Raw genomic sequence first — 115,343 nt, forward strand, 5'->3', positions numbered from 1 at the left:
CGACGGGCCGGCGCCAGATGGCGAAGAGGACGGCGGCGATGACCGCCGCGCCGCCCGCGGCGAACAGGGCGAAGCGCGCTTCGGGATGCGCGAGCGCAATGCTCGGCCAGCCCAGCAGCGGGAGCACCGACTGCTCTCGCCAGATGCGCTCGTCGGCGATCGTGACGATCCACGGGTCTGCGGATGGGTTGTTGTCGCCCTTGGTGGTCAGGGCTAGCTGGCCGGGCTCGCGGCCGCGCAGGGCGGCCGCCTCCGCCTCGGGGTAGACGAAGGTCACGCGGTGAATCACGCGGCGCCCCGGATCGTCGGGGTCGGTGAAGACGATCACGTCGCCGGTGCCCACCTCGGGCTGGCTGATGGGGAGCGTGACAGCGAGGGAGCCGACGGGCATCTCCGGCGCCATCGAGTTCGAGAGCACGGGCACGAGGCGCACGACCCCGAGGGCCGAGAGCACGAAGACGGCGAGGCCGGCGAGGGCAATGAGCCCGACCAGACCGGCGAGGAGGGCGCGGAGGAGTCTCACGAGCGGCCCTCCCGTCGGCGGCGGCCCGCGACGACCAGGGCGGCGCCGACTCCGAGGGCCACCAACCCGCCGAGCAGGGCAGCGCCAATGTCGCGGCCGGTCACGGCGAGGCCGTCGGAGGCGACCGGCGGCTGGCCGGAGCCGTCCCCTGAGCCGTCGGATGAGCCGTCAGACGAATTGCCCCCTGAGCCGTCCCCTGAGCCCTCCGAAGGGTCGCCACCCAAGCCGTTCGAAGGGTCGCCCCCGTCCGTGGCGTTGGCCGCGCCAACCTCGACGCGGAGCGAGGCCGTCGCGAGCTCGAGATCGTTGCCGGCGGTCGCCGGGAATTCGACGCGGACGCGGATCCCGGCCGTCGCTCCGCCCTCGACCGGGCGCACGCCGTCGAGGCGCCCCAGCCGTGCAGCCGGACCCGCGGCCAGGGGCAGGGTGCCGCCTGGGCAGACGTAGCGCTCGACGGTCCGGTCGACGCCCGCGGGCACCTCGACCACCGAGAAGGCGGAGTCGCACAGGTCGACCGTGAGTTGGAGTCCGTCGCGCGGGTCCTCGGCCAGTGCGCCTCGGCCATCGACCGCGAAGCTCACGGCGACGTCGTGCGGAGTGGAGCCGGAGTTGGTGACTTCGACGGCCCATTCGGCCTGATCCCCGGGCGCGAGATCGCTGAGCGAATCCGGAGCCGAGAGTTCCCGCACGTCGAGCGCGCTCGCGGGCTCGGCGCTCGCCGCGGGTGCGAGGACCACCACTGCGAGCAGCGTGAGGAGCACCGCCGAGAGGGCGGCTCCGTGCGCGCGGGCCTGAGGCATGGGGTGACTCCGAAAGAAGAGAGGGGGCCTCCGCCCCGCACCGACGGATCGGGCGGGGCGGAGGCGGGGTGGGAACGGTCGGGCTACTGCTGGATGCCGGCGCGCTGGATGGCGGCGGCGGTGAAGGTGAGCGTGGTGGAGGCGTTCTCGTAGGCGTTGTCGGCCGTGGTGGGCAGGACGAGTTCGATCAGCGTGTTCAGCGTCACGTCGCCGGCGTCCGAGGGGAAGGTCCCGGTCGCCGTGGGGGTGATGCCGAAGTCCGCAGGGGTGAAGTCCGCCGCATTGGCAACTCCGCCGATGGTCGAGAGCTTGCCGCTACCGGTGATGGTCTGGGTACCGCCACAGGTGTAGGGACCGCTCTCCGCGGGAGCGGCGGCGGGGACCCAGGCGACGGAGCAGGTCAGCAGGCGGTAGTCGAGGCCGTCCGCGCCCGTGACGAGCGAGGCGCCGACGCGGGTCGGCTCGGTCGTGTCGGAGCCCACGACGTCGTTGGTCACGTCCTGGTAGAAGCGGACCGTCGAGACGAGGTCACCGTCGTTGGTGGCGTTCGGCAGCACGAGGCTGATCGGGCGCTGGACCGTGTCGCCGGGCGCGATGTTCGCGACGGTGAACGCTCCCGTGACCGAGATGTCGGTCTGGCCGGCGTCGACATTGCCGACGGCAGTTCCGGAGTCAGTGAAGACGGCGAAGGCGCCGGCGCCAGCGAGGGCTCCCGCGGCGAGCAGGACTCCTCCAGTGAGCGCGATCTTTTTCCACGGGGTGCGGCGGGTGGGTGCTGTGGAGGTCATGGCGACCGTTCCTTTCGATGGGGTGGTGCCCGGTGCGGGCGTGGTCTCCCTCACGAGGACAGGTGCAGGACGAGAGGGGAGGTTGAGGGGAGGCATCAGCAGCCTCCGGCGGAGGCGACGGCCGGCTGAGCGACGGCGGTCGAGGCGGCGGAGGCGACTCCGAGCCAGCGTTGGAGGTCGGGACGGATCCGCCACTGGTAGCTGCGGCCTTCGCCGACGCGGTCGTCGGTGAAGGAGGTGGCAGCGGCGGCGGGTGTGGCCACGACGGTCCACGGGCCGGGGGTAGTGCCGGCGAGCCGGCGCTCGAGTGACCAGCCGGTCGCTCCGGAGACGGGCGCCCAGCTCACGAGCGTGCTCGGCCGGGCGGCCGTGCAACTCGCGACGGGGGTCGCCACGACGGAGGAGAGGGTCCATGCGCCGAGGCTGGTCGCTCCACTCGTGCTGTCGGTCCCGGTGAAGCCCTGGCGCGCGAGCGGGGCGGGATCGACCCACACAGCGATCGTGCTGCTCGCCGTGAGCGCGCCGTCGGACACGGTGTAGGCAATCGTGATGCTTCCGGTCCAGCCGTCGGCGGCGGGCGTGTAGGTGCAGGTCGCTGCGGAGCAGGAGAAGGTGCCGTGCAGGCCCGTAGGGGCGCTGGTGCCGGCGAGAGTGAGGGTGGTTCCCGCGTCCTGGTCGGTGTCGTTGGCGAGCGGAGAGACGGCGACGGCTGTGCCTCCGGTGGTCGCGACCACGCGGTCGGGGCGCGCGACGGGCGCGTGGTTCACCGCGGTGACCGTGACGGTGACCCGCACATTCCAGGTGCCGTAGCTGCTCGAGAGGACGTAGTCGAAGACATCGGTGCCGACGAAGGCCGTGATCGGCCGGTAGGTGCACTGCCCGCGGGTGCCGCCGGTGTCGACGCAGGCGACCGATCCCTGAACGGGCGTGGCGGGGGCGGGGCTGGCGGCGCCTCCGATGACCTTCGGAGTGGCCGAGAGCTGCACCCGCGAGAACGTTGCGCCGGTGGCGGCCGGCCCGTCGTTGGCCAGCACGTCGATCACGACGGAGCCGCCCTGGACGACAGTGGCGGTGTCGGGAGCCGGATCCGAGATCGCCGAGATGCTGACCGAGGCCGTGCGGGTGAAGGCGCCGCCGACGGGGCCGGTCGCCGTCGCGGTGGCGGTGTTCGCGATGGTGCCCGCGGTGACATCGGCCGCGGTGATCGTGTAGGTGGCGGTCGCGGTGACGACCTGGCCCGGGAGGAGCCGGCCGGCGGTGCCTGGCCAGGTGTAGCTCAGTGTCGACAGGCCGCTCTTGGGGTCGCTGACCGCGACGGCGGTCAGGGTCGTGGTGCCGGTGTTGGTCGCGCGGAACGTGTAGGTGACCACGGTTCCGGCTGCGCTGATGAATGCCGGAGTTGCCGACTTGGTGAAGGCGAGGTCATTCGTGCGGGTGAGGGTGACGGTCTTCGAGGCGGTCGCGGTGACGGCCGAGCCCGTCGGAGGCGTGCCGGTGGCGGTCGCGGTGTTGAGCACCGAGCCCGCGTCGATGTCGGCCTGGGTCAGCGTGTAGGTCGCGGAGGCGGTGACCGATTGACCGACGCCGAGCTGCCCCGCGGTGCCGGGCCAGGCACCGTAGGCGACGGTGACGCGCGGATCGCTGATGGCCACTCCGCTCAGCGACGTGTTGCCGGTGTTGGTGACGGTGAACGTGTAGGCGATGGTGGAGCCCGCGGTCGAGCCGGCCGTCAGTGCGCCGTTCTTGGTCAGGCTGATCGAGGGGGCGTAATGGATCGGCGTGGTCGCGGTCGAGGAGGCCGTGACAGTCGTCGGGGAGGCGGCAAGGGTCCGGCCGCTGACGGTCGCGGTATTGCTCACGGCCGTGCCCGTGTCGATATCGGCCTGCGTGACCGTATAGGCGGCGGCGGTAAAGGTCGCCGAGGCGCCGGGCGCCACCTGCGTCGAGGTCGGGGTGATCCCGGTGACTCGCGGATCCGAGATGGCGACGTCCTGCAGGGTGACGTTGCCCGTGTTGTGGGCGGTGAAGGAGTAGGTGATCTGCTCGCCCGCGTCGGCCTGGGCGTTGCCGTTGGTGTCGGTGAGGGCGCCCGTCTTCGCGAGGGTGAGCGCGGGGGCGGGAGTGCTGATCGGCGCCGTGGCGGAGGAGGCGGCGCTCGTCACTGTCGACGCGCCGCTGAGAGCGGAGGCGGTCGCCGTGTTCACGAGGGTGCTGGCGGTCGCCTCCGCTGCTGTGACGACGTGCGAACCGGTGCAGGTGACGCTGCCGAGCGGGGCGAGCGTGGTCACGGGGCAGGTGACGACGGCCTTCGGATCGCTCACGGCGACTCCGGTCAGCGATGCGAGCGACGAGGTGTTCGTGACCACGAACTGGTAGGGGATGCTCGCCCCTTCGGCGTAGGCCGCGGGCTGCGTCGTCGTCTGGTCGATCTGTTTGACGAGGTTGAGGGCACCGAGGTCGTTGATCGACGAGACGCGGACGTTGCGGATGAGGTGCGTGTCGGTCGATCCGCCGGTGGAGGCGGTAAAGCCGAGCTTGTATGTGGGAGGTGCGGCTGTCGTCATCGTGAACCGCATCACCTCGGTGAGGCTCGCGGCCGACATCCCGGCCGAAGCGCCGTACGAGACGACTACCTCGGGGAACGCCGCGGGGGAGACGGTGACCCGGACGGTCCGCCCGAGGGACGCCGGGGGCGCGCTCAAGTTCTCCAGGAAGGGCGTCGACCGCAGCGTGCCGCCCGCCGGAGGGGTGGCACCGCGCAGATAGCAATAGCCGGACAGGCCCTGACCCGGACCGCGGGCGACGATCCGGTTCGCCTGCAGGCCGGGCGCCGCAGGAGTGGCCGGGCAGCCCGCGCCGAGGCCGTTGCCGCCCGAGGCGGTGCTCGAGTAGTTGCCGAAGGCGTCGAGTCCGACGCCGAGATAGCCGCCGTTCACTCCGTCCACCGGGGGGAGGGAGGTCGTGTTCTGGCCGTAGCCGAGTGCGCCGCCCGTCGCTCCCGCCGCGGTGAGGCTCTTAGAGCCGTCGGTGAGGAAGAAGCCGATTCCGTCGCCGCCCGCGAACACGAGGCTCGCGCCGTACTGGTACTGGTCGAAGAGCACGTCGAGTCCGCCGGTGGCGGGGATGGGCCGGTTGAACACGGCGCCACCCTTGGCGGTTGTGCGGTTGTCGGTCAGTTGCAGGAAGCCGGGAGTGGTGGATGAGGCGGGGGCAAAGATGCGGCTCGAGCAGACGCCCAGCTTGGATGCGGTCGACGGGGGAGCCGTGGTCGCGTGGGTGATGCAGCCGGAGTCGAGGGGCTGCCAGGCCGGATCGACAACGCTCGTGCCGCCGAAGCCCTCTTGTACGAGGAGGGTCGCGGCCTCCGCTCGCACCACGGGGAGCACCGTGAGCACGGCCGCCAGCAGGAGGAGGACGAGGCCCAGCGCGACAGTGCGGGCCGAGCGTTGCGCTGCCTTCGTCACTCTCGGTTCTCCCCACCTAACGCCGCGCCGGCCAGTCCGGGTGGAGCGAGGATCACGATAAGTCGGGCGGCGGAGACACCCTGTCCCCCGGAGACGGCACACGGGCGAGAAGCAGGGCCCGCCGCCGTCCGGGTGAGAGTCAGCAAGAGATCAGAGCGATAGAAGCTAACGGGCAGGTTGCGCTCAGAAAGGGGCTGCGCCGAGGGTGGTATCGAGTGCGATGGTGACGTCCGCATCGTCCATTCGGCGGGCGTTAAGGAGGCCCGGGGGCAGAAATGCGTCTCGCGCGAGTCGGCCCGTCCGACTCCGACCGGTCCCCGCCTGCCCTGGCGGGCCCTGGCGAAGAACGACGAGTCTCCGGCGTGAGATCGCGTCGCCACCGCGCCAACACTGAGGGTGCGCGTGGCGCGAGGGGGCCCGGCGGACTGTCCACCAGACGAGGGTCTGGCGACTCCGCGGGAGGAGAAGCAAAAATCAACCGACGTTTGTGCGTCTCGCCCGGCAGTCCACACCTCGGATAGCCCACAATGGGTGACAAGCGCGAGTTGCCTCGACCGTCCCGCAGCGTCGCCCTCGCTCCTCCCGGTCCGGCAGCCCGCCCGAGCCGGCCCCCTCGTCGCATTGGGTCACACATGCCTGGAACACCGCAGCACAGCCGCCGACTCGTCCTCACCGGAGCCGCTCTCGGCCTCGGCTCCGCTCTCGTCTACGCCGCCTCCGCGTCCGCCGCGCCCGATTACAGCGTCATCCCCCTCCTGCCCGGCGAGATCCAGCGCAGCGACACCGTCTACTCCCGCTACGGCCGCAAGCCCTACCAGATCATCGACGTCTCGATTGCGGGCGACCGCACTCGGCTGTTCGTCCCGCACACCGCCCCGCCCTCGGCGACTGTCGGCCAGGTCTTCTACTGGTACTACCACGCCAACGGCAGCAGCTACGCGGCGCTCAGCGGCGCCTTCCAGTTCACCGCCGACCAGGCCGTCGACGACGGTGTGATCAGCATCTGCCCCAACTACGGCGGCAGTATCTGGACCAGCCGCCCCGCCATCACCGCCCAGACCAACGCGGTGGCGTGGGTGCAGAAGAGCTGGCGGATCGGCGCCAGCTTCCTCCGCTCCAACTCCGGCGGCGGCGCCCTGCTCTGCTGGACCTACGGCAACCGGCTGGTCCCCGAAATCCGCGGCGCCTACCACGCCAGCGGTGTCTACGACATGATCGCCATCGCGCGCACCGACCCGACGCGGGTGCTGCCCGCCTACGGCAACGACCCCTCCACCATCCCCGCCACCGACCCCGCCGGCCTGCCGCAGGCGTCCTGGGCCGGCACCCGGCTGCGAATCACCGGCTCCCACGACGACACCATCGTCCCCATCGACGAGCACGGCGGCGCGCTCTACTCGTTGGCCACGCCCGTGGCGAAGGAGGCGGTCATCACCTACCACTCCGCCGACGGGGCCCAGTACGGGCACACCGTGCCGAGCTTCACGCAAAAGGACATGCTCGACACCTTCCGGCGCTGGCTCGCCGAGGAGCCGGTCGTCGCCCTCCCCGAGCCGCCGGCCCCCGTCGTGGCCGGGGCCGGGACCTACCAGAACGGCTCCTCGTTCATCGTGACCGCGGGCACATGGGCGACCCTCTCCTCCTCCGGCGACAGCGGAGGCAGCATCAGCTACTCGAGTTCCACCGGCGCCACCGCGTCGCTGACCTTCACGGGGACCGGCGTGAGCTGGGTGAGCCGCACGACGGCGTCCTCCGGGATCAACGAGGTGCTTGTCGACGGTGTACTCGTCGCCACGATCGACCGCTACAGCGCCACGACGCGCTCGGCAGTGACCGTCTGGTCGAGTGGGCCGCTGCCGGCCGGCCAGCACACGGTGACCCTTCGGCGCGGGTCCACGCGCAACCCGGCGGCGACCGGGGCGACGCTGATTCTGGACGCCTTCGTGGTGACGGACGGGGCGACTCCGGCGCCGTCTGTTCCTCCCACTCCGTCGCTCCCGTCGGCCGGCACCTACCACAACGGAGCCGCGGAGATCACGACCGTCGGCACCTGGGCGACCCTCTCCTCCACGGCCGACAACGGCGGAAGCATCTCGTACTCGAGCTCGACGGGCGCCTCGGCGACCCTCCGCTTCACGGGCACGCAGGTGAGCTGGGTGAGCCGCCTGACACCGTCCTCGGGCATCAACGAGGTGCTGCTGGACGGCGTGGTCGTCGCGAGCGTCGACCGCTACAGCGCGACGAACCGCTTCAACCGCACTGTGTGGACAAGCGCGGCGCTGCCCGCGGGCGAGCACACGGTGACGATCCGCCGCGGTTCGACGCGCAACCCGGCCGCGAACGGGTCGACGCTGATCCTGGACGCGTTCGTCGTCGCGTGATGGGCCGGCGCTGAGGTGCCCGAGAATGCGGTGATGTGGGGGGTTTGGGAGCATTCTTGGGCACGTCAGTGCCGTTGTGGCAGCATGCGGGGATGAGGATGCTGATCCTGGGAGGCACGGGTTGGCTCGGCGGCTACCTCGCGGCGGAAGCGCTGCGGCGCGGCCACGATGTGACCTGCCTTGCGCGTGGCTCGGCCGTGCCCGTCGGGGTGCGCGCCGTGCGGGCCGACCGGGATCGCGACGATGCGCTCGGTGCGGTGAACGGGTCGTCGTGGGATGCCGTGATCGACGTGTCGTCGCGTCCCGCTCACGTGCGCAGGGCTGTCCGCGACCTGCGCTGCGGCAGCTACGCGTTCGTCTCGACCACGAGCGTGTACGCGTCGCACGCCTCCGTTGACGCGGATGAGGACGCCGAGCTGCTTTCCCCCTCCGATGACCCCGCCTCGTACGGCTCCGCGAAAGTCGCCTGCGAGCAGGCCGTGCTGGGCGGAGCAGCGCCCGCCCTGATCGCGCGCGCCGGGCTGATTGGGGGGCCTGGCGACCCGACCGGGCGCTCGTCGTACTGGCCGTGGCGGTTCGCGCATCCCGCCGTGCCCGGAGCGGTGCTGGTGCCCGATGCGCCGGATCTTCCGACGTCGGTGCTCGATGTGCGGGACCTGGCGGGATGGCTCGTCGATGGTGTGTCGCGAGGGGTGGTCGGGGTGATGAACGTGTGCGGGCCTGCGGTGCCGCTCGGGGAGCATTTGGCGGTGGCGCGCGGCGATGGTGCGGCTGCGCCGATTGCCGTGGCGGAGGAGTGGCTGCTGGCGCAGGGCGTCGAGCAGTGGGCTGGTCCTGGATCGCTGCCGCTGTGGATCGCGGACCCCGCGTGGCGCGGCATGAACGCGCGTTCGACGGCGCGGGCGGAGGCGGCGGGACTGGAGCGGCGGCCGCTGGCGGAGACGCTGCGGGAGGCGGCGGTGGGCCACGTGCCAGGCCGCGGCGCGGGGCTGGGAGAGGAGCGCGAGCGGGCGTTGCTGGGGGCGTGGGGTGGGCGCCGCTCGTGACAGCTGGTCCGCGGCGCTGAGTCGCCCGAGAAGGCTCGTTCTCCGCGTCGAGAACGAGCCTTCTCGGGCGACTCGAGCTCGAGGGTCGCCGGAGTGGGCTTCGCTTCCTCTTGCGAAGCCGCTCATTTACTGTCTGAGAGCACTCTGACGAAAAGAAGGGGTTCCTGGACTGGTCCCCAGAAGAGTGCTCCCATTCGCTGATAAATCTACGAGGGTATTGACCCCACTTTGCAAACCGGAGTAGACAGGCTTAGTGCCCAGAACTCCAACACTCGTCTATGCGAAAAAGATCCGTAAGGAATTCGTACTAGCTGTAGTAGCTGCACTGGTAGCAGCTGGGATGGCCTCCCTATCACGAGCACTTGCCGCGGAAACCGCTCCTCAAAAAGGTTTGACCCCACGAAGGTCCCAGCCGCAACCCTGGAGAGCGAGGTGGGAAAGGCATTTACTGCTGCGATCTCCGTGCGCCAAAAGGGCGCTAGTAATTCTCTCGGCCTGGGTGTCTTCGTAGCAGGCGGCGCGGACCCGTGGCTATATGTTCAACTTCCCGGAACGGAGCAACAAGCATTGGTGACAGGATCCTCCGCTACTCTCATCGCGTCGATTTGCGCGGTCGCTGGTCCAGAGACGGGAGGAGTCGGATGCGGTACTGGCGCCGCACTGAGAGCCATGATCGTGGGGATCATCGTCGCGAACGGCGTGTGCCCAGACGGCAGAGAAATGCGAATCTATCCCCTCGTCGGTCCGACAGGATTTAGCTGCCCATGACGAAGAAGAATCGAATCAGTCCGGCGCTCTTCGCAACCGTCGTCATGGCCCCCGTGGCCATATTTCAAGTCGTCTTCAACCTCGTAACTACCCAGAGCATATCCTGGGATATCCTATTGACAATTCTCTGATAAATGCTGCTTTCTGGTTATGCATTCACTATATCTGGCACCGAACTGGTCGCGCGCGCTCCTGATGATCGGGCTCGGACACATCAAGTAAATTAAGGAACGATGTCCGACCATCATGATTGAAGAATGCGCACTGCCCGCCTGCTCCTGCCTGCGTGCGGCATTCACTCGCCCGAGAAGGCTCGTTCTCCGCCCCGAAGTCGAGCCTTCTCGGGCGACTCAGCGCACGCGCTTGAGCATTCGGTAGTTCGTGAGTTCCACGCCCGCGCGGACGGGGTGCTGCTCGGCGACCACGGTGAAACCGTGGTGCTCGAAGAACGGGCGGGCGGTGATGCTCACATCCGCCGCGAGTTCGGGAGTGCCTGCGGCTTCCGCGTGGGCGAGGAGCCGCGACGCCACGCCGCGGCGCAGGAAGCGGGGCGCGACGAACATCATGTCGATCCAGCCTGCGGCGCTCACGTCCGAGAAGCCGGCGAGTTCGCCGCCGATGGTCGCGACGAAGGCGTGACGGGTCTGCATCGCGGCATGCCAGGTCGGCAGGTTGCGCTCGCCCGCCCAGGCGCGGGTTTGCGCGGGGGAGTAGTCGGCGGCGGCGGTCTCGGTGACGGCGGCCAGGAACACGGCGAGGGTGCCGATCGCATCGTCCTCGACGTAGGGGCGGATCGTGACGTTGTCTCTCTGGCCGTCGTCGCTGGCGCGGATCGTGACGTTGTCGTCGGCGCGCACCGAGATCTCGTCCATCACGCCACTCTTCCATCGTCCGACTGCACCGCACGACTACCTGGGGGCAGTGGTCGACTGCCGCGCCCGACTACTCGAGCAGGAAGGCGCGCCCGTTGATCAGCAGGGTGTCGCCGTCGGTCGTGGTGAGCTCGTCGGCCGCCGTGAGCTCGTCGGTCGAGCGGGTGGAGTTGTCAGCGGTGTCCAGGGTCGCGGCGACCGCGGGAGTCGCTGCGGCGGCGGAGAGGAGCAGCCCGCAGGCGAGTGCGGTGATCATGGTGGTTCGGTTCATCGGCGTCGTCCTTAACGTCGTGGCGGGCCGCTTCTCGTGGAGGTGGCGGGAACTGATCTCGAGCCTAGGCCGAGGAGCCTGTCGGCGCGCTGGGCCGTTCCTCTGCTTCCGCTATGAGGCGCCGTGCAGGCGCGTTCCGGCACGCCAGGGTCGCTCCCGCCCCGCCGCCGCTCGCCGAGGTGCCGCGCCCTCGCCGAGGTGCCGCGTCCGTCGTGGTGGGTCGGGGCAGGTGGTGGTGTCCCGCCGCCTGTCAGCTCGGCGTCACTCTGCGGTGCGACCCCGCCCGACGACAGCGGAGACCAGCCCGGCCGCCACGAGCGCCAGCGCCACGAGCGCCCCGCTCACTCCGACAGCTCCGGCGAGCAGCGGAGTCGTGAGCGCCAGGACGACGCCGGGGAGCGCCAGGCGCGCGGGCATCGGCTGGTGCTCGCCGAGTGGCGCATGCACCGCCCACAGCATTAGCACGAACGCGGCGACCGGGACGGCGACGGCCGCGCCGATCACCGTGTCGGAGGCTTCGAGGTGCCCGGCGGTCGCAGCGACGGCGGCCTCGAGCCCGGAACCGAGCGCCGCGAGCGCCACGAACGCCACGAAGTACGCGTAGCCCCAGCGGTACGAGAGGCCGCGCCGCTGCTCCAGCAGTTCCCCGGACGGATGCGTGAACGACAACCACCACAGCGCGAACACGATCACCAGCCCGCACACCGCGACCAGAACGAGCGAGGCGCTGACGCCGGCCTCCGTCACCGCCCGCTGCACCCCGGTCACCGCCGCGAGCACGCCCTCACCGAGCAGGATGATCGTGAACAGTCCGTATCGCTCGGCGATGTGGTGCGGGTGCCACGACGCATCCCCTGCGCGCTGCGCCCAGAGCGGCACGGCCAGCTCGCAGAGCATCAGCAGCAGGAAGGTCGGCACCGCGGTCTCCTGGGGAAGGAGCAGCCGCAGCAACCAGCCGATCTGCACCACCGAGAAGCCCACGGCGTTGCGCACGGCGCAGGCGCGGTGCTCGGGAGTGGAGACGGCAACGCGGATCCACTGGCTCACCAGCGCGAATCGCATGATCGCGTAGCCGACCGTGATCGCACCGAAGTCGTCGTTCTCGAAGCCGGCCGGGACTCCGGCTGCGAGCACGAGGACGCCGCCCATCTGCGCGAGGGTCAGCAATCGATAGGGCACGTCGTCGGTGTCATAGCCGGAGGCGAACCAGGTGAAGTTCATCCACGCCCACCAGATGGCGAAGAAGACCATGCCGAAGGGGAGGAGGCCCTCGGCGAGGTGCCCCTCCTCGGTCGCGTGGGCGAGCTGTTGCGCGATCTGAGCGATCGCGACGACGAAGGTCAGGTCGACCAGCAACTCGAGCGGGCTCGAGACGCGGTGCGCCTCGTCGATCGCTCGCGGCCGCATCCGCACGCGGAGCGGGAGCGCGGAGGAGGGCATGCGCTCATCCTGCACCCGGCGGCGGCGCCGAGAGTCCAAAAGTTGTCGCACTCGCGGCCGAGTGCGACAACTTTTGGACTCTCGCGCGGCGCGGGCGCCGAAGGGGCGCGCGGGGCGCGCGAGCGCCGCGCGGGCGCCGCCCGCCTACGATGGGGCGGGATGACGTCCGGACCCGCGCTCGCCGATCCGGTCCGCGCGACGGCGCGGACGGGCACACGCGTGACCCTCGGCGTCGCGCTCGTGGCCGCACTCGTCGCGACGCGGCTCCTCGCCCCCGACAGCACGGGTGACGCCCTCTCGGACGCCCTCCGCGACTTCCTCACCCTCTCGATCAGCGTCGTCATCGAGTCGCTGCCGTTCGTCTTCCTCGGCATCGTGCTCTCGATCGCGGTCCAGCTCTGGGTACCCGAGGCTGTGCTGCTGCGGATCCTGCCGAAGCGGGCGCTCCCGCGGCGCCTCGTGATCTCGCTGCTCGGCGTACTCCTTCCCGTCTGCGAGTGCGGCAACGTGCCGCTGGCCCGCGGGCTCATCGTGAAGGGCCTCTCGGTTTCGGAGTCGATGACGTTCTTGCTCGCGGCGCCGATCGTGAATCCGATCACCATCGTCACCACCTACCAGGCCTTCGGCTGGTCCGACGGGATCCTCGTCTGGCGCATCGTCGGCGGTTTCGCGATCGCCAATCTCGTCGGCTGGGTCTTCAGCCGCCACGGGGAGCCGATGGCGCTGCTGACCGACCGGTTCCGCGCGGCCTGTGAGGCGGGAGAGCGGCCGTCCCGCTCCGTCCGCGAGCGCTCACGCCGCAGTGTGCTGCTCTTCGCGGAGGAGACCGGAGCGATGATGCCGGCCCTGTTCGTCGGAGCGTCGATCGCGGGGCTCATCCAGGTCGGCGTTTCGCGCGATGTGCTTACAGCGCTTGGCGGCGATCCGCTCTGGTCGGTGCTGGCGCTGATGGTGCTCGCCTTTGTCATCTCGATCTGCTCGAACGTGGACGCTTTCTTCGTCCTCTCCTTCGGCTCGACCTTCCTCCCGGGAGGGATCATTGCGTTCCTGGTCTTCGGTCCGATGATTGACGTCAAGATGCTCGCGCTGCTTCGCACCACGTTCTCGGTCAGGACGCTGGTGCGCGTGAGTGTGCTGGTCGCCCTCGCGTCGGCCGTCCTCGGATTGGCGGTGAACTATGCGCTCTGAACGGCTCCTCGCCCGCTGGAAGGGCGTGGTCCTCAGTCTGATCGGCGTGGTCTCGACCCTGTGGCTGGCGGCGACCGGAAGGCTCGGCCTCTACATCCACCCGCGCTATTTCGTGTTCTCGGTGGTGCTCTCGGTGATCGCGGCGGTGCTGCTGCTGCTCGCGTTCGCGATCGTGCCGGGGGCCGAGGAGGAGGACGACCACGCACATGACCACGCGCCAACCGGGCCGGGGCGCCGATGGCTGGCGGTGCTGGCTCCGGCCGCGGTGATCGTCTTCGCCGCCGTCGCCCTGCTGGTGCTGCCGCCCGCGGCGCTCACCGCGTCGACCGCGACGCAGCGAGAGGTCAATACCAGCGCGGTCGACGCCTCCGCAACGGTCGCGGCGCCGACCGGCGACACCGCCTCCTTCACCGTGCGCGACTGGGCGACGCTGCTGCGGCAGGGCGCGAGCGAGCAGTTCCTGGCCGGGCGCACGGCGACGGTCAGTGGATTCGTGACCCCCGACGCCTCCGACCCCAAGAACGTGTTCTACGTGGCCCGCTTCATCGTGACGTGCTGCGCCGTGGACGCGCAGCCGGTGGGCGTGCCGATTTACCGGGCCAACTGGGCGGACACCTACAGCGAGGGGCAGTGGGTGGAAGCGACCGGCGGCTTCGAGGCGAACCCGAGTGTGACGAGCGTGGAGGCGGTCGTGCTGGAGCCGGACGTCGTCACTCCGATCGATGAGCCGGCGATGCCCTATGTCTACTGAGGGTGGCGGGTTTCCCGGGGGAGCGCGCAGAACTAAGGCTGAGCGCCGTAGAACGGCCGCAACCGGCTCTCGGCGAGCTCTCAACCTTGGTTATGAACGCGCGAGCGGCTTCACCCGCGCCTTCTGGGCCGCCACCGCCGCTCTGGTGCTCGCGGTCGGCGGGCTGACCGCCGCGACCGTCTCGAAAGGCCCCCGGGTCGCCTCCCTCGAGGTCAGCACCGACGGCATCGTGGAGCGCGACGGCGGACGCGTGCGCCTGCACCTCGACCAGGCGGTTGAGCCCGACGCGCTAAAGCGCGTCACCGTCACTCCGGATGCCCCGCACACCGCCGAACTCGACGGCGGCCTGCTGACGCTGACTTTCGCCCAGACCCTCCGCTACGCCACCACCTACGAGATCGGGATCGACGACGCCCGCAGCGTCGCGACGGGCTCCACCGCCGACCTCACCGCGTCCTTCACCACGAAAAATCCCGACCTGTTCACCCTCGACCGCACCGCCGACGACCCGTCGCAGCCCGACACGATCCGCGTCCGCCCCCTCTCGGGAGGCGACACCAGGGTCCTATTCACCGCCGACCGGATCCAGGACTACGCCGTGGTCGGCCCGGTACTGGTCGTGGTGACGATCGAGCCCGACGACACGAACCGGGTCCGCACGCTCACCCTCGACACGGGATCGGAGGGGATCATCCCGCTCCCCGGCCCTGGCACAGTGCGCGAGCTGCACGCCTCCCCGGAGAAGGGCGTGCTCGGCTGGACGTTCAGCGGCCAGACGCCGACCGGTCCGCTCGACCGCGCGCTCTACTCCTACGACCTGACGGATCAGAAGGGGGAGGCAGTACCCGTGCTGGGGATCGACGGCGGGCCGCTGCGGGCACGCGACTGGCTCTTCGTGCCGGGGACGACCTCGGTCGTGACGCACTCGCTCGATGACACTGTGCTGCTGGTCGACCTGCTGACACCCGGCTCGATCAGCCCGCTCGGCCAGCACGCGGAGCTGCGCGGCTTCGTGCCGGGCGCAAACCGGCTGGTCGTCGCAGATCCCGAGTCCGGTTCGCTCATCAACCTGGCCGACGGGTCGGTCGAGACGCTTGCGCTCCCGCCCGCCGAGGTTGGCGCCAGCGCCTCACCGGTGCAGGTCCTCCTGCTCGACTCCGGCAGTTACGTCGAGCTCGAGGCGGAGTACTCCTCCGAGACGGGGGCAACCCAGTACTCCGTGGTGCGGGTCGACGCCTCGGGAACCTCCGACATCTTCCGCACCTCGCCGACGGGACGCATCCGCGGCATCTGCCTCTCGCCGAATGGGCAGTACCTGGCGGTCGAGGCGGTGTCTGTCGAGGGCAAGCCGGATGATTACCCCGACGTGCCGGGATTCAGCGCGACCTCGACGGTGCTGGTCGACCTCGGCTCGGGCGACACGGCGCGCAGCGTGAACGGAGTCTCGCGGGACTGGTGCGCGTAGGGCATTAGTCGTCGCCGTCAAGGACTCCGCTGACTACCCGGTCTGATGGAACAGGCGCAGGACGACTGCGACATCCTCTCAGCCCTGCTCGTCACGCACGCGGTCACGCATCTGGTGTGCGAGTCTTCCAGCGCTGGAGGACGTCACATCTGGGATAACACGCGCGCCGCCGTCTTGGGAGGCGGCGGAGAAGGCGGTGCTCACTCGAAGAATCCCTGACCGGGGGTGAGGACGCGGCTCGGGTCATGCTGGCGCTTAAGCGTCGAGAACCGCGCGTAGCTCTCGGGCCCAAAGTGGCGGCGCCAGTCGACGGTCGTCATCCTCGGGATCGCGCCGATGATGGAGCGCTTGCCGCCCAGCGAGACGAGACGGTCATAGAGGCGGCGGTTGCGCTCGAGCATGGCGTCGACGTCCGGCTCGGCCGGATCGGGGAAGGTGAGAAGGTCGAGGGTGAAGGCAAATCCGTCGCGGCCGCGGGGCACCGCGAACATCGGAGCCGTGATCTTCCCCGGGTCCAGCGGCGAGAACAGGCACAAACCGGCGCCGAGGTCCGCGGGGGTGAGCCCGGAGAGGAGTTCGCCGACGAATGTCTCGACCGCGTCGCTCGGGATGAGCAAGCTCAGCCACGGCTTGCGCTGCTGCCAATGGCCGCCCTCGATAAGGTCCTCGATGAACGACTCGAGGCGGAATGCCCAGTCGCGGTAGGGCAGTGAGAAGCGTGTGCGGTCGCTCGCGATATCGCCCAGTCCGGCCTCGAGGTCCTCGACCCCTGCGGCCTCGGGAGTCGAATGATAGGAGCCCAGCTCCATCGCGAGGCGCCACCCCGTGTTGTCAGGCGTCCGGACAATCGAGCCGGAGTGGTGGTCGAAGCGTGCAGCCGCCATCACCGTCTCCTGGTCGGCGACGAAGCGCTTCAGATCGGTGTAGTAGTAGGTGCGGATCGTCGCCGTCGACTCGGCGGGCACCAGATCGAGTTCGACCTTGGTGATCACGCCGACCTGACCTCCGCCTGCCCGGGCCGCGTCGAAGAGTTCGGTATGGCACTGACGGGAGGCAGTCACTACCTCTCCGCGTCCGGTCACGATTTCGAGCGACCGGACGATATCGGCCGAGAGACCCACGCGCTGCACGTTGCCTCCGATTCCGCCAACCGAGACGGTGCCGCCCACCGAGAGCTTGAGGTAGTCGGGGAGGGTGGGGACCGTGGCTCCGATTTCGAGGGCGGCTACCACGACCTCGGCCCAGGTCGCACCCGCGCCGACGACCGCGCGGGTCGGCTCGATCGTCTCGATCGTTGCGAACGAGCGGGCGTCGATCTGGATGCCGCCCTCGGTCAGCGCCTGGCCGTAGTTGGAGTGCGATTCGAGCAGACCCGGCCCGTCGCTCTGACCGTTGACGGCGATCCGCAGGCCGTTGCGGCGAGCGAAATCGATCATCTTGACGATGTCGCCCGTCGAGCCTGCGCGCAGGACGGCCCACGGCGTGCGTGTGATGAAGCCGCCGAAGTCGTGGTGGAAGTCGCCCACGTCCGAGAACTCCAGCCTGCCGTCGAGCGGGGGGACCAGTTGCATGCCGGTCGTTGAACCATCGGCCGCGGCGGCCTGCTCGGCGAGGATGTCGGTGCCAAGTGGGGTGTCGATCTCGGCGTTCATTTGCTTCAACCTTCGGTGACGAGGTCCCGTGCGGGCGGAGACAGTGGTGCGCAGGTGATCGGAGGGGGAGAAGGCGGAGGTCATCCGCTCGAATCGGGTCGTGGTCGACGGCCAGATAGTTGGGTTGCGTCCCGAGTCGTCTGCGTACCAGCTGGCGCAGCCACCGTCCTGCCAGACGGTTCCGGCGACGCGGCCACCGCGACCTCGGAATCCTCACACGCTTCCACGCGGGGAGCGTTCGACAAGCCGTGGGGGCGCGCGAACGGCGTGCGCGCGGTAGTGGTGGCTCCTTCCTGAGTCTCGGCCTCGCGTTGTTCGCGACTGCATGACCGGGCCGGGCCTGCTCGGCGGCGTGCTGCCGCGAGAACGGGAATCAGGTCGATGAGCACGAACGCCTACCTGCTGGTGGGGCCGGTCGGTCCGCAGGCCACCGTGGGCGATGCATCTGGCGGCCACGGACGACCACTACCGAGTGTTGCGCTTCGAGTCGAAGCGCGTCCCCTCGGGCTTCGACGGCAGCACGAACAGGATCACGAGGAAGATGATGCCGGCGATCGGCACGAACGACGCGAGGATCCAGAGGCCGCTGAAGTTCACGTCGTGCAGCCGACGCCAGATCAGCGCGAGCGACGGGATCAGGGTGGCCAGGGCGATCACCGCGGCGAGCACTCCGACCCACGGCGTGTCGTACACCGAGCCGCTCCGGAACGGGGTGAGCCTGACGTCGAGGTCGGACCCGGAGCCGTCAAGCAGCCGCAGAAGCACCGACACGATCGTGCCCGCGAGGATGATCCACCAGTACTCGGCGCGACTGGCGCGCCCGCGGAACGTGGCGTACTTCGCGAAGAAGCGGCGGACGGCGGCGGCGGGCGGAGCACCGTAGTACGGGAGTGACAGCGGCGGCTCGGCGGTGCGCGGGCTCATCGGGGACGGGTGGGGGACAGGCGCGGCGGAGTCATACTCCGACCGTAGCCGGGGCGCCGCGGGTCACAGTATCGGCCGTATGGGGGAGATCCCCACGCTGCGATGTGTTCATAACTCAGGAAAAGTGTCGAAGTCGGAGCCCGTTTCTGCGGATCGGCCGGCTCCGACACAGACTTCTTCCTTCGTTATGAACGCGATGACCTCCTCAGCCGCCCACGATCGCCTCTGCTCGCACCGCCGCAGTCGCCCGGGCGTCCACGACCAGGCTGACAACCAACCCAACCGCCACGATCACGATCGCGACCCACGGCAGTACGTCCAGCCCACTCGCGTCGATCGCGAGACCGCCGACGATCGCGCCGCCGCCGATACCGATGTTGAACGCGGTCGTCTGCAGGGCTGCCGCCAGGCTCCGCAACTGGAAGGAGGACGTGCGCAGCATCCGGGTCTGCAGCATGGCCGGGATGCCGCCGAACGCGATGTTCCAGATCACGGCGGCCGCGACTACGGCCGTCGTGGCTCCGCTACCCGCGGCGACCGCGAGACCGATCAGCGCCAGCACCACCGCGACCGCGGCGACCACGAAACCGGCCCGGGGGAAGCGGTCCGTCGTGAAGCCGGCGATGACGAGTCCGACGGCGCCCGCGCCACCGAACGCGAAGAGCACCAACGGCACCGAGTCGGGAGCGAACGAAGCATTCTCGAGCCACGGCGTGATGTAGGTCGAGAGGGTGTTGTGCCCGATCAGCACGAGGAGGATCACGAGGCAGACCCCGATCACGCGCGGCAGGGTGCGATCTTTGCGCGCGGGGAGGCGGATCTCGCCGGTCCGCAGCGGGACGTGGTGGTCGACGGCGGGGAGGAACCGCACGACGATCAGCGCCAGCACCAGCACGATCCCCCCGAGGATCGCGAAGGTCGGCCGCCAGCCGAAGGCGTGCCCGAGTGCGGTGCCGACCGGCACGCCGAGGACGAATGCCGCAGAGCCTCCGCCCGCCGTGATCGCGGTCGCCCGGCCGAGCTGCTCTGGAGCGACGAGGTGCGCGGAGTAGGCGGCGACGACCGCCCAGAAGAGGCCGTGTGCGAGTCCGCCGAGGATGCGCGCGCCGATCAACAGTTCGAAGGTCGGCGCGAGCGCGGCGAGGACGTTCGCCAGCGCGATGGTGCACAGCGCCACCAGGACGAGGCTCTTGCGCGAAAAGCGTTGCGTGACGAGGGTCAGCGGAGTCGTCGCCACGACGACCGTTGCGGCGAAGATCGTCACGAGCTGACCGGTCAGCGAGATGCTGACGCCGAGGTCGCGTGACATATCAGGGATGAGGCCGGTCGGCAAGAATTCGCTGGTGACCGAGACGAAGATGGCGCCGGCGAGCGTGAGCAGGCCGATCCAGGGGAAGACGGGGGGTTTCGCGGTGTCCAAGGGGTTCACGGTGTCCTGCTGAAGGGGGGTGGGAGGGAGACGACCACCAAGCCTCGCACGTCGGCGCGGCCCGTTCGCCCGGGTCGTTCGTCGAGGCACCGCGGCGTGGGCCGAGACGCCGCGGCCGGAGGGACGTCTCGCCAACGGAGCGGCGTCTCGCGACGGCGCCGTTCCGCGTGCGCCTCAGCGGGCGAGAGCCGCCAGCTCCGCGCGAGTCCGCGCACCCGCCTTGCGCAGCAGGTTCGAGACGTGGAACTTCGCCGTGTTCTCGCTGATCCCAAGTTCCACCGCGATCCCGTGATTGGAGGCGCCGAGCGTAATCAGGTGCAGCACCTCCCGCTCCCGCCCGCTGAGTGCGGCGAGCTCAAGCCCGTCCGGCTGCGCTGGCGGGTCAAGGGGCAGGCGGATCGACAGGGTCGAGCCCCAGCCCGCGGTCGAGGCGATGTCGAGGTCGCCATCCAGCCCCCGCACCCGCTCCGCAATCGGTCGCAGCGCCTCGTCGCGCGCGCTCAGCTCCCCGCGCCCGTCGTCCCGAATCTCGATCAGCAGGTTCAACCCGTCGCAGTCCCACTGGATCCGCACCCGCCGCGTCTCCTCCGCCTCCACGAACGCGAGCACCGCACGCCGGACGATCGCGCGTGCCGCGTGCGCCACCTCACCCGGCAGCGCGCGCCCGTTTGCGGGCGGCTCGACAAACTGCACGTCGAGGTCGGCGAAGCGCACGAGCGGGCGCAGGTCACCGCGCAGGCGCGCGAAGGCGCCCACAACCGGCTCCAGCATCGCGCTGCGCTGCTCGTCGGTCGTGGTCCGCAGCTCGACCAGGGCGTTCGTCGCGATCTCGACCGCCTCGGCGCGCGCGGCTCGGTCATCGAGTCGGGGCGAGCGGAGCGCGGCGAGCACGGATTCGAGGGTCACGGCGTGCCGGTCGGCCTGCTCGGCTACCAGACGGGCGTGCTCAAGCAGCACCGAGCGGGAGGCGGGGGCGGAGGGATCCATCCCCCGAACCTACCCGGGAAGCCTACCCGTCGGCAGCCGACCCGCCCGATCGGGTAGGTGCTCCTCCTCGGTCAGGGGGCGGCACCTCCTCGAGAGAACGAGCAGGGTTAACGGATGAGCGACACCGCCGATCCGACCACCGACCCCGCTGCCGCGCTCACCGCGATCACCGCCGAGGTCTCCGCTGCCGCCGCTGCCCTGGGCGATGCCGGCGCCGGGCAGCTCGAGAGTGTGGCCTCGCTCCTCGCCGACGCCAACCGCGTCTTCGTGCACGGAGCCGGCCGCTCCGGCCTCGCGCTGCAGATGACCGCGATGCGCCTGATGCACCTCGGCCTGCGCGTCCACGTCGTCGGCGACGCGACCACTCCCGCGATCACCTCGGGCGATGTCTTGCTCACCGCGAGCGGCTCCGGTACGACCGGCGGCATCGTCCGCGCCGCGCAGAACGCCGTCGACGCCGGAGCCCGGGTCGCCGCGCTCACCACAGCCGCTGACTCGCCGCTCGCCGCGCTCGCTTCCGCCGTGGTCATCGTGCCCGCCGCCGACAAGCTCGACCGCTCCGGCCGCGCCTCCGCCCAGTACTCGGGGGGCCTGTTCGAGCAGGTCGTCGTCGTCGCCGGCGACGCGCTCTTCCACGCCCTGTGGCAGCGGAGCGGCCTCGACGCCGACGAGCTCTGGCCGCGCCACGCAAACCTCGAGTGACCCCCGAACCCCTCCGGGAGCGCATCCTGCGCCCCTTCTCCACCGATGAGAAAGAAGCACCCATGAAGCTCCAGTTCGCCATGGACACCCTCAGCACCGAGGCCGCCCTCGAACTCGCCGCCGCCGCGGCCCCGCACGTCGACATCCTCGAGCTGGGTACCCCGCTCATCAAGAGTGCCGGAGTCTCGGCCATCACCGCGATTAAGCAGGCGCACCCCGACAAGACCGTGTTCGCCGACCTCAAGACGATGGACGCCGGCGAACTTGAGGCCGACCTGGCTTTCTCAGCCGGAGCGGACCTGGTCACCGTCCTCGGCGTCGCCGGTGACAGCACGATCACGGGCGCCGTCGCCGCCGCGAAGAAGCACGGCAAGGGCGTCGTCGTCGACCTCATCGGCGTCCCCGACAAGGCCGAGCGCGCGAAGCAGGTCGTCGCCCTGGGCGCCGAATTCGTCGAGATGCACGCCGGCCTCGACGAGCAGGCCGAGGACGGTTACACGCTCGACTCCCTGCTGACCGACGGCACCTCCTCGGGCGTCCCGTTCTCGGTCGCGGGAGGCGTCAGCACCGCCACGATCGAGGCCGTTCGGCGCTCGGGCGCCCAGGTCGCCGTCGCGGGCAGCGCCATCTACAGCGCTCCCGACGTCGGACAAGCCGCCGCCGCCCTCCGCGCCGCCATCGCCTGACCCGCCCTGCCCCGCCCTGCCTCTCGCGAAATGTCGCGAGATCTCCTCGAACGGACGAGATCCCCTGCCCCGGCGGAAGATCTCGTCCGTTCTTCTGCATCTCGCGAGCCGCCAGCCGAGCCGCCAGCCGGGCCGCCAGCACTGCTCAGCGCCTGCCCAGCGCGCTCAGGCAAGCTTGCGAGAGCCGATGGTGGCGACCGGACGAGGGAGCAGTACCCGGACAGCGACAAGACTGACTCGTGGGAGTCGCCATGTCCTGGATCGTCCTCATCCTCTCCGGTGTTCTCGAGGCTGTGTGGGCCACCGCCCTCGGCAAGTCGGAGGGATTCACCCGGCTCGGCCCGTCGGTGGTCTTCGGAGTCGGCGTCGTCGCGAGCATGGCGGGACTCGCCTACGCGATGCGTGAGCTGCCCACCGGCACCGCTTACGCGGTGTGGGTCGGGATCGGCGCGTCCCTGACCGTCCTCTACGGGATGTTCTTCGGCGACGAGGGCTTCTCGCTCGCGCGCACCCTCCTGGTCCTCGGCATCGTCACCTGCGTGATCGCCCTCAAGCTCGTCCCCTAACCCCCGCACCCCACCCGCCAGCCTCGCGGGTTACGCGACACGCCGACGGAGGTGTACCCAAGAGGCATCCCGCGAGGCGTGATGCGGTGGTTGCAGGAGAACGCGCGTTCCCCCTAGGCTCGGAGGATCAGGGGAGAACGATCGTTCTACTGCTTTTCCCCGCTCGCCTAGGAGGATTCATGCCCACTCGTACCGCCCGCACTGCCTGGAACGGCTCCCTCGAGACCGGCGAGGGCCAGGTCGAGCTCTCGAGCTCGAAGCTCGGCACCTACGACGTCTCGTTCCCCAAGCGTGCCGCTGACGACGCGAACGGATCGACGAGCCCCGAAGAGCTTCTCGGCGCAGCGCACTCCGCCTGCTACGCCATGCAGTTCTCGGCAGTTCTCGGCCAGGCCGGCGGCACCGTCGAGGCCCTCGACGTCCGCGCCGACGTCTCGCTCGGACCGGATCCGGCCGGCGGTTTCAGGCTCACCGGCATCAAGCTGGTCGTCAGCGGCGAGGTCAGCGGTATCGACGAGGCCACCTTCCTCAAGGCCGCCGAGGAGGCCAAGGCGACCTGCCCCGTCAGCAAGGCGCTCACCGGAGTCGACATCACGCTCGACGCCACCTTCGAGAGCTGAGCACCTCCGCACAGTCGTTCTGTTCATAACTCAGGATGGATAGCCCCTCGGGCGTCCCGGAGCCGCGGATCTACGGTGCTCGCTGACCATCCATCCTGAGTTGTGAACGGTACCGCCCGCGAAGAGGCCAACGTCACGCTTTCGCGGCCGCTGCCTAGCGGAAGCTCGAGCCGAGATGCTCCTCCGGCAGCCGGTCCCCACGACCGTGCAGCTTGTTCCGCAGGCTCCCCTCGACGTACTCCTGGGGGTACGCCCCGCGGCGCCGCAGCTCCGGGACGATGAACTCCACCACGTCCTCGAACGTGCCCGGCGTGATCGCGTAGGCGAGGTTGAACCCGTCCACGTCCGTCTCCGCCACCCACTCCTGCAGATGGTCCGCCACCTCCGACGGCGAGCCGACGACGAACGGACCCAGCCCGCCGATCGCGCCCAGTCGGGCGATGTCGCGCACCTTCCACTCCGACCCGTCCGCATTCGCCTCCTGAAAGTTGGCCACCGTCGACTGGATCGCGTTGCTCTTCACGTTGCCGATCGGCTCGTCCAGGTCGTACTGCGACAGGTCGATGCCCATCCAGCCCGACATGAACACGAGCGCGCCCTCCTCGCTCGCGTAGGAGAGGTAGTCGCGGTGCTTCGCCTGCGCCGCTTCGCTGGTCTCGGCCGTGATGATCGTGAGCAGCGTGTAGATCTTCGCGGAGTAGCGGTCCCGGCCCGCCTCTTCCAGGGCGTCGCGGATGCGCGAGACGGTGGCCGCGAGGCCCGCCTTCGTCGACGACGCGACGAAGATCGCCTCCGCGTTGCCCGCCGCGAAGCGGATGCCGCGGGGTGAGGCGCCCGCCTGGTAGATGACTGGCGTGCGCTGCACCGACGGCTCCGAGAGGTGGATGCCGGGCACGGTGAAGTTTTTCCCGCGGTGCCCGATCTCGTGCACCTTCGCCGGGTCGGTGAAGACGCCGGAGTCGCGGTCGCGGATCACCGCGTCGTCCTCCCACGACCCCTCCCACAGCTTGTAGAGCACTTCGAGGTACTCATCGGCGACGTCGTAGCGGTCGTCGTGCTCGAGCTGGTCCTCGTGACCCATGTTGCGGGCGGCGCTCGGGAGGTAGCCGGTCACGACGTTCCAGCCGACGCGGCCTTTCGTGAGGTGGTCGAGCGTCGACATGCGCCGGGCGAAGGGATACGGATGCTCGTACGCTGTCCCCGCGGTGATGCCGAAGCCGAGGTGTTCGGTCGCGGCGGCCATCGCCGATACGAGGAGGATCGGGTCGTTCACCGGAACCTGCGCGCCGTGGCGGATCGCGGCCTCGTTGGAGCCGCCGTAGACGTCGTAGGTGCCGAGCACGTCGGCGATGAAGATGCCGTCGAACGTGCCGCGTTCGAGCAGCTTCGCGAGGTCGGTCCAGTACGAGAGGTCTTTGTACCGCCAGGACTGGTCCTGGGGGTGGCGCCACATGCCCGAGGACTGGTGGGCGACGCAGTTCATGTCGAAGGCGTTGAAGCGGATCTGCCGGGTCATGCCTTGATAGTGCCGAGCGCACCAGGAATCCGCGTTCAGGAGTGACATGCGGCGTCACATAGCGTTCGCACGACAGCCCTAACTGAGGCGTGGCATAATTCGGGTTAACGGCATAACCCGAACTGTGATGATCGTTACTTCGGGTTGTAGGAGGGGCACCGCATGCCCGAGTGGGCGAAGCACGGGCACGAGACTCGGCCGTGGCGGCAGATCGCGCGCGCTGGCTCCCGAGCCGACCGGACCGTCAGCGAGGTCGTTGTCTCGCTGCCGCCTCTTCTCGCCGGAACGTCGTGGGAGGCGTCTCCCGCGTCGCGCCCGGCGCTCGACGCAGCAGCTCGGTCTGTCATCGCTCTGGACGCGGAACACGGCAGCCGTCTGGGTGCGCTCGGCCGGCTCCTCACGCAGGCCGAGGCGATCTCCTCTTCGCGGATCGAGCAGGTCGACGCGACTCTTGAGGAGTATGCCCGCGCGACGATCGGCATCCGGTCGAACCCCAGTGCGACGTCGATGGTGGCGGCAACGGAAGCAATCGGAGCGACATCGATCCGATCGTGCAGGCCGCGATCGCGCACGCGCAGTTCGAGTCCATCCACCCCTTCACCGACGGTAACGGCCGGATCGGCCGCGCGCTGATCAACGCGATCTTCCGCCGCAGAGGTCTGACGACGACGACGGTGGTGCCTGTGGCGTCCGCGCTGGTCGCGGATCGCGAGCGCTACTTTGCGATGGTGAACGGGTACCGGGAGGTCGTGCTCGCTCCACTCGTCGATGAGCTCGCACGAGCGTGCACGGTAGCGGCCCTCGAATCCGCTCGGACCGCCGCCCTGGAGTTGTTTCTCGTTGAGTGGGCGACCGCGGTCCGGCTTCGGGCAGGTAGCGCGGCGGCCTTGCTCCTGCCGAGCCTGCTGGAGCAGCCGATCCTCACGACCGCTCGCGCCGTCGAGTTCACGGGGCGCGCGCCGTCGAGCGTCGGCGCCGCCATAGGCCAGCTCGTCGACGCGGGAGTGCTCGTGCCGTTGACACAGCGGCGGAAGGACCAGGTCTGGGTCGTGGCCGACGTCCTGGAGGAACTCGCTGACCTCGAAGATCGCATCGGCTCCGCGATGGTCGCGGTCGGCACAACTCTGGACCATTGACTCCGTGCCGCGGAGGAATCCGGCTGGAGCGGTTGGCTTCGGTGGGTTGAGGCGGGTAGGCATGTGTGATCTCGCGCCAGTGTGGCTTCTGTCTGCTGGCGTCTGACTAGTGTCCTGGAGCGAAGCTCATGTGGGAGGTGGTCATGGAGACGTTTCGGTTTGATGACGAGGTGGCGGAACGGTTTGCGCGGAAGCTGGTTGCGGTGGCGGATGTGTTGCATTCGCAGGCGTTGGTGCGCGGCGCTGCTGCTGAGCAGGCGATGCAGGATTTTGAGGGGCCTTATGCGCAGGTGTTCTGGGTCGCTCATCTCACGCAGACGACGAATCGGTCGCGGCTGGATGCTGTGCTGTTCGATCTGTCGGAGGTGGTGCTCACCGCGATTTTGACGGCGCGGAAGGAGCGGGAGCGGCTGGAGGAGATGGCTGCGTGGGAGGCGCGTCAGGCTGAGCGGGAGCAGCGGCGGCGCATGGATCCGACGGCCGGTATGGGTTTTGATCCCGACGAGATTTTTGATCGGCGTCCGTCGGAGGATCGGATTGTTCCGCCGACGTTGTCGGCGTCGTATTCGCCGGACGAGCCGCCCCGCACGTCGGCGGCGGTAGGGGCTACTCCGGGGCAGACGTCTGCTGATCCTGATCGTTTGGATGTGTTCGTGTCGGATGCGCGGCAGGCGAATACGGCGTTGCGGGCGGAGCGGGAGGAGTTGCTGACAGCGTTTGCGACGTTCCAGGATGCGTGTGCGTGGGTGCCGTGGGAGTCGACGACGGCGTTGGGCGGGTTTGAGCGGTTGCTGACGATCAATGAGTCGCATGCGGACTGGGTCGAGCGGGTTTCTCTGGCGTTCGCTGCGGCGGGCGGGGGGCTGTTGTCGACTCCGACTTTGGAGGTGGTGGCTACTGCGGGGCCGCCGAGGACTGATCAGAGCGTGCTGGATCTGCTGTCGACGGTTCCTGCGGATGAGCTTGCGGTGCTGTTCAAGACGAGGCCGGAACTGGGCGCGCAACTGAAGCGGATTCCGGCGACGGAGGTGAACGCGTGGTGGACGCGGCTCGGGCCGGCGGAGGATGGGGCCCGGTTCTCTGCGCGGCAGGAGGCGTTGATTGGTGGGCTGCCCGAGGTGATTGGGAATCTTGAGGGGGTGCCGTATGGGGCGCGGGCGGAGGCGAACGAGAGTGTGTTGACGGCGCGGATTACGGCGCTGACGGATGAACTCGCGCAGGAGCCGACGGACGGCGACTACGTGAAACTCAGGACCATGCAGGAGGACCTCAAGGCGCTGGAGGACATCGCGGAATCGCTGGACCACCGTCCTCACCAGGTGGACCGCTTCCTTATCGCACTGACCGATGATCATCCGCCCTTGGCGGCCGTTTCGATCGGTGATCTTGATACTGCGACGAGTGTGACCTACGCGGTGCCGGGGATGGGGCAGACGACGGCGACCATGACGTCGTGGGTGAAGGCGTCGCAGAATGTGCAGTCACTGTTGCCGGCCGGGAGTGCTGTGGTGGCGTGGATTGGCTACGAGACGCCTCCTAACGCTGCCCAGACGGGTGATCAGTCGGTCCTGAACATTGATGATGCTATTGCCGGTGGCGCCGCTCTTGCCTCGTGTGTGCAGGGGCTCTCTGCTGTTCGGGGGGACTCGATACCGAAGCCGGATGTTGTTGGACATTCGTATGGGACGACGGTCGTTGCCGTTGCTGCTTCCCGGTCTGATGTCGAGTTCGGGACGTTCGTTGCTCTCGGGTCGGCGGGGTTGCCGGACAGCGTCGATTCCGTGAGTGATCTCCACGTGGAAGGGATGTATGCGGGACAGGCGCGCAACAAGCTGCTGTTTGAGGAGGAGAGTGGCGATGAGGCGGCCTGGATGGGCCGTCAGGCTAGCCGTGATCATCATGTGAATCCTGTCGATCCCGAGTTTGGTGCGCAGGCGTTTGGTGTGGAGACTGGCGGGGACGCGGGGCGGATCGTCACGAACCATGACGCGTTGAAAAGTGATGACGGTGACCTCGCGGGCTACTTCGATGTCGAGACGGAGTCGCTTGCGAATATTGGGCGGGCTCTTCGAGGCGAGGATGATGCTGTGACGGATTATAAGCCGCTCGGCCCTACCCCGTTTATGAAGTTCTTGGGGGAGGTGGCCGATGGTGCGGAAAGCTTCTTGCGATAGGCGTCGAGTTGTCCTGCGCGTCGGCGCGCTGGTGATGGTGATGATGACAGGAATGATGTCCGCGTGTGCGGAGAATGGAGCAAAGCCGGTGAAGACGATGAGCCCTCGGGAGGGACGCGACCAGGTGGTCGAGTTGGTGATCGAGACGACGAAGCAGCTGGATATCGGTGGCTGGTGGCCACGGAACGGCGAGTCGGGGCCTGACGTATGCTCGCTCCAGGGCGGGGCGAAAGGTGCGAGTTACAGCTATGAGCAGTGGGCCCCAGAAGGAACGGATTTCGAGGGCGATGCGCACAAAGTCGCGGCGTATTGGGAGTCGTTGGGGATGACGGTGCGGGTTGCGGATTCGACTCGTCGACCGAGTGTGTATGGAGAGGGTGGTCCTGTGCTGAGGGCCAGTTTTGACACGGGCGCGGCTGACGCCTCGTATCGGATAGGTGCTGTCGCTCCTTGTGTTCCCGGTAATTTCCACGACCTTCTCATGGAGGACAACGCGCAGCGCGAGGCGGGTGTGGTTCTTCCTGGTGATGAGGGGGTGAGAGAGAAGCCCGATCCGCGCAACACGCCCGCGCCAACTGATTCACCGCCGTCTCAGTGATCCGTACAGACGTTGTTTGCCGCCCGGAAGCGCTGTGGTGGGGTTGATAGTCTATGAGACGCCTCCTCCGGCGGTCGAGAATATCGATCCGTCGATATCGAGTCTTGATTAAACCTCTCGGCATGACCGAGTTTCAGAAGTCCGTGAAGGAGGCGACCGGCGGTGGGGAAGGCATCTTGCCGTAAGCGCCGAGGTGGCCTGCGCGTCGGCGCACTGGTGATGGTGGTATTGACAGGAACGATGAGGCTTATGCAAAACTCGCCCGCGCGTCACAAAACCCCAGGTCAGGGGCACCTTCGTTGAGCGAGCGATGCCGTTTTGCATAAGCCTCGATGTCCGCATGTACGGAGGAGGAAGCGAATCAAGTGAATACGACGAGCCCTCGGGAGGGACGCGAAAAAGTGGTCGAGTTGGTGGTCGATACGACGAAGCAGCTTGATATTCAAGGCTGGTGGCCGCGTACGGGGGCGGCAGTACCGGACGTTTGTTCTCTCGCTGGTGGTGCGGAGGGGGCGAGTTACAGTTACGCTCATGAGGCGCCGCAGGGGACGGATTTCCTCGGAGATGCTCGGAGCGTTGCGGCGTATTGGGAGTCGTTGGGTATGTCGGTTCGAGTTGTGGATTCAACTCCCCGGCCGGCTGTCTTTGGGGAGGGTGGTCCGGTGTTGTGGGCTAGTTTCGACACAGGTGCGGCCGACAAGACGTATCGAGTCGATGCGGTCGCGCGGTGCGCTACAGGCGACGCGGCTCTAATGCTTAGTGAGGACAACGCGGAACGCGAAGCTGGCGTGGTTCTCCCCGGTGACGAAGGAGTTGCCGTTGCTGCTTCCCGGTCTGATGTCGAGTTTGGGACGTTCGTTGCTCTCGGGTCGGCGGGGTTGCCGGACAGCGTCGATTCCGTGAGTGATCTCCACGTGGAAGGGATGTATGCGGGACAGGCGCGAAACAAGTTGTTGTTCGAGGAGGAGAGTGGCGATGAGGCGGCCTGGATGGGCCGTCAGGCTAGCCGTGATCATCATGTGAATCCTGTCGATCCCGAGTTTGGTGCGCAGGCGTTTGGTGTGGAGACTGGCGGGGACGCGGGGCGGATCGTCACGAACCATGACGCTTTGAAAAGTGATGACGGTGACTCCGCCGGCTACTTTGATCTTGGTACGGAATCATTGCGGAATATCGGTCGGGCTCTTCGAGGTGAGGCGGATGCCGTGACGGATTACAAACCCCTCGCCCGGACTGATCTAGAGAATTTCTTGAAGGATGTGGCCGACGGTGCCGAAGCCTTCTTGCAGTAGGCGTCGAGTCGGCCTGCGCGTCGGCGCACTGGTGATGGTGATGATGATGACAGGATTGATGTCCGCTTGTGCGGAGAGAAGAGCAGATTCGGTGAACATGACGAGCCCCCGCGAAGGACGCGATAAGGTTGTGGCGTTGGTGATCGAGACAACGAAGCAACTAGACATTGAAGGATGGTGGCCGCGGAACGGGGTGGCAGCGCCAGATGGTTGTTCTCTTGCTGGTGGGGCGCAGGGTGCGAGTTACAGCTACGACCAGTGGGCTCCCGAAGGAACGGACTTCGAGGGCGATGCGCGGAGGGTTGCGGCGTACTGGGAGACGTTGGGGATGACGGTGAGGCTTGCGGATTCGACCCGTCGACCGACTGTGTATGGAGAGGGTGGTCCGGTGCTGAGGGCTAGTTTCGACACAGGTGCGGCTGACTCCTCGTATCAGATAGTGGCTGTCGCTCCCTGTGTTCACGGTGATTACTATGCCCTTCTCGTGGAGGACGAAGCGGAGCGCGAGGCTGGTGCGGTTCTTCCTGGTGATGAGGGGGTGAGAGAGAAGCCGGATTCACGCATTACGCCCGCGCCACTGGGTTCGGCCCCGTCGGAGTGATCCTTGCCGCCAAGTTTGATCAAGCGGCGACTTTTCGCGATGGCCGTTGACACGCATGCCCGTGGCGGCCGTTTCGATCGGTGATCTTGATACTGCGACGAGTGTGACCTACGCGGTGCCGGGGATGGGGCAGACGACGGCGACCATGACGTCGTGGGTGAAGGCGTCGCAGAATGTGCAGTCACTGTTGCCGGCCGGGAGTGCTGTGGTGGCGTGGATTGGCTACGAGACGCCTCCTAACGCTGCCCAGACGGGTGATCAGTCGGTCCTGAACATTGATGATGCTATTGCCGGTGGCGCCGCTCTTGCCTCGTGTGTGCAGGGGCTCTCTGCTGTTCGGGGGGATTCGATACCGAAGCCGGATGTTGTTGGACATTCGTATGGGACGACGGTCGTTGCCGTTGCTGCTTCCCGGTCTGATGTCGAGTTTGGGACGTTCGTTGCTCTCGGGTCGGCGGGGTTGCCGGACAGCGTCGATTCCGTGAGTGATCTCCACGTGGAAGGGATGTATGCGGGACAGGCGCGCAACAAGGCGCTGTACGAGGAGGAGAGCGGCGATGAGGCGGCGTGGATGGGACGCCACTACAGCCGGGATCATCATGTGAATCCTGTCAAGCCCGAGTTTGGTGCGCAGGCGTTTGGTGTGGAGACCGGCGGAGACGCGGGGCGGGTCGTCACGAACCATGATGCGTTGAGGAGTGATAATGGTGACTCCGCGGGCTACTTCGACATCAACACGGAAGCATTGGCCAACACGGCGGCGGCTCTGTCTGGCAGGACGGATCTACTCACGGCGAACAAGCCTCTCGACCGGACTGAGCTTGAGAAGTTCTTGAAGGAGGTCAGCGATGGTGTGGAAAGCTTCTTGCCGTAGTCGCCGGTCTGTTTTGCCGGTCGCCGTCTCGGTCTCCGTGATATTAACCACGATGTCCGCGTGTGCGGGCGAAGGAGTAAAACCTGTGAATACAATGAGCCCGCGGGAGGGACGCGACCAGGTGGTTGAGTTGGTGGTGGAGACATCAAGGCGGCTCAATATCGAAGGATGGTGGCCGCGAAATGGGGTCGCAGCGCCAGATGTGTGTTCTCTTGATGGTGGGGGGGAGGGTGCGAGCTATTCCTATGAGCACTGGGCGCCACAAGGGACGGAATTTGACGAGGATGCGCGCAAAGTCGCCGCGTATTGGCAGTCGCTGGGAATGAGTGTGCGGGTGACGGATTCGACGTCGCGTCCGACAGTATACGCGGAGGGCGGTTCGGTATTGAGGGCTAGTTTCATGACCAGTACGACGGACAACTCTTACCGTATTGGAGCTGTTGCTCGCTGCGCTCCCGGGGATGCGGCACGGCTTCTTGACGAGGACAATGCGCAGCGAGAGGCAGGGGTACTCCTTCCGGGCGATGAGGGGGTCGTGGAGAAGCCAAGCGCGCGGAGAAAGATCATGCCAACGCCTCAGGCAACGCCGGAGTGATCACCACTCTCGATGACCGTATTCTCAGACCGCTCGTTAGCTGTCGCTAGTCGTCGAAGCGCTGGTCGGGGCTAGCTCCGGTGCGTCCTGTTGCGGATCGTCGACCGAGCCGGACCACGCCTCCGACTTCTGTAGCCCACGCCCTACCCGAGTTCGTGGGTGAGGTAAACGAGCCCCTGAGGTGGACCGATTTTAGGGAATTGCTTGAAGGATGTGGCTGACCGTGTGGAAGGTCTCTTACCGTTCGCGCCGAGCTGGCGTGATGGTGATGATCATGACGACAGGGATGATGTCCGCGTGCGCGGAGAACGGGGCCAAGCCAGTGGATAAGATGAGCCCACGAGAGGGATGCGACAAGGTGGTCGAGTTGGTGGTGGAAACGACGAAGTAGCTAGATATTGAAGGATGGTGGCCACGAAATGGCGAATCGGTACCTGCCGTATGTTCCCTTGCCGGTGGAGTAGAGGGCGCAAACTATAGCTATGAGCATTGGGCCCGGCCGGGGAAGGACTTCGAGGGGAGACGTGCGTAAGATTGCAGCATATTGGGAATCACGAGGAATGACGGTGCGCGTCGCCGACTCGACGTCCCGTCCGACTGTCTATGCAAAAGGCGGCCCAGTGCTGAGGGCCAGCTTTATGACGAGCACTACGGATGGTTCGTACCGAGTAGTGGCTATTGCTCGATGTGCTCCTGGTTATGCCGCGGGGATGCTCCGGGAGGACAACGCGCAACGCGAAGCGGGTGTCGTTCTTCCTGGTGATGAGGGTGTGCGTGAGCAAGCTGACCCTTGGGTGACTCCGAGGGCGACGCCGACGCTGCAATGGTCAGAGGCAACACTGGGACACTCGCGCGACGGCTGGTCATCCGCCCATCGAACAGGCGCGAGCCTCGCCACTGCCGCAGCGAGGCCATTCTGCGACGGAGAACCTACCGAACACTCAGGCACCCCCTACCCGAGTTCGCGGGCCAGGAAGCGGACATGCTCGGCGAGCTGGAACGCCTCGCCGCCTTCGTGGCCGTTGAAGGGGTAAACGCGGATGTCGCGGGGCCCCGCGTAGCGGTTGTAGGAGGCGTAGACCGTTGAGGGTGGGCAAATGTCGTCGAGCAGGGCCACCGAGAACATCGCCGGGGTGTGGGCGTGTGGGGCGAACGAGGTGCCGTCGAAGTAGGACAGCGTGTCGAAGACCCAGGACTCGGAGCCTCGGTGGGTGCGGAGGTATCGGGTGATCTCTCCGTAGGGCATGGTGTCGATCATTCGCACCGCCTGCTCCATATGGCTGAGGAAGGGCACGTCGATGATCGCGGCTCGAGCGGAGGCGGATTCGCCGAGTAGACCGAGGATCCCGGTCACGGCCAGGGCGATGCCGCCGCCCTGGCTGTGGCCCGAGACGGCGACGCGGGAGGTGTCGATGGCCGGGTGCGCGCGCAGTACGTCGAGGGCGCGGACGGCGTCGGTGAAGACGCGGCGGTAGTAGTGGTCGGCGGGGGCCTCGATGCCCTGCGTCATGAATCCGCTCACGTGTGGGCCGGTGCCGCCGGGGTCGGGGGTGACTCCGGAGCGGTGTCCCGAGCCTTGTCCGCGGGTGTCCATCACGAGGTGGGCGTAACCGGCTGCGCTCATTGCGGTCCACTCATCGAGGAGGCCGCGACCGCCTCCGTAGCCGATGTAGGTGACGAGGGCGGGCAGGGGGCCCTCGATGCCGCGGGGGAGGATGAGCCAGCCGCGGATCGGGTGGCCGCCGTAGCCGGAGAAGGTGACGTCGTAGGTGTCGAGGAGGCGGAAGCCCGCGTCGACCTGCTCGAAGCGCGGCTCCGTCGCAACCGACCGCGCCTGGGCGATCGTGTCGCGCCAGAACTCGGCGAAGCCCTCGGGCTGCGGCAGCTCGGGACGGTACTGCTCCAGGAGATCGAGTGGGAGGTCGTACTGCGGCATCACGGGCTCCTTGTCCGGGGGCGGCGCTTCGGGGCACCAGCGCCTGACGGCTTTCGGGCGCCCAACGTCCGAAACTACCGCAGAAGCGGCCGCACCTGGACGCGCCGTGAGAGTCCGCCGCAGAGTGGAATGGTGCCGGTCCGACCGCGTTGGAGCCAGCATGACAACCTACGGAATCATCGGAGCAGGCAACATCGGCAGCCAGGTCGCACGGGCGGTCATCGCCCTCGGGGACGAGGTGGTCATCGCCAACTCGCGCGGCCCCGAGACCCTCGCCGACCTCATTGCGGAACTCGGCCCGAAGGCCCGCGCCGCGACGGCACAGGAGGCGGCCGAGGCCGCGGAGATCGCCGTCGTGACCGTGCCGTTGAAGAACCTCGAGGAGGTGCCGGTCGCTCCGCTGGCCGGCAAGATCGTGCTCGACACGAACAACTACTACTTCGAGCGCGACGGGCACATCGAGGCGCTCGATGCGGGCGAGACCACGACCAGCGAGATGCTGCAGCAGCACCTGCCGCAGTCGCAGGTCGTGAAGGCTTTCAACCACATCATGGCCGCCGACATCACCACGTCGGGATCGCCGGCCGGCACCCCCGACCGCCGGGCGCTCGCCACCTCCAGCGACTACCCCGAGGCGATCCGCTTCGTCACCGACCTCTACGACCGGATGGGCTTTGACACCGTTGCGATCACGCCGCTGAGCGAGTCGTGGCGGGTCGAGCGGGACCGTCCGGCGTACGTCGTGCGCCAGAACCGCGACGAGCTCGAGGCCAACCTCGCGAAGGCGCCGCGCACGGTCTAAAGGCGCGGTGTGGCAAGGGAGAGGCCGCCGTCTGACCCACGAAAGTGGTGTGCGCTCGTGGCCTCTCCTGGCGGGTGACCACCTGGCGGGGACGCGGGGGCTGCAATAGTCGACGGGAAACACGTGCCGAGTTGAGCCCCTGCCGGGGCTCCGAGAGGAAAGATCCACCGTGCCCTCATCGTCCCCGTCCGACCCGCCCAGTACCCGTCTGTCCCGTCGCAGTGTCGTTCTCGGCGGGCTCGGGGTGCTCCCTCTGCTCAGCGCTTGCACGCCGGACGCGACCGCGCCGGACGGCGGGCACCAGGAGGCGCCGCGCACCCGGACGGCTGCGCCGAGTGGTCCGGTCGCCCTGGTCCCCGACGCTCTCGCCGCGAGCGCTGCCCTCTTCTCGGCGGCGCCACTGGTCGTGCTTGTGGAGGATGTGCCCACCTCGCGGCTCCGCGCCGCCCAGGTGAGCATCGCGTGGGGAGTGCCGCTGCTGATCGGTGCGGCGAACGACGCTGGAGCGACGCCCGCGGCGACGGCGACGCCCGCGGACCCGGGGGCGGCGTCCACCGACTCCGCCTCGCCCTCCGACTCCCCGACCCCCACCGCCTCCGCTCCGGCCGCCGACGCCCTCGCCGCGGAATTCGTGCGCCTCGGCGTCACACGGGTCATCGCGATTGGCAATGTCAGTGCGCCGGAGGGTGTCACCGTGGTCGTCTCGACCTCCGACGCGGCGGCTCTCTCGAAGGCGACCGGCGTCAGTGTCACCGACCTCACGCTGGCCGACCTCGCCGCCTACGCCCCCGCCGTACCGGCCGATCCTCCGTTCGGCTCCCTCCCACCGCGGGCGGAGGCGCTGACCGGCCTGCACGGTCTCGCTCGCGCCGAGGACGCCGACGTCGCCGCGTTCGCGACCGCTCGGGCCGCAGGCGTCCCCATCACGGTGGTCGACGGTGACGACCTGCTCGCCTCAGGAGGCGCCGTGACCGCGATAGCCGACGCGGACGCCTCCTGCACCCTGCTGCTGGGCCCGGTGCTCGCCGCGCAGCCCGAGCCCGAGTGGGCCGTGCGCGCGGCCGCGAACGGCTGGCAGCTGCCCGGCGGAGGCCAGCGCGCCTTCGGCAACCACCTGTTCGTCGCGATCTACGGCACTCCGGGAGCGCCGGTGCTCGGCGTCCTGGGCGAGCAGGACCTGGCGCCGACCATCGCCCGCGCGGAGGCGGTGGCCGAGCCGTACCGCGCGCTGACCGAGAAGCAGGTGGTTCCGAGCCTCGAGATCATCACGACGGTCGCGGCTGGGGAACCCGGGTCGGACGGCAACTACTCGAACGAGCTCGACCCCGCCGATCTGCGTCCCTACCTCGACGCGGCGCAGGAGGCCGGGATGTACGTGGTGCTCGATCTCCAGTCAGGGCTGACCGATTTCCTGACGCAGGCGAAGCAGTACGCCGACCTGCTCCGGTTGCCCCACGTCGGGTTGGCCCTCGATCCGGAGTGGCGGTTGCTGCCCGGCCAGAAGCCGCTCCAGCAGATCGGCCGCGTTTCCGCCGCCGAGGTCGACAGCGTGTCGGAGTGGCTCGCCGACCTCGTGCACAGCGAGGGCCTGCCGCCGAAAATGTTCGTCCTGCACCAGTTCCGGCTGACGATGCTCCAGGACCGCGAGAGCATCCGCCGTGACCGACCTGAGCTCGAGTTCCTCATCCACGTCGACGGCCAGGGCTCGCAGCCCGACAAGCAGGCGACCTGGGATGCACTGCACCAGGACGCCGCCCCCGACATCGCCTGGGGCTGGAAAAACTTCTACGACGAGGACAAGCCCATGCTGACCCCCGCCGAGACCCTGACCACCGTCCGCCCCCTCCCCGACCTCATCACCTACCAATAGCCCTGCCTCCACCCTCACCCGGGGCGGGGTCAGCGGGGGAGAAGGGAGCCAGAGACGACGCCTGCCTCGACCTCCTCGAGGGCTCGGCCGCGCGTCTCGGGCACGCGCTTCGCGATGAAGACGAGCGCCAGGACGCCGACCGCGCCGAAGAGGAAGAACGTGCCGGTGATGCCGACGCCGGAGACGAGCGTGGGGAAGAACAGTCCCAGCGCCGCGTTCGTCAGCCAGTGGCAGAAGATCGCGATGCCCACGCCGACCCCGCGGATCCGCAGGGGGAAGATCTCGGACAGCATCACCCAGGTGACGATATTGAGGAACGTCTGCATGCTGCCGACGAACGCGACGACCAGCACGAGGATCACCAGCGGCCGAGCCGGGTTGCCAACCGGCAGGGCGAGGGAGGCGAAGCCGATCAGGATGTGCATCGCGGTCGTCAGCGAATAGCCGAGCAGGAGGGTCGTGCGCCGGTTCATCGTCTGCATCAGCCGCAGGCCGATCAGTCCGCCGATCACGGCTAGTGCGCCGGGGGCAATGTTCGCGATCAGGGCGCTGTCGTGGTCGAAGCCCGCCTCCGTGAGCACCAACTGGCCGTAATACATGATCGAGTTGATGCCGGTGAGCTGTTGCGCGACTCCGATGCCGATGCCGACCAGCAGGATGCGGACGGCCCAGCGCTCGCGAAGCGCGTGAAGCAGCGGGACCTTGGGGCCCTCGGAGACGCCGATCGAGCGCGCAATCTCCTCCGCCTCCTCCTCGGCCCGCTCGGGCGAGCGAATCGTCGACAGGACGCCGAGGGCCTCGTCGCGGCGGCCGTGCGCGAGCAGCCAGCGGGGCGACTCCGGCACGCGGGTCATGCCGATCAGGAGCGCCGCGGCGGGCAGGGCGGCGACGGCGAGCATCACACGCCAGACGCCGGGCAGCTCGCCCCACACGGTGCCGATGACCGCGTTGGCGACGAAGGCGGCGAGCTGGCCGATCACGATCATCAACTCGTTGCGCCCGGCGAGCGAGCCGCGAATCTCGGAGGGGGAAATCTCGGAGAGGTAGACCGGCACGACCACCGAGGCCCCGCCCACGGCGAGGCCCAGGACCGCGCGGCCGATCACCATCACTCCATAGCCCGGCGCCACGACGCACACGAGCGCCCCGACCAGGAACAGCACGGCGAGCAGGTGGATGGTGGCGCGCCGGCCGATCGCATCGGAGAGGCGACCGCCGCTGATGGCACCGAACGCGGCGGCGAACAGCAGCGAGCTGGTGACCACCCCCTCCGTGAGCGCGGTCAGCCCGAGTTCGACCGACATCGGCTCCAGCGCCCCGTTGATGACGCCGGTGTCGTAGCCGAAGAGCAGCCCCCCGAGGGTCGCGACGACCGCGATGAGGCCGAGACGCCGAGCCGGCGCCTCCAGTGAGGTGGTCATCCGTTCACTCTGGCGCACGGCCGAGCGTTGGGGGAACCCTGGACCGTCGAGGGAGCCCCGGGTGCGGGCGCCCTCGACGGTCTGGGGGTTCCCTCACGGGCGCGGGGCAGGCGCAGGGGCAGCGGCGGCGCGGCGGCCCTCCTCGCGGGCCTGGTGCACCAGGGCGGCGACGCGGCGGCGGGAGCGGGAGCGGCCGGCGAGCAGGGCAGCCAGCACGAGCGCGACGCCCGCGAGGACGAGCAGTTGAGGGAGGGGAACGGCGGCGACCGTCAGCGACTCCGTCACCGGGGCGACCGCCACAGGTGCCTGGTCGGGAGCGACGACGGTGGGCGCGACGGTGAGGTTGGCGCCGACTCCGAAGAGCGGCCAGATGCCGTCGAGCTGCACCGAGACGGTGCGGCGGTCGCCCGGCAGCAGCTCCTGCCGGGCGGTGTCCGAGGCGATGAGCGGGGCGGAGGCGCCCTGGGCGCTCGCGGTGCCGTCGAGCAGCAGGCGCACATTGCCCGTGTTGACGACGTCGGCGACGAGCGAGAGGGAGCCGGGCTGGAACGGGTTCCACGAGAGCCGGTAGTCGCCCGCCGTGTTCTCGACCGAGAGCGCCGGAGCGACCTCGCCCGTCACCCGGGTCATCACCCGGAAGCCGATTCGGCTCTCCACCCCCACGCCAGAACCGTCCGGGCCGGTGCCCTCGGAGACGACGGAGGCGGCGATGCCGGCCGCATGGTCGCCGGGGGTCGCGTTCTCGGGCACGGTGACGGTGAACGGCACCGTCCCGCTGCCGCCCGGCTCGACGGTGACCGTCTCGGGAGCCGAGATCCAGGTGCCGGCGTCTACCGACTCCTGGCCCGACTCCAGCATGCTGAAGCGGCCCGTGTCGGTGAAGTAGCCGTCGGCCGCGCTGATCCGGAACGTCACCGCCTCCGTGCTCAGGTTGCGCACGACGGCCTCGTCGGAGGCGACCGCGCCCGGCTCGAGCTCGAGTTCGACCCAGGAACGTTTGTCGGGCACGCCGCCGGTCGAGGGGCTGACGGCCCAGGTGATCGCGTCGTCCTGCGCCGCCGCCTGCGGGGCGACCCCGAGTGCGAGTGCGGCGACGACCAGCGCGAGGAGCGCGGGGATCAGGGGTCGGTGGGCAGCGGCGGATCGGCGCAGAGTAGTCATCAGAACCTCAGAGTCGCACGGAGGGAAGCGCGACGCGGCCGGGCGGTGGGGCCCGGCCGCGATCGGCCGTGGGAGAGCCGCCGGTCCGAGAGCCCGGAGCGGCGGCGACAGGTCACTCGAAGAGCGACAGGGTGAGGGTGGAGGTGTACGCGCCGGCGTCCACGTCGACGGGCGTGCGCAGGAACAGGTCGGCGTTGGCGCTCCACGAGCCCTCGGGGTTGATTTCCTGCGAGTCGATGGCCAGGGCGAGCAGCTCCTGGTCTTTCAGCCCCACGCCGTCCTCGCCGCCGTCGATGGCCGTGTCGACCTGGTCGCCGGCAGCCACGAGCCCGAGGTCCCCGCCGTCGACCAGGGCAGGAGTCCAGCCGAGGTTCTCTGCTCCGATCGTGGAGCCATCGGCGGAGGTGAAGGCGCTCGCGCTGCCGAGGACGTACCAGCCCGTGCCCGCGGGCGCGTCGTCGGCGTCGCGGGTGTCCGTGACAGTGACGGTGGGCAGGGCCCCGGTGAATTGGCGGCGGACGTTGTCGGATCCGTCCTCGGTCAGGGTCGTTGACGTGCCGTCGACAGTCATCGAGAGCGCGCCCGTCGAGGGCAGCTCGGCGATGTCCACGTTCACGTCGACGTCGTCGCTGCCGTAGTTGTCGGCGGCGAAGGCCGTTCCGGCGACTCCAAGCAGGAGGACGCCTCCGGCCAGACCAGCGGCTCCGCGGATCAAGAGGGATCGGGTGTTCATAGCGGGTGTTCTCCGTTCTCCGGCCGGCGTCGTCGCCGGCTCGATCTCAGTGGGTATGGGGTCCCGCGGTCAGCTGCAGCTGGCTGCGGAGTAGGGGGCGGTCGCGGAGGCGGTGGCCGGCTTCCCGCCGATGAACGCGGTCGCGGTGGCGGTCGCCGATCCGTCGGTCACGCTGATTGCCCGGGTGGTGAAGGCGGACGACACGGTGGCGCCGGGAGCGACGTCCGCGAAGCTCTTCGAGCCCCATGTCGTGCCGATCACGATCTTCGCGGCGAAGGCATTCGGGTTCGTGGCGGTCGCGGTGACGACGATCTTCCCGGCGATGCAGCGCGTCCCCGAGGTAGCAGTGACCGCGAGCGCGGGCGCCGGGTCGGTGACCGGGCCGACGGAGGCGGAGGCCGTGGCCGGCGACCACTGCGGCTTCGCGGCGGTCACGGCGACCGAGATCGTCGCTCCGCGATCAGCGGCCGTCAGCGTGTAAGCCGAACCGGTGGCCCCGCTGATCGCCGTGCCGCCGCGCGTCCACTGGAAGCCGGTCGCCGTCCACGGCGAGGAGGCGGAGGCGGTCAGCGTGCTGCCGACCGTCGCCTTCCCGGTGATCGACGCCGCGAGCGGTGCCGTATCGACGATCGTCTGGGGCGCGACGCTCGTGAGGGTCGGGACGACCTTCTGCATCAGGCCGGTCGTCGGATCGAAGGTGACCCTGTCGATCGTGGTCTCGCGGGTCGTCCCGTTGCCGCCGGGGATCGCGAAGCGGTGGTACGCGATGTACCAGTCGTCCGTGCCCGGCACAGTGATGATCGAGTTGTGTCCGGTGGCGAGGATGCCCTGCGCCGGGTCCTTCTCGAGGATCACGCCGCGGTAGGTCCACGGTCCGTCGACGCTGGTCGCGGTGGCGTAGCCGACCCGGTAGTTCTCGGAGCCGGTGTCGTCGATGGAGTAGGTGAGGTGGTACATCCCGTCGCGGTAGTTGACGAACGTGCCCTCGCGGAAGTCGGTCAGGCCGCTGATCCGCTTAATGGTGTCGGCCTTGATCGAGAGCATGTCGTCGGAGAGCTCGGCGTAGACGGGCGAGCCGTTGCCCCAGAAGAGGTAGCTCTTCCCGGTCTCCGGGTCGGTGAACGCGGCCGGGTCGATGGCCTGGCCGGAGTTCACGGACTCGTCGTTAGTGATCATCGCCGTCGGCTGTGCCGTGAACGGGCCCAGCGGGTTGTCCGCAACCGCGACTCCGATCGTCTTGCGGTTGAGCGAAGCGTTGTGGCCCGAGAAGTAGAAGTAGTACTTCCCGCCCTTCTCGATGATCGTTGGCGCCCACGCGTTGCCCGTGGCCCACGGGACATTCCCGTTCGCGCCATCCAGGGTCAGGAAGGGCTTCTCGGAGCGAGTCCAGTCGACGAGGTTCTGTGACGACCAGGCGGAGAAGGCGTTGCCGCCCCAGCCGGGGATGCCGTCGGTGGTCGCATAGACGTAGTAGGTGTCTCCGAAGACCGCAATGTTTGGGTCGGCGTACAGACCCGGGATGATCGGGGACGCCATGACGACAGCCTTCAGCGTCCAGGTGGTCGCGGTACCGCCGCCGGTGGGCGTGAGCACGACGGTCTGCGGGGTGGAAAGGTTGCGGACGGTACCGGAGGCGGGGCTCGCCGTGACTCCGCCGGCCGTGACGAAGGTCGGAGTGAGCATCGTCAGGTCGGTGCCCGGCTTCACCGGGAAGGTGACGGTGCGCGAGGCCGAGTCGACGATCGGAGCGGTTCTCAGCACGTCCCCGCCGAGGGTCACGTCGGCGAGGGCCGTCGTGTTACCCGAGGCGGAAAGCACCTCGGTCGCGCTGAGTGCTCGGTTGTAGATCGCGAACTCGCGGATCTGGCCACGGAAGCGGTTGTCCGCGTCGTAGTTCGAGCGGCCGATGGAGTTGGCTGACGTGGATCCGCCGCCGATGTCCTTCGGGTCGGTCGTGACCGTGCCGCTCCCCACCTTCACTCCGTCACGGTAGACCGTGCCGGTCGTGCCAGACAGCGTGTAGGTCAGGTGCGCCCAGGTGCCGCGCGGGAGGGCCGAGCCGCCGGAGACGGTCTGCTCGGTCGTCCAGTTCCCGGTGGCGAGGCTGGTGCGGTAGTTGTTCCCGGAGGTGAACAGGTAGCCGTCACCGGCGCCATTCGTCGTGTTGCCGAGGCCGTAGAGGAAGTAGGGGCTGGCCTGGGCGGGGTCGATCCAGACGTCGGCCTGGATGGTGAGGTCCGTGACTCCGGCGAGCAGATCGTTCGGCAGCTTCACCTCATCGTCGGTGCCGTCGAGTTGGAGGGCGCCGTCCTTCCAGGTGCCGCCGGAGGGCAGCGTACCGTTCTGGTTGTTGCCTGAGCTGTCGCGCACCGTGCTGCCCGAACCGCCGTCGAAGGTGTAGCGGAGGATCTCGCCGGCCGCATTGACCGGCTTCGCGGCCGGTCCGCCGGTGCTGGTGCCGTAGGCGGCCATCAGGCGGGACTCCTCGGCGCTGGAGAGGCGCAGCACCGAGCCGTGGCGGAAGGGCTTCGAGAACGACGAGGTGTTCTCGCCGGTTGCACCGGTGGGCAGGGCGGTGAACTGCAGACTCGCGAGCGAGTCGGTGACGAAGGCGGAGTAGCCGAACGAGTCGCCCATCACGACCCAGCGGCCGTCGGGCAGTTGATAGACGGTGAGGCCCTCGAGGTGGTCGGAGAGGCCGTGCGACTTCTCCTCGCCGCGGGCGATCACGCGCGTCCAGGGGCCGGCGAGGCTCGAGGCGGTGTCCACGACGGTGCGCCAGTCGGAGGTGGAGAAGCGGTAGTAGGTGCTCCCTTCCTTCGCGATGGTGGTGTCGATGATGTTCGGTCCGTCGGCGTTGTTCGTCGGCGAGTTCTCGTCGAGCCAGACTGTCGGGGTCGAGAAGTTCACAAAGTCGCGGGTGGTGCTGACGTAGACGCGCAGCGCCCAGTCGTCGGTGCCGACCTGGGTCTTGTCGCGTCCGGACCAGTAGACGTAGTACTGGCCGGTCGTCTCGTCCCACATCGCCTCGGGTGCCCAGACGTTGCCCGCGTTCGGGGAGCCGGCAAAGACGAGGCTCTGGTCGCTCCAGTTCACGAGGTCGGTGGAGCGCCAGACGACGAGCTTCTGGCTGGCGTTGACCTGGTCCCACGAGCCTCCGCCCGCGGTGCCCTCTGCATGCAGATCGGTGCCGAGAATCCAGTACTCGTCGCCGGCGGGAGAGCGCACGAGGTGCGGGTCGCGGACGCCGAGGGTGCCAGCGAGGTTGGCGAGGACCGCCTTGTCGTTGTTGAGCTTCGACCAGTGCAGGCCGTCGGTGCTCGAGCCGAAGTAGATCTTCTCGTAGTCGGTCGCGGCGAAGTGGGTCCAGAGGTAGCCCGCGTCGTACTCGGTGTCGAGTCCGGCGGGAGCGGCGGTAACCGTCACGGGCAGTTGCCGCGTCGCGGTGGTGCCCGCGATCGTCGCGGTGAGCGTGACGGTGGTGGCGGCAGCCTGGCGGTTCACGACGCCGGTCGTGCTGAGCACGGCGGCGTTCGAGGAGGACCAGACGACGTCGTAGGCGCCGGCCTTCGCGGGCAGGGTGACGTTGCCGCGGACATCGCCGGAGTTGACGATCGAGAGGGCGTCGAGCGCCTTCTGCGCGTCGGTGTTGACGTCCTTCGCCGGGACCGTCGCGGTGAAGGTGCGGGTGGTCGTCGCCGAGCCGCGGGTGATCGTGGCGGTCAGGGTGACCGAGGCGACGCCGGTGGCGGGCGGAGTGACGACTCCGCTTGTCGAGATGACGGCCGGGGCACTGGAGGCCCACGCGATGGTGGAGCCGTTGGGGCCGCTGGTTGGGAGGGTGAGGTTCGTCGCGACCGAGGACAGATCGCCGAGGTTCAGGGCGGCGGAGTCGCGCGCGACGCGGGTGCTCTCGGTGGCCTGGAGGGTAGCGACGTCGGTCGCGCTGAGCGCGGTGCTGTAGACGCGGAAGTCGCGGACCGAGCCGGCCAGGGTCTTGTCGGCGGTGTAGACGGAGCGGCCGATCGCGTTTGCCGTCGTGGCGCCGTTGCCGATCGCGGCGGGCGTGATCGTCACTCCGGTCTGCTGCGCGACCTGAGCGCCGTCGAGGTAAAGACGGGCAGTGTCGCTGGCGTCGTCGAGTGTGTAGGTGAGCGTCTTCCAGACGCTGCGGGCGAGGTTCGCGCCGGAGTTGACGGTCTGCTCGGTAGTCCAGTTGCCGGTGGCAATGGACGCCTTGTAGCTGTTGCCGGTCGTGTAGAGGTAGCCGTTGCCGGCTCCGCTCGTCGTGTTACCGAGGCCCCAGATGAAGTAGGGGGTGCCCTGGTTCGCGTTCACGAGGACCTCGGTGCTGACCGTGATGGAGTTCAGACCCGCGAGCACGTTGTCGGGCAGCTTCACGTAGTCGTCGGTGCCGTCGAGCGCGACGCCCGCGGCTCCGCGGGGCGCTGCTCCGTTTACCAGCGTGCCGGCGCGGCCGTTGCCCGAGCTGTCAGCGGCGACCGTCCCGCTGGTCTCGTCGAGCGCGTAGCGCAGGACGAGACTGTCGGCCGGAGCGGCGGTCGCCGACTGGGCTGTCAGGAGGGGGACCGTGAGGGCGACGGCTGTCGCGAGGACGAGTGGTCGCAGGAAGGGCTTCATTGCGCTTTGCTCCAAGTTCGGCACCATTGCAGAGGGAGGACCGACGTCGTCGCCAGCGATGTTCACGGTAACACGCTGGCGAGCCGCCCGTGAACCCCCAGCCGGCTAACCTTCGCCGTCTTTCCCGTCGCTCCGGCGCCGTCTCGCCGCCGTCCGTACCCACTCGTCACATGTGGTCGTTACTCGAGCCTCGAGGGGACCATTCGCGACGAGTCGCAGCGCCTCACAAGAGGAGCGATCGGGGTCGGCGGGGAAGCGAGGCGGTTCACTCACGCAGACTGACGATCATCCAGAGCGGTCGTTCAGTCCTCCCGTGTGGCCCGAGACTTTCCACCCTTGATCCCGGAGCCACTGGAGGTAGAGCGTGCAGACTTCTCTCTCGCTGCCTTGTCGTGACGTTCCGCTCACTTCGACGGCTACCCGCGACGGCACGAGGTCGTTATGAATGTCGATAAATCGCCCGTCTGGGTCGATGTCTCCGCAGCTGCGAACAACTTCCTGTCGGAGATCGTCCGATGTCGCCGGGATAACTCGACGGAGCCCTTCAGTGTCGGACGCATCCACAGCCGTGAAAATATCGGTCACAGTGGCTCGATCGGCGCCGCCAGGAGGCTTAGTGCCGGCGGTCGGGTCATCATCGAGTAACAGAGTAATTGCGACGATTGTGACAATCACGACAAGCAGTGCGCAGAGCCCGATGATTCGCCACATGATCCGGCTATGCTGCGATCGTGGCAGTACAAGCGGCGGCTCGGGGGATTCCCACCAGTCTGAGTTGATGTGAGTAGCTCCAATCGGATGAGATGGCGTACGGGTCCTGAGCAAGGATTGCAGAAAGCTGCTTGTCGCGAATATCGTCCGAGTGATAGCTGTAGGACGGCATCTCGTGAGGATGCTGACAGTAGGGCAGCCGAGGCCGTGTGAGCAAATCCTCATTGTCGAGGTTGCGCACTTGTGAGCGACGTCTTTGGGCCTGTAGGTAGCGACAGACGAACGGCGACCGTGCTTCGCCCCCCGAACGCGGCGGTGCCCCCTCGTCCACGGGGACGAGGGGGCACCGGTCTGACTGGAGAGCCCGGCTACGTCTTGCTGCGGGCCATCACGGCGCGCTGGAGGAGGACGAAGACCAGGAGGATGCCGCCGGTGATGATCGTGGTCGCTTCCGGCGGGATGCCGCCGTCGCGGGTGATCAGGACGTTCATCAGGCCGAGCACCAGGGCGCCGACCACCGAGCCGAGGACGAAGCCGACGCCGCCGGTGAGCAGCGTGCCGCCGATGACGGTCGCCGCGATGGCGTCGAGTTCCCAGCCGGTGCCGGTGATGTTCTGCGCGCTGCCGAGGCGGGCCGTATAGACCACTCCGGCCAGACCGGCGAGCGTGCCGCTGATGATGTAGATGAACAGCTTCGTGCGCACGACCGGCAGGCCCATCAGGGCCGCCGACTGCTCGGAGCCGCCCATCGCGTAGACCGTCCGCCCGAGGCGAGTGCGGTGCAGCACGAAGAACGCGGCGGCAACGACGAGGATCGCGATGATCACTCCGGGACTAATGACAAAGTCATTAACCTTCGGGCCGTCGATCAGCTTGATCGGGGCGGCGAGGCTCAGCACCGCGGAATCCTCGGGGAGGCGTTCCGGCACGGTGCTCAGCATCGAGGCGAGGCCGCGGGCCAGGAACATCATTGCCAGCGTCGCAATGAACGGCTGCACGGCGAAGTACTGGATCAGGACGCCCGAGATCACGCCGAAAAGGGCGCCGATCACGACCATCAGGACCATGACGAGCCACGGATTCCAGCCGGCGTTGATCAGCAGCACACCGCTCACGCTGCTGAACGCGATCACCGCGCCGACCGAGAGGTCGATGCCACCGGTGAGGATCACGAAGGTGAGCCCCACGGCGAGGATGATCAGGTGGGCGTTGTTGACCAGCAGGTTCGAGACGGTGCTCGCCTGCAAGATCCGGCCGTACGCGGCCTCGCCGTAGACGATCATCCCGAAAAAGATGATCAGCGCGGCGAGGGTGGGCAACTTGTCGAGGTGCTGGCTCAACCAGCCGCGCGCCCCGGAGGTGCGCTTTGTGCTCGCCGGCGGGGCGGAGCGGGTCATCACGGCACTCATGCGGGGATCGCCTCTTTCTGCGGGGCGCTGCGGCGCGCCTCGCGACGGGACGTGAAGGCGGAGCGGACCCGCTCCGATTGCAGAAGGCAGAGCGCCACGATGACGATCGCCTTGAAAGCGGGGGTCGCCGACGACGAGACGCCGAGGAACACGACGGTTTTGTCGAGGGTCGCGATCAGGATCGCTCCAACGGCCGCTCCGGTGATGGTGAACTTGCCGCCGGCGAGCGAGGTGCCGCCGATGACGACCGCGAGAATCGCGTCAAGCTCGAGCTGGTAGCCGGTGCGCGAGACGTCGACCGTCATCACACTCGCGGTAGCGAAGACGCCCGCGACGCCGGCGAGGATGCCGCTGCCGATGTAGGCGGTCATCAGCAGGCCGCGGCGGTTGATGCCCGCCAGACGAGCCGCCTTGGGGTCCATGCCGATGGCCTCGATCATCAGCCCGAGCGCGCTCCGGCGCACCAGGACTCCGACGACCACGACGATCGCGATGGCGAGGAGGAACACGACGGGCAGACCGAAGACATAGCCATTCGCGAGCCAGCGGAATGGTTCGTTGGTCGCCGCGGTGTTCTGGCCGCCGGTGATGACCTTCGCCAGGCCGCGGCCCGCGAGCATCACCACGAGGGTGCTGATGAACGGCTGCAACCCGACGACCGAGACGAGGATTCCGTTCACGGCTCCGAGCACAGCGGCCACGAGCAGCGCGACGCCGAAAGCTCCGGCGGCGGCGGCAAGGGAGTCGGGGGCACCCGCGGAGTTCAGGAACTCCATCGACACGGCTCCGGCGACCACCATGATCGAGCCGACCGAGAGGTCGATGCCCCCGGTCGCGACGACGAGGCACATGCCGACCGCGATCATCAGGATCGGAGCGGCGGCGCGGGCGATGTCGATGACGTTGCCGACGAGGTAGCCCGTGGTCGGGCTGACCGAGACGGCCAGGTAGCCCGGGTCCTTGACGACGTTGACGACGAGGAGCAGGGCGATCGCCACGACTCCCCAGAAGTACTGGCGGCGGATGATCCCGCCGAGGGCCGAGCCCCGGGCGGGTCGGGTGTCGCTGCTCATGATGCGGCCTCCTGTGTGGCGCTCTCGAGAACGACGACGTCCTCGTCGACGACTCCCTCTGCGGCGATGGTAGTGACGATCGACTCCGCAGTGACAGCGGGACCATTGAGAATCTCCGCGATCACGCGGTGATCCTTGAGGACGATGATGCGATCGCTGAGGCGGACAACCTCGTCCAGCTCGGAGGAAATGAACACCACGGCGACGCCCTCGCCGGCAAGGGCGACGACCTTCTCCTGGATCTCGGCCTTCGCTCCGACATCGATGCCGCGGGTCGGCTCGTCGAGGATGAGGATCTCCGGCGCAGTGGCGAGCCAGCGGCCGAGCAGGACCTTCTGCTGGTTGCCACCGGAGAGCTTGCTGATGGGCCGGTCGGGGTCGGCCGGGCGGACGTTGAGCTCGACCAGGTACTTGCCGACGATGTCGTCCTTCTCCTTCTTGGAGAGGGGGCGGGCCCAGCCGCGCTTGGCCTGCACACCGAGAATGAGGTTCTCGCGGACCGAAAGGTCGCGGATGATTCCCTCGTCGCGGCGGTTCTCGCTCGAAAAGGCGATCTTGTGCGCGAGGCCGGCGGTCGGCGTGGGAACGTCGATCTTCTTCCCGTGCATCGTCACCTCACCTGTGTCGGGCTTGTCGACACCATAGATCAGGCGGGCGAGCTCGGTGCGGCCGGAGCCGAGGAGCCCGGCAAAGCCGACGACTTCGCCGCGGTGCAGAGTCAGGTCGGTGCTCTCGATGGAGCCCTTCTTGCCGATTCCCTTCGCCGTGTACAGCGGAGCGTCGCGGTAGAGGTGGTCCTGGCTCTCGCGCTCGGAGTCGAGAGAGCGCAGCACCGCGATATCCTTGCCGATCATTTTCGAGATCAGGGAGGTGCGGTCCAGTTCGTGAGTGAGGTATTCGCCGACGAAAGCGCCGTTCCGCAGCACCGTCAGGCGGTCGCTGATCGCGTAGACCTGATCGAGGAAGTGCGAGACGAAGAGGATGGCAACACCCTCCTGGCGGAGGCGACGGATGACGACGAAGAGATTCTCGACCTCGTTCGCGTCGAGGCTCGAGGTTGGCTCGTCGAGGATGAGGACCTTGGAATCGCTCACCGTCGAGCGGCTAATCGCGACCAGCTGCTGCATCGCGATCGAGAGCGACGAGAGCGAGGAGCGGGTGTTGAGGTGGCCGAGGCCGAGCTTGTCGAGTGCTGCTCTCGCGGCGTGATGCGTGGCCTTCCAGTTGATACCGAAGGGTCCGCGGACCTCGTAGCCGAGCATCACGTTCTCGCCGATGGAGAGGTTCGTGACCAGGTTGACCTCCTGGTACACGGTGGAGATCCCGGCGGCTTGCGCATCGGCGGTTCCGCTGAGGCGGCGAGTCTGGCCGTCGACGACGATGTCACCGCTGTCGATCCGGTAGACGCCCGTGAGCGCCTTGATGAGCGTGGATTTGCCCGCGCCGTTCTCTCCCATGAGGGTGTGGACCTCGCCCGGGAACAGGCGGAAATCGACGCCGTCGAGGGCCTTCACGCCGGGGAAGCTGATCGAGATGTTCTTCATCTCGACGATCGGAGGCGAATCTGCCATGTCGCGTCGTTCCGTTCTCGAGCGGGGCGCAGCCGAGCGGATGCGCCGGTGGGCCGGAGCAACCGGGGCGGCGCGAGGGCCGACCCGGTTGCTCCGGGTGAGTGGTGCGCGGCGACTAGAACTTGCGGTCGGGCAGCGCGGTGGCGGCGGCCTCGGGCGAGTCGAAGGTCTCGCTCGGAACGACGATCGATGACTCGACCTTTTCGCCGGCGAGCGTCTTCTTGACCGCGTCGAGAGCGGTCTCGCCGAAGAGCGGGTTGTACTCGGCGACGAAGCTCAGCTTGCCGTCGGCGAGCGCCTGGAGCGCATTCTTCGTGCCGTCGATAGTCGCGATCTTGACGTCGGTGCCGGGGGTGAGGCCGGCCTCCTGAACGGCCTGGACGGCGCCGAGGCCCATCTCGTCGTTCTGGGCGAAGACAAGCTGGACGTCATTGTTGTTCGACTTCAGGACCGTCTCAAAGACGCTCTTGGCCTCCTCGGTCGACCAGTTCGCGGTCTGCGCGCCGATCTTGGTGAAGGCGGGGTCGGCGCCAATGACCTCGTCCCAGCCCTTGTTGCGCTCGTTGACGACCGAGACGCCCGCGGGACCTTCGAGGGTGAAGTACTTGCCTCCGCTCGGGAACGTGGTCTTCGCCCAGTCGGCGACCGAGGTGCTGACCGCGATGTTGTCAGGCGCGATGCGGGTGACGTAGAGGTCGGTGTTGTCCGGCTCGATGCCGCGATCGATCAGGATGACCGGGATCTCGGCCTCCTGGGCGCGCTCCAGCGAGTCCTCCCAACCGGAGCCCTCGGTGGCGGACAACAGGATGATGTCCACGCCCTCGTCCACGAACGACGTGAACGAGTCAATCTGCGACTTCTGGTCGCCGTTGGTGGCGGGGGCGTACTTCAGGTCGAAGCCGGCAGCCTCGGTGAAGGTGTCCTCGATGTTCGTCTCGTTGGCCTGGCGCCATGCGCCCTCGGGGCCGACGGCGACGAAGCCGATGGTGGTGAGGTCACCGCCCGAACCCGAGCCCGAGCCGGAGCCCGCGCTGGAGCCGCCCGAGCAGCCGGCGAGGCCGAACGCGAGTGCGCCGACTGCTGCGAAACCCAGGAACTGGCCGAAACGCCTCGTCTTGGACATAGATCTCCTCCTTGAGATCACGGGCGCCTAAGCGAGCCCGAGATGGTGGGCCGCGACGGGCCCTGAATGCGGGCCTGGCGGCCCGAGGTGCGGTGAGTGCAGGATGTGCAGTGGGCGCCGTCCGAAGCAGCGCCGCCCTCGGATGTTACCGTGAACAAATTGCGACGCGCAACACTCCGCCCGTCGTTGGTCGGTAACGATCCGGTCGCGGGGCCTGTCGGCACCACTCGGGCAACCGAGATGACGAGTTGGCGAGGCTCATGGTTCGCTACGGCCCTCCCCGCGGCTGACGCTAGGACCAAGAAGATGGGACGCCTCTGTGCGAGAGACGTCCCATCTTCTTTTTGCTGAGTTTCCTATGTGGAATTTAGGCGCCAGGTCTGATTATCTGTCCAATAGAGCAGAAAAGAGCATTTCCCTTCCGTCGATTCGTCTGCTTCCAAGGGTCCGGAAAGAGTTGCATACAGGGTGCGGGGCGAATCCCCGTCCTGGCTGTCGATGCGTCGCGACGTGACCGCGATGGCGCTGCACGCGTTATAGACTGCCGCGATAGCGGAGGGCTGCTGGTCCGGGAAGAGTTCGGTCAGTCGCGAAGGATCCCCGGAGTCAATCGCGGAAATCACCATTTTGAGTTCATTGCTCGGCTCGGATGAAGATGGCGCTGTCGTCAGCGCAGGATCTGCCGAGCAGCCAGTAAGTGCCACGACGAGGCTCATCAGCCCCGCAACGCCGAGCGACCTACTTCTCATAGCCTGAGGCCAACTCACGGTGCCCAGTTGGAGTAAATAGCATCTGGATTCTCGGAGAGAATTGCCGCCAATGACTTGTTAACGTGGTCATTGCTATGCTCACTGAAGTACGGCTGTCCCTGTGCGTCGACATAGGTGACAACGGTGCTGTGATCGAACGTATTTGAGCCCTTCCACACCCAAAATGTGATGTCACCAGGCGTAAAATTAGTAACATACTTGAAATTGCCGGCCGTGTGGAATCCCCAGTCAAACATCGGCTGGGCCGTCGACCACGTCTTTGTCTCGAAGATGTTGTTTCCGAACCAAGCTCGCTCATCGTTTTGAGCGCCGTAAATCTGCTTCCAGCCACCTGCGACGAGGGCCTGAGACACGAAATTAGTGCAATCATCGGGCATCGACTTGTAGTTCGGATTCCGCTGCATGGAGTACTTGAGCGCGTACTCGACTATGGCACCTCGGCTTGCCTCGTCTCCGGTATACAAGCTGGCAAGTTGGATCGATGGAGCGGCGTTCGTCGTCTTCGATACTCCCAGCTGCATTGTGGTATTGCTGTGGGCAAGCTGCTTCTGAATCTCGCTATACATCGGAAGCTGAGCGAGCCCAGGACTTTGCGTCGCGGTCTTTCCGCCTGAAATTACTTGTCTAATCCGATTCGCTGCTTCGCCGCTCTTTTGAGCGGCTGCGACGTCAGCCGGAGGGGCAATCGTCTCGGGAAGATCGGCTGCCTGAAGACTCGAGTCGTGACTGATACTTGACACTTGCCACGTCGAATCGCTTTTCGTCAGCGCCACGGTCTGAGGGAATGAGTAGCTATAGTCGGGAAGCGTCGCGCCATTGGTGTCGATAGCGCGCTTCATCGTTGTTTTCTCGGTGATGGATGCGGTTGCAGCCGCCCCGGAAATACTCAAGGAATCAACGGAAATTGTCGTCGCAAAACTGGTGAATTTCTCGCCGAATTCAGCAAGAAGATCGCGTTGTGTTTGCAAGCTCGAATCGTCGGCGGCGATTGCAGCCTTCCTGTCGTTAGTCGCAGTTGCGCCCGGAGCGGAATTAGCTTTTACCTGTGGCATATTCGAGGCGAGCGATTGTGCGTTTCGGTGATTAAGATCAGTTGATACTGCGGCTAAAATAGCGGCCTGATCGGATGACATTGCAGGGGGTGCGATAGACGGGGTAGCGGAAAGCATAGTGGCGCTTCCAGCTAGTGTCAGTCCGACTGCGACAAGGCGCAAGGGGAGCATGGCTAGGATCCTTCTGTGGGAGTCGAGTGAAATTACGTGGACGGAAGGGGCTATGCCTTTTCGTGACACGAAGCCCGATTCTACGGATCCGAGATATTCGCGCGTAACTCGTTGAGGGTTCAAACATACCGAAAATGTATTTTCGCTCAACCAATACAAGGCTGCATATCACAGAGTGCGGGCCTCTCTGGGAGCAGCGCGTACCGTACCTCGACACGGGCTGCGCGTTAGCTCGACGCTAGATCGACACCCTCGCGAGGGGCCGTTCCTCGCTACGCCGGCGAGGCGTCGGAGACGACGTGCACCTCCTCGCCGCGCAGCACGAACTGCAACGCAGCGCCGCCCTCGGATGTTACCGTGAACAAATTGCGACGCGCAACACTCCGCCCGTCGCTCATAGGTAACGATCCGGTCGCGCCTCCCTACCGACGGGCGAACCCGATCGAGGTGGAACACCCGCGTGGCGGGCTGGGGCGCTACCAGTCTCTGAGGAGGCACGCGGCGGTGATGAAGTCGTCAGACGTCGTACCGATCGGACCTTCCGTGCCATGAAGCTCCGTGAAGCCAGCGGGCCCGTACAGCGACTGGAAGACTGCGCGACGAGCGTTGACGACCGCGAACCGACCTCCGACGTGAGCTTTCGCCCGGGCAATAGCGTGCTTTGCTTCGTCGAGAATCACCGAACCGGGCAACTGAACGCTTGTATACGTGTCGCTACGTGCGAGTTCCGCAATGCTGTATGCCCCGGTAATCTCGACGGAAATATTACCGGAAAACTTTTTCCTCTTGTTCGAGCTTGCTTTTCTCAGGTCTAAGGCGGTCATTCCTACGGTAAAAAATGCAGGCACGTCGATATCGTCGTCACCGACCGGGCAGATGAAAACGTAGGTGCGACTGTGGCCATGTTTCTCGTAATCGCCAACTTTGGTGCGTGCAAACTCTTGTAAATGTGTGGAACGACGACAGGAAAATGTGGAAAGACACGAATATACGGCTTCCCGAAGGTCTCGGTACTCTTCGTTATCAAGCTCCGCGAGCGCCAGTACGTCGTATGCGATCTGCCCAGTTGAAAGAGACGTCACGCCTTTCGGCTCGACCGCCCACTCACGCGGCTCTGTAGGGCCGACAGCGTTCGATCCAGGCTTTCTCGGTCGGATGGTCGACGAGAAACGAATCCGGGAGATGACAACGGTGCACTGCTCTGCGATCTCTCGAGTTCGATCAGTTGATCGACTCCCGACTCCGAAAGCACATACACGCCCCCAAGGGCTGTCGACGCCATCTCTCGCCTCCTGATCTGCGGCCTTCGTCCCGGAGCTCGTCTCCGCGACACCGAGAATCGTCTCATGCCCGGTGCGGCGGTGGTGCGCGGTGACGAGATACCCATACGCGACCGCTGCTCAGAGGTCCTCTACGGACGCCGCATGCCGGCAGTGTGCCTCAGCGATCGTGAAGCGCCGTTCCTCGCTACGCCGGCGAGGCGTCGGAGACGACGTGCACCTCCTCGCCGCGCAGCACGAACTGCAACGCGGTGCCGACGGGGAACTGATCCCGTAGGGCTTCCGGAGACGCGTCGGACACCGTGAACTGGGCGATCGCGGGGAAGGAGTTCGCTGTGCAGCCCGAGTGGAAAGGCCCCTCCCGCGGGTCGACGGTGCGCACGATGTAGAGGCACGACCCGCCGTCCCTGCCGCTGTGCTGCTTGACGACGGTGAGCCCGTCGAAGTCCTCGGTGGTGAGCGCGCCCTCGAAGCCGAGGTCCTCCCAGCCCGGGATGTCGGTACCGCTGGTCAGCGGCAGCACGGCGGCTTCGCGGCCGGGCGGCTCCGACGCGCGCGTGACGAGGAGGGTCGCGCCGACGGCGAGAGCGGCCGTCGCGGCGAGGGTGACCAGCTGCAAAAGGAGGCGCCTCCTCGGCGCTCCAGAGGCGCGCGCAGAAAGTGCGGCCTCGGGCAGAGGGAGCGTGGCCTCGGGTAGAGCGACCGTGTCCTCGGGAGGATCGGCCGCGTCGCCGGTGGCGCGGGCCGGTTCATCCCGGTTCGGGAGCGGCGGTGTGGGCTCGCTCGCGACTCGCCGCTCCCGAGCTTCGAGGGCGTGCAGCCGGGCGAGTGCACCAGGATCGCGCTCAATGTCGGGGCGGCGCCCGTAGGCCCGCCGCTGCAACTCGGCAAGCTCGTCGTCTTCCACCCTCGGATTCTCGCAGGCCCCTTCCGGTACGCAACCAAGGTCGAGAACCGCCACGAGGCCGCACAATCCAGGTTTGGGCCCGCTCAACCTCGGTTGCGAACGCGGCTGCCGGTCGTCAGCGCGCGGCAGCGGTGTGCAGGAGATCGCGCAGGTAGGGCGCCACGATCCGCGCCGAGATGCGCAGATCCAGGAGGAGGAAAGGCCGCTCGGCCGGATCCTGCGCCGTCCAGTCGGCGAGCGCCTGCACATCCGCCAGCTCACGGACGACCACACCCTCCGCGCCGAAGCAGGACGCCACACCCGCGAAGTTCACCTCCGGGATCAGCATCGGAGCGGTGGCCAGGCCCAGCGCGCCGTAGACGTTGAGCTCGGCTCCGTAGGCGGCGTCGTTCCAGACCACCGCCAGGCCTCGTCCGCCCGCCACGCGGATCGCGGACTCGAGGTCGGCGAGCGCCATCAGACCGCCGCCGTCACCGGTGACGAGCACCACCGTCGCGTCCGGTCTCGCGAGCGCCGCTCCCACCACCGCCGGAAGGCCGAGGCCGATCGCCTGGAACGCGGTACCCAGTGTCGCGAGGCGGTCGGGGGAGGTGCACGGCCAGTACATGATCGGCCAGCCTAGGAAGTGGCCGCCGTCGGTCACCACGACCCGATTCTCCGGCAGATGCTCGGCCAGCGCCCGAGCCGTCGAGCGCGGGTCGAGCCGGCCGTCCGGGGCCAGGGGATCGCCGTCTTCGCGCTCGCGGAGGACCAGAGGGTTGACGCAGTCGCGCCAGCCCCTCGGCGCCGGGTCCCGGTCGCAAAGTTCTCGCACGAGTGCTTCTGCGACGAGACGTGCGTCGCCGCGGACGTAGTGATCGACCCGATCATGCGTCGCGGCGACGAGCACGTCGACCTGCGCGACGTGCGTGCTGGGGGAGAAAAGCGCTCCTGATCGCAGGAGGAAGCGGGTGAGCGACGCCCCGAAGACGATCGCGAGGTCGGCCTCGCGGACGAGCGACATCGCTCTCTCCGCTCCCCACCCACCCGCCGCGCCCAGATCGTGCTCGTGGCGGGGGAACAGCCCGAGCCCGAGCACGCTCGAGGTGGTGACGGCGCCGATGAGGTCGGCGAGTTCGCCGAGCGCACCTCCGGCATTCGAGAGCCAGGCGCCGCGGCCCGCGACGAGGAGGGGGCGCTCGGCCGTTAAGAGTGCCGAGGCGAGTTGCGCGATCGAGGCATTCGAGGGTGCGACGCGCACGGACGACGGGATGCCCGGCACGGTAGGCAGATCGCCGGCGTCCGCGGTGGCGAGGTCGGTGGGGATCGCGAGGACGACCGGGGTCCGCTCGGTGAGTGCGTGCTCGAGTGCGCGGGCAGTCGTCGCCGCGGCGTCGTGACGGCCGACGGTGAAGGTCTGTACTCCCGCTGCGGAGGCGATCGCCGGCTGGTCGACACCCCACGGCCGCCGCCCCGTGCTCGGCTCGTCGCCGACAACGAGTAGCAGCGGCGAATGCGCCAGCGCCGCCTCGGCCAGCGCGGTGAGCGTATTGGTGAAGCCGGGCCCGTACGTGGTCGTGGCCGCGGCGATCCCGCCGCCCGTGCGGTAGTGCGCGTCCGCTGCGACGACGGCGCCGGCTTCGTGGCGCAGGGCGATGAAACGCGTTCCGGGCTGCCGCTCCAGCGCGTCGATCAGGTGCGCGTTGCCGTTGCCCATCACCCCAAAGACGTGGCTGATGGAGGAGGCGAGGGCGTGAGCGACGTGCGCGGAGACCGAGGGCATGGCTGGCCTTTCGAGGGAGTAGGTGCCCGGGACCACCGCGGGGCTTCCAGCTCTCGAGCCTGTCATCGCGTCCACTCCGGTCTCAACAGAGGCTCTCTCAGAAGACTCCCGCGCGGGACGGAGAGGCGTGCGCTGCTCCGCTCGCCGCTTCCCGCGAGCCCACCCCTCTTTCCCGCGACTTTCCCGCGACCCGCTTCGATTCGTTACGAATGGCTGCCCGTTCTCCGCTGGACGCAGCCATTCACGACGACTCGATGAGGCCCCCATGACGCGGGGTGGCGATGCGTCCGCGGTGGGGGTCAGTCGTCGTCGGAGTCGTCGCGATCGGCCGCGATCATCTCGACGATGGTGTCGACCGTCAGCCAGGGCCCGTTGCTCACCTCGCCGATCTTCTCGCGGTCCTTGAAGACGACAATGCGGTCGCTGAGGCGCACCACCTCCTCCAGCTCGGACGAAATGTAGACGACCGACACGCCCTCTTTCGCGAGCTGCGCGATGTGAGCCTGGATCTCGACCTTCGACGCCACGTCGATCCCGCGGGCCGGCTCGTCGAGCACGATCAGGCGAGGCCGGGTTGCGAGCCAGCGCGCCAGGACCACCTTCTGCTGGTTGCCTCCGGAGAGGTATTTCACGGGGATGTCGGGGTCGGCCGGAGAGATGTTGAGCGCCTCCACGTACGTCCTGACCAGGTCGTCGGTCTCGGCCGCCGACAGCGGGTGCGCCCAGCCGCGCAGCGCCTGTAGTCCCAGCACCAGGTTCTCGCGGAGGGAGAGGTCGCCGATGATCCCGTCCTCGCGCCGGTTCTCGCTCGAGTGGGCGATGCGGTGGCGCAGGCCCGAGACCGGATCGCCGATGTGCGCCGGCTCACCATCGATCAGCACCTCGCCCGTGTCGGGCTTCTCCACTCCGCTGACCAGCGACGCGAGCTCGGTGCGGCCCGAGCCGCGCAGGCCCGCGAAGCCGACGATCTCGCCGCGGTGCAACTCCAGATCGGTGGGGCCCACCGCGCCGCGGCGGCCGATGCCGCGGGCGCGGTAGATCGCCGGTCCGACGGGCTGGCGCCGGTGCTCACGGCGATCGGAGCCGATCTGCCGGAGCGCGTCGATGTCCTTGCCGATCATCTTCGCGATCAGCTCGGCCCGGTCGAGCGTGTGCGCCGGGTACTCGCCCACGGTGCCGCCGTCGCGCAGCACGGTCACCCGGTCGCTGAGGGTCAGGACCTGCTCGAGGAAGTGCGAGACGAAGAGGATCGCGACGCCCTGGCTGCGCAGCCTCCGGAGCACCGTGAAGAGCCGTGCGACGTCGCCGAGGTCGAGGCTCGACGTCGGCTCGTCCAGCACCAGCACCCGCGGCCGGTCGACCATCGCGCGGCTGATCGCGACCAGCTGGCGGATCGCCGGGGACAGCGAGCGCAGAGGGAGGTGCGGATCGAGGTCCTCGAGGCCGAGCTCGGCGAGCATCTCGGCGGCACGATGATGGGTGCGCGACCACGAGATACCGAAGCGACCGCGGATCTCGTGCCCGAGCATCACGTTCTCGCCGATGCTGAGGTTGTCGGTGAGCCGTTCGTCTTGGAACACGGCCGTGATGCCGACGGCCTTCGCCTCCGCGGGCCCGCTGAATCGGCGGGCGGCGCCGTCGACGACGATCTCTCCTGCGTCGGGCTTGTGGATGCCGGTGAGCGTCTTGATCAGCGTCGATTTTCCGGCGCCGTTCTCGCCCATCAGCCCGTGGATCTCGCCGGGCACGAGGCGCAGGTGCGCACCGTGCAGCGCAGGGCCCGAGGCGAAGGAGACGTGGATGCCGCTCATCTCAACGACGGGGGCCGCGGGACTCCGGGTCGTCCTCGATGCGATCGCCACGTGCCGTCCTCGGTTCGTGTGCGGCGCGTCATCAGGTCGACGCGCCAGGGGCTGACGCCGATGATACGCGAGCGGAGGTGGTGGAGAGGGCACGGTCCGGCCGGGTCCTCGGCGGTGCGGTGGAGGCGCGGACGACGAGTTCCGTGGCGATCCGCGTGCGCTGCGGGATCTCTTGCCCGCGGATCCGGGCGTGGATGACTTCGGCGACGGTCGTGCCCAGCCTGTCGAAGTCCTGACGGACCGTCGTGAGCGGAGGGAGGAAGTGCCGGGCCGTTGGCAGGTCGTCGAAACCGACGACGCTCACGTCCTCGGGCACCCGGATACCGCGCTCGACCAGGCCATGGATCACTCCGAGCGCCATCTCGTCGTTCGCGACGACCATCGCCGTGAAGTCGGGCACAGAGTGCAGGCTGGCCGCGAAGTCGTAGCCGGAGTCGGGGGTCCAGTCGCCGACGACGATCGGTCGCTCGTGCATCCCCCACGACTTCGCCCGGCTGTGGAATGCCCGCTCCCGGGCGCGCGCGTCGAGCCAGTCCAGCGGGCCGGCGAGGTGCAGGACGTCGCTGTGGCCGAGGCCGGCGAGGTGGTCGACGGCCTGGAACATCCCCGCCTGCTGGTCGACCGAGACGGTGAGGAAGTTGGGGTCCTTATCGCTCTTGACCACCAGCGTCGGCACGCCGATCTCGACCGTGCGCAGTGTGGCGACGGAGGAGGAGCGCGGCGCGATCACGCAGAGCGCGTCGATCCCGAGCCGCATCAGGTGCTCGATCGCGTCGACCGGCGTCATCTCGAGGTCGGGACGCAGCGCCACGGAGGTGATCGAGTAGCCCTTCTCGCGGGCGGCACGCTCGATCGCGCGGAGGGTGCTCGACGGGCCGTATTCGGCTCCGCTCTCGATCATCACTCCGATGCGGTCGGTGCGCTGGGTGACCAGAGAGCGGGCGGCGATGTTGGGCCGGTAGTTGAGTTCATTGACAGCCTCGAGGACCTTCTGGCGGGTCGATTCCTTGATGTTCGGGTGCCCGCTGAGCACCCGCGAGACGGTCATATGCGAGACGCCCGCGACCGCGGCGACATGACGGAGGTTCGGCCGATCGGCCATCTGAGGACCTCCTCCGCTCCCCGGGCGGGCGAGCCGCGCCGCCCCGGCATGCGCGAGGGGAAGGAGGCTCGGCCGCGGGGGTGGGACCAGCATAGCCAGGCCCACCCGATCGGCTCATGGCGAGATCGCGCGCGGTCGATGATCGGCCGACGAGGAGTGGGCGGGTACTGTCGAGAGCCATATGGCACGCGACAACGAACCGACCGTCACTCTCACCGACTCCCTTGAGGAGCGCCTCCGCGCCCAGGTCGCCCGCGAGGGGGAGCGCACGGTCGCTCTGCGCTCCGCGGCTCTGCTGAAGGGCGGTTATGAAGGCGAGTCCTTCCTCCTGACCGTCGGCGGCGAGCACGCCGCTGGAGTGCTGAAGGGTGCTCCGTCGCTGTACTGGCCCGAACTCTGGGGCGCCCGCGCGCTGCTCTACGTGTGGGATGACGAAGCGGCGGACGCGGTGACCGCCGGCCTGGCGAATGCCTCGTGGCGGGTGCGCGAGATGTGCGCGCGCGTCTGCGCCGAGCGCGTGCTCGGCGGCCAGAAGAAGTTGGCACGCCTCACCACCGATGAGTATCCGCGGGTCCGGTCCGCCGGGGCCCGTGCGCTTGTTGCCGCGGCGCTCGCCGGGATGGCGTCGGGTCGCGATGAGAAGGGCGAATTCGCGGCGAGCGTCGAGAGCACGCTGACGGCGATGCTCCGCGACCCCGACCGAGACGTCCGCCGCGCCGCGCAGCAGGCGGCCGACGCGCTGCGCTCCGCGCGCGGCTGACGCGCCCGCGTCCCTCCCCCCTCGCGCACACCACTCGCCGCGAACGTGCGCCTGCGCCGCGTCGATCCGTCGCAGGCGGCCCGTGCAGGGCGGTGGCACGGGCCGGTCGAGACGGATCTCACCCCGCGTTCGGAGGCGGGGATCGGGTCCGCGGTGGGACGCTCCGTTAGCCTCGGAGGAGCGCCGGGGATGGTGACGTACCGGCCGGAAGGAGAGCCATGTTCGCACCGCTCGCGGGGGTCCGAGTTCTCGAACTCGGGAACTTCATTGCCGCGCCGACCGCGGGGCGGCTGCTGGCCGACTTTGGCGCCGAGGTGATCAAGGTCGAGCGTCCCGGCACGGGGGACGAGCTGCGTCGGTGGCGGCTGCACGAGGGCTCAGACACGTCGCTGCTGTTTCACACGCTCAACCGCAACAAGCGCTCGATCGCCCTCGACCTGCGCACGGAGGAGGGTCGGGACGTCGTGCGGCGCCTCGTCGCGGAGTGCGACGTCGTGCTTGAGAACTTCCGGCCCGGCACGCTCGAGCGCTGGGGAATCGGGCCCGATGTGCTCGACGCGGCGAAGCCGGGCATCGTGATCGGACGCATCTCGGCATTCGGTCAAACCGGTCCGCTCTCGGCCCGACCCGGGTTCGCGGCGGTGGCGGAGGCGATGGGTGGGTTTCGGGAACTCGTCGGCGACCCGGACCGGCCGCCCGTGCGCGTTGGCGTCTCGATCGGCGACTCCATCGCGGGTCTGTACGCCGGGTACGGCGTGATGATGGCGCTCTTCCAGCGCGAGCGGCGGCGGGCCGCCGGTCAGGGTCCGGCTCCGCTGGTCGAGCGGATCATCGACGTCGCGCTGAACGAGGCGATGTTGTCGATGACGGAGTCGCTGATCCCCGACTACGAGGCGCACGGCATCGTCCGCGAGCGTGTCGGCGGGCGGATGGAGGGCATCGCCCCGTCGAACGCCTACACCTGCTCAGACGGGTCGAGCATCGTCGTCGCGGGCAACGCCGATGCGATCTTCCAGCGTCTGATGACGATCATCGGGCGAAGCGACCTGGGCCAGGACCCGGGGCTTGCCACGAACGAGCTGCGGTGGCGGCGGCGCGATGAGCTGGATGCGGCGATCGGAGCGTGGACGGGCCGCCTGACCTCGTCCGAGGCGCTCGCGGTCCTCGACGAGAACGGCGTCCCGTCCGGGCCGATCTATACCGCCGCCGACATCAGCACGAACGAGCAGTACGCCGCACGCGACATGATCCAACGCTTCGACGTGGAGGACGGCGGCGGGACGATCCCGGCGGTCGGCTTCCCCGGGATTGTGCCGGTGCTTGGCGGGCGCTCTCTGCCCATCCGGACTCTCGCGCCCGCCCTGGGCCAGGACACCGAGGAGGTGCTGGCGATGCTCCAGCGCACCGGCACCGAGGACGGCGACCGGTGACCGCGCTCGCCGCCGCGCGCCTGCGCGATGTGACCCTCCGCGACGGCCTCCAGCTGACCGGCAAGCTGCTCTCGACCGAGCGGAAGGTCGACCTCGCCCGCGCCCTGCTCGCCGCGGGCGTGCCCGAGCTCGAGATCGGCTCGCTGGCGCGCGGCGACCTCGTGCCGCCGATGGCCGACACGCTCGACGTGATCGCGGCGCTGACCCCGGAAGAACTTGAGCGCTGCTGGGTGTGGGTCGCGACTCCGCGCCACGTCGAGCGCGCCGCGGCCGCGGGCGCCCGACGGTTCCAGTACTGCTTCTCGGCGTCCGACTCCCACAACAGGGCCAACATCGGTCGCTCGACCGAGGCGAGCCTGGACGCGATGCCGGACGCAGTCGCGCTCGCCCACGGCGTCGGCGGACGACTTCAACTGTGCATCGCCACGTCGTTCACCTGCCCGTTCGAGGGAGCAGTCGATCCCGACCGCGTGATCGCGATCGCCCAGGACCCCCGGGCGGAGGGAGCGGAGGACGTGGTCGTCTGCGACACGCTCGGCCAGGCCCACCCGGGCCAGGTCGCCTCGCTCATCGGCCGGGTCGCGGCGGAGACGCCCGTGCGTGAGATCGTCTTCCACGGCCACGACACCTGGGGCTCCGGCGTGGCAAACGCGATCGCCGCCGTGCAGGCGGGAGCGAGCGTCGTGGACGGTGCCCTCGGTGGCATGGGCGGCTGCCCGTTCGCCCCGGGCGCCAGCGGCAACACGGCGACCGAGGACCTCCTGTTCGCGCTGCGTCCGGACTGGCTCACCCCGTCCGGATTCGCCGCGCTCGTCGGCGAGTCGGAGGCGCTGCTCACGGACCTCGGCGAGCCGAACCGCTCCCGGGCCCGCGAGGGCGCCCGCTCGAACGCGCCCGCGTTCCCCTGGGCTGTGGGGGCCTGAACGGCGGCTGCGCAGCAGAGGGTGACGAGGACCTGCACTCAGTTCGATGCCGCGCCGTCGCGCTTCTCGCGCTTGAGCCGGCGCTTGACGGCGCGCTCCGTGAGCACCGAGAGGTAGTCCTGCACGGGCCGGTCCACGAGATCGGCGAGTTCCTCGCGCACGAGGGGGGCCACCTGCTCCTCGCTCTGCTCGGGGAACTTTTTGCGCACGGCCGCAGTCACGTCGCGCACCACCTGGTCGGCATCGAAGTCAGTCGTCATGCCGACATGATCCTCCCTGTCGGTGAACGGAAGATGACCCCCCCTTCGGGTCCGGGCGGGAATCGGTGCTTGACCGCTCCGCACCGGAGGGTGCAGCAGGCGGGGCGATCACAGGAAGTCGATGTCGCACAGCATCCCGTCATCCGGATCAGCGCCCTCGGCGCGCGGGATAGACGGCAGCGGGTCATCCTGCTCCTCGAGAACGACTGCGGTCGTCGCCGCGATCGTCACCTCCACCGGCCCGCCATCTGCCGTACGCAGGGCCAGGAATGCGGGAGCGGCGCGCATCGCCTCGAGAACAGCCTTCTTCATCTCGGCCATCCGCACGCCCGACGCGAGCCGGTACGTCCTCTCGTGCACCGTGATCTGCAGCACTGCCGCCTCCTCTGCGATACCTCGCACGGCTGACGCTACGGACCACATGGCGTGCAGGGGATCCGTTGACCGCGACGGTCAGGAGGAGTTACGCGAGGAACGCGGAGAGGTACCCGCTGTGTGTGTGCTGATTATGCTGCACGAGTGACTTCAGGGGGATTGACAGATGTCCACACGTTCGAGGGCTGGTTGCCGGAGTGCCAAGACCAGCTCGGATTCTGGATCCGGGGGTGGGCGGAGTTCGGGGTGCGGGGCGAGCCCCTCCATCCGGTCGTCGAGGCATTCCGGCGTCTGATCGACGGTGATCCTGTTCTGCGGATGCACGCGCACCAGATGATCGAGCAGGTGCCGTCCGGTGGTCAGTACGAGCGGCGGCGGCTCGAGAGCGTCGAACAGATGCTGGAACTGATCAACGCCCTCCTGCACGTCGCCCCCGAGTTCAGTTCCGACATCATGGTGATGGCTCCCTTCGTCGGAATCCTCGACTGGACCATCGCGACTCCCGCCGGGTTCGCCTTCTACCGGGACCCGCGGGTGAACACCGCGCTCCGCGACATCCTGACGGCGTGGTCGGCTTTCCTCTCGGGCCCGGACTCCCGCTCGGTGCTGACGGACGGGGAGTCCGGCTGGCTCAGCCCAGAGGCTCGGGAGGCGGTCGGTCTCGATCAGTACGTCGTCGACGCGGACGACGAGCACGGCGGCTTCGCGTCGTGGAACGACTTCTTTACCCGCCGGTTCCGGGACGGTCAGCGGCCGGTCGCCGGTGCGGACGACTCCGCAGTGATCGTCAGCCCCTGCGAGGCGACGCCCTACCGGATCGCGAGCAGGGTGCAGCGGCGCGACGAGTTCTGGGTCAAGAGCGAGCTGTACTCCCTCGAGGATCTGCTGGCCGGCGACGAGGCCGTCGAGGGCTTCGTCGGCGGCACGGTCTTCCAGGCTTTCCTGAGCCCTCTTAACTACCACCGCTGGCACGCGCCCGTCGCGGGGACCGTCGTGCGCGCCTTCGTCGTGCCCGGAACCTACTTCTCCGCGGCCGACTGCCACGGCGCGGGCGCGGCGGACCTCACCGTCTCGCAGAGCTACCTCGCCCACGTCGCGACGCGGGCGATCCTCCTCATCGACGCGGATGATCCGGCGATCGGGCTCGTCGCGGTCGTGTTCGTCGGAATGTTCGACGTCTCCTCCTGCCTCCTCGCGGAGCCACTTGTTCCCGGCGTTCACGTCGACAAGGGCGACGAGGTCGGGTTTTTCCAGTACGGAGGGTCGTCGGTCTGCGTCGTGTTCGAGCCTGGAGCGGTCGAGAACTTCGCGATCGAGGCCATCCCGCAGGCCGCTGAGGAGACCCCGACTCTGCTCCTCGTCCGCTCCCGCTTGGCGACCGCGCGTCGACAACTCGTGCCGGAGGCGAATTCCCAGTGCCCCTAGTCCGGGGGGACTGGCGGGTCTACGCTGGCGCCAGCGCGACGGTTAGTTGCGCAGCCTGCATCGAGGATCCTCTGGAGAACGCACGATGGGCATCGACGGGGAGCAACCGGCTAGGCCGGATCTCACACCGGCCGAACGGGCCGCAAGCATCGACATCCTGATGAAGCTCGGCGAGTCGCTGCGGAGACCGGGTGGTGTCAATCCTGCCCTGGCAGCGGTCGTGGCGACGCGCGCGCGAGGCCTGCTGCAGGAACTCCTGCCGCAGACCGGGCTGCGCGGTTTTGCCTCCCAGGGTCGGATGACGGCGATCGACGGGCCACCCGTGCCGGCCAGCCGCTCGCAGCGCCTGCCGCACCTCTAGGTCCCCGTCGCCTCTTCTGTTCACAACTCAGGATGGATGCCGTCCTGACCGCCGGAATCCGCGGATCCCCGGCGTCCGATCACGCATCCATCCTGAGTTATGAACAGGATCGGGGGCACGGCCGCCCCAACGCCGTCCACAGTGCGCCGATACCCTGGACCGCGACCGCCCCCTCCCGAGCCAGACGCCGTCCTCCCGCTCGCCACCACTTCGGACGGAACCCCACCATGCCGCACCAGCCCGCGCCCGCCGATCAGGCCCCGCACTCACTCTGGCGGGGCCTGCGCCAGACGCTGCAGAAGGACACCATCGGCGGCGCCCTCCTGCTCGCGTCGACCCTCCTCGCGCTGATCATCGCGAACAGCCCGGCGTCCGGCCTCTACGCCGCCGCGCGCGACGTCCGGATCGGCCCTGAGGCGCTGCATCTCAATCTCAGTGTTGGCTCCTGGGCCGCCGACGGGCTGCTGGCGATCTTCTTCTTCGTCGTCGGGCTGGAGCTGAAGGAGGAGTTCGTCGTCGGCAAGCTGCGCAACGCCCGCACCGCCGTGGTGCCGATCGTGGCCGCGGTCGGCGGAGTTGCCGTGCCCGCGCTGATCTTCACCGCCGTCAACCTGCCCCGTGGAGGAGCAGCGCTGGGTGGCTGGGCGATCCCTGCGGCTACCGACATCGCCTTCGCGGTCGCCGTCATCGCCGTGGTCGGGAAGTTCCTCCCGCCGGCCCTGCGGACCTTTCTCTTAACGCTCGCCGTGGTCGACGATCTGATCGCGATCACGATCATCGCCGTCTTCTACACGGCAGGCATCGACGTCCTCATGCTCGCCCTGGCGCTGATCCCGCTCGCGGTCTTCGCGGTCTGCGTGCAGCGCGGCGTGCGCGCGTGGTGGGTGCTGATCCCGCTCGCAGTCGCGACCTGGGCGCTCGTGCACGCCTCCGGGATTCACGCAACGGTCGCCGGCGTGCTGCTCGGCTTCACGGTGCCGGTTCTCGCCACGACTCGGGCGCGGGTGCAGGTGAGCACCGACGGCGAGCCGCTGTACGACGGGCTCGCCGCGCACTTCGCGGATCGTTGGAGCGTGCTCTCCTCGACGGTCGCGGTGCCGGTCTTCGCGTTCTTCTCGGCCGGAGTGACGGTCGGCGGCGTCACCGGTCTGCTCGACTCGCTCCAGGATTCCATCGCGCTGGGCATCATCGCCGGTCTCGTGCTCGGCAAGCCGCTCGGCATCGTGGGCAGCACCTTCCTGCTGACCCGGATCCGGGGGATCGGCCTCGATGCGTCGCTGCGCTGGGCGGATGTGATCGGCATGGCGTTCGTCGCCGGTATCGGCTTCACGGTCTCGCTGCTGGTCGGCGAACTCTCCTACGGGGCGGGCAGCGACTCCGACGCCCACGTCAAGGTCGGCGTGCTGGCAGGCTCGCTCGTCGCCGCGCTAATCGGCGGTGCGATCCTGTCGATCCGCAACCGGCACTACCGGCGACTGCGGGGATGACGCCGGGCACCGATCGTTCGACGAGGCCCGTTACTCTCGGCAATGCTCCACCCGAGCATCCGAATCCCCGAGGAGCCCCCATGGCTGATCCGACCGTCCTCTTCGTCTGCATTCACAACGCTGGTCGCTCGCAGATGGCCGCGGGGTACCTCCGCGAGCTCTCCGGCGGCGCCGTCCAGGTGCGCTCCGGCGGCTCCGAGCCCGGAGACTCGATCAACCCGGTCGCGGTGCGGGCGATGGCGGAGGAGGGCATCGACATCTCGCAGGCCGTGCCGCAGCTGATGACCACCGAGCAGGTCCAGGAGTCCGACGTCGTCATCACGATGGGGTGCGGTGACGTCTGCCCGGTGTTCCCCGGCAAGCGCTACGAGGACTGGGACCTCGCCGACCCGCGCGGCAAGGATCTCGACGAGGTGCGGCCGATTCGCGACGACATCAAGCGCCGCGTGCAGGCCCTCGTTGCCGAGTTGCTCTGAGCCGAGAGGACGCGGCTCCCGCCCGGGCCGCCGCTCCAGTAGGTTGCGGAAATGAGGTGGCGAGCGCACGCGGCGGTCGTGCTCGTTCTCACGCTCGTGGGGTGCACGCCGGTGCCCAGTGGTCCGCCGGCGTCGTCCGAGGCGTCCCCGTCCTCGCAGCCGTCCGAGGGGCAGGTCGTCGGAGGCTACGGCGACCTGCACGTCGCGCCCGACGGGGGGATGCTCTTCTGCGTGTCCCCCGTCGACCCGGGCTTCACCGGGAGCTGGCGGGAGTGCGGGGACGGCATCCGCACCGAGGGCGTGGATCCCGCGGTGATCGACGCCACCCTTGGCGACACCGGCACGGCCGACCCGGGTGGTCACCGCTGGGTCGGTGCGGCGGAGGGCCGGCGCACCCTCGACGACGGCACCCACGTCTACACGGTGTTCCTCGCAGGCACGCGCACGGACGACTCCTTCACCATCACCTCCGTTGGTACTGGCGAGTACATGATTCCGCTCGAGTACCAGGAGCTGCGGCCCGGGACGCCGGGCGGCTTCCTCGTGCGGGTCGTCCCGATCGACTGACTCTCAGCGGGCGCGGCCGGTAGGTGCTGATCAGCGCGTCGAAGAGGTCGTTCATCCGCTCGTCGACTGTGCGGCGCGACGGATCGGCGTCGTACCACTCGATGATCTCCCGGGCGCCATCGCTGAAGCGGACCGAGGGGGAGTACGCCGGGACGACGCCGCGGATTTTCGCGGTGTCGAAGACCATCGAGTGCGCCTTGTCGCCAATCATGCCGGCGCCGAAGCTCGCTCCGCCCAGGTCTGTGCCGACGCGACGATCTCCCGTTCATAACTCAGGAAGGACTTCGTCCGGAGGCGCCGAGATCCGCGGAAAACGGGTCGGGCGGAGGCATCCTTCCTGAGTTATGAACGCGACGGACCCGTCGTAGCATCATGCAGTGCCCGACGAACCCCGCCTGATCGAAACGACGGCCGCCGATCCTGCCGCGACCACCCTCTTCGCCCTGCAGGAGGCCGACCTCCTGGCCCGCTACGGCGATGACGACACCGGCCCGCGGCCCCCGCTCGACGCGCCGACCCTCCTGCTCGAGTCGGGCGGCGCCCTGGTCGGCTGCGTGGCCCTCGCCGTCGAAGACGGGGTGGGCGAGATCAAGCGGATGTTCGTGGTCGAGGCCGCACGCGGGCGGGGGCTGAGCCGGGTCCTGCTCGCCGGAGTGGAGCGGCTGACCGAGCGCGCGGGCATCGAGATGCTGCGCCTGGTGACCGGCACCGAGCAGCCCGAAGCGATGTCCCTCTACGCGAGCGCCGGCTACGCGCTCATCCCCGGCTACGGCTACTGGGGCGAGCAGCCCAACGTCCGCTGCTACGCGAAGCGCCTCCGCTCGTCCGGTCGGCTCTCGTCGCCAGAGTGAGAGGCCGACCTCAGCGCCCGCGCAGCAGCACCTCGACCCCGAGGTGATCGCTGCCGTTCGCGGGGAGGACGCTGCCGGCGGCGTCGAACCCGCGAACGAGGACGTGATCGAGCCGGACGACGGGAGCGTCCGCCGGCCAGGTCGGGCGCAGGTCGGCCGCCTCGTTGACCCGGGTGCGCAGAGGGGCGACCAGCGGATCGAGGGAGCCGCCGTTGAGGTCACCGGCGACGAGGATCCGATGGGAGTCGTCGTCGGCGAGCTCGGACCCCAGAGCGGCAAGCATCCCCTCCCGGTCGTCGTCGCCGCCCGCCCGCAGTGAGGCCGCGTGGACGACGTAGAGGCGGACGGTCCCGAGGTCCGTGCCGACATCCACGCGCAGCGCCCGGTTCCAGTCCAGGCCGAGTGCGAGCGGGGAGCCGTCGCTGAGTGGTCGGGTACTCCACACGCCGACGGACCCGACCCGGTAGACGTGCGGATAGTGCTCGGCGAGGGTGTCGGAGACCGCGTCGGCGGCCCGTGGAGTAAGTTCCTGCAACGCAATCACGGTCGGGTTCCGGGCGGCGAGAGAGCGTGCCGTGGCCGCGGGATCCTCGTTCTCGGAGTGCAGGTTCTCGGTGATGATCGACAATTCCGCCGCCGCAGGATCGAGCTGCGCGGTCAAGGCCGGCACAAAGATCACTGTCCAGGTCAGCGCCAACATGAGCGCGGCCACCATAATGCGTCGTGAGCGGGCGGCCAGGCCCAGCACCGCTGTCGGGAGCAGTAGTGCCGCCGACCACGGCAGGAGGGTCCCGAGGATGGAGCCGGTTGCTCCGAGGGCGGCGAGCGGCTGGGGGAGGATCAGCAGACTGCTCGTTGCTAGCAGCACAACCACGACGAGGACGATGAGCGCGGTGCGCGCCGGCGATCCGCGTCGCTTCTGGGCGGGGCGAGCGGCGGCGGGGAGGCGGATCGCGGTCGTGGGCATCATGGGGTGAGCATCCGGGAGACGGATGAGGGGGAGATGAGCTCAGGCGGCGGCGAGCGAAATCCGGATGGTCGTGCCGCCGCCGGGGGAGTCCTCGGCGGTGATGTGTCCGCCGGCATCCGCGACGATCTGCGCGGCGATCGCCAGGCCCAGACCCGATCCCGGGGTCCCGCGGGAAGCCGTCCCACGATGGAACCGCTCGAATACCCGCTCCCGTTCTGCGGGCGGGATGCCGACGCCGTGATCCACGACGCGGATGATCACCTGGCGATCCCCGTCGCGGTCGACCTGGAGCACGACCGGGTGGCCTGCGCCGTACTTCCCCGCGTTGTCGAGTACGACGTCCAGGAGCCGGCCGAGGCGTCCCTCCGGAACAAGCGCCAGCACGCCTTCCGCCTCTGTCTCGAGCGTCACAGCGCTGGGCCAGCGGCGCCCGGCGGCCGCAACGGCCTCGCGTGCCGCGTCGATGACATCGGTCGCGGCCAGGACGGCGCGAGGTGCCCGATCGCCGCGAGCGAGCTCGGCGAGGTCATCGACGGTGAGGGTCATCGCGTCGAGCTCCTCGAGGAGCGCGGCCTGGAGCGCCGCCCGTGTCTGGTCGCTGAGCGGGCGGTCACCGGTGAGCAGCTGGACGTTCGTGCGCAGGGTGGTGAGCGGAGTCCTCAGCTCGTGCGAGGCGTCGGCGACGAAGTCGCGCTGCGTGTCCTGCGCGGCGGCGAGCTCGCCGAGCATCGCCGAGAACGAACGCGTCAGGCGGCCGAGTTCGTCGTCGCGTCCGGTGTCGCCAAGGTCGATCGGGGCGTGCGGGTCTGCCGTCGCCCTCACCCTTCGGACGGCATCGTCCAGGCGCCGGACGGGACGCAGGCCTGCGGTCGCGGCGAGTGCGCCGAGTGCTGCCGCGAGCAGGATCCCTGTTGCGCTCGCCACGGCGAGAGCGAGCGCGGTGCGCTGAAGCGCCGTGTCGGTCTGTCGCGTGGGCAGGCCCACCAGCACTGCCTCTCCCGCGCCCGTTGGCAGGACCAGCACCCGCACTCCCTCCGCTGTGTACCGCTCGCGTGGCGAGGAGCCTTCGATCACGGCGAGCGCCTCTCGGCTCACGCGCAGTGGGCCGTCGCCGGGCTCCGTCGCCGCATCGACCCGTCGGACGCAGGCCGGCTCGATGACGAAGCGGCAGGTGCTCCCGTTCTCGTTCGTCCACCCCGGGTCCGCGGCGATCAGGCGTTGCACGCGGGTCGCCTCGCGATCCAGGGCGGTGTTGAGGGAGCTGTCGAGCTGGGCGGACACGACGAACCAGGTCAGCGCCGACACGAGGATGACCGCGAGGGCCACCGCTGCGGCGACGACCGCGGCGACCCTGCGTCGCAGTGATCCGCTCCGCCTCCGCGTCACGGTTCGAGCCGGTAGCCGAGGCCGCGGACGGCGCGGATCGCCGGGGTGCCCGTCGCGGAGGTGATCTTGCGGCGCAGGGAGCTGACGGTGACGTCCAGCGTGTTCGAGGTCGGCGCGGGACCATCCGGCCAGGCCGCCTCGGTCAGCTCATCCCTCGTGCGAATCCGGGAGGGGTCGCGGAACAGCAGCTCCGCGACGATCGTCTCGAGGCGGGTCAGTTCGGTCACGCCCCCGGGGGCGTTCAGTCGGCGCTGGTCTCCGTCGAGCACGACGTCCCGCCACGTCACAGCGGCGGAGGCGGGGGCGCTGCGGCGAATCAGGGCGCGCACGCGGGCGCGCAGCTCGTTTACGTCGAAGGGCTTCCCGAGGTAGTCGTCGGCGCCGGCATCCAGCCCCGCGACGCGCTGCGGCGCGCGATCGTGGGCGGTGAGCATCATCACGGGCACGGAGTCGCCCGCTGCGCGCAGTGCACGGCAGACTCCGAGGCCGTCCAAGAACGGCATGGCCAGGTCCAGGACGACAGCGTCCGGGTCGTGCTCGGCGACCGCGGCGAGACCCGCACGTCCGTCGGGAGCGGTGACGACTCGGTGGCCGTCGGTCTCGAGCGCCACGCGGATGCCGAGTAGCACGCGGGGGTCGTCGTCGACGACGAGCACAACTGTCATGACCGGTGCGCCCCTCCCTCTCGCGCGCCGGTGGAACGACCTGCGCTGCTGCATCGTACGAGAGCGCACTGCATGCCGCGTCCCGTCCCTCGGCGGTGGCGCGCCGAGACGCCCGCCCCTCGCGGAGACACCGCCCACGCCGCGGTATCTCGCCGCACCGGCCGGTGTCTCGCCTCCAGTGACAGGGCGTTACCTTTTCGTTACGGAAAAAGCGCCTCAGTGACCAAACTAGGGGCACCCTGGGAATCGGCAGGTCCGGGGCGAACACTCATGTCCATGAACCAGACAGCGGCACCCGTGCGCCGGGCCAGCGAGCACCGTGCACGATTCTTTCTGCTCGCGGCCTTCGCCGGAGTCGTGACGGGCGGCGTCCTCCTCGCCATTGCCGAACTTGTCGCCCTCGCGGTCGCCCGCACCGCGAGCCCTGTGCTCGCGCTCGGGGCTTTTATTGTCGACATCGTCCCGCGGCCTCTCAAGGAGTTTGCGATCGAGACATTCGGCGAGAACGACAAGGTCTTCCTGCTGGCGAGCGTTGGCGCCGCTGTCGTGGTGGCCGCCGCAATTGCAGGCGTGCTCCAGCTGATCCGGCCGCCACTGGGCCAGGTGCTGCTCATCATCGCCGGCGGCCTTACGCTCGCGGCCATCGTCACCCGCGCCGGAGCCACGCCGCTCGCCGCGGTGCCCACGCTGGCCGGAATCATCGTCGCCGTCATCGTCATGCATCTCCTCTTCTCGCGCCTGCGCGCCTGGCGCACTGCTCGGGCCTCGGAGGCGAGGGGAACCGCCTCTGAGGCCCGCCCCGGGGCTCTCGAGCGCCGTAGTTTCTTCCGGGTGGCCCTGATCACCGCAGTCGGCGCTGCCGTCGTCGGGACCGGGGCCCGCCTCGTCAACGCCGCTACATCGTCGCTGACTCGCGTGCGGGAGGCGCTGCGCCTGCCGACTCCGCGCAGCACCGTCACCGTGCCGGCCGGCGCCGAGCTCGACATCGAGGGCCTCACGCCGCTCTACACGCCGAACGCCGACTTCTACCGCGTCGACACCGCTCTCACCGTGCCGAACATTGATCCGTCGACCTGGGCACTGAAGGTCACCGGCATGGTCGACCAGGAGGTGACGCTGACCCTCCAGCAGCTCTTCGACATGGGCGTCGATGAGTATGGCGTTACCCTCACCTGCGTTTCGAACCAGGTCGGCGGCGATCTGGTCGGCAACGCGAAGTGGCTCGGCGTGCCGATCCGCGACGTGCTCGCCCTGGCCGGGGTGCAGAGCGGAGCGGACATGGTCCTCTCCAGCAGCATCGACGGCTACACCGCGTCGACTCCGCTCGCCTCCCTCACCGACGACGGACTCGACGCGATTCTCGCGGTCGGCATGAACGGTGAGGCGCTGCCCTTCGAGCACGGGTTCCCGGTGCGGATGGTCGTACCCGGCCTTTATGGTTACGTCTCGGCCACCAAGTGGCTGACCGAATTGAAGGTGACCACGTTCGCGGCCGACGAGGCCTATTGGACGCCGCGCGGCTACTCCGCGCAGGCCCCGATCAAGATGTCCTCGCGGATCGACACCCCCCGCATTGACGCGGCGATCCCGTCGGGCGCGACCAAGATTGCCGGAGTCGCCTGGGCGCAGACCGTCGGCATTGCGAAGGTCGAGGTGAGCATCGACAGCGGCGACTGGCAGGAGGCGACGCTCTCGACTCCAGTGAACGTCGATACCTGGGTGCAGTGGTACGTCGATTGGCAGGCTGAGACCGGCGCGCACTACGTCGCGGTCCGCGCAGTGGACGCCAACGGCACGGTGCAGACGGAGGAGCGCGCGCCGATCGCGCCCGACGGCTCCTCGGGCTGGCAGCGCACCCTCGTCCGCGTGAGCTGACGGCGCTCGCCCGAAAGACGAGGAGGAGCCGACGCTCCGCGAGGCGGTGCGAGAGTCGACGGTCCTCCGCACCGTCCGCGGCGGCTAGGTCGAGCAGCTTGAGATCGAGCGGCTGGTCGCTCTCGCTCGCCGGGGCGGCGTGCGGCTGCGCGTGCTCACGCCGCCCTGCGGCCTTGTGCTCGTCGGCGATTCGATGCTCGGGGTGCTCGGCGAACCGGTGGCGGAGTAGGACGCCGTCGTCGCGGACGCGCGCGCCCACCGTCAGGGCCTTCGCTACACCATGCAGGAGATGGTCGGGATCGTTGTGCGCGGACCCGCGACCGGTACCAACGATTCACACCGCGGTTGGCGCGACCGAGGTGCTGACCCGCGCGTTGGTCAACCTCTGCAGCCGACCGGGAGGCGCACCCGCTAGACAGATGCCGACGGAATCATGCGTCTGATGGTCGTCCCGTGGCGGCGCGCAGGCGAACTGCTCGCCGAGGTGCTCCTCGCCCTGCGTTCCTCCGCAATGGACCAGCCGCTCGTGGTCCGCGTCGTGTCTGGGGTCAGTGCGCGGCTCGCGGCGGCATGCTCGACTCCGCTCGCATGCGGAGCCAACTCTGCCGGACCTCGGACACCGGACGGCGGGCGCCCGCAACGTTGATCGTTCGCTGCTGGCTTGGTCGGTTTCGGTTCAGCTGCTCGGCGACGCGGCGGATGGTCTCTTCTTCAGAAGATTCATGAGTCATGATCATCCCTCTTTCTCTGTGCTCTGCACAATAGCCGGTGGCACTGACATTCTCGCCGCAGTTGTGGCGAGATTTCTAGGGCCAGTGGCGTACGCCATCGCGAGTGCAAACGAGCGCGCCATCGCCAGCAACGTGGCCCGCTGTACCCCCTGGATGGCGCCGGCATTGGCGCAGTTGACGCTTAGCACCCCGAACACGACGTTCCCTACCTTCACCGGAATGGATACGAAGGTGACGTACCGCGCATTCTCCCAGTTGAGCCCGTACACCTCGTCGCCCACCGAGTGAACCTCCGCTTCCTCATCAGAACGGTCGAGGAGCAGCCAGATCGTGTGATCCGGGTCCTCTTCCTCAATGAAGGGACGATCCGGGCGATCGCTCCGTCCATACTCCGTCTGATGCTGGGGGTCTCCGAGGACTCGACTGCCACGTTCTCCCGTGAGCGTGTAGTACGTGGCGCGGCTTCCCGGCCCGATGGCCTTCGCAGCACACATGACGAGGATCCGCCGGAGGGTCTGAAGGTGCTCGAATCGACTCGAACCCTCCAGGAATGACACGTTCAGTGCTTCGGCGATGAACGTGTTCAGGTCTGACACGGCGTTCTCGGCTGCATCCTCGCTACCCGACAGTGCAAGATCAGCAAGCCGCTGGGCCTCTGTGGCCTCAGCTTGAGCGACGGCGGCGCGATGCGCTTCACTCGCGGAGTCGTACTTGTCAGCCACTTTGTCGAGGACGAGGGCGAACACGGCGGCTATACCGGCGATCACCACGATGGGGGTCCACCCCGGGTCCATCGTTCCGTCCGCCTGGACGAAGAACCGAGGCGCGATGACCGCGACCACTCCTCCAAGAAGGGTTACAGTGAGCAGCGCCCACTTTGCCTTGAGGGCGGACGCCCCCGGTCCGACAATCTTCAGGACCCATGTCAGCTCGTTCAGCTGCTCCACTGCACGATGCTCTGCCACGACCGAATCGTGGCAGAGGTCCGCGCTCTCGGCAAACCACATACGCTTGCTTCTGCTCTCTTGCCCCAACAGTTGCGGTCGTCGGCGTCCGCGCTCCAGAGGGCGGAGCATCTCGCCGACTCCGCCCGTCGGCCGCGGCAGAACGCTCGCCTGCTGCAGGATCGCCGCCGCCGGGTCGTTCCACCCTCACTCGACGTCAAGGAGGTTCTGCTCGCCGCGGAGCAGACTCCCCGCGTACTCGCTCGCATCGTCCTGGTCACGGATGGGATTCATCCGGCCATGCTGCCAGGCGGCGTTGCCCTCCGGCCCGGTCCGGCGCGTTGAGATGCAGCGCTCGGGCGCTCCTCCGTCGTCCTCGCGGCCGTGCTCGCCCGCTTCGGCGCCGAGACGCCGTTAGCAGCGCAGCGTCTCGACGAGAGAGCGGTGTCTCGATGCCGGAGCAACAACGGAGACTGGAGGGCTTCGAATCGATTCGAGTAGGCTCGCGGCATGACAGACACCACCACCGAACTGCGGGTCGGCGTCGTCGGCCTCGGCTTCGCCGGCACCACCCACCTCGACGCCTTCCAGTCCCTCCCCGGTGCACGCGTCGTCGCGCTCGCCGGTCAGGAGGAGACGCGCCTGCGCGAGCTCGGCGCCACCCGCGACGTCCCCGACCTCTACGCCGATTGGGAGGACCTCGTTGCCCGCGACGACCTCGACGTTGTGTCCATCGGCGTCCCGAATCACCTGCACCACCCCATCGCCATCGCCGCGCTGGCCACCGGCAAGCACGTCTTCTGCGAGAAGCCGCTCGCCACCACCGCCGAGTTGGCCGCCGAGATGGTCGAGGCCGCGCGCGCGAATGACCGCGTGCTCGAGATCGCCTACAACCACCGTCGCCGCGCCGACGTCGCCTTCCTCCGCGACTACCTCGACGACGCTCCGCTCGGCGACGTTTACCACGCTCGCGCGAGCTGGCAGCGGCGCACCGGCATCCCGGGCATCGGGTCCTGGTTCACCAGCAAGGAACTCGCGGGCGGCGGTCCGCTGATCGACCTCGGCTCGCACGTGCTCGACATCGCGCTGCACCTGCTCGACGAGCCGCGCGTCACCAGCGTCTCGGCCGTCGCGTACGGCGAGATCGGCCGCTCCGGCCGCGGCGGACGCCCGCACGGAGTCGCCGCGACCGGCACTCACGCGTTCGAGGTGGAGGACTTCTCGAGCGCACTGCTGCGCCTCGACAACGGCCGCTCCCTCCAGCTCGACGCCTCCTGGGCCAGCTACTCGAAGGTCCACGAGGACATCGAGGTCGAGTTGCTCGGCTCGGCCGGCGGCGCGCGCCTGCACATCGCCGACTACGCCACGGAGGGGACGCTCACGCTCTACTCCGACGTCGCCGGAGCGCCGACCGTCTCGCACCCCGACGTGAAGGTCCCGGCCGGCCACCACCGCTTGGTCATTGCCGAATTCCTGGCGGCGATCGCCTCGGGAGCCGACGCCCCCGCGGGCGCGCCCCGCTACTTCGGCCACTACGGCGAATACGCGCTGCACCGCAGCCGGGTGGTCGACGCGATCTACCGCTCCGCCGCCGAGAAGAAGGAGGTGACGGTCGCGTGAGTGCCCCGATCAAGGTCCTCGTCTGGAACGAGTTCCGCCACGAGACCCGCGGCGACGAGACCGTGCTGCGCCACTACCCCGACGGCCTCCACCGTGTGATCGCCGACGGGCTCGCTCAGTCGCTCGGCTCCACCGTCTCGGTCCGTACGGCGACCCTCCCCGAGCCCGAGCACGGGCTCACCGAGGAGGCGCTGGCGACGACGGACGTGCTGCTGTGGTGGGGCCACATCGCGCACGAGGAGGTGTCGGATGAGGTCGTGCAGCGGGTGCTGCGGCACGTGCACGAGGGGATGGGGATTCTGGTGTTGCACTCGGGCCACTACTCGTCCATCTTCAAGGCCCTGATGGGCACGACTTGTTCGCTGAAGTGGCGCAACGACCGCGACCGCGAGCTGGTCTGGACGATCGCACCCACGCATCCGATCGCCGAGGGCGTGCCGAGCCCGCTGATCATCCCCGAGCAGGAGATGTACGGCGAGTACTTCGACATCCCGGTGCCGGAAGAGACGGTGTTCCTCTCGACCTTCACGGGCGGCGAGGTGTTTCGCTCCGGAGTGACCTACACGCGCGGCCTCGGCAAGGTGTTCTACTTCTCACCCGGCGACCAGGACTACCCCGTCTACCACCACCCCGACATCAAACGCGTGCTGGCGAACGCCGTCCGCTGGGCGCGCCCGACGCGCCCGCGCACCCCGCTCACCGCCGACCACCACCCCCGCGGCTGGTTCGAGCTATGACACCTCCCGCGAGATGCCACTTGTGCACGCGTTTCCCGGCGTGTCGCGTACCGAAGTCGCATCTCGCGGAGGAGGTCTAGGCGCGCTCGACGGCCCCTCGCGCAGCCGCCACGGGTTGGCGGGTCCGAGCGCCGAGCGGCATCCGGCTCGGACTCTCGCCCCTGTCCACGTCGTTCGCCGAGCTCGAGCTCGTGGTGACGGCGATCCGCGATCTGCTGCTTGATGACGCGCAGGCGTGAGCGACGAGGCGCGCACGATGTCGGCTCCGGAGTACGCGGGAGGGCTTGCAGCACAATGTCCGGTATGGAACATGACGAACGCACTCAGTCGAATCGCCGGGCATTCATCGCGACCGGCACTCTCGCTGGATTGGCGGGGGTAGCGGGGGCGGGCGGCTCGCTTCTTCCTGCGACTCCAGCAGCTGCCGCGGAGACGGAGTACTGGATCAATGTCGGTGATCGCGGCGCGAAAGGGGACGGTCGCGCCGACGACACCGCGGTCTTTCAGAAGGCCATCGATGACGCGGCCACCGGGGATCGGCGGCGAGCGGTGCTCGTGCCTCCTGGCCGTTACCTGATCACTTCGCTTGATGTGAAGACGCAGGTCCGAATCGTCGGCTTCGGAGCCGCGGCGTTCCAGTTCGCCTTGCAATCCCCGTTCAACGGTGTTCAATTCAACGGTGTTCAATTCGAGCCGTTCAACGATGCCATGAGCTCGGAACCGATGTTCCGACTGGGCGCGGGTGCCTCGCTGGAGAACCTCGCCGTGCGTGGGCAGCGATGGAACCAGTCTGCTCCGTCGCGGACGCTCGGGATCGAGGTCGCCGGTGGGTTTGAAGCGCGTCTCGGTATGGTGCAGGTGCTGAACTTCGCGGGAACCGGTATCAGAATCAAGCAGCTCAACAACTCGCGGTGGCACGACGTCTACATCGATGGCTGCGGCACGTCCACCGATGCGGCGATGGTGATCGAGTCCGATGGTGGCGACACCAACTACAACATCTTCGACCAGCTCACGATCCAGCACTCGAAGAATGCGGCTTTGGACATCGGATGGGGGTCGTCGGCGAAGGACCTCGCAACGAACCTGACCTTTATCGGCCTGCACGTCGAATCGACTGCGGATCAGGGCAACATCGACAGGCTCAACACGGGTCCCCTGCTCCGGCTCGGCAACAGCCGACAGCTGACATTCCTGTCTTCGTACATCCTCGGACTCGCGTCACCACTGCTGGAACACGATCACAGTAGGGACGGTATCGCCCAGCCCGGGGGCGTGCAGTTCATCGGCGGACAGGTCACACAGCGCGGGACGCCGGATGGTTTCACGCCAGCGCAATCCACACTGTTCAAACTCACCAAGGGTGCGGACTTCGTGATCAGCGGTGTCCGCTTCGATGATCTTCGTGTCCCTGCTGTCACGGTGGAGAAGGACTACGGCGCGGTGATGGCGGATTGGACGAACCGATTCCGGGTCATCGCTGCCGTCGACAGCTCCGTTGTGGACAACCGAAGTCGGCGCTCGCGCGCTTTCAACGGCATGGGGCTGGTGCCGCCGGCGTCATTCGACGAGCAGGTCGTCTTCAACCGGCAGCTGCTGGCATCCGAAACCAACCACGCTGACCCGACCGAGCCGGCGACGGGTCGCTTCACCGAGCTCACCCGCCACAGCGGGACGAACGTGTCGTGGGCGGCGAGCAAGGGTGGAATCCGGGGGAACGACATCGCCGGTCACGTCACGGTCGACACCGGCAAGGACATGGCCGCCGCAGAGCCTCTCGCGACCGTCACCTTCAAGCGGCCGTTCGTCACGCCGCCGGTCGTCACCATGAGTCCGACGACCAGCACGGCTGTCGCCGCCAGACTTTATCTCGATCACGACGGCGGCACGAGCTTCACCGTGTACGCCGGTGAGTCGATCCCACGCGGAACCTCGCTGACGTTCGGCTACCACGTGATCGGGCTTGGCAACGGTGCGCCCCCGAACTGACGCTGCGGGGGAACGAGCTTCTCGCAGGTGTCCTCGATCCCGCCGCGCGGGACTCCGACGCCGTGCTGCTCCGCGACGCCGCGCCGAGCAGAGGGCTGCCGTGTCCTTCGCGCGATGCCTGTTGAGTACGCGACACGCCGGGCGAGCTGTACCGAAGAGGCATCTCGCGGGAGGGGGAGGAAGGAGGAGGGCGCGCGTTAGAGGGCCGGCGGGTAGAGGAACAGGGGCACCTTGGCCGTGGGGAACGTGCGGGTGACGTAGCTGTGCTTGCCGCCGTAGTTGTACTCCTCGAGGAGGACGGTGCCGTCGTCGTTCACCTTCTGCACGTACGAGACGTGGTTGTAGGTCCACCACGCGACGCAGCCGACGAGGGGGACGCTGCTGGTCGCCCAACCCTTCGCGGCCCAGTTGTCGGGCCACTCGTAGGCGCTGCCGCCGAGCGGAGTGATGTTGCCCCAGGTGTATTTCCACGGCGCGGAGGTGCGCCCGGCGTCGCGGTTGAGGCGCCAGGCCACGAAGTCGACGCACTCGCGGTAGTAGTAGCCGAGCGGAGACAGTCCGCCGCCGTTGTCATCGGTGGTTTCGTAGGGCCAGGGGTAGTCGTCGCCGGCGGCGCGTGTCTTCACGGTTGAGAACTGGCCGCCGTTCGCGCCGGAAAGCACCGCCGCCTGCCTGCTGGCCTCGTCGAGTTGCGCCTGGGTCGGCGCGGCGAAGGCGTCGCGCACGGCCGTCTGGCCGGTCGCCTCTGACGAGACGGTGAGGTTTTGCGAGCCGACGAGCTCGGCCGCGGCTCGGCCGGTCGCTGTGGAGGAGGAGTTGCGGGCCCCGTAAGCGGGGATGGCGGCGGTGGCGAAGAGCCCGCCAACCACCGAGAAGGTGCCGAAGGTGAGGGCCCGGCGGCTGAGACCGCGGGAGCGGGCAGGTGCAGCAGAGGGGCGGGGCGCGGCGGCGGGCTGGGGCGCGGTGCGGTTCGACCAGGAGGCGGCAGGGACGACGGTCGGGATCTCGACGGAGACGGTCGGGGCCGTGGATCCGATGGCGGCCGTCGCCGGCGCGGTGTCAGTCTCGGCAACGTCCCCCGCCTCCTGCGCAGCGCGCCTCTCGGCGGCGAGAGCCTCCCTGCGGGTGAGGGGGGCACCGGACGCGGTGCTCGAGGTGCCGGGGCAGTCCTCAGGGGTGGGGATGCCTGGCTTCGACACGCGTGCGGTCTCCTCTCGAGGACGGTTCTGGGGCGTACTAACTCTGGGGCGTACTAATTCCGGGGCGTACTAACTTGCGGGCGTCTTGACTTCTGGATTCCGACCACTGGCCGACACGACGTCCTGGCCGATGCGACGTCCTGGCCGGCCCAGGATTCGGACGACAAATCACTGTAGCTCGGGTCACCTCGATAACGGAACGGTCACAGCGGATCCTCACCGAAGTCTCCCGACATACTCCGAAGCGCTTCAGCCCGCGGTGCCAGGATGGGGCGCACTCGGGAAGGAGCCCCTCATGACCGCACCCACACCCTCCACCGGCAGCACCCCCGACCTCGCCGGTCCCGTGCTCGTCGGCGTCGCCGATGTCCGCCGCCCCGAGGTCCTCCGCACCGCGGCGCGGGTCGCCGCCGACTCCCGGGCGCCGCTGCTGCTTGTGTCAGTCTCGGCCGACCCCTACCTTGTCGGCGAGTACGTCGATCCGATGACCGGCGGCATCCCGCTCGGCTTCGTCGGGGCCTCGCCCGATCGCGGGAAGGAACCGACGCTCCCGCCTGGGTTGCGCGAAGCGGTCGAGCAGGAACTCGCCGGCACCGACGTGCAGTGGACCCTTCGCGCCGTCAGGGGCGAGCCGGCGCCCGCTCTCGCCGATGTCGCGGAAGAGGTCGACGCGCGGATGATCGTGGTCGGCACGCGCGACGCGGGAGTGCTCGCGAGCATCGCCGAGTTTCTCGGCGGGAGTGTCGCTGCTCACCTCGCGCACCGTCAGCACCGTCCCGTCCTCGTCGTCCCGCGCGCCGACCGCGATCCCGAGCGTCCGGCGCCGTGGGATCTTTCGGAGTGACGCTGCCCCTGTTCCTCCGGCCCGGCGCAATCCTCCTGGTCGCTCTGGGCGGTGCGGTCGGCACGGCGGGCCGCTTCACGCTCGCCGTTCTGCTACCACCGGTGGGCGTGCTGCCGGTCGCGACCGTCGTCGTGAACCTGGTCGGCGCCTTCCTTCTGGGCCTGCTGCTCGAGGGTCTTGCGCGTCGCGGCCCGGACGAGGGCGGACGGCGCAGGCTGCGGCTTCTGCTCGGCACCGGCGTGCTCGGCGGCTTCACCACCTACAGCACGTTCTCGCTCGATACCGTGGCGCTGCTCGAGGGCGGGCACCTCGCCGAGTCGCTTCTGTACACAGGCGGGACCCTCGTGCTGGGCCTCGTCGCGGCCGCTCTGGGCATCGCGGTGGCCGGCCGGCGACGCGGGGAGGCGTGATGAGCGCCGGGCTGCTGCTCGCGGTCGCGCTGGCCGGCGGGATCGGCTCGGCGGCGCGGCTGGTTGTCGACGGGTTCGCGCGGTCGCTATTCCCGGTCCGTTGGCCGATCGGTACGGCACTGATCAACGTGAGTGGATCGCTGCTGCTCGGCGTGGTCGTCGGATTAGCTCTGTCCGGCGCCGTCGATCCCCAGTGGCGGGCCGTGCTGGGCACCGGTGTGCTGGGCGGATTCACGACCTTCAGCACCGCGAGCGTCGAGACCGTGCGGCTGCTGCTCGCCCGGCGCTGGATCGCGGGTCTGGCCTACGGCCTCGGGACAGGGGCGCTCGCGTTCGTCGGTGCCGCGGCCGGGCTAGCACTGGCGGGTGTCCGGCTGTCCTGAGCGGCCCGCCGAGCCGCGTCCCGAGTCCCCGCCCCACGAGCGCTCCTCAGGCCGGGTAGCCTCCTCAGCCCGGGTAGATCAGTAGCGCCTCCGGATCGACCGCGAAGCCGATCTCGCGACCTGGCGCGAGGTCGAGCGCCGCCGCCTGTGCAGGATCGGCGTCGGCTCGCAGCGACCCGCTACGCACCCGCACGGTATCGCCCCGCGGCTCGACGTCGGTGATGATCGAGCGCAGCCCGCCGTGTCCGAGCCGGACACTCCAGGGTCGGACGGCCGCGAGCACCGGGGCGCCGGGGGCGATCGGCTCGGTCACTACTCCCGCGAACTCGTGGCCCTCGGTCGTGAGCAGTCCGGCCGCCGTGCGCGTCCCCGCGAGCAGGTTGAGCCCCGCCAGCTCGGCGGTGAACGCGGTGCGCGGACGGGTGAGCACCCGCTCGGTCCGCCCCTCCTCGACCACGCGGCCCTCGCGGAGGACGACCACCCGGTCGGCGAGGGTCCAGGCGTCGAGCACGTCGTGGGTGACCACGATCGCCGAGCGGTCAGCGAGGACCGTCCGCAGCATCCGCCGGAGCACCGGGGCGACGCGCACGTCCACGGCGGCGAGCGGTTCATCGAGCAGCACAAGGCGCGGCTCCCTCGCGAGAGCGCGCGCGAGCGCCACGCGCTGCGCCTGCCCACCCGAGAGGCTGCCTGGGCGCCGGTCGGCCAGCTCGAGCGCCTCCACGGCGGCCAGTTCGCGCTTGGCCCTCGCGCGCGCCGCGACCCGGCCGAGGCCCGCGCTGCGTGGTCCGAAGGCGACGTTCTCGAGGACGCTGAGGTGCGGGAAAAGCAGGGGGTCCTGCGCGAGCAACGCCACGGCGCGGCGGTGCGGAGGCGTCCAGCGGCGGTCATCGAACAGCACCGCGTCGTCCAGCAGCGCGGTCCCGGAGTCAGCGCGCACCAGCCCGGCGATCAGCGCGAGCAGGGTCGACTTGCCCGCACCGTTCGGCCCGAGGACGGCGACGGTCTCTCCGGCCGCGACGTCGAGCGACGCTGCGAACCCGCGCGCGGCGAGCCGCGCCTCCAGCCGCAGGCTCACTCCCGGACCCCGCGTGGCGAGCGCCCGTGCGCCAGGCCGATCACAAGCACCGCGACCGCGACCAGCACGAGTGCCAGCGCGACTGCGGCGTCCGGATCGGTCTCGCGCTGAAGGTAGATCTCCAGCGGCAGAGTGCGGGTCGTGCCCTCAAGGCTCCCCGCGAACGTCAGAGTGGCGCCGAACTCGCCGAGCGCCCGGGCGAAGGACAGGATCGCGCCCGAGACCAGACCCGGCAGGATGAGCGGCAGGGTGATCCTCCTCAGCACTGTGCCCGGCGAGGCGCCCAGGGTCGCGGCGACGGCCTCGTAGCGGGCGCCGGCGCTGCGCAACGCCCCCTCCAGCGTCAGCACCAGGAACGGCAGTGCCACGAACGTCTGCGCGAGCACCACGGCGGTGGTCGAGAACGCGATGCGCACGCCCAGCGCCTCCAGCACGCCGCCGAGCAGGCCCAGGCGTCCGAAGGTGGCGAGCAACGCGAGCCCGCCGACCACGGGCGGCAGCACGAGGGGGAGGAGGACCAGAGAGCGGAGCAGGCGCTGCCCGCGGAAGGCCGTGCGCGCGAGGACGAGCGCCATCGGCGTCCCGAGCAGTAGGCACAGGAGGGTTGCCGTCGCCGACGTGCGCAGGCTCAGCAGGAGCGCCGCGACCGAGGAGTCGGCGGTGATGAGCGGCAGGAACTGCGGCCAGTCGACGCGGGTGAGGATGGCCGCGAGCGGCAGCAGGACCAGAAGTGAGCCGACTGCCGCGACCATCACGACCCAGCGCGGGAGGCCGGATCCCATCAGCGGGGTGCGAGCGGCGTCTCGACGATCACCGTCGTCGCCTTCACCACCGCCACCGCGGGCGAACCGGGCTCGAGCCCCAGCTCACGGACCGCCTCGCTGCTCATCAACGAGACCACCCGGTGCGGCCCGCACTGCAACTCGACCTGCGCCATCACCGTGTCCATCACGATGTCCGTGACGATACCGACGAAGCGGTTGCGGGCCGAGCGCGCCACGGGCGACGGGTCCTCCGGCAGCACGGCGTTCGCGCGGGCGAGCCTGGCGACGTCGAGCCCGTTGACGACGCGGCGTCCGGAGGCATCCTTCACGCTCGCGAGCGTTCCGTTCTCGATCCACCGTCGCAGCGTGTCGTCGCTCACCCCGAGCGCGGCGGCGGCGTCCCGAACCCGTATCTGCGGCATGCTCCCGATCCTACGTCCGCATCTGCCTCCCGCTCCTTCTTTCTGCGCTCCTGAGACGTTCCGCTACCGCCCAGGCGCCGCGCCGCGGGCGGTGCCTGGGTGACCGGCGCGATGTGTCGGTGGGCTTGGTGACGAGCGCACGACTCTCACTGTGCTCCGAAGCCGTGCGCGGCGAGCACCGCGTGTCCCGCATCCGAGCCGACGTACGCCACGAACGCGGCGGCCATATCGGAGTCACCCGCTCCTTTCAGCGCGGCGATCGCAGAGGTGTTGACTCCCTCCGACGCCTCGGAGAAAGGGATGCCGGTGACCGAGCCGCCGGAGCCGCGGATGTCGGTCGTGTAGACGAGCCCGGCGTCCGCCTCGCCCGACGACACCTTGCCGAGCACGTCCGTCACCGACGACTCCTCGCTCACTGGCGTGATGTCGAGGCCTGCCGCTCGTTCCACCGCCGCGGCTGCCGCTCCGCACGGCACCTGCGGCGCGCAGAGCACGGTGGCTATACCCGGCCGGGCAAGGTCGGCGAGGGAGGTGACGTGCGCGGGATTACCGGGCGGCACCGCGATCTCGAGGGTGTTCGTCGCGATGGTGACCGGGTCGCCGGCGACGAGCCCCGCGCTGGTCAGGCTCGCCATTGTGCGCTCATCGGCCGATGCGAAGACGTCGGCCGGGGCGCCGTTGAGGATCTGCGAGGCGAGGTCGGACGAGCCGGCGAACGAGAGTTCGACGTGCGCGCCCGGCTGCGCTCTCTCGAAGTCGGTGGTGAGGTCGGTGAACGCGCCCGTCAGCGAGGCCGCGGCGAAAACAGTGATCGAGGTGCCCGAACCCGGCTCGGCGGAGGGCGAGGGAATCGCTCCGCTCGCGCACCCCGCGAGCACGAGGACCGCCGCGAGGGGGAGCGCGGCAATGAACGGACGACAGTGCACGGCGGCCTCCTCGGTAGGTCCGCAGGTGCGGAGACGCAGTGAGTGTAACGACGGACGTGCGGAGTTATCCCGACGAGGTCACTGAGGGAACGGCCAGGGTCGCTTGCCCAGTGGAGCCGCGCGCAGCGTCGGGCTGAGAGCCTGTGCGGCGTGTGCTGCGCACCGGATCGCGCGGAGCGGTACTGCCTCAGGGCTTCGACACTCACTGATGGCACGCCCGCTCTCTCCCACGCCACCCCGACAGTGCTGGGGCAGCGGAATCTCTGCGCCGAAGGATCAGGCGACGGTGAGCATCCCGGTGAGAGGCGATCGCGCTGTCACACACGCCCGAGAGAGAGGCGACGACCACCGGGAACTTTAATAGGCAGGTGATGTCTCAGGGGGAGACAGGGGCCGGCCCTTCCTGCGGTGTGCTGGCTAGGGTCAGCGGTTCGCCGGTCGTCGCGACCAGGTCCGCGCCGGCCGAAGAGGATCGACAGCGTCGATCAAGGATCGGGGAAATCTGACGTGGCAACGAGGCGAGAGTTCGTCGTGGCGCTGGCGACCGCAACCGGCACCCCCGCGTTGACCAATTCGCCCGAATGGTGGATCGCGGCGAGGCGGCGAGCGCTGCGCTGGGCAGGGCGAGGGGACTTCGGCGGCGGCCGACCAGGGCGTGGCCGCGGTGCAGTGGCCGACGGGCTGCTGGCGCCGGGCGCCCAGCTCGAGCGGGTCGCCACGGGGGCTGTCTGGAGTGAGGGGCCGGTGTGGCTGCCGCGGGAGCGAGTGGTGCGGTGGAGCGATATCCCGGGCGACCGAATCCTGGAGTGGGACGCGGTGACGGGCGAGACGCGTGTGCACCGCGAGCACGTCGAGTTCACCAACGGTCGCACTCTGGATCGGCAGGGGCGGGTCGTGCAGTGCTCGCACGGTCGTCGGGCGATCGAGCGCGAGGTCGACGGCAACGTGGAGGTGCTGGTCGAGCGGCACGGCGGGGCGCGGCTGAACTCGCCGAACGACGTCGTGGTCGCGTCCGATGGCGCGATCTGGTTTACCGATCCGCCGTACGGGATCGTGCAGCCGCACGAGGGGCACCCCGGCGAGCGCGAATATGGCGGCTGCTACGTCTTCCGCTTTGTCGAGGCGACGGGCGAGCTGAGCGTGGCGACCTCCGCGGTCCAGGAGCCGAACGGAGTGGCCTTCTCGCCTGACGAGCGCATCCTCTACGTCTCGGACACCTCCGTCGCCCTGCGCAGGGACAGGACCGGCGAGCACTGCATCCACGCGTTCGCGGTTGACGAGCAGTGGCGGCTCGCTCCGCTCGGCGTGCTCGCGTCGATCGAGCCGGGGGTCCCGGACGGTCTGCGCGTCGATGTGGAGGGCCGGATCTGGACGTCGAGCGCTGATGGTGTGCAGGTCCTCGGCGCGGACGGCGCCAGTCTGGGTCGGATACCGGTGCCGGAAGTCGTGGGCAACCTCTGCTTCGGCGGCGAGGACGGCAACGACCTCTTCGTCGCGGCGAGCACGTCGCTGTACCGGATCCGCACGACAACGCGCGACGCCGCCTCCTGAGCCGCCGCCCCCGCGCCCCGCGCGCCGAAACGCCCCGCTCTGCGCCGAAGTACCACCCACGCGGCGGCGTCTCGGAGGGAGCGGGGCGTTGCGACTCCTGATGCCATGTCGTGCTCCTGTCCTCGGTGGTGCCTGTGCTCCGACGCTAGGTCGGGCAGCGGATGCGCGGGCCCTCTTCCGCGCGCCGGCCGAGGCTGCTCTCGCAGAGGTGCGGATGGGCTCTCGACGACCGCATCGCGAAGGCGGCGAGCTACAGCAGGCACTCCGTCCGCACGCGCATCGCCGCGTTCCCTCGAACAGGGGCGGCGTCGGAGCACTACCGTTGCACCATGGCGTCCACCGATACCCCCGATTCCGCCCCCGAGGCCGACACCCCTTCCGGCAGCGCCCCCGCGCTCACCTTCTCCGACCTCGGACTCGGCGATCCCGTCCTCAAGGCCCTTAAGGAGGTCGGCTACGAGACGCCCTCGGCCATCCAGGCTGCGACGATCCCGTCCCTCCTCTCCGGCCGAGACGTCCTCGGCGTCGCGCAGACCGGCACCGGCAAGACGGCCGCGTTCGCGCTGCCGATCCTCTCGCGCCTCGACCTGGCGCAGAAGACGCCACAGGCACTCGTGCTGGCGCCCACGCGCGAACTCGCCCTCCAAGTCTGCGAGGCGTTCGAGCGTTACGCGTCGAACCTTCGCGGCGTGCACGTACTCCCCGTCTACGGGGGCCAGGGCTACGGCACTCAGCTCTCCGCGCTGCGTCGCGGTGTCCACGTCGTGGTCGGCACGCCCGGCCGGATCATGGACCACCTTGAGAAGGGCACGCTCGACCTCTCTGCGCTGAAATACCTGGTCCTCGACGAGGCCGACGAAATGCTCAAGATGGGCTTCGCCGAGGATGTCGAGACGATCCTCGCCGACACTCCGGTCGAGAAGCAGATCGCACTGTTCTCGGCGACGATGCCCGCGCAGATTCGCCGCATCTCCGGCAAGTATTTGAAGGACCCGGAGGAGATCACGGTCAAGAACAAGACCACGACCTCCGTCAACACCACCCAGCGCTACCTGATGGTCTCGTACCCGCAGAAGGTCGACGCCCTCACCCGCATCCTCGAGGTCGAGAACTTCGAGGGCATGATCGTGTTCGTCCGCACCAAGAGCGAGACCGAGACGCTCGCCGAGAAGTTGCGCGCCCGCGGCTATACCGCCGCCGCGATCAGCGGAGACGTCGCCCAGGCTCAGCGCGAGCGCACCGTCGAGCAGCTCAAGTCCGGCAAACTCGACATTCTCGTCGCCACCGATGTCGCTGCCCGCGGCCTTGACGTCGAGCGGATCAGCCACGTCGTCAATTACGACATCCCCATTGATACCGAGTCGTACGTGCACCGCATCGGCCGCACCGGTCGTGCCGGGCGCAGCGGAGCAGCGATCAGCTTTGTCACGCCGCGCGAGCGCCGCCTCCTTACAGCGATCGAGAAGGCCACTCGCCAGCCGCTCACCGAGATGCGGATGCCGAGCGTCGAAGACGTCAACGTCACCCGGCTCTCGCGCTTCGATGACGCAATCACGGCGGCGCTCGCCGACACCGAGCGCCTACAGCGCTTCCGCGACATCATCGGCCACTACGTCGAGCACCACGACGTGGTCGAGTCGGATGTCGCTGCCGCGTTGGCGATCGTCGCGCAGGGCGACGAGCCGCTGCTGCTCTCGCCCGATGACCCCCGCTTCGCCCGGCGTGAGCGCGAGGAGCGTGATGCCCGCCCCGAGCGCGGGGATCGCGGAGACCGGGGCGAGCGTCCGGAGCGTCGCCAGCGGCCCGCGAACGGCAACCTCGCCTCGTACCGGATCGAGGTCGGTCGTCGCCAGCGGGTCGAGCCCCGCCAGATCGTCGGCGCGCTCGCAAACGAGGGTGGCCTCAACCGCGGCGACTTCGGGCACATCGACATCCGCCCGGACTTCTCGATCGTCGAGCTCCCGGCCGACCTGCCGCAGGGCGTGCTCGACCGCCTGGCCGACACGCGCATCAGCGGTCAGCTCATCGAACTCAAGCCCGACCGCCGCCCGAGCCGCGCCGGCCGCCCCACCGGCCCGAGCCGCTCCTCCGAGCGCCCGGAGCGCAAGCCCCGCTACTGATCCCGTGCCCTCCCTTCCTCCGCCCTCGCGAGATGCCTCTCGGGTACGCCTCCACCGGTCGCGTACCCGAGAGGCATCTCGCGGAGGGGGTTAGCGGCGGAGGACGCGGCGGGCCAGGGTGTTGCCGAGGAGCTGGACGAGCTGCACGATGATGATGATGACCAGCACCGCTGCCCAGGTGACGATCGGCTCGAACTGCCGATAGCCGTACTGGATCGCGAAGCTGCCGAGCCCGCCGGCGCCGACGTAACCGGCCACTGCCGACATGTCGATGACGGCGACGAACACGAACGTGTAGCCGAGGATCAGCGGACCGAGCGCCTCCGGCAGCAGCACCGTCCGCACGATGCGGAACCGGCTCGCTCCGACCGAGCGGGCCGCCTCGATGACGCCGGGCTGCACCGTCAGCAGGTTCTGCTCGACGATCCGCCCGATGCCGAACGCCGCGCCGAGCGAGAGGGTGAACACGATCGCGTCGGTGCCGATGCCCGAGCCAATGACGAGGCGGGCGAGCGGCTGAGCCGCGGCAATAAAGATGATGAACGGGATCGGGCGGAAGATATTCACGATCACGTTAAGGAGCCCATACACGGTACGGTTCGCGTACAGAGCGCCGCCGCGGGTCAGGGCGAGCCCCAGCCCGATCAGCAGCCCGCCGAGCCCGCCGAACACCAGGCTGAGCGCCACGATGTAGAGGGTTTCGCCGGTCGCCTGGGCCAGCTTGGGCAGGAGCGGGATCAGCTCGTTCATCGAGGCACCTCCGTGAGGGCGACGCGGCCGCCGAGGCGGGCGAGGAGGGGCTCTACGACGCCGTCCGGCGCATCGAGGGCGAGGGTGAGGTGGCCGAAAGTGCGCCCGCGGACATCCGTGATGCCCCCGTAGACGAGTTCGAGTGGCACTCCCGACGCCGCGATCTCGGCGAAGACATCGCCCTGTGAGGCGGAGTCGTCCGAGAACGAGAGCGTGACCAGCCGGCCGCGGTGGCGTGCATGCAGCACCGCCGCCTCCGCCACAGAGGGCAGCGAGCGGACGACGGTCGACACGAATCGCTGGGTCACCGGCTCTCGCGGCGCCGAGAACACGTCGAAGACCGGGCCGCGCTCGACGATCCGACCCGACTCCATCACTGCGACCTTCGTCGCGAGCTGCTGCACGACGTCCATCTCATGCGTGATCGCGACGATTGTCACGCCGAGCTCCTCATTGATCCGCCGGAGCAGTGCGAGCACCTCGCCGGTGGTGTCCGGGTCGAGGGCACTGGTGGCCTCGTCGGCGAGCAGGATCCGCGGAGAGGCCGCGAGCGCGCGGGCGATGCCGACGCGCTGCTTCTGCCCGCCAGAGAGCTGCTCCGGGTAGCTGCGCTCCCGGTCCGAGAGGCCCACGAAGCGGAGCATCTCCTCGACCCGGGAGCGTTGCTGCGCCCGCGGGACGCCCGCGACCTGGAGCGGGTAGGCGACGTTGTGCTCGACGGTCTTCGAGCCGAAGAGGTTGAACTGCTGGAAGATCATCCCGATGCCCAAGCGCAGTCTGCGCAGCTCGCGCTCGGGGAGTCCCACGGTCTCGCGGCCGTCAATCTCGATGCTGCCGCTTGTCGCGGGTTCGAGCGCGTTGATCAGCCGGGCGAGCGTGCTCTTGCCGGCGCCGGAGTAGCCGATCACGCCGTAGACGTCGCCCGTCTCGATCTCGAGGCTCACCCCGTCCACGGCCGCGGTCGACGCTGCCCCCCGCCTCGGGTACACCTTGCGTACGTCGGTCAATCGGATGAGCGGCACAGTGCGCCCTTTCTGTCGGTCGCGCCCGCCCGCCCTCCCGCCCGCCCGCCGCGAAATGTCGCGAGATGCGCCGAGCCGGTCGAGATGTGCTGCCGCGGCAGGGGATTTCGACCGGACTGCCTGATCTCGCGAAGTTCTTGCGACATTTCGCGAGAAAGGGGAGGGGGAGGAGGGCGGGAGGGCGGTCAGGACGCCGCGGTGATGGCCTTCTCGGCGGACTGGAGCGAACTCTCGAGGTCCGAGGCGGGCGTCTTCAGGAAGACTGCCGTACCACCGGACTGCTCCTTGACGCCGTCGAGCACCGACTGGGTGTCCTGGTAGATCGAGACGAGCTTCGTGTACGTCTCGTTCTGGGCGTCGGCGGCGCGCGCCGCGAAGATGTTGGCGTAGAGCAGGGCGGAGGGGTCGTTCGGGTCGTCCTGTGCGATCGCATCCTCGGCCTTCAGGCCCGCGTTCGCGATGAAGTCGTTGTTGATGACTGCCGCGGCGACATCGGGGAGCGAGGTTGGCGTGAGGGACGCCTCCAGCGCGGTGACCTGGACTTTCGACGACGGCTCGACGGCATCGACGTCCGAGAGCACCGTGCCGCCATCCTTCAGCTGAACGAGCCCGGCCGACTGCAGCACGAACAGGGCGCGAGTCTGGTTGGTCGTGTCGTTCGGGATCGCGATGGTCGAGCCCGCGGGGATGTCGGCGACATTGTCGTACTTCGAGGAGTACAGGCCGAGCGGGTAGATCGCCGTCGTGCCGATGGGCACGAGGTCAGAGCCGGAGGCGGCGTTGTACTGCGCCAGGTAGGCGATGTGCTGGAACTGGTTGAGGTCGAGCTCGCCCTCGGTCAGCGCCGGGTTGGGCTGGTTGTAGTCGCTGAAGTCGATGATGTCGACATTGATGCCGGCGTCTGCCGCGGCCTGCTCGTAGGTCGCCCAGTAGGGGTCGCTCGCTCCGACCACGCCGATCCGAACGGGAGCGTCTGCGCTCCGGGCGCTGGAGCAGCCGGCGAGGAGGAGGGCTGCGGAGGCAACTACCGCGGCGGTTGCGAGGAGTCTCGTGTGCAGGGACATGCTGTGGGGATCCTTCCGTGGAGAGCAGCCGAGCAGTGCGCGTCCGCCGCGCGGTGCTGGTCACCGCGAGCGCTGCGACCGGCCTCCGGTCGCTCGACGCCGCACCAGCGCGGAACCCGGGGACCACCGTACGAAGGTGGTGGGCTCAGCGCGAAACTCATGCGTAACAGGGCGACTCGGAACGCGTTCAGCTCGCGAGCGCGCCGTTCTCGACGGACTCGGCTTCGTGCTTCGCGATCTTGGTGGCGATGGCGTCGCGCTCGGCCCGCAGTGACGCGATCGTCGGCTTGTCCAGTCTCGGGTCGGCGAGGTCGGCGAAGGGGCTCGCGGTGCCGGTGCGTGCCGAGACCAGGGCGGCGTACGCCTTCGTCGCTGCACGAAGCTCGGCTCCTGCCCGCTCAACCTTCCGCGGTTTCGCGGACTTGTCCGACACGAGTCGAGCGTGCTTGCCGAGGGCGGCCACGAGCGCGCGATGCGCAGCGTCAATTTTCTTGCTCATAGGCGCATTATGTCGCAGGACCGGCACTGGCGGCCGCCCGCTGTAGCCGCTCGCCGAGTTCCTCCCTCCGCGAGCCGTGGTCGGTCTCATCGACACGCCGAGGGACCAGGCAAAAAGCGGCCGGTCGCGGAATGTCTTCGCGGCGTCGCGCGCGATGCGGCAGTAGGGACGCGCGGGACCGTTTTCGCGGATGTGAGTGGTCGTGGGGAGATCTCGCACCGGGGACACTGCCGCACGCCGTACCGTCGCGTCCGCCCGCGTTCCCGAGCAGCCGCCCGGGGCGCGCCCTCGATAGAAAGGACCGTCCAGACGATGCTCTTCAACCGACGCCAGCTCCTCGTCACGGCGATCGCCAGTGCTCCCGTGCTCGTCGCGAGCGCTGCACCCGCTGCCTCCGCCGCCCCTGCGACTCCTGCTTCGCCTCCTCTCGCGGCCACGATCGTGCCCGGAGAGGTCGCCACGCTCGACATCCCGAGTGGAAACTTCGCCTCCCGCCATGCCTTCGCCTACTCGCTGTCCGAACAGGTCCAGCTCAGTCGGCCCGCCGGCTGCCGTGTCGTCGTCCGCTACGACGCTCGACTCTTCTCCGCTTCGGGCGCGGCGGTGGTCGCCCACGAGGACCGCTACGAGGTGATCTCCACCGACATCTCCCAGAAGGAGCCACCTGAGCAGTCGACCGTCTCGTACTCCGTTCCCGACCTCTCGGACGGGACAACCGCCCCTCTCCTCACCATCGATGTGCCCCTCACCGTTCGCGACAACTATCCGCACGAGAACATCAACGATCCGCTGCCAATGGCAGTGGTGATCCTCGATGAGTCGGACGGTGAACTCGCCAGGATCGAGTGGACTCCGGAGACGCCCTCGGCATCCGGACTGGCCTGGGGCGTCGAACTGGAGGCGTCCTGGCGTTCCCACGGAAGTGCGTTCCGCTCACCCGTTTCTGTCACCTGCACCAGCGTCGGGCCGGCACCCGCACCCGCTGAGTCCGTGCTCGCGGTCGTTCTCGACTCCCGACTCAGCAGCTCGTGCACAGTCATCCGCATCGCGCCGGCTCCCGCCGAGCAGGGGACCGGCAACGTCGTGACCGTCCCCTGGGAGGCAGCTGCTTTCGATGTCTCGGAGGAGACAACGGATGAGCGCAGGACTCTCAGCATCACGCTGCACCGGAGCATCGAAGCAGGATCCGCGATCGAGGTCACCCTCTCGACCTCGACCCCGGATCCCCTGCCCCCGGTACAGAACGTCGTCTACCCCTCCGTCTCGTTCTCGGGACCGAGCGGTGCAGAGAACGCAGCGCGTGCGACCAGCAAGTACGAAGTGATGGACTTCACGCCTCCTGCGTCACCGCAGGGCAGTGACGTCCTACAGGGAAAGAACTAGGAGGAGCGAGCAATGGCGGATAAGTGGGTTCTAGAATCTCAGAAGTGGGTCAACTCCACCTACAAGGGTGTCGAGGGCTATTCTCCGGTGAAGGAGTCGGGTGATGCCGACCAGGCCACGCGGATCGCTCTCACCCGGGCCCTGCAGGTCGAGCTAAAACTGAAGCGCTCGGATGACTTCTCGGACGAGACGCTCTCGACGTTGACAAGCGAATACAAGGTGATCAATGACATGACGCCGAACAAGAACATCATCGCGATCGTCCAGTGTGCTCTCTGGTGCAAAGGATACTATGGCGGAACGACGTGGAAGACATTCGACGCGAAGACCTCCTCGGCGATCGCGAAGATTCGAACGGAGATCGGGATCGACGCGGGCCCAGACCTCATGCCCAAGCTCGTAAAAAGCCTCCTCTTGAGCGATACCTACGTTTTGGCGTCCGGCGGCTCGTCACTGATGCGCCAGATCCAACAGGACCTCAACAAGCGGTATCTGGCCCGCGGCACGTTCGCCGTCGTTCCCTGTGATGGGCTGTACACGACTCAGTTCAACGAGGGGCTTGTGTACGGAATCCAGTACGAGTCGGGCCTCGCTGACGACGTCGCCAATGGCCATCTCGGTCCGAAGTCGAGAGCGGCGTTGAAGGACTACGCCGCGGGGATGAAAATGGGTGCCGTCGACTCCTCGAAGTACTTCGTCCATCTTCTTCAGGCTTCGCTCCTCGTCAACGGCTACTGCACCGACGGACCCTACGACGGTCGATTCACGCCAGCTATGGCTGATGCGCTGAAGTCGTTCCAGAAGATTGTGCTACTGCCTGAGACGGGGGTTGGCGATATGTCGACCTGGTGCTCGCTTGTCATGTCCTACGGCGATCCCGATCGGACGGCCGCCCAAAAGGCGATTGCAGCCGATTGCAGCATGGACCATGTCACGAAGGCGCGCGCGAAGCTCCTGACGGACAACGGCTATCAGATCATCGGGCGGTACCTGACGAACACCGAGGTGTCGGACTATAACGATAAGAAGATCCAGCCGGGCGAGCTGAAAACCATCACCGACGCGGGTCTGCGCGTCTTCCCCATCTTTCAGGAGGGGGGAGAAGATGCTGATTCGTTCTCCTACGTGCGCGGGTATGCCGCCGGCCAGAAGGCGCACGCCGCGGGCCGCGGTTACGGCCTGAAAGCCGGGATGACGATCTACTTCGCGGTCGATTTCAATGCGACCGAGAAGGAGGCGAAGGGCGCTGTCGCGTCACACTTCCAGGGAGTGAAGGACGGCCTCGCAAGCGTCGGCAGCGCCTACAACGTGGGCATCTACGGTTCTCGTCGGACGTGCCGGATCATCATCGAGAAGAAGCTCGCCAGCCTCTGCTTCATCGCCGACGAGCCCAACCTCTGGAGTGGTAATTTCGCGCAGCCCTTCCCGCCAGAGTGGGCATTCGAGCAAATCAATGTCTACACAATCGGTTCGGGTGATGACCTGATGAATCTCGACAAGATCATCGCCAACGGTCGAGACGACGGAGCCAAGGAGTTCGACGCCCCGCAGGACTTCTTCGACTACGCGGACTGGGTCTACTCTCAGGCCGTAGCGTTCCTTGCGGCGCACCCCGGTGCCACCCCGGGATGCCCGAACGAGCTGACGTTGCAGTTTCTCCGAGCCCCCCGCTACACGACGTGGCGATGGGGAAGCCTCGTCGGCGACGTCAATAAGGATTTCGTCTCCTTCGTTGAGGCGCAGAAGCGGGAGCGGGTCTACCACACCATCGGTCCGGAGATCTCGACGATGATGTCCGTCGACCACATGGCGTTGGCGATGGCGGGTGCTCGGCGCTATGAACTGCCCGCCGACAGATCCACCTCGACGGTCGGCGACTTCCTCGGCTGGACGAGTGACCTGACGCGGACGTTCGTGGACTACATCAACTCCCGCAACTCGGGCGGGACATCGGATGCCCACGCGTTCGGCCTGGCGACAATCGCGAAGCGGGCGACGCCGTTCAATTCCGATCTCTACCAGGGGGATGTGGACGGATGTGTCCTCGGACTCCTCACGAAGGGAAAGGACGTCTCTGTCGCGGCCGCGATGCGTTCCTACTACACCGCAAGTTCCGACGGATACCGCACCAGGTTCCAGCAGTTCCTCGACGCCCGCTTTGAGGGCAACATCACGGCGGCGCGCGATGCTGCGGTGCACTGGTTCACGACCTCGGATTCCGAGGAAGCGGACCTGCGCACCGCGTTCCTCGCGCTCGACGAGAACAAGATCGTGGGGCCGTCCACGACTACCGACGCCGAGATCCGCGGACTCGCGCAAGCCTGGGCCGACACCCTTACGGCGAAGATCGCGGGTAAGTAGGAGTCAGCCTCCCGCTGCGAGATGCCACTTGTGACGCGCGACACGCCGACGATGGGCGTCACGAGTGGCATCTCGCGGAGGGGAGGCTACGGTTCGCTCTCACGACGGGCACAATGGCCTGGCCGGTTGAGACGGAGACAGGAGCCAGCGCGATGCCGATGCAGTTTGATTTCCATCTGATCGGAGCGAACGCGCCCGAGGGAGAGCTGCCGGCAGAGCAGCTACTCGAACTGGTCGAGAGCGTGAAGGAGCTCGCAACGAAGATCGGACGTGTCGAGACCAGAGCGGAACCAGTGGGTAGAGCGCCTCGGCGAACCCTGCAGGTCGCGCGCCTATCGATCGGTTTAACGGCGGGAAGCACGACGGTCAGGGTGCGACGAGCGGGCGTCGTTGACGCTCTCGACTTCGAGAGCGAGGAGGAGCAGACGATCGACGCGGACTTCATGGCAGTCATTGAAGCGGTCGCCCGCAATGAGCGCCCTGGTTGGATCGGTGACTCGATCGCACGTGCCGCAGCCCATGTCGTCAACGCGCTACAAGCGTCCGCTCAGCAGGTCCAGTTCGTCGTCGATGGGGTGACTCGCGCGGAGTTCAGTACTGCCGCGGTCGATCGTTCCGTCTGGCAGGCGCCGCTGCGCGCAGGTAACCAGGAGATGACCTTCGTGGGTCGGCTGTACTCGGCGAACCTCCGCACGCATCGTTTCGCGATCCAGGATGCGCTCGGCGCCCGACTGGAACTCCCTGCGGTGGACGACGACGACTCCGCCGGTGCGCTGCTCGGACGGGAGGTCGTCGCGGTCGGCATGCCCGAGTACGACGATCGCGGCCTTCTCATCGCGCTGCGGTCTGCCGCGATCACCCTCGCTCCTCCTGCCATCAAGGATGGAGGCGTCCCCGGCGCGGTGCCGCTCGAGCGGATCCTCGGGTCTTCGACCGGCGCTGATGGCGAGACCGGAATTGAGTTGACCGACGAGGAGTTCGCATCCTTCCTCCATGCGGTGCGGGGATGATGATGAGTCCGGTCCTCGTCGACACGGATGTCTTCAGTCGCCTCTTCGTCCGCCGTTCCCGTGCTCGCGCGGAGAGTGGGGCTGTCCAGGCGTGGCGACAGGTCCTGCGTGGACGTCAGGTGGTGATCGCGTTCCAGACGCGCGCGGAGGTACTTCAGGGCGCGCTCGCCGCAGAGTGGGGATCCACGCGAATGGGGCGGTTGCGTGCCGTGCTCGACGCACGCCCGACGGTGGGCGTCGACCATGACGTGATCGACGCCCATGCGGTCCTCTTCGCGGCCTGTCGGCGGAGTGGTCACGCCCTCCAGGACAAGCGCCATACCGGAGACCGATGGGTAGCCTCGTGTGCCATCGCGAAGAACCTGCCGATCCTCGCGGGTGATCGGATTTACCGGGACGCGCCCGCCCTCCGCGTCGTGAGCACTCCCTGATGCTTCTGCGAGATGCCACTTGTGACGCGCGACACGCCGACGATGTTCGTCGCGAGTGGCATCTCGCGGAGGGGTCAGCGCGTGACCGCGGTGGCAGTCGAAGAGGAGGCGGCGCTCGTGGTGACCGCGTCGAGCACGCGCTGCACGTCGAGCGCGTCGGCAAATGTCGGCGTGGCGGCCGTGCCGGAGGCGATCGCCTCGACCAGGTCGACGACCTGGTGCGTGAACAGGTGCTCATAGCCGATGCCGTGCCCGGTCGGCCACCACGCGGCCATGTACGGATGCGCGGGCTCGGTGACCTGGATGCGGCGGAAACCCTGCGCCTCCTCGGGGTCGCGGGCGTCGTAGTACTCCAGCTCGTTCATCCGCTCGAAGTCGAAGGCGATTGAGCCGAGTTCGCCGTTGACCTCGATGCGGTTCGCGTTGCGGCGTCCGGTAGCCACGCGGGTTGCCTCGAAGACGCCGAGGGCGCCGCCCTCGAAGGCCGCGGTGAAGGCCGCGGCGTCGTCCACGGTCACAGCGCCGCGCGGAGCGTCAGCGCCGGCGCGCCCGCCGAGACCGACCTGCTCGCTCAGCACAGGGCGCTGGGTGGTGAAGGTCCGTAGCGTCGCGGAGACGGACGTGATGCTGCTGCCGGTCAGCCACTGGGCGGTATCGATGCTGTGCGCGCCGATATCGCCGAGGGCACCCGAACCGGCACGCTCCTTTTGTAGGCGCCAGGTCAGCGGCGCTTCGGAGTCGGAGAGCCAGTCCTGGAGGTACTGCGCCCGGACGTGGCGGATTGCGCCGAGCCGCCCCTCCTCGATGAAGCGCTTGGCCAGTGCCAGCGCGGGCGTGCGACGGTAGCTGAAGCCGCACATCGCGATCCGTTCGGAGGCGGCGGCTGCGGCGACCATCCGCTCCGCCTCCTCCACGGAATTGGCCAGCGGCTTTTCGCACAGCACGTGCTTGCCGGCCTCGAGGGCGGCGAGAGCGATCTCGGCGTGCGTGTCGCCGGGCGTGCAAATGTCGACGAGGTCGATGTCGTCGCGGGCGATGACGGCACGCCAATCGGTCGAGGCCTCGCTCCAGCCGAGTTGCTCGGCGCGCTCCGCCGTCGTATCGGGGTTGCTCCCCACGAGCACGGCCAGTTCGGGGCGCAGCGGGAGGGGGAAGAAGCGGGAGGCGGTCCGCCAGGCGTGCGAGTGGGTGCGGCCCATGAAGGCGGTCCCCACCATCGCGACGCGCAGTACTCGGTCGTTCGACATCGTCGTCCTTTCGTCGGCCGTACGACACTGCCACGGGTGCAGGGGGTCTGGCTACCTCGTTCCCGCGTCCGCATTCTCCTTCGCCGCATCAGGACGGATGGTTGCCTTCGGTTAGTTGTCGGGGGCTTTCTGGGTCGCGATGGACGTGTCGCCGGGCATCGAACGGGACGTCCTCCTCAATCGCACCTGAATCCGCCACGACACCCGCCCCTTCCCGACTCGGCGAGCCGAAACGTCCCACGTGAGTTCGCTCGGGAGCATAGAGAAGAACGGAAGTCACAAACGGCAATCCGCGACGCCTTTACACGCCACCCCGAGCCCCCTTCGACGACGGCGACCGCCGAGCGTCGGAAAGTGACGCGCCCGGGCGGGAGGTACTCGACGGGACTCGGGGCGATGGGAGAGCGCTCTCACGGCGACTCGATGTCTCAAACCGCACCCCCAGATGTCGCATAATCCCGCGGATCCCAGTGCTAGCGCGGGCGCAGCCGACCCCGGTGTTCGCTGCACAAGGGCCCCGATTACCTTCGAATCGGTTCAGAACTTTTGCTTGACCGGCGACGTAAGTAGAAGTAGCTTCGACCGCATGGTCACCGCAGACCCCCGCAGCACTGCTGCACAGCCTCTTCCCCGCACCTCCGACGAGTCTCAGCAGCTGCTTTTGCAGATGCGCGGGATCGTCAAGGTCTTCCCCGGCGCCCGCGCCCTCGACGGCGTCGACCTCGATGTCCGACCCGGCGAAGTGCACTGCCTCCTCGGCCAGAACGGCGCGGGGAAGTCCACCCTCATCAAGACCCTCGCCGGGGCCCACCAGCCCACCGAGGGCGAAATCCTCGTGGACGGGAACGTCGTCACGATCCCGTCCCCGACTGCCGCCCTGGCGCTGGGTATTGCGACGATGTACCAAGAGCTCGACGTCGTCGACGGCCTCTCGGTTGCCGAAAACATCTTCCTCGGGCACGAACTCTCGCGCGGCGGCTTCACCGCTCGCTCGAAGGCGTCGAAGATCACCCGCGAGCTGATGAAGCGCCTCGGCCACCCCGAGATCACGCCGCACCGCGAGGTGGGCAGCCTCTCGGCGGCAGGCAAGCAGATCGTGCAGATGGCTCGCGCCCTCTCGCACGAGGCTCGGGTCATCATCATGGACGAGCCGTCGGCGGTACTCGATTCGGAGGAGGTCGAGAACCTCTTCCACGTGGTCCGCCAGCTCACCGAATCCGGTGTCGCGATCGTCTATATCTCGCACCGGCTCGAAGAGATCCGCGCCATCGGCGACCGGATCACCGTCATCAAGGACGGCGCGACGGTCGCCAAAAACCTCGAGGTGGTCGACACGCCGACCTCGGCGCTCATCACCCTGATGACCGGTCGCGCCGTCGAGTATGTCTTCCCCGACAGGCCAGAGGTCGCCACTGAGGCTGAGACGCTGCTGAAGGTCGAGAATCTGGGCCTGCGTGGCTCCTTCGCCGATGTCTCGCTCGAGATCCGCGCGGGCGAGGTCGTCGGGCTCGCGGGCCTGGTCGGCTCGGGTCGCTCCGAGATCCTCGAGACGATCTATGGGGCGCGTCGCGCGAGCTCAGGGACCGTCAGTGTAGCGGGCAAGCGGTTGCGCGCCGGCTCCGTGACCTCGGCGGTCGACGCGGGGATCGGCCTGTGCCCGGAGGAGCGCAAGAGCCAGGGCCTGCTCCTGGACGAGCCGGTCTACCGCAATATCACCCTCTCGACCTTCGACCGCTTCGCCAAGCGCGGCTTTCTCGACGAGCGCTCCGAGCGCGCGGCGGCGGCCGAGCAGGCGGTCGCACTCGACCTGAGGCCCGCCGGGGTCGACCGCGACGCCCGCACCCTCTCCGGAGGCAACCAGCAGAAGGCGCTCCTCGCCCGCTGGCTGGTGCGCGGCTGCCGCGTCCTGCTTCTGGATGAGCCGACCCGCGGGGTCGACGTTGGAGCGCGGGCAGAGATCTACACCCTGATCCGGGATCTCGCGACGAACGGCGCTGCCGTCCTCGTGGTCTCCAGCGAGATCGGCGAGGTCCTCGGGCTTTCGGACCGAGTGCTCGTGATCTCCGACGGCGCGGTGGTCCACGAGGGCCCCGCCGATTCGATCGACGAGCACCGTGTGCTCGATCTCGTCATGGAAGGAAGTGCAGCGTGAGCGGACAGCTCGACACAGCGACGTCGATCGGCGGTCCGCAGGAGGACGCCGCCCGTCACGCGTCGGCCGCCACCGGAGGCGCCAGCGGTGGGACCCCGCCCCGCGCCCGCTCGGGGCTGGCCGCCCTGATGCAGGGTTCGCTCGGCCGCAACGTCGGCCTCGTGCTGGCGCTGGTCATCCTGTGCATCGTCGGATTCGCGACGGCGGGGGAGCGGTTCGCGAGTGTCGAGAATGTGCTCACGATCCTCCGGCTTGCCGCGGTCATCGGGGTGCTGAGCATCGGTATGACCTTCGTCATCACCTCGGGCGGGATCGACCTCTCGGTCGGTTCGGTGATGGGCCTGGCGACGGTCTGGGCGAGCACCGTCTCGACGCAGTTTTACGCGGCGAACACCTCGTGGCTGGTGATCGTGCTCACCGCGGTGCTGGTCGGCCTGGTCTGCGGATTGATCAACGGAGCGCTGATCGCTTACGGACGCGTCGTTGCGTTCATGGCGACGCTGGCGATGCTCGTTGCCGCCCGCGGGTTCGCGGAGCTGATCTCGAATCGGCAGACGCAGATCGTCACGGTCACTCCGTTCCTCGACTTCTTCCGCGCGGACGTGCTGGGCATCCCGGTGCTCGTGCTGATCTTCGTGGTCGTCGCGGTCGCGGGCTGGATTCTGCTCAATCGCACTACCTTCGGCCGGCGCACCATCGCGGTCGGCGGTAACCCGGAGGCGGCCCGCCTCGCCGGCATCAAGGTTCGCCGACACACCATGTACATCTACGGCCTCGCGGGTCTCACGGCCGGCATCGCCGCGGTCATGATGCTCGCGCGCACCACGGCCGGCACCTCGACCCACGGCCAGCTGTACGAACTCGATGCCATCGCGGCGGTCGTCGTCGGCGGCACTCTCCTCGCCGGAGGCCGAGGCACCATCGTCGGCACCGTCTTCGGCGTCCTTATCTTCACGACCCTCACCAACGTCTTCACGCAGAACAACATGTCGACCTCGGCCCAGGCCGTGGCGAAGGGCGCGATCATCGTCGCCGCCGTTCTGCTCCAGCAGCGCTTCGCCGCTCGCAGCCGAAAGTCCTGACCCCGCTCCCCTCCACAGCACCCACCCGACCACCCAGGTCACCTCCCGCAGGACACCTGTGCCCTGCGGCACCACGCATCGATCGAAGGAGATCACCCCCATGCCCGCACGCCCCTTCTCCCGCAGCCGCCTCGGCCAGACCGCACGGCTCGGCTCGGCCGGACTCGCTTTCGGCGCCGTCGCCCTCCTGCTCACCGGCTGCATCTCGAACACTCCCGTCGCCTCGGGCAACGCCGGAGGGAGCGCCGCCGCCGTCGCCGCCTCCGACAACGATGCGTCGGGCGAGAAGGTCGTCATCGGCTTCACCGCCCCCGCGGCCGACCACGGCTGGATGGGCGCCGTGAGCCGTGCGGCCATCGCGGAGGCAGAGAAGTACGACGATGTCGAACTGCGCACCGCCGAGGGCACCAACGACGTGAACCTGCAGATCAGTCAGGTCGAGACCTTCATCAACGACGGCGTGAACGCGATTGTGCTCCTCCCCATCGACGGGGCGGCGCTCACCCAGGTCGCCACGCAGGCGATGGAGGCGGGCATCACCGTCATCAACGTCGACCGCGAGTTCTCGAGCCCCTTCGCGGCTCGCTCGACGATCCTGGGCGACAACTACGGGATGGGCGTCAGCGCCGGCACCTACATCTGCGGCGAGCTGGGCGACACGCCCGGCGCCATCATCGCCGAGATCGCGGGCATCGACTCCCTCCCGCTGACCCAGGACCGCAGCCAGGGCTTCGCGGACGCGCTCAAGGGCTGTGGCCTGAGCGTGAGCAACCGTGTTGCCGCCGACTTCACCGTCCAGGGCGGCGAGCAGGCCGCGGCCAACCTCCTCCAGGCGGCGCCGAAGATCGACGCGATCTGGAACCACGACGACGACCAGGGCGTCGGTGTCCTCGCGGCGATCGACAGCGCGAACCGCAGCGAGTTCCTCTTCGTTGGCGGCGCCGGCTCGGCGAACGTGATGCGCTCGATCGAGGCCGACGACAGCGTCGTCAAGGCCACGGTCGTCTACCCCTCTACGCAGGCTGCGGACGGCATCAAGCTCGCCCGCCTTGTCGAGCAGAACAAGTCGATGAGCGACACGACCTCGCTCGGAGTCCCGCGCCAGATCCAGCTCTTTGCCCCGGTCGTCACGAAGGACAACGTCGCCGAGTACCTGCCCTCGGCCTTCGAGTCCTGATCGACCCCACCGACCAGGGTCGGCGCGGGAACGCTCCCGCGCCGACTCCCGCTCCAGCGCCGCCGCGAGGTCGCTGACGACCCAGGCGCTGTGCCATCGAACGACGAGAAAAGGGGAGGAACTGTACGACACCGGCCCGAGGGCCGGATAGGAGGAGACCGGATCCGCAACGTCGTGCGGACAAGAACGGACCCGGCCTCTGCGATGAACACCTCGTTGAAGGAATCACATCACGCATGAATGATAAGCGACCCTCGAGAAGAAGCATCAGGCGACTTCTCGCTCTCGGCATCGCCGGGTTGGTGACGGTCTCCGGACTCACCGCCCTCGGCCTGCCCGCCTCGGCCCACGATGGAGTGGACCACGGCTCGGAGCCGGGCGCGGAGTCCGCGCTCGACTGGAGCAACTACGAGAAGGTGCTGCTGACGAAGAACGTCGGCGAACCCCTCGACCTCGCCGTCCTGCCCGATAAGTCGGTCCTCCACACGGCTCGAAACGGCGAGATTCGCCACACCGATCCGAAGACCGGCACCACGCGCGTCGTGGCCACCATCCCCGTTTACCAGAACTCCGAGGACGGGCTCCAGTCGGTGGGCATCGACCCCGATTTCGCCGAGAACCAGTGGGTTTACGTCGTCTATGCGCCGCCCGGCACTACGCCGACCGGTGCGGCCCCTAACATGCTCCCCGAGGGCGCCGACGACAGCTATTGGGACCAGTGGAAGGGCGCTAACCGCCTTTCGCGATTCAAGTGGACCGGATCGACGATCGACCTCTCGACCGAGCAGAAGATCATCGAGATCGAGACCCAGCGCGGGCAGTGCTGCCACGTGGGTGCCGACTTCGACTGGGACGCCGACGGCAACCTGTACCTCTCGACCGGTGACAACACTCCGGCGAGCGCGCCAGGAGCCGCGGGCTTTGCGCCGAACAACGACGCGCCGCGGATGAACCCCGGCTTCGACTCGCGTCGCGGCGCCGGCAACACGAACGACCTCCGCGGCAAGATCCTCCGGATCGCTGTCCAGGAGGACGGGACCTACACGATTCCAGAGGGGAACCTGTTCCCCGAGGGCACCGAGAAGACCCGCCCGGAGATCTTCGTGATGGGCGTGCGTAACCCGTTCAAGATCGATGTCGATGCCGAGACGAACACCCTCTCGTGGGGTGACTACGGTCCCGATGCGACGAAGGCCGCTGCGGCCGACGGCGTGCGCGGCCCGATGGGTCTCGTGGAGTGGAATGCGACCGGTCTCGACCAGCCGCAGAACTCGGGCTGGCCCTACGTCCACGGACCGAACGCGGCGTATAACGAGTGGAACTTCGAGACGGCGACGCCCCGCGGCTTCTTCGACCCGCAGAACCTGAAGAACAACTCGCGCTGGAACACCGGCCTTGTCGACATCCCGGCGGCGACGTCGGCGACCGTCTACTACGGCGACAACCCGGGCGACCAACCGTTTGACGAGCTCGTGAACTTCGGTACCGGCACCGGTCAGGGCCCGATGGGCGGGCCGGTCTATCACTACGACGCGGAGAACACCTCGACGTCGAAGTTCCCGGAGTACTGGGACAAGAAGACGTTCTTCGGCGAGTTCTCGCAGGACTACATCGCGGCATTCACGCTCGATGAGGACCGCGCGGTCACGCACATCGAGGACTTCCTCCCCAATGCCGCGCTCAGCCAGGCTGCGCAGCCGATCCACGACAACCCGATGGACATGGAGTTCGGCCCCGACGGGTCGATGTACGTGATCGAGTACGGCGACGGATTCTTCCGCGCCAACCCCGACGCGGGCCTGTACCGGATCGACTACGCCGAGGGAAACAAGGCCCCGCAGGCGCGTTTCACCGCGACTCCGCTCTCGGCGTCGCAGAGCCCTCTCGAGGTCACGTTCGACGCGAAGGGCTCCTCCGACCCCGAGGGCGACGCGCTCACCTACGACTGGGACTTCGACGGCGACGGCACGTTCGACGCCACCGGAGTGACGGCGAAGAAGACCTACACCGAGCTCGGACAGTTCACGGCCCGACTGCGCGTCACTGACGCCAAGGGCAAGTTCAGCCTGACCTCGCGGGTCATCTCGGTCGGCAACCAGGCGCCGCAGATTCAGATCCAGACTCCCGGCAACGGCTCGTTCTTCGAGTGGGGCGACGCGATCCCCTACACGGTGACCGGCACGGACGCGGAGGACGGCGACCAGATCGTCAGCAGCCGCGTCAACTGGACCTACGGTCTGGGCCACGACGAGCACGCCCACCCCGAGGTCACCGGCACCGGTGCCCAGGGAGCGTTCCCCACGTCGAAGGACTCGCCTGAGCACGGCCCCGGCGCCCTGCTCTACGGCACCGTCGTCGTGACCTACACGGACGCCGGCTTCAACGGACTGCCCCCGGCCACGGCCGAGGCGACGCTGCGGCTGAACCCGAAGACGCAGGAGGCGGAGCACGCCGCCCGTGAGGGCGTCCTGCCCTACGCGGACACCACCGCCAGCGGCGGCAACGCGGTCAGCGGACTCGGTGCGGGATCCTTCCTGCGCTGGGACCCGGTGAACCTGGCCAACCTGACCGGCGTCGTGGTCCGCGCCACCGGTGAGGGCACCGTGGATCTGCGCTGGAACGCCGCCGATGCGGCTCCCTTCGGAACCGCGACCATCCCCGCCGGAGCAGGCTGGAAGGACGTCCTCGTCCCCTTCGCCAACGCTCCCCAGGGCACCGGGTCGCTCTACGTGACCTCGCCCAACGGACTGTCGCTCGACTCCCTCACCTTCCAGGGTGTCGGCGCCGGTGACAAGACGGCCCCGACCGTCACGGCGACGCTCGACCCCGCTGCTCCCACCGGAGTCGGCGGTGTCTACAACAAGCCCGTGACCCTCGGCCTCGCCGCCGCGGACAACGGTGCGATCTCGACCGTGCAGTACTCCGCCGACAACGGGACGACGTGGACCACCGTCCGCGCCACCAACGGTGCATACACGGTGCCGTTCACCACGAACGGGGCCCGGACGATCCAGTACCGCGCCACGGACACGGGCGGCACCGTGTCGACCGTCGGCACTGTGTCGTTCACGATCGACCTGGCCGCGGCGAACGCTCCGACCGTCGTGTCGACGACGACCGTCGCCCTCTCGGCTCCCCGCGTGACCTTCGGGGCACCGGGCGAGGCGACTGTCACCGTCACCGGTGAGGGTGGAACGCCGAGCGGAGAGGTCGTCCTCGTCGAGGGCGGCACCGAGCTCGGGCGCACGACGCTGAAGGACGGGAAGGCGACCTTCGCCCTGCCGCAGACCCTCGGCGCAGGCACGCACACCCTCCGAGTCGCCTACGGCGCGGACGGCACCTACAGGACCTCAGAGGGCACCGCCCGCCTGATCGTCTCGAAGGCCGCCTCGGTACTTACCGCGACCGTCTCGCCGAACCCGGTCAAGCCTGGCGCCAGCGCACAGGTCACGATCGGCGCCGAGACCGAAACCGGAGTGGCCGGAACGGGCCAGGTGAGCGTGATGGTGAAGCGGAACCTCTCCACCGTCGCGATGCTCACCGGGACCCTCGACGAGAACGGAAAGGTCGTCGTGACGCTGCCGAAGCTCGCGGCGGGGAGCTACAAGCTCACCGTCACCCACGCCGCCACCGCGAACACTACCGCCGCGTCCGCCCTGCTGAACCTCACTGTCCAGCAGTAGCGCCCGCCCGGGGGCCGGCCGCCTCGGCCGGCCCCCATCCCCCGAACCACCTGCCATTTCGAAGGAGAAATGATGCACCACCACCACGCATCCATCACGGCCAAGCCGATGAGCCGGCGCTCGCTGATGACGGCCCTGGCCGCCTCGACGGTCGCTGTCGGAGCGGGAGCCTTCGCGGCACCCGCCGGGGCCGCCCCCGCGCCCTCGTCCGGCTCCACGCGGCTGGTCCCGATCAACCGCATCGGCATCCAGCTGTACAGCGTCCGCGACAAGGTCGCCTCGATCGGCTTCCGCGCCGTCTTCGAGGAACTGGGCCGCATCGGCTACAGCGAGATCGAGTTCGCCGGGTACACCCAGGGCCAGGTCGGCGCGATCACCCCGCAGGAGATCCGCACGCTGCTCGATGACAACGGCCTGCGCGCCGTCGGGTCGCACGTCGGCACCAACCTGCTCCGCTCGGAACTGGGCCGGCAGATCGAGATCGCGCAGATCCTCGGCACGCCGCACCTCGGCACGGGCAACGCGCCGACCAACGTCAACACCGTGGCCGGCTACCGCGCCGCGGCGGACGAGTGGAACGCCTGGGGCCAGCAGGTCTCGGCGGCGGGCATGAAGCTCTACCAGCACAACCACGCGGGAGAGTTCGCCTTCGGTTCGGACGACCCCAAGACCCGCCTCTACGACGTCTTCTACGACAACACCGACCCGCGCCACGTGTACCTCGAGATGGACGTCTACTGGGCGTACGTCGGCAAGAAGCTCTACCCCGGCTTCGAGCCGCTCGACTACATCACGCGCAACCCGCGCCGCTACCCGATCCTGCACCTCAAGGACGGCAAGACGAACAACGCCAACACCAACGGCTACGACATCGTCGAATTCGGTGCGGGCAACCTGCCCTACCAGGCGTTCCTCTCGGAGCTGCGCGACCGCGGCCAGCGCTTCGGCGTGTGGGAGCAGGACACCGCTCCCACCTTGGCGACGCCGCCGAGCACGGGGAACTCCCTCGAGGCCGCTTCCCGCAGCTACTCCGCGATCGCGGCACTCCGTGGCTGAGCGTCGGCGCCCCGTGCGCACCTCCAGCACCACCTCCAGCACGACTACGCGCACGAGCGCACCGAGGAGAACCCTGATGAAGTGGAAGACGCCCACGGCGGTCCTCGCGGCCGCCTCCCTCGCGATGGTCGCCGCGCCGTCGGCCTTCGCGGCCACGACGGACTGCACCACCGAGCTCGGCAACCAGACGATCACCGGCGACCTCACCGTCGCCGCCGGTGAGACCTGCGTGCTCGGCAACGTGAGTGTCACCGGGAACGTCATCGTCGGCGACGACGCCTGGCTGGACGCCACGTCGGCGACCATCGGCGGCGACGTCATCGGCACGGACGCCTACGGCATCTCGATCGACGGCACCAGCGTCGGCGGAGACGTCGTGTCGTTCTCGGAGGGCAGCCGCTCCGGGTTCCTCTACCTGCGCGACCTCACGGTCGGCGGCATGGTCGAGGCCGGCGGCATCGACGTCGAGTTCAGCGACCTGTCGGTCGCGGGCGGCGTGAGCACCGCGGCGGCGAACTACGTTGACGTCGACCGGACGAGCGTGGGCGGGGACGCCGTCTTCGCCGACAGCGACTTCGGCGTGAACGTGCAGGGCGCGATCGTCGGCGGCTCGCTGACGGTGAGCGGCTCCTCGCGCGGCGTCCTGCTGGGCGCGAACGAGGACGGCTCGTCGAGCGCGCTGGGCAACACCGTCGGTGGGGACCTCACGCTCTCGGGCAACTCCGGGAACGTGCAGCTCGCGGGTGCGACGGTCGGCGGGCGCATCGTGCTCGCGGAAAACGCGCCGGCCGTCAACTTCGGTGCAGGCAACTCTGCCGCGTCCGTCTCCGGCGACTTCACCGGCACCGCGGCGGGCGCTGCGGCCGAGGGCGACCAGTCCGTGGCCGTCATCGTCCCGGAAGCGCGCGAGGGTGAACTGACGTGGAGCCTGGAGGGCACCAGCAACCTGGTGAACCTCGGAGTCGCCGAGGAGCGGGGCGACCACTTCGCCGCCTCCGGTGAGCTCGTGCCGGTCAGGGTGACCGACTCGCGCCTCACCGGACCGGCCTGGTCGGTTTCGGGACAGCTGAGCGACTTCCGCGCCGGCACCCAGACCGTCTCGGGCAAGTACCTCGGCTGGACCCCGGAGGTCCTGGAAAACGACGGCGGTGCCGTCGCCGGCGCTCCCGTTCCCTCCGGCTTCGACTCGGGTGACGGCCTCGCCACCGCCCGCGTCCTCGGTTCGGCCGCGGCCGAGCACCCGACCGGATCCTCGGTCCTCGGCGCCGACCTCGACCTGAAGCTCCCGCTCTCGGTTGGAACCGGCACCTACACGGCGACGCTGACGCTCACCGCGCTCGGCTAGCCACTCCCACCCCTCCGCGAGATGCCTCTTCGGTACGCCACGCCCGGCGTGTTGCGTACCGAAGAGTCATCTCGCGGGAACCCCACTGCGAACGGACGTTGGGCTCATGCCACGCACCTCCCGAACCACCGCCATCCTGCTGCTGGCCTCGCTCCTTGCGGCAGGGGGGCTCGCGGCGCAGGCGGGCGCCCAGGAGGCGGACGGCGCCGTCACCTGGGGGGTGCGCCCCGCCGACACCGAGCAGGGCAGTGAGCGCCCGAACTACGCCTACGCCCTCGACCCGGGCGGGCACCTGAGCGACGCCCTGATCGTGTCGAACTACGACGACGAGCCCCAGACGTTCCGCGTCTACGCGGCCGACGGCTTCATCACCGAGGCCGGCCAGCTCGACCTGCTCCCCGCCGCGGAGCCCTCGACCCAGCTCGGCAGTTGGATTTCGTTCGAGGCCCCCGAGATCACCGTGCCGGCGGGTGAGAGCGTGCAGGTGCCGTTCGAACTCGCTGTGCCCGCCGACGTCACGCCCGGCGACTACGCCGCGGGCGTCGTCTCCTCGATCCTGGTGCAGGGCGAGACCGGAGTGTCGGTCGACCGGCGCCTCGGCTCGCGGATGTACCTCCGCGTGGGCGGCGACCTCGCTCCGCGCTTGGCAATCGACGACCTCACCGTCGCGTACGACGGGGGCTGGAACCCCTTCGCCCCCGGCTCCGCGACCGTTGACTACACCGTGACCAACGCGGGCAACACCCGCATCGCGCCGGGTGCTGACTTGAGCGTCGCGGGGCTGTTCGGCCTCGCTCCGGTCGCTGCGACCGATCCGGAGCCGCTGCCCGAGCTACTGCCCGGCACGTCCGTGACCCGCAGCGTGACGGTCGCCGGCGTCTGGCCGCTCTTCGTGGCGACCGCCCAGGCCGTTCTCTCGGGCACTGTCGTCACCGCCGACTTCTCGGCTGCCCCTTCCACGGACGCGGTCCCGGAGGTACCCCTCGCGTCGGCCGAAGCCGCCGCGGTGGCGGTGCCGTGGAGTGCGCTGCTCCTCCTGGCCCTGCTGGTGGGGCTGATCGTGCTGAGCGTGGTGCGTCGGCGTCGGCGCGCTCTGCGCGAGCAGGGGCGGATCGACGCGGCCGTTGCCGCCGCGCTTCAGGCGCCTGACCGGGTGGAGGTCGACTCCTGACCGGGTGCGGCGGGTTCGATCTGCAGGGGATCGTGCCGCGGACGCCCATTTCAGCCCGTCAGGACGGTGGCGACGGCCAGATCCCCTGCGAATCGCACGGACTCCTGCAAATCGGACGCTGGGAGGACGAGCCTGCCCCCCGCTCAGCGCTCGGCGCGCCGCTGGGCACGCAGACGCTCGAGGAAGGCGTCGACCGTGCCGGGGGCGAGCAAGTGACCGCGGAGCATCAGTGCGGCGCCTCGCACGCCTCCGCTGCCGCCCAGCTCGGCGGTGACCACATCGAGACGCTGCGTCGCCAGGGGAAGGGAGCGCTCGTCGATCACCGCGCGAACGGCCGAGACGATCTCGGGGCTGGCGAGGGCGACCGCTCCGCCGAGCACGATGACGGACGGATTCAGCAGGCTCACGCAGGTCGCCAGCACCTCGCCGAGCTGGAGCCCCGCGATCCGCGCCGCCTCGACGGCCTCGGGGTCGCGCGCCCTGAGCAGGTCGATCAGTTCGCGCACGGAGTGCACGTCCCGTCCTGCCCGGGCGAGGCCCGCGGCCAGAGCGGAGCCGCCCGCGACGGCCTCGAGGTCGCCCTCCTGGCCGCCGGCGGCGAGGGGCGCGGTGCGCGGGACCTGCACGTGGCCGAGATCACCGGCCGCGCCCAGGGCGCCGCGCTGGAGCAGCCCGCTCGAGACGATGCCCGCTCCGATGCCGGTGCCGACCTTCACGAACATCAGATCGAGCGCGTGCGGGAACCGCGAGGCGCGCTCGCCCAGGGTCAGCAGGTTCACGTCGTTGTCGACGAGCACCGCGGTGTCGTAGCGGCGACGGACGGACGCGGGGATGTCGAAGCCGTCCCAGCCGGGCATGATCGGCGGTCGGATCGGTCGACCGCTGGCATGCTCGACCGGACCGGGCACGCCGACTCCGATGCCCGCGATCGCCGACGGAGCGACGCCGGCCGCCGCGAGAAGGTCGCCGCACACATCGAGAGCGTGCTCGAGCACCGGCACGGGCCCCTGAGCGATGTCGAGTTCCTCGCGCCGCTCCGCGATGATGCGGCCGTCGAAGTCGGTCAGCGCGATCGTGGAGTGGGTCGCTCCCAGGTCGATGGCCAGGAGAGAGCGCACGGCCGGATCGAAGACCAGCCGCGCCGAGGGCCGGCCGCCAGTCGAGGGCGCACGGTCGAGGTGCGCGATCAGGCCCAGTTCGAAGAACAACTCCAGCCGCGTCATGACCGCGGTGCGGGCGAGCCCGGTCTCCTCGACCAGCTCCGCTCGGGTGCGCGGACGCCCGTCGGCGAACAACCGAAGCATGTCGCCTGTCGCGGTCCCCGCTCGCTCGGTCACGCTCAGCTCCTTCTCTCGGCCACGTGGTCGGTGTCGTCGGGGGGCACCTCCGAGGAAAGCAGTCGCTGTGCGCCGATGCAATTGTGGCGCGCGGCAGGAGCGGGACGCGCGCGCTGCGATCCTGAGCAGACGGGTCGAGCCGCCGCCGCCCGCCGATGCGCCGCGGCTTCCCCTTCTCATTCGACCGCGCGCCGGAGTCCGTTCCTCGTCGCGGCCGTCACCGACCGTCCAGCACATCTAGATAGCACATCCAGCCCGACAGCACGTTCAGACAGGAGAGAACGATGACCTCGTCCGACACCACCACCGCGCGGCGAGGCACGCGCATCGGCCTCTGGCTGATCGGAGCGCGGGGCAGCGTCGCCACCACCGCCACCGTCGGCCTGCACGCGATCGCCGCGGGCGCCGCGCCCAGTTCGGGCTGCGCCACCGCGACCCCCGCCTTCGAGGATGTCCCGCTCGCCGGCTTCGCCGACATCGTCATCGGCGGCCACGACCCGTCGTCCACGGGGCTGCTCGAGCGGGCGATGGGACTGGCCGCCGGTGGCATGTTCTCGACCTCGGTTGTCGCCGAGGTGACCGAGCGGATCGACGCGACCGACGCCGAGCTCCGTCCCCTCGCCTCCGACGCCGCGTCGCAGCAGGAGGAAATCGACCGCCGGGCCGCCGACATCGTCTCGTTCCGCGAGCGCCACGGCCTCGCCCGCGTCGTCGTGATCGACGTCGCCTCGACCGAGGTCCTCCCCGCCGACCGCCCCGAGTTCCACGACCTCGCCGCCCTGCGTGCCGCGCTCGCCCGTCCAGGGGAGCGGATCCTCCCGCCGAGTTCGATCGCCGCGCTCTCGGCGGTCGTCGCGGGTGCCCCCTACGCCTGCTTCACTCCGTCGACCGCGCTGGCCCTGCCCGCGCTCAAGGAGTGGGCCGCCGAGGCGGGCATCCCGATCGCGGGACAGGACGGTAAGACTGGCGAGACCCTCCTGCGCAGCGTGCTCGCGCCGATGTTCACCGCCCGCGGCCTGCGCGTGCTCTCGTGGGCGGGCGCCAACCTGCTGGGCGGCGGGGACGGGCAGACCCTTGCCGACCCGGAGGCGGTGTGCTCGAAGCTCGTCTCGAAGAACCGCGGATTGCGCAGTCTCCTCGGCGATGACGTCGTCACTCCGCTGCACATCGACAATGTGCCGGACCTCGGCGACGTGAAGACGGCGTGGGACCACGTGCACGCTGAGGGCTTCTTGGGCTCGCGGATCACGGTACAGACGATCTGGTCGGCGTACGACTCGGCGCTCGCCGCTCCGCTGATCCTCGACCTCGCGCGCCTGCTCGCGCTCGCTGACGAGGCGGGCGTCTCGGGGCCGGTGGGCGAGCTCGGCTTCTTCTTCAAGGACCCGTGGGGGAGCGACGTGCACAGCTTCGCGGAGCAGACCGCCGAGCTCGTGGCGTGGGCCGCCCGCACCGGGGCACTCGTTGTCGAGCACCGAACACCCATGACGTCCGGGAAACGCCGCGATGGCTGAGCTGCGCGATTACCTCGAGTTGGTCCGGGCGCGGGCGGCGCTGACGGTGATCGGCGACACGATCGCGGGCGGAGCGTGGGCAGGCCGCCGGATCGGGGCGCGGACCGTCGCGCTGCCGCTGGCGTCCGTGCTCCTCTACTCCGCGGGTATGGCGCTGAATGATTACGCGGATGCCGCACTCGATGCCGAGGAACGGCCGGAGCGGCCGATCCCCTCCGGGCGCATCAGCCGCGCGGCGGCGCTGGGCACCGCGGCGGGTCTGACCGTCGCCGGAGTGGCGGTCGCGGCCCTCGTCGAGGGTCGCCGCTCGCTCGCCCTCGCGCTGCCCCTCGCCGCCGGCATCTGGTCGTACGACCTGCTCGCGAAGCCGACTCCGCTCGGCCCGGTGGTGATGGCGGTCTGCCGCGGGCTCGACGTGCTGCTTGGCGCGGGAGTGTCGGGCCTCGGTGCCGCGGCACCCGCCTCCGTCGCCCTTGCGGCGCACACGCTGGGAGTCACGGTGCTCTCGCGCGGCGAGGTGCACGGCACGACGGCCGTGACCGCGGGGGCCGCCGCCGGCGGCACCGCGACGATCGCGCTCGCCACTGCGGCGGGCGTCCTCGCCCAGCGGAGGGCCGTCCCGGCCGCCGTGGTCGCCGCGGGTCTGGGGCGCTGGCTGCTCCTGGTGCTGCGGGCCCAGCTTCAGGCCGCGCGGACACGGACGGCCGCGGCTGCGCGCACCGCCACCCGCGCAGGCATCACGGGGATGATCGCGCTCCAGGCGTCCCTCGCGGGGCTGCGGCGACCCGGGCTCGGCGCGGCGCTGCTCGCGCTCGACGCGCTCGGCTCCCTCCTGCTTCGCCGCCCGCGGACGGCGGACATCACATGACCGGCCCCGTGCTCGGCTACGGTACGAGCGGCTTCGCCGACCACACTCTCGAGGACGCGCTGACCGTGATCCACGCCGCCGGCTACCGCGCCGTTGCGCTCACCCTCGGGCACCCGCACCTTGATCCGTTCGCCGTCGACTGCCGCGAGCAGGCCCTCGCGCTGCGGTCCCGGCTGGAGGCGCTGGGCCTGCGCGTCGTGATCGAGACCGGCGCCCGCTATCTGCTTGATCCCTTCGTCAAACACCGGCCCACGCTGGTCGATGAGGAGGCGGAGCCGCGGCTGCGGTTCCTGGAGCGCGCCATCGAGATCGCCGCGCTGCTGGGCGCCGACGCGGTCTCGCTCTGGTCGGGAGTCGTGCCCGTGGGCGGCGACCGGGCCGCAGCCTGGCGTCTCCTGATCGAGCGGATGCGCGGCATTGTCACCGCGGCCGAGCGCCACGGCGTGCGGCTGGCGTTCGAGCCCGAGCCCGGGATGCTGGTCGAGACGGTCGCCGATGCGCTGGTGCTGCGGCGCGAACTCGGCGACCCGGACGTCCTCGGGCTGACGGTCGACCTCGGGCACTGCGTCGTGGTCGAGCCGGACGGCGTGGTCGGTGCTCTGCGGAGCGCCGCCGGGCTGCTCCTGAACGTGCAGGTTGACGACATGCTCCCCGAGCGGCACGAGCACCTCGAACTCGGCACCGGCTCCCTCGACCTCGCGGCGGCGTTCGCGACGCTCGCCGAGATCGGCTACGAGGGGATCGCGGCCGTCGAGCTGCCCCGGCATTCGCACGACGCGCCACGTCTGGCCGTCGCGAGCCTCGCTGCGATGCAGGAGGCGCGCAGCGGCGCGTCCGCGCGCATCGAGCACCCGTGGACCGCGACCGCCCGAGCCGCCATCCGGGAGCGGCCGTCGCGGATCGAGCGCTTCTTCCCCGCCGCAGGGCGCGAGGCCGGGCGGGAGCCGCTGCGGCCGGACGTCGATCCGCAGGGCCTCGTGCACGCCAGTCAGGACGACGCGGCCCGCGCCGCTCTGGTCGAGGCGGCCGCGCAGGTGCTCGCTGACGAGGAGTTGGCGGCTTTGCTCCTCCGCCTCTACCGCGGCGGAGACGGCGCCGAGCGGCGCGGCGTGCTGGCCGGCCTGAATGCGCTGGCCGGCCTGAACGTGCTGCCCGACCCGGGGCCCGCGACAACCGCCGTCGGCCTCGAACTCACG

The 115,343-nt window shown here is 68.7% G+C and carries 95 protein-coding genes and 1 riboswitch (2 of these 96 cut by a window edge); of the genes, 49 read left to right on the forward strand and 46 right to left on the reverse strand.

Features of this window, described 5'->3' with window-relative positions:
* The 4 genes from HRF29_RS10425 to HRF29_RS10440 form a co-directional block, all read right to left on the reverse strand.
* Positions 1-523 carry the 5' portion of a signal peptidase I gene (locus HRF29_RS10425; protein WP_173248488.1) on the reverse strand. It extends 14 nt beyond the left edge of the window, so the window shows 523 of its 537 coding nt (coding positions 1-523); the start codon lies at positions 521-523; the stop codon falls past the left edge of the window.
* Entirely contained in the window at positions 520-1,323 is an 804-nt protein-coding gene (locus tag HRF29_RS10430) for a sortase (protein ID WP_173248490.1), read from the reverse strand. The genes HRF29_RS10425 and HRF29_RS10430 overlap by 4 nt, the downstream gene beginning before the upstream one ends.
* A gap of 83 nt (positions 1,324-1,406) precedes the next feature.
* Positions 1,407-2,111: a TasA family protein gene (locus tag HRF29_RS10435; RefSeq protein ID WP_173248491.1), complete on the reverse strand. Its 705-nt coding sequence runs from the start codon at positions 2,109-2,111 to the stop codon at positions 1,407-1,409.
* 95 nt (positions 2,112-2,206) lie between these two features.
* Positions 2,207-5,575 carry a DUF7507 domain-containing protein gene (locus HRF29_RS10440; protein WP_173248492.1) on the reverse strand — a complete coding sequence of 1,123 codons (3,369 nt, stop codon included), beginning with the start codon at positions 5,573-5,575 and terminating at the stop codon, positions 2,207-2,209.
* Between the two features lie 632 nt (positions 5,576-6,207).
* On the opposite strand from HRF29_RS10440, the gene HRF29_RS10445 reads away from it, so the two are divergent.
* Together HRF29_RS10445 and HRF29_RS10450 are read left to right on the forward strand one after the other, a co-directional pair.
* The gene (locus HRF29_RS10445; protein ID WP_173248493.1) at positions 6,208-7,956 is read left to right on the forward strand and encodes a hypothetical protein; all 1,749 of its coding nucleotides are present in this window, start codon (positions 6,208-6,210) and stop codon (positions 7,954-7,956) included.
* 92 nt (positions 7,957-8,048) lie between these two features.
* Positions 8,049-9,002 (forward strand): NAD-dependent epimerase/dehydratase family protein, encoded by a 954-nt coding sequence (locus HRF29_RS10450; protein WP_173248495.1) that lies wholly within the window; start codon positions 8,049-8,051, stop codon positions 9,000-9,002.
* A 1,118-nt stretch (positions 9,003-10,120) separates the two neighbouring features.
* Here the strand turns inward: HRF29_RS10450 and HRF29_RS10455 are convergent.
* The 3 genes from HRF29_RS10455 to HRF29_RS10465 all read right to left on the reverse strand — a co-directional run bounded on the left by HRF29_RS10455 (position 10,121) and on the right by HRF29_RS10465 (position 12,353).
* Positions 10,121-10,642, reverse strand: coding sequence for a GNAT family N-acetyltransferase (locus HRF29_RS10455; protein WP_173248497.1), 522 nt, complete (start codon positions 10,640-10,642; stop codon positions 10,121-10,123).
* A gap of 70 nt (positions 10,643-10,712) precedes the next feature.
* Positions 10,713-10,913 (reverse strand): hypothetical protein, encoded by a 201-nt coding sequence (locus HRF29_RS10460; protein ID WP_173248499.1) that lies wholly within the window; start codon positions 10,911-10,913, stop codon positions 10,713-10,715.
* A gap of 261 nt (positions 10,914-11,174) precedes the next feature.
* Positions 11,175-12,353: a low temperature requirement protein A gene (locus HRF29_RS10465; RefSeq protein WP_222929638.1), complete on the reverse strand. Its 1,179-nt coding sequence runs from the start codon at positions 12,351-12,353 to the stop codon at positions 11,175-11,177.
* 159 nt (positions 12,354-12,512) lie between these two features.
* On the opposite strand from HRF29_RS10465, the gene HRF29_RS10470 reads away from it, so the two are divergent.
* Genes HRF29_RS10470 through HRF29_RS10480 form a run of 3 tightly spaced genes read left to right on the forward strand, consistent with a single transcriptional unit; the run spans position 12,513 to position 15,757 of the window.
* Positions 12,513-13,541: a permease gene (locus HRF29_RS10470; protein WP_173248501.1), complete on the forward strand. Its 1,029-nt coding sequence runs from the start codon at positions 12,513-12,515 to the stop codon at positions 13,539-13,541.
* A complete protein-coding gene (locus HRF29_RS10475; RefSeq protein ID WP_173248503.1) occupies positions 13,531-14,292 on the forward strand; it encodes a TIGR03943 family putative permease subunit in 762 nt (253 codons plus the stop codon). The genes HRF29_RS10470 and HRF29_RS10475 overlap by 11 nt, the downstream gene beginning before the upstream one ends.
* A complete protein-coding gene (locus HRF29_RS10480; protein ID WP_173248505.1) occupies positions 14,282-15,757 on the forward strand; it encodes a YncE family protein in 1,476 nt (491 codons plus the stop codon). Before HRF29_RS10475 ends, HRF29_RS10480 begins: the two co-directional genes overlap by 11 nt.
* A 200-nt stretch (positions 15,758-15,957) precedes the next feature.
* Here the strand turns inward: HRF29_RS10480 and HRF29_RS10485 are convergent, their stop codons facing one another.
* The 4 genes from HRF29_RS10485 to HRF29_RS10500 form a co-directional block, all read right to left on the reverse strand.
* The gene (locus tag HRF29_RS10485) at positions 15,958-17,409 is read right to left on the reverse strand and encodes an FAD-binding protein (protein WP_173248507.1); all 1,452 of its coding nucleotides are present in this window, start codon (positions 17,407-17,409) and stop codon (positions 15,958-15,960) included.
* 465 nt (positions 17,410-17,874) lie between these two features.
* Complete coding sequence (locus tag HRF29_RS10490; protein ID WP_173248509.1) at positions 17,875-18,333, reverse strand: DUF805 domain-containing protein; 459 nt, start codon at positions 18,331-18,333, stop codon at positions 17,875-17,877.
* A 205-nt stretch (positions 18,334-18,538) separates the two neighbouring features.
* A complete protein-coding gene (locus HRF29_RS10495) occupies positions 18,539-19,762 on the reverse strand; it encodes an MFS transporter (RefSeq protein WP_173248511.1) in 1,224 nt (407 codons plus the stop codon).
* A gap of 174 nt (positions 19,763-19,936) precedes the next feature.
* Complete coding sequence (locus tag HRF29_RS10500; protein WP_173248513.1) at positions 19,937-20,749, reverse strand: LuxR C-terminal-related transcriptional regulator; 813 nt, start codon at positions 20,747-20,749, stop codon at positions 19,937-19,939.
* A 114-nt stretch (positions 20,750-20,863) separates the two neighbouring features.
* Between HRF29_RS10500 and hxlB the strand changes: the two genes are divergently transcribed.
* From hxlB to HRF29_RS10520, 4 genes are all read left to right on the forward strand, one after another.
* Positions 20,864-21,451 (forward strand): 6-phospho-3-hexuloisomerase, encoded by a 588-nt coding sequence (gene hxlB, locus HRF29_RS10505; RefSeq protein WP_173248515.1) that lies wholly within the window; start codon positions 20,864-20,866, stop codon positions 21,449-21,451.
* Positions 21,452-21,513: 62 nt separating this feature from the next.
* A complete protein-coding gene (gene hxlA / locus HRF29_RS10510; RefSeq protein WP_173248517.1) occupies positions 21,514-22,137 on the forward strand; it encodes a 3-hexulose-6-phosphate synthase in 624 nt (207 codons plus the stop codon).
* A gap of 178 nt (positions 22,138-22,315) precedes the next feature.
* Positions 22,316-22,379: riboswitch (guanidine-III (ykkC-III) riboswitch) on the forward strand.
* 9 nt (positions 22,380-22,388) lie between these two features.
* Entirely contained in the window at positions 22,389-22,703 is a 315-nt protein-coding gene (locus HRF29_RS10515) for a DMT family transporter (RefSeq protein WP_173248519.1), read from the forward strand.
* A gap of 179 nt (positions 22,704-22,882) precedes the next feature.
* Positions 22,883-23,323: an OsmC family peroxiredoxin gene (locus HRF29_RS10520; protein ID WP_173248521.1), complete on the forward strand. Its 441-nt coding sequence runs from the start codon at positions 22,883-22,885 to the stop codon at positions 23,321-23,323.
* A gap of 154 nt (positions 23,324-23,477) precedes the next feature.
* Here the strand turns inward: HRF29_RS10520 and HRF29_RS10525 are convergent, their stop codons facing one another.
* A complete protein-coding gene (locus tag HRF29_RS10525; protein WP_173248523.1) occupies positions 23,478-24,839 on the reverse strand; it encodes an LLM class flavin-dependent oxidoreductase in 1,362 nt (453 codons plus the stop codon).
* Between the two features lie 539 nt (positions 24,840-25,378).
* Here HRF29_RS10525 and HRF29_RS14705 point away from each other — a divergent pair.
* The 6 genes from HRF29_RS14705 (at position 25,379) to HRF29_RS10555 (ending at position 31,514) form a co-directional block, all read left to right on the forward strand.
* Entirely contained in the window at positions 25,379-25,975 is a 597-nt protein-coding gene (locus HRF29_RS14705; RefSeq protein WP_343043723.1) for a Fic family protein, read from the forward strand.
* Between the two features lie 143 nt (positions 25,976-26,118).
* Entirely contained in the window at positions 26,119-28,149 is a 2,031-nt protein-coding gene (locus HRF29_RS10535; RefSeq protein ID WP_173248525.1) for an alpha/beta hydrolase, read from the forward strand.
* Positions 28,124-28,747: a hypothetical protein gene (locus tag HRF29_RS10540; RefSeq protein ID WP_173248527.1), complete on the forward strand. Its 624-nt coding sequence runs from the start codon at positions 28,124-28,126 to the stop codon at positions 28,745-28,747. The genes HRF29_RS10535 and HRF29_RS10540 overlap by 26 nt, the downstream gene beginning before the upstream one ends.
* A gap of 899 nt (positions 28,748-29,646) precedes the next feature.
* On the forward strand, positions 29,647-30,039 hold the full coding sequence (locus HRF29_RS10545; RefSeq protein WP_173248529.1) for a hypothetical protein: 393 nt from the start codon (positions 29,647-29,649) through the stop codon (positions 30,037-30,039).
* 91 nt (positions 30,040-30,130) lie between these two features.
* The gene (locus HRF29_RS10550) at positions 30,131-30,640 is read left to right on the forward strand and encodes a hypothetical protein (RefSeq protein ID WP_173248531.1); all 510 of its coding nucleotides are present in this window, start codon (positions 30,131-30,133) and stop codon (positions 30,638-30,640) included.
* Between the two features lie 55 nt (positions 30,641-30,695).
* Positions 30,696-31,514, forward strand: a complete 819-nt coding sequence (locus tag HRF29_RS10555; RefSeq protein WP_246226913.1) for an alpha/beta hydrolase — start codon at positions 30,696-30,698, stop codon at positions 31,512-31,514.
* A 1,547-nt stretch (positions 31,515-33,061) separates the two neighbouring features.
* Here HRF29_RS10555 and HRF29_RS10560 read toward each other — a convergent pair.
* A complete protein-coding gene (locus HRF29_RS10560; RefSeq protein WP_173248535.1) occupies positions 33,062-34,045 on the reverse strand; it encodes an acetylxylan esterase in 984 nt (327 codons plus the stop codon).
* Positions 34,046-34,205: 160 nt separating this feature from the next.
* On the opposite strand from HRF29_RS10560, the gene HRF29_RS10565 reads away from it, so the two are divergent.
* Positions 34,206-34,847 (forward strand): NADPH-dependent F420 reductase, encoded by a 642-nt coding sequence (locus HRF29_RS10565; protein ID WP_173248537.1) that lies wholly within the window; start codon positions 34,206-34,208, stop codon positions 34,845-34,847.
* 169 nt (positions 34,848-35,016) lie between these two features.
* Positions 35,017-36,717 (forward strand): hypothetical protein, encoded by a 1,701-nt coding sequence (locus HRF29_RS10570; RefSeq protein ID WP_343043717.1) that lies wholly within the window; start codon positions 35,017-35,019, stop codon positions 36,715-36,717.
* Positions 36,718-36,746: 29 nt separating this feature from the next.
* On the opposite strand, the gene HRF29_RS10575 is transcribed toward HRF29_RS10570, so the two are convergent.
* The 16 genes from HRF29_RS10575 to HRF29_RS10645 form a co-directional block, all read right to left on the reverse strand.
* Positions 36,747-38,138, reverse strand: coding sequence for a sugar porter family MFS transporter (locus HRF29_RS10575; protein WP_173248539.1), 1,392 nt, complete (start codon positions 38,136-38,138; stop codon positions 36,747-36,749).
* A gap of 93 nt (positions 38,139-38,231) precedes the next feature.
* On the reverse strand, positions 38,232-39,299 hold the full coding sequence (locus HRF29_RS15190; RefSeq protein WP_173248541.1) for a WxL protein peptidoglycan domain-containing protein: 1,068 nt from the start codon (positions 39,297-39,299) through the stop codon (positions 38,232-38,234).
* Between the two features lie 112 nt (positions 39,300-39,411).
* Positions 39,412-40,032: a hypothetical protein gene (locus HRF29_RS10585; protein WP_173248543.1), complete on the reverse strand. Its 621-nt coding sequence runs from the start codon at positions 40,030-40,032 to the stop codon at positions 39,412-39,414.
* A gap of 69 nt (positions 40,033-40,101) precedes the next feature.
* Positions 40,102-44,673 (reverse strand): family 43 glycosylhydrolase, encoded by a 4,572-nt coding sequence (locus tag HRF29_RS10590; RefSeq protein ID WP_173248545.1) that lies wholly within the window; start codon positions 44,671-44,673, stop codon positions 40,102-40,104.
* A gap of 1,079 nt (positions 44,674-45,752) precedes the next feature.
* Positions 45,753-46,781 (reverse strand): ABC transporter permease subunit, encoded by a 1,029-nt coding sequence (locus tag HRF29_RS10595; RefSeq protein WP_173248715.1) that lies wholly within the window; start codon positions 46,779-46,781, stop codon positions 45,753-45,755.
* 8 nt (positions 46,782-46,789) lie between these two features.
* On the reverse strand, positions 46,790-47,866 hold the full coding sequence (locus HRF29_RS10600) for an ABC transporter permease (protein ID WP_173248547.1): 1,077 nt from the start codon (positions 47,864-47,866) through the stop codon (positions 46,790-46,792).
* Complete coding sequence (locus HRF29_RS10605) at positions 47,863-49,437, reverse strand: sugar ABC transporter ATP-binding protein (protein WP_173248549.1); 1,575 nt, start codon at positions 49,435-49,437, stop codon at positions 47,863-47,865. Before HRF29_RS10605 ends, HRF29_RS10600 begins: the two co-directional genes overlap by 4 nt.
* Before the next feature lie 115 nt (positions 49,438-49,552).
* Entirely contained in the window at positions 49,553-50,560 is a 1,008-nt protein-coding gene (locus tag HRF29_RS10610; RefSeq protein ID WP_173248551.1) for an ABC transporter substrate-binding protein, read from the reverse strand.
* Between the two features lie 356 nt (positions 50,561-50,916).
* Entirely contained in the window at positions 50,917-51,276 is a 360-nt protein-coding gene (locus HRF29_RS10615; RefSeq protein ID WP_173248553.1) for a hypothetical protein, read from the reverse strand.
* Positions 51,277-51,323: 47 nt separating this feature from the next.
* Entirely contained in the window at positions 51,324-52,553 is a 1,230-nt protein-coding gene (locus tag HRF29_RS10620; RefSeq protein WP_173248555.1) for an amidase domain-containing protein, read from the reverse strand.
* A 272-nt stretch (positions 52,554-52,825) separates the two neighbouring features.
* Positions 52,826-52,951, reverse strand: a complete 126-nt coding sequence (locus tag HRF29_RS15195) for a hypothetical protein (protein WP_281357313.1) — start codon at positions 52,949-52,951, stop codon at positions 52,826-52,828.
* A gap of 78 nt (positions 52,952-53,029) precedes the next feature.
* Positions 53,030-53,635: a hypothetical protein gene (locus tag HRF29_RS10625; RefSeq protein ID WP_173248557.1), complete on the reverse strand. Its 606-nt coding sequence runs from the start codon at positions 53,633-53,635 to the stop codon at positions 53,030-53,032.
* Between the two features lie 385 nt (positions 53,636-54,020).
* A complete protein-coding gene (locus HRF29_RS10630) occupies positions 54,021-54,740 on the reverse strand; it encodes a hypothetical protein (RefSeq protein WP_173248559.1) in 720 nt (239 codons plus the stop codon).
* A gap of 115 nt (positions 54,741-54,855) precedes the next feature.
* Positions 54,856-56,502, reverse strand: coding sequence for a thiamine pyrophosphate-binding protein (locus tag HRF29_RS10635; RefSeq protein ID WP_173248561.1), 1,647 nt, complete (start codon positions 56,500-56,502; stop codon positions 54,856-54,858).
* A 299-nt stretch (positions 56,503-56,801) separates the two neighbouring features.
* Complete coding sequence (locus HRF29_RS10640; RefSeq protein ID WP_343043718.1) at positions 56,802-58,364, reverse strand: sugar ABC transporter ATP-binding protein; 1,563 nt, start codon at positions 58,362-58,364, stop codon at positions 56,802-56,804.
* Positions 58,365-58,395: 31 nt separating this feature from the next.
* A complete protein-coding gene (locus HRF29_RS10645) occupies positions 58,396-59,466 on the reverse strand; it encodes a LacI family DNA-binding transcriptional regulator (RefSeq protein WP_173248563.1) in 1,071 nt (356 codons plus the stop codon).
* A gap of 181 nt (positions 59,467-59,647) precedes the next feature.
* Here HRF29_RS10645 and HRF29_RS10650 point away from each other — a divergent pair, with 181 nt between their 5' ends.
* The 3 genes from HRF29_RS10650 to HRF29_RS10660 all read left to right on the forward strand — a co-directional run bounded on the left by HRF29_RS10650 (position 59,648) and on the right by HRF29_RS10660 (position 62,579).
* Positions 59,648-60,226, forward strand: a complete 579-nt coding sequence (locus HRF29_RS10650) for a HEAT repeat domain-containing protein (protein ID WP_246226914.1) — start codon at positions 59,648-59,650, stop codon at positions 60,224-60,226.
* Positions 60,227-60,444: 218 nt separating this feature from the next.
* Entirely contained in the window at positions 60,445-61,656 is a 1,212-nt protein-coding gene (locus tag HRF29_RS10655) for a CaiB/BaiF CoA transferase family protein (RefSeq protein WP_173248565.1), read from the forward strand.
* Complete coding sequence (locus tag HRF29_RS10660; protein WP_173248567.1) at positions 61,653-62,579, forward strand: beta/alpha barrel domain-containing protein; 927 nt, start codon at positions 61,653-61,655, stop codon at positions 62,577-62,579. The genes HRF29_RS10655 and HRF29_RS10660 overlap by 4 nt, the downstream gene beginning before the upstream one ends.
* A gap of 38 nt (positions 62,580-62,617) precedes the next feature.
* On the opposite strand, the gene HRF29_RS10665 is transcribed toward HRF29_RS10660, so the two are convergent.
* Positions 62,618-62,839: a three-helix bundle dimerization domain-containing protein gene (locus HRF29_RS10665; RefSeq protein WP_173248569.1), complete on the reverse strand. Its 222-nt coding sequence runs from the start codon at positions 62,837-62,839 to the stop codon at positions 62,618-62,620.
* A 108-nt stretch (positions 62,840-62,947) separates the two neighbouring features.
* Entirely contained in the window at positions 62,948-63,214 is a 267-nt protein-coding gene (locus HRF29_RS10670; protein ID WP_222929640.1) for a hypothetical protein, read from the reverse strand.
* Between the two features lie 159 nt (positions 63,215-63,373).
* Here HRF29_RS10670 and HRF29_RS10675 point away from each other — a divergent pair, with 159 nt between their 5' ends.
* The 6 genes from HRF29_RS10675 (at position 63,374) to HRF29_RS10700 (ending at position 68,381) form a co-directional block, all read left to right on the forward strand.
* The gene (locus tag HRF29_RS10675; protein WP_173248573.1) at positions 63,374-64,639 is read left to right on the forward strand and encodes a phosphatidylserine decarboxylase family protein; all 1,266 of its coding nucleotides are present in this window, start codon (positions 63,374-63,376) and stop codon (positions 64,637-64,639) included.
* 85 nt (positions 64,640-64,724) lie between these two features.
* The gene (locus HRF29_RS10680; RefSeq protein WP_173248575.1) at positions 64,725-65,000 is read left to right on the forward strand and encodes a hypothetical protein; all 276 of its coding nucleotides are present in this window, start codon (positions 64,725-64,727) and stop codon (positions 64,998-65,000) included.
* A gap of 227 nt (positions 65,001-65,227) precedes the next feature.
* Positions 65,228-66,487, forward strand: a complete 1,260-nt coding sequence (gene nhaA, locus HRF29_RS10685) for a Na+/H+ antiporter NhaA (RefSeq protein ID WP_173248577.1) — start codon at positions 65,228-65,230, stop codon at positions 66,485-66,487.
* 80 nt (positions 66,488-66,567) lie between these two features.
* Positions 66,568-66,963: an arsenate reductase ArsC gene (locus HRF29_RS10690; RefSeq protein ID WP_173248579.1), complete on the forward strand. Its 396-nt coding sequence runs from the start codon at positions 66,568-66,570 to the stop codon at positions 66,961-66,963.
* 51 nt (positions 66,964-67,014) lie between these two features.
* Entirely contained in the window at positions 67,015-67,530 is a 516-nt protein-coding gene (locus tag HRF29_RS10695; RefSeq protein ID WP_173248581.1) for a hypothetical protein, read from the forward strand.
* A 377-nt stretch (positions 67,531-67,907) separates the two neighbouring features.
* Positions 67,908-68,381 carry a GNAT family N-acetyltransferase gene (locus HRF29_RS10700; RefSeq protein WP_173248583.1) on the forward strand — a complete coding sequence of 158 codons (474 nt, stop codon included), beginning with the start codon at positions 67,908-67,910 and terminating at the stop codon, positions 68,379-68,381.
* Between the two features lie 10 nt (positions 68,382-68,391).
* On the opposite strand, the gene HRF29_RS10705 is transcribed toward HRF29_RS10700, so the two are convergent.
* Genes HRF29_RS10705 through HRF29_RS10715 form a run of 3 tightly spaced genes read right to left on the reverse strand, consistent with a single transcriptional unit; the run spans position 68,392 to position 71,402 of the window.
* Positions 68,392-69,351, reverse strand: a complete 960-nt coding sequence (locus HRF29_RS10705; RefSeq protein ID WP_173248585.1) for an endonuclease/exonuclease/phosphatase family protein — start codon at positions 69,349-69,351, stop codon at positions 68,392-68,394.
* Positions 69,352-69,390: 39 nt separating this feature from the next.
* The gene (locus tag HRF29_RS15355; protein WP_173248587.1) at positions 69,391-70,737 is read right to left on the reverse strand and encodes an ATP-binding protein; all 1,347 of its coding nucleotides are present in this window, start codon (positions 70,735-70,737) and stop codon (positions 69,391-69,393) included.
* Positions 70,734-71,402 (reverse strand): response regulator transcription factor, encoded by a 669-nt coding sequence (locus HRF29_RS10715; protein ID WP_173248589.1) that lies wholly within the window; start codon positions 71,400-71,402, stop codon positions 70,734-70,736. Before HRF29_RS10715 ends, HRF29_RS15355 begins: the two co-directional genes overlap by 4 nt.
* 276 nt (positions 71,403-71,678) lie before the next feature.
* Between HRF29_RS10715 and HRF29_RS10720 the strand changes: the two genes are divergently transcribed.
* Positions 71,679-73,277: a molybdopterin-dependent oxidoreductase gene (locus HRF29_RS10720; RefSeq protein WP_173248591.1), complete on the forward strand. Its 1,599-nt coding sequence runs from the start codon at positions 71,679-71,681 to the stop codon at positions 73,275-73,277.
* 733 nt (positions 73,278-74,010) lie between these two features.
* Here the strand turns inward: HRF29_RS10720 and HRF29_RS10725 are convergent.
* Positions 74,011-74,955: a hypothetical protein gene (locus tag HRF29_RS10725; protein WP_173248593.1), complete on the reverse strand. Its 945-nt coding sequence runs from the start codon at positions 74,953-74,955 to the stop codon at positions 74,011-74,013.
* Between the two features lie 507 nt (positions 74,956-75,462).
* On the opposite strand from HRF29_RS10725, the gene HRF29_RS10730 reads away from it, so the two are divergent.
* The 3 genes from HRF29_RS10730 (at position 75,463) to HRF29_RS10740 (ending at position 79,298) form a co-directional block, all read left to right on the forward strand.
* Positions 75,463-76,572, forward strand: coding sequence for a Gfo/Idh/MocA family protein (locus tag HRF29_RS10730; protein WP_173248595.1), 1,110 nt, complete (start codon positions 75,463-75,465; stop codon positions 76,570-76,572).
* Positions 76,573-76,580: 8 nt separating this feature from the next.
* The gene (locus HRF29_RS10735; protein ID WP_173248721.1) at positions 76,581-77,309 is read left to right on the forward strand and encodes a ThuA domain-containing protein; all 729 of its coding nucleotides are present in this window, start codon (positions 76,581-76,583) and stop codon (positions 77,307-77,309) included.
* 303 nt (positions 77,310-77,612) lie between these two features.
* Positions 77,613-79,298: a glycosyl hydrolase family 28-related protein gene (locus tag HRF29_RS10740; protein ID WP_173248597.1), complete on the forward strand. Its 1,686-nt coding sequence runs from the start codon at positions 77,613-77,615 to the stop codon at positions 79,296-79,298.
* Positions 79,299-79,495: 197 nt separating this feature from the next.
* On the opposite strand, the gene HRF29_RS15360 is transcribed toward HRF29_RS10740, so the two are convergent.
* Positions 79,496-80,497 carry a CHAP domain-containing protein gene (locus tag HRF29_RS15360; protein ID WP_173248598.1) on the reverse strand — a complete coding sequence of 334 codons (1,002 nt, stop codon included), beginning with the start codon at positions 80,495-80,497 and terminating at the stop codon, positions 79,496-79,498.
* A 295-nt stretch (positions 80,498-80,792) separates the two neighbouring features.
* Here HRF29_RS15360 and HRF29_RS10750 point away from each other — a divergent pair, with 295 nt between their 5' ends.
* The 3 genes from HRF29_RS10750 to HRF29_RS10760 are packed head-to-tail and all read left to right on the forward strand — an operon-like array spanning position 80,793 to position 82,134.
* Positions 80,793-81,341: a universal stress protein gene (locus HRF29_RS10750; RefSeq protein WP_173248600.1), complete on the forward strand. Its 549-nt coding sequence runs from the start codon at positions 80,793-80,795 to the stop codon at positions 81,339-81,341.
* On the forward strand, positions 81,338-81,751 hold the full coding sequence (gene crcB / locus HRF29_RS10755; RefSeq protein WP_343043719.1) for a fluoride efflux transporter CrcB: 414 nt from the start codon (positions 81,338-81,340) through the stop codon (positions 81,749-81,751). The genes HRF29_RS10750 and crcB overlap by 4 nt, the downstream gene beginning before the upstream one ends.
* On the forward strand, positions 81,751-82,134 hold the full coding sequence (locus HRF29_RS10760; RefSeq protein ID WP_173248603.1) for a fluoride efflux transporter FluC: 384 nt from the start codon (positions 81,751-81,753) through the stop codon (positions 82,132-82,134). Before crcB ends, HRF29_RS10760 begins: the two co-directional genes overlap by 1 nt.
* A 64-nt stretch (positions 82,135-82,198) precedes the next feature.
* On the opposite strand, the gene HRF29_RS10765 is transcribed toward HRF29_RS10760, so the two are convergent.
* From HRF29_RS10765 to modA, 4 genes are all read right to left on the reverse strand, one after another.
* Complete coding sequence (locus HRF29_RS10765; protein WP_173248604.1) at positions 82,199-83,212, reverse strand: ATP-binding cassette domain-containing protein; 1,014 nt, start codon at positions 83,210-83,212, stop codon at positions 82,199-82,201.
* Positions 83,209-83,994 (reverse strand): ABC transporter permease, encoded by a 786-nt coding sequence (locus HRF29_RS10770; RefSeq protein ID WP_173248606.1) that lies wholly within the window; start codon positions 83,992-83,994, stop codon positions 83,209-83,211. Before HRF29_RS10770 ends, HRF29_RS10765 begins: the two co-directional genes overlap by 4 nt.
* The gene (locus HRF29_RS10775; RefSeq protein WP_173248608.1) at positions 83,994-84,398 is read right to left on the reverse strand and encodes a TOBE domain-containing protein; all 405 of its coding nucleotides are present in this window, start codon (positions 84,396-84,398) and stop codon (positions 83,994-83,996) included. The genes HRF29_RS10770 and HRF29_RS10775 overlap by 1 nt, the downstream gene beginning before the upstream one ends.
* A 146-nt stretch (positions 84,399-84,544) precedes the next feature.
* Positions 84,545-85,324, reverse strand: coding sequence for a molybdate ABC transporter substrate-binding protein (gene modA / locus HRF29_RS10780; RefSeq protein ID WP_173248610.1), 780 nt, complete (start codon positions 85,322-85,324; stop codon positions 84,545-84,547).
* A 507-nt stretch (positions 85,325-85,831) separates the two neighbouring features.
* Between modA and HRF29_RS10785 the strand changes: the two genes are divergently transcribed.
* Complete coding sequence (locus tag HRF29_RS10785; RefSeq protein WP_343043720.1) at positions 85,832-86,875, forward strand: SMP-30/gluconolactonase/LRE family protein; 1,044 nt, start codon at positions 85,832-85,834, stop codon at positions 86,873-86,875.
* Positions 86,876-87,204: 329 nt separating this feature from the next.
* Positions 87,205-88,995, forward strand: coding sequence for a DEAD/DEAH box helicase (locus HRF29_RS10790; RefSeq protein WP_173248612.1), 1,791 nt, complete (start codon positions 87,205-87,207; stop codon positions 88,993-88,995).
* Positions 88,996-89,085: 90 nt separating this feature from the next.
* On the opposite strand, the gene HRF29_RS10795 is transcribed toward HRF29_RS10790, so the two are convergent.
* The 4 genes from HRF29_RS10795 to HRF29_RS10810 all read right to left on the reverse strand — a co-directional run bounded on the left by HRF29_RS10795 (position 89,086) and on the right by HRF29_RS10810 (position 92,330).
* Complete coding sequence (locus HRF29_RS10795; RefSeq protein WP_173248614.1) at positions 89,086-89,745, reverse strand: methionine ABC transporter permease; 660 nt, start codon at positions 89,743-89,745, stop codon at positions 89,086-89,088.
* Positions 89,742-90,767, reverse strand: a complete 1,026-nt coding sequence (locus tag HRF29_RS10800) for an ATP-binding cassette domain-containing protein (protein ID WP_173248616.1) — start codon at positions 90,765-90,767, stop codon at positions 89,742-89,744. The genes HRF29_RS10795 and HRF29_RS10800 overlap by 4 nt, the downstream gene beginning before the upstream one ends.
* A 185-nt stretch (positions 90,768-90,952) precedes the next feature.
* Complete coding sequence (locus tag HRF29_RS10805; RefSeq protein ID WP_173248618.1) at positions 90,953-91,831, reverse strand: MetQ/NlpA family ABC transporter substrate-binding protein; 879 nt, start codon at positions 91,829-91,831, stop codon at positions 90,953-90,955.
* Positions 91,832-92,018: 187 nt separating this feature from the next.
* Complete coding sequence (locus HRF29_RS10810; RefSeq protein ID WP_173248620.1) at positions 92,019-92,330, reverse strand: hypothetical protein; 312 nt, start codon at positions 92,328-92,330, stop codon at positions 92,019-92,021.
* 312 nt (positions 92,331-92,642) lie between these two features.
* On the opposite strand from HRF29_RS10810, the gene HRF29_RS10815 reads away from it, so the two are divergent.
* From HRF29_RS10815 to HRF29_RS10830, 4 genes are all read left to right on the forward strand, one after another.
* Positions 92,643-93,713 (forward strand): hypothetical protein, encoded by a 1,071-nt coding sequence (locus HRF29_RS10815; protein WP_173248622.1) that lies wholly within the window; start codon positions 92,643-92,645, stop codon positions 93,711-93,713.
* Between the two features lie 12 nt (positions 93,714-93,725).
* Entirely contained in the window at positions 93,726-96,074 is a 2,349-nt protein-coding gene (locus tag HRF29_RS10820; protein WP_173248624.1) for a glycoside hydrolase domain-containing protein, read from the forward strand.
* Positions 96,075-96,226: 152 nt separating this feature from the next.
* Complete coding sequence (locus HRF29_RS10825; protein ID WP_173248626.1) at positions 96,227-97,084, forward strand: hypothetical protein; 858 nt, start codon at positions 96,227-96,229, stop codon at positions 97,082-97,084.
* A complete protein-coding gene (locus HRF29_RS10830; RefSeq protein WP_173248628.1) occupies positions 97,081-97,515 on the forward strand; it encodes a PIN domain-containing protein in 435 nt (144 codons plus the stop codon). The genes HRF29_RS10825 and HRF29_RS10830 overlap by 4 nt, the downstream gene beginning before the upstream one ends.
* Positions 97,516-97,589: 74 nt before the next feature.
* On the opposite strand, the gene HRF29_RS10835 is transcribed toward HRF29_RS10830, so the two are convergent.
* A complete protein-coding gene (locus HRF29_RS10835) occupies positions 97,590-98,762 on the reverse strand; it encodes a Gfo/Idh/MocA family protein (protein WP_173248630.1) in 1,173 nt (390 codons plus the stop codon).
* Positions 98,763-99,429: 667 nt separating this feature from the next.
* Between HRF29_RS10835 and HRF29_RS10840 the strand changes: the two genes are divergently transcribed.
* From HRF29_RS10840 to HRF29_RS10870, 7 genes are all read left to right on the forward strand, one after another.
* A complete protein-coding gene (locus HRF29_RS10840; protein WP_173248727.1) occupies positions 99,430-100,914 on the forward strand; it encodes a sugar ABC transporter ATP-binding protein in 1,485 nt (494 codons plus the stop codon).
* A 128-nt stretch (positions 100,915-101,042) separates the two neighbouring features.
* On the forward strand, positions 101,043-101,996 hold the full coding sequence (locus HRF29_RS10845; RefSeq protein WP_173248729.1) for an ABC transporter permease: 954 nt from the start codon (positions 101,043-101,045) through the stop codon (positions 101,994-101,996).
* A 100-nt stretch (positions 101,997-102,096) separates the two neighbouring features.
* The gene (locus tag HRF29_RS10850) at positions 102,097-103,173 is read left to right on the forward strand and encodes a substrate-binding domain-containing protein (protein WP_173248633.1); all 1,077 of its coding nucleotides are present in this window, start codon (positions 102,097-102,099) and stop codon (positions 103,171-103,173) included.
* A gap of 236 nt (positions 103,174-103,409) precedes the next feature.
* On the forward strand, positions 103,410-106,856 hold the full coding sequence (locus HRF29_RS10855; RefSeq protein ID WP_173248635.1) for a PQQ-dependent sugar dehydrogenase: 3,447 nt from the start codon (positions 103,410-103,412) through the stop codon (positions 106,854-106,856).
* Positions 106,857-106,928: 72 nt separating this feature from the next.
* Positions 106,929-107,912: a sugar phosphate isomerase/epimerase family protein gene (locus tag HRF29_RS10860; RefSeq protein WP_246226915.1), complete on the forward strand. Its 984-nt coding sequence runs from the start codon at positions 106,929-106,931 to the stop codon at positions 107,910-107,912.
* 76 nt (positions 107,913-107,988) lie between these two features.
* Entirely contained in the window at positions 107,989-109,257 is a 1,269-nt protein-coding gene (locus HRF29_RS10865) for an autotransporter outer membrane beta-barrel domain-containing protein (protein WP_173248637.1), read from the forward strand.
* A gap of 106 nt (positions 109,258-109,363) precedes the next feature.
* Positions 109,364-110,428: a WxL protein peptidoglycan domain-containing protein gene (locus tag HRF29_RS10870; protein WP_173248639.1), complete on the forward strand. Its 1,065-nt coding sequence runs from the start codon at positions 109,364-109,366 to the stop codon at positions 110,426-110,428.
* 143 nt (positions 110,429-110,571) lie between these two features.
* Here the strand turns inward: HRF29_RS10870 and HRF29_RS10875 are convergent, their stop codons facing one another.
* On the reverse strand, positions 110,572-111,765 hold the full coding sequence (locus HRF29_RS10875; RefSeq protein ID WP_343043721.1) for an ROK family transcriptional regulator: 1,194 nt from the start codon (positions 111,763-111,765) through the stop codon (positions 110,572-110,574).
* Between the two features lie 284 nt (positions 111,766-112,049).
* Between HRF29_RS10875 and HRF29_RS10880 the strand changes: the two genes are divergently transcribed.
* The 3 genes in view from HRF29_RS10880 to HRF29_RS10890 are tightly spaced (each overlapping or abutting the next) and all read left to right on the forward strand, a layout consistent with a single transcriptional unit that may run on beyond the window.
* Positions 112,050-113,279 (forward strand): inositol-3-phosphate synthase, encoded by a 1,230-nt coding sequence (locus HRF29_RS10880; protein ID WP_173248641.1) that lies wholly within the window; start codon positions 112,050-112,052, stop codon positions 113,277-113,279.
* The gene (locus tag HRF29_RS10885) at positions 113,272-114,147 is read left to right on the forward strand and encodes an SCO3242 family prenyltransferase (protein WP_222929641.1); all 876 of its coding nucleotides are present in this window, start codon (positions 113,272-113,274) and stop codon (positions 114,145-114,147) included. Before HRF29_RS10880 ends, HRF29_RS10885 begins: the two co-directional genes overlap by 8 nt.
* On the forward strand, positions 114,144-115,343 hold the 5' portion of the coding sequence (locus HRF29_RS10890; RefSeq protein ID WP_173248643.1) for an EboA domain-containing protein. The gene runs 318 nt beyond the window's last position; 1,200 of the gene's 1,518 nt are visible here — the first part of the coding sequence; it begins with the start codon at positions 114,144-114,146; the stop codon falls past the right edge of the window. Before HRF29_RS10885 ends, HRF29_RS10890 begins: the two co-directional genes overlap by 4 nt.

The organism is Rathayibacter agropyri (genome assembly GCF_013249015.1).
Taxonomy (GTDB): domain Bacteria; phylum Actinomycetota; class Actinomycetes; order Actinomycetales; family Microbacteriaceae; genus Rathayibacter; species Rathayibacter agropyri.

Excerpts from the sequence above, each read along its gene's own strand:
- HRF29_RS10430 (WP_173248490.1), bottom strand. The coding sequence starts at position 1,323 with ATGCCTCAGGCCCGCGCGCACGGAGCCGCCCTCTCGGCGGTGCTCCTC.
- HRF29_RS10435 (WP_173248491.1), bottom strand. The coding sequence starts at position 2,111 with ATGACCTCCACAGCACCCACCCGCCGCACCCCGTGGAAAAAGATCGCG.
- HRF29_RS10445 (WP_173248493.1), top strand. The coding sequence starts at position 6,208 with ATGCCTGGAACACCGCAGCACAGCCGCCGACTCGTCCTCACCGGAGCC.
- HRF29_RS10450 (WP_173248495.1), top strand. The coding sequence starts at position 8,049 with ATGAGGATGCTGATCCTGGGAGGCACGGGTTGGCTCGGCGGCTACCTC.
- HRF29_RS10455 (WP_173248497.1), bottom strand. The coding sequence starts at position 10,642 with ATGGACGAGATCTCGGTGCGCGCCGACGACAACGTCACGATCCGCGCC.
- HRF29_RS10460 (WP_173248499.1), bottom strand. The coding sequence starts at position 10,913 with ATGAACCGAACCACCATGATCACCGCACTCGCCTGCGGGCTGCTCCTC.
- HRF29_RS10465 (WP_222929638.1), bottom strand. The coding sequence starts at position 12,353 with ATGCCCTCCTCCGCGCTCCCGCTCCGCGTGCGGATGCGGCCGCGAGCG.
- HRF29_RS10470 (WP_173248501.1), top strand. The coding sequence starts at position 12,513 with ATGACGTCCGGACCCGCGCTCGCCGATCCGGTCCGCGCGACGGCGCGG.
- HRF29_RS10475 (WP_173248503.1), top strand. The coding sequence starts at position 13,531 with ATGCGCTCTGAACGGCTCCTCGCCCGCTGGAAGGGCGTGGTCCTCAGT.
- HRF29_RS10480 (WP_173248505.1), top strand. The coding sequence starts at position 14,282 with ATGTCTACTGAGGGTGGCGGGTTTCCCGGGGGAGCGCGCAGAACTAAG.
- HRF29_RS10485 (WP_173248507.1), bottom strand. The coding sequence starts at position 17,409 with ATGAACGCCGAGATCGACACCCCACTTGGCACCGACATCCTCGCCGAG.
- HRF29_RS10490 (WP_173248509.1), bottom strand. The coding sequence starts at position 18,333 with ATGAGCCCGCGCACCGCCGAGCCGCCGCTGTCACTCCCGTACTACGGT.
- HRF29_RS10500 (WP_173248513.1), bottom strand. The coding sequence starts at position 20,749 with ATGGATCCCTCCGCCCCCGCCTCCCGCTCGGTGCTGCTTGAGCACGCC.
- hxlB (WP_173248515.1), top strand. The coding sequence starts at position 20,864 with ATGAGCGACACCGCCGATCCGACCACCGACCCCGCTGCCGCGCTCACC.
- hxlA (WP_173248517.1), top strand. The coding sequence starts at position 21,514 with ATGAAGCTCCAGTTCGCCATGGACACCCTCAGCACCGAGGCCGCCCTC.
- HRF29_RS10515 (WP_173248519.1), top strand. The coding sequence starts at position 22,389 with ATGTCCTGGATCGTCCTCATCCTCTCCGGTGTTCTCGAGGCTGTGTGG.
- HRF29_RS10520 (WP_173248521.1), top strand. The coding sequence starts at position 22,883 with ATGCCCACTCGTACCGCCCGCACTGCCTGGAACGGCTCCCTCGAGACC.
- HRF29_RS10525 (WP_173248523.1), bottom strand. The coding sequence starts at position 24,839 with ATGACCCGGCAGATCCGCTTCAACGCCTTCGACATGAACTGCGTCGCC.
- HRF29_RS10535 (WP_173248525.1), top strand. The coding sequence starts at position 26,119 with ATGGAGACGTTTCGGTTTGATGACGAGGTGGCGGAACGGTTTGCGCGG.
- HRF29_RS10540 (WP_173248527.1), top strand. The coding sequence starts at position 28,124 with ATGGTGCGGAAAGCTTCTTGCGATAGGCGTCGAGTTGTCCTGCGCGTC.
- HRF29_RS10555 (WP_246226913.1), top strand. The coding sequence starts at position 30,696 with ATGCCCGTGGCGGCCGTTTCGATCGGTGATCTTGATACTGCGACGAGT.
- HRF29_RS10560 (WP_173248535.1), bottom strand. The coding sequence starts at position 34,045 with ATGCCGCAGTACGACCTCCCACTCGATCTCCTGGAGCAGTACCGTCCC.
- HRF29_RS10565 (WP_173248537.1), top strand. The coding sequence starts at position 34,206 with ATGACAACCTACGGAATCATCGGAGCAGGCAACATCGGCAGCCAGGTC.
- HRF29_RS10575 (WP_173248539.1), bottom strand. The coding sequence starts at position 38,138 with ATGACCACCTCACTGGAGGCGCCGGCTCGGCGTCTCGGCCTCATCGCG.
- HRF29_RS15190 (WP_173248541.1), bottom strand. The coding sequence starts at position 39,299 with ATGACTACTCTGCGCCGATCCGCCGCTGCCCACCGACCCCTGATCCCC.
- HRF29_RS10585 (WP_173248543.1), bottom strand. The coding sequence starts at position 40,032 with ATGAACACCCGATCCCTCTTGATCCGCGGAGCCGCTGGTCTGGCCGGA.
- HRF29_RS10590 (WP_173248545.1), bottom strand. The coding sequence starts at position 44,673 with ATGAAGCCCTTCCTGCGACCACTCGTCCTCGCGACAGCCGTCGCCCTC.
- HRF29_RS10595 (WP_173248715.1), bottom strand. The coding sequence starts at position 46,781 with ATGACCCGCTCCGCCCCGCCGGCGAGCACAAAGCGCACCTCCGGGGCG.
- HRF29_RS10600 (WP_173248547.1), bottom strand. The coding sequence starts at position 47,866 with ATGAGCAGCGACACCCGACCCGCCCGGGGCTCGGCCCTCGGCGGGATC.
- HRF29_RS10605 (WP_173248549.1), bottom strand. The coding sequence starts at position 49,437 with ATGGCAGATTCGCCTCCGATCGTCGAGATGAAGAACATCTCGATCAGC.
- HRF29_RS10610 (WP_173248551.1), bottom strand. The coding sequence starts at position 50,560 with ATGTCCAAGACGAGGCGTTTCGGCCAGTTCCTGGGTTTCGCAGCAGTC.
- HRF29_RS10615 (WP_173248553.1), bottom strand. The coding sequence starts at position 51,276 with ATGAGCCTCGTCGTGGCACTTACTGGCTGCTCGGCAGATCCTGCGCTG.
- HRF29_RS10620 (WP_173248555.1), bottom strand. The coding sequence starts at position 52,553 with ATGCTCCCCTTGCGCCTTGTCGCAGTCGGACTGACACTAGCTGGAAGC.
- HRF29_RS15195 (WP_281357313.1), bottom strand. The coding sequence starts at position 52,951 with ATGAGCGACGGGCGGAGTGTTGCGCGTCGCAATTTGTTCACGGTAACA.
- HRF29_RS10635 (WP_173248561.1), bottom strand. The coding sequence starts at position 56,502 with ATGCCCTCGGTCTCCGCGCACGTCGCTCACGCCCTCGCCTCCTCCATC.
- HRF29_RS10645 (WP_173248563.1), bottom strand. The coding sequence starts at position 59,466 with ATGGCCGATCGGCCGAACCTCCGTCATGTCGCCGCGGTCGCGGGCGTC.
- HRF29_RS10650 (WP_246226914.1), top strand. The coding sequence starts at position 59,648 with ATGGCACGCGACAACGAACCGACCGTCACTCTCACCGACTCCCTTGAG.
- HRF29_RS10655 (WP_173248565.1), top strand. The coding sequence starts at position 60,445 with ATGTTCGCACCGCTCGCGGGGGTCCGAGTTCTCGAACTCGGGAACTTC.
- HRF29_RS10665 (WP_173248569.1), bottom strand. The coding sequence starts at position 62,839 with ATGACGACTGACTTCGATGCCGACCAGGTGGTGCGCGACGTGACTGCG.
- HRF29_RS10680 (WP_173248575.1), top strand. The coding sequence starts at position 64,725 with ATGGGCATCGACGGGGAGCAACCGGCTAGGCCGGATCTCACACCGGCC.
- nhaA (WP_173248577.1), top strand. The coding sequence starts at position 65,228 with ATGCCGCACCAGCCCGCGCCCGCCGATCAGGCCCCGCACTCACTCTGG.
- HRF29_RS10690 (WP_173248579.1), top strand. The coding sequence starts at position 66,568 with ATGGCTGATCCGACCGTCCTCTTCGTCTGCATTCACAACGCTGGTCGC.
- HRF29_RS10695 (WP_173248581.1), top strand. The coding sequence starts at position 67,015 with ATGAGGTGGCGAGCGCACGCGGCGGTCGTGCTCGTTCTCACGCTCGTG.
- HRF29_RS10705 (WP_173248585.1), bottom strand. The coding sequence starts at position 69,351 with ATGATGCCCACGACCGCGATCCGCCTCCCCGCCGCCGCTCGCCCCGCC.
- HRF29_RS10715 (WP_173248589.1), bottom strand. The coding sequence starts at position 71,402 with ATGACAGTTGTGCTCGTCGTCGACGACGACCCCCGCGTGCTACTCGGC.
- HRF29_RS10720 (WP_173248591.1), top strand. The coding sequence starts at position 71,679 with ATGAACCAGACAGCGGCACCCGTGCGCCGGGCCAGCGAGCACCGTGCA.
- HRF29_RS10730 (WP_173248595.1), top strand. The coding sequence starts at position 75,463 with ATGACAGACACCACCACCGAACTGCGGGTCGGCGTCGTCGGCCTCGGC.
- HRF29_RS10740 (WP_173248597.1), top strand. The coding sequence starts at position 77,613 with ATGGAACATGACGAACGCACTCAGTCGAATCGCCGGGCATTCATCGCG.
- HRF29_RS10750 (WP_173248600.1), top strand. The coding sequence starts at position 80,793 with ATGACCGCACCCACACCCTCCACCGGCAGCACCCCCGACCTCGCCGGT.
- HRF29_RS10760 (WP_173248603.1), top strand. The coding sequence starts at position 81,751 with ATGAGCGCCGGGCTGCTGCTCGCGGTCGCGCTGGCCGGCGGGATCGGC.
- HRF29_RS10770 (WP_173248606.1), bottom strand. The coding sequence starts at position 83,994 with ATGGGATCCGGCCTCCCGCGCTGGGTCGTGATGGTCGCGGCAGTCGGC.
- HRF29_RS10775 (WP_173248608.1), bottom strand. The coding sequence starts at position 84,398 with ATGCCGCAGATACGGGTTCGGGACGCCGCCGCCGCGCTCGGGGTGAGC.
- HRF29_RS10790 (WP_173248612.1), top strand. The coding sequence starts at position 87,205 with ATGGCGTCCACCGATACCCCCGATTCCGCCCCCGAGGCCGACACCCCT.
- HRF29_RS10795 (WP_173248614.1), bottom strand. The coding sequence starts at position 89,745 with ATGAACGAGCTGATCCCGCTCCTGCCCAAGCTGGCCCAGGCGACCGGC.
- HRF29_RS10805 (WP_173248618.1), bottom strand. The coding sequence starts at position 91,831 with ATGTCCCTGCACACGAGACTCCTCGCAACCGCCGCGGTAGTTGCCTCC.
- HRF29_RS10810 (WP_173248620.1), bottom strand. The coding sequence starts at position 92,330 with ATGAGCAAGAAAATTGACGCTGCGCATCGCGCGCTCGTGGCCGCCCTC.
- HRF29_RS10815 (WP_173248622.1), top strand. The coding sequence starts at position 92,643 with ATGCTCTTCAACCGACGCCAGCTCCTCGTCACGGCGATCGCCAGTGCT.
- HRF29_RS10820 (WP_173248624.1), top strand. The coding sequence starts at position 93,726 with ATGGCGGATAAGTGGGTTCTAGAATCTCAGAAGTGGGTCAACTCCACC.
- HRF29_RS10825 (WP_173248626.1), top strand. The coding sequence starts at position 96,227 with ATGCCGATGCAGTTTGATTTCCATCTGATCGGAGCGAACGCGCCCGAG.
- HRF29_RS10830 (WP_173248628.1), top strand. The coding sequence starts at position 97,081 with ATGATGATGAGTCCGGTCCTCGTCGACACGGATGTCTTCAGTCGCCTC.
- HRF29_RS10835 (WP_173248630.1), bottom strand. The coding sequence starts at position 98,762 with ATGTCGAACGACCGAGTACTGCGCGTCGCGATGGTGGGGACCGCCTTC.
- HRF29_RS10840 (WP_173248727.1), top strand. The coding sequence starts at position 99,430 with ATGCGCGGGATCGTCAAGGTCTTCCCCGGCGCCCGCGCCCTCGACGGC.
- HRF29_RS10845 (WP_173248729.1), top strand. The coding sequence starts at position 101,043 with ATGCAGGGTTCGCTCGGCCGCAACGTCGGCCTCGTGCTGGCGCTGGTC.
- HRF29_RS10850 (WP_173248633.1), top strand. The coding sequence starts at position 102,097 with ATGCCCGCACGCCCCTTCTCCCGCAGCCGCCTCGGCCAGACCGCACGG.
- HRF29_RS10855 (WP_173248635.1), top strand. The coding sequence starts at position 103,410 with ATGAATGATAAGCGACCCTCGAGAAGAAGCATCAGGCGACTTCTCGCT.
- HRF29_RS10860 (WP_246226915.1), top strand. The coding sequence starts at position 106,929 with ATGCACCACCACCACGCATCCATCACGGCCAAGCCGATGAGCCGGCGC.
- HRF29_RS10865 (WP_173248637.1), top strand. The coding sequence starts at position 107,989 with ATGAAGTGGAAGACGCCCACGGCGGTCCTCGCGGCCGCCTCCCTCGCG.
- HRF29_RS10870 (WP_173248639.1), top strand. The coding sequence starts at position 109,364 with ATGCCACGCACCTCCCGAACCACCGCCATCCTGCTGCTGGCCTCGCTC.
- HRF29_RS10880 (WP_173248641.1), top strand. The coding sequence starts at position 112,050 with ATGACCTCGTCCGACACCACCACCGCGCGGCGAGGCACGCGCATCGGC.
- HRF29_RS10885 (WP_222929641.1), top strand. The coding sequence starts at position 113,272 with ATGGCTGAGCTGCGCGATTACCTCGAGTTGGTCCGGGCGCGGGCGGCG.